Genomic DNA, 115,343 nt, shown 5'->3' on the forward strand with positions numbered 1-115,343 from the left:
ATACGAAACTGATGCTTTATCCTTAGCGGGTACCTTCATCAAAGTTTTATAGATTTCATCAGCATCAATATCATATTTGGAAGTAAATACAGCTCCTTTATTACCACGACGGATAACAACAACCTTGTCAATCGGCATATAAAAAACATCTTCAAAAGGCTGATTGGATAACCGCGAAACCTTTTCCACACTAGCCTCATCCATACCACCCATATAGACTAATGTATCGCAATTGTTGGAAATCGTCTGTGCCTTTTTGTCACCATACATGCTGTTCAATTGGCTGAAATCCTGCAAAAGCATCGTGACGCTGATTTTCTTTTGTCTGATAATGCTAATTGTTTTCTCAAATCCCGGAACAACACCGCCGCAAGCGAAATCATCAAACATCAATCTAACCGGTACTGACAACTCACCATTAACGCAATGATCCTCAGCATACTCAAACAGGTCTTTGAAAATCTGGGAAAAAACTATGTTGGAAAAAATATGCGTAGATTGATTCAGCGGCGGCACCGTAATGAACAAAACAGTCTTTTCTTTTCCCAAAGCTGTTATATCAAGTTCAGGTAACGATGCGCTAATGACACCAACGACTTCTTCTGTAAATACAGCATTAATCGCAGAAATCATCGTTGCCATGATACAGATTCCTGTAGTTCTGCAATTACGTCTGAAGCCATAATAGCCACTGGCCATGCTTGCCTCACATCTTTTGGCAGCATAAAAATCTACTGATTTCAAAATATCTATCGAGGTATGCTCATCTTCGTCAAATTCTGTTTTCTCAGAATGGAGAAGCTCAAAAGCAACATTCAACGCATTTACCACACAGAAGAAGAAATTCAAATCAGGTTTCTCAAAGCAATCTCTTGTAAATCTCACCACAAAAGCCAGTAAGTTTGCTGCCGAAACACTCCAATAGGGATCCTTCTGATTATCCTTATCTCCTAAGGATGCATTAACAATATTAATAGCAAAATCGCGGATATCCTTATCTGTTTTAAGATATCGGAAAAGATTAAAGGAAACATTGCTTGTCTCCGGATGTGCAATGTTTAAGTCCAGGACCTTATAGCCTCTTTCGGCAAACAGCGGAGCATATTTGTCAAACAAGCTACGTTTATTGATGTTAATAACAAGACTGCTATTTTCTGTATGCAGGAGCATCGGCTCAAGGACATAATGCGTCTTGCCGCTGCCAGTACCACCGACAATCAGCACATTGTTGTTAGCGCTGTTTTCATCCATCTTGTAAACACAGTTCTTAGCCATTACCAGATTATCTTTTGGGTTCATCTTGCCGTCCTCCTTATCTATTCCGCCAAATCAGCAACAGAAGCCAGGCCATCGCAAAGCTTATTGGCAATCGCCTTCACCGAATCAAGGAAGAGATCCTCGTCCGTAACAAACTTTTCGCAGATATCAATTGGCAATTGCGTATTTGCTGCCAAGACCTTAATCAGTTTTTCCTTTGTCTCCTGCAGATTTTTGGAAAGCTCCCGAATTGAGGTAACCGTACCACCTGCATTGTCCATAATACGTGGCTCGTGCAGCATCAGCTTACTGTTCTTCATCATATAACGATGGCCGATTTGCCCTGCAGTAAAAATTATAGCAGCCATGCTGTAGGCGGTCCCCAGGCAATAGGTATGCACATTGAGCGATTTCATAGCATCAATCACCATCATGCCTGCGTCAATTTCACCGCCAACGGAATGAATCAGCATCTTGATGGGTTTATCCTTGTCCTTTCCTAAAATAATGAGCTGCTTGATAACTTCCAGTGCTGTCTGAGCGTTAATGTCCTTGTCCAAAATTACGATTCTGTTAGCCAACAGACGAGTTTCAATCGGTTCGATTGTGATACCGTTAGCAGATTTTACTTCTACATGCATGTCTTCAGCCTCCCATTATTTACATATGAAATTCATATAGCTTTAACCTCCGTGATGCTGCCAGCAAGCAGGCAGCACCTTCGGAAGCAGCATTATCTCTATCTGTTATTTACCGGTAACCTTTACATCCGGCTCGGAAGCCATAATGATGAGATACAGGTTGTCGAAGCCGAAATCCTTGTTCTTCATGTAGGACAGTATCATAGTCTTACCCTTCAGCTCCCAGGTGCAGCTTACCTCTGCATCACCAGTTTTTTTATTGAAGGTATCCTTCTCTTTGCCAACACCATATTCAGCTTCCATGCTCTGCAACAGCTTGCTATAATCATTAATACTGCTTTTCTTGAAATTCACTTCAATGAAGTACAACTTGTTGTACGTGAACGCATATTTAACTACGTCAATTTCTGTATTCATGAAGGGTTCAACGTGCGTATCAGTGAAGATGAATGCATTGTCCGTGACGCAAATCAGGTTTGCCGGCTTAGCAGTGGTGCTCTGAGCTACGAGTTGCTCGCCGGATTGACCGAAAACAGCCTGGTCAAGAGAAGCGGCTTGAGCACTGAACACACCGCCTAAGGTCAGAGCGAGTACGAGGATTACTTGTGCGATTTTGGTTTTGATAGTGTTGTTCATGGTGAATACTTCCTTTCTTACTTGCGTTGATTATATTTTAATGTAAACCTAACTGATCTTCACGGAAATACAAGTGCGCGATACATATTTACAGAGTAACAAATTTTGCAGTATACATGGTAACTTTATGCAGCTACCTTCAGGATATCCCAGGGTTCTATAATTAAACTGTAGGTCAGACCATCTTCGAAAGCGGCGCAACATCTTTTGTCAGGAGTTATGCAGAGCAGTTTGCCGGTTTTCCCTTCATACGCCAGCTTCCATTTGTAGCCTTCTTCCTCTTCCTTGGACTGGTCGTCTCTGTACTTGTCTACGGGAACATATTTAACTAAATCACCTACCTGCAGTTGCAGCTTTTGGAGAGTCGCCAGACGCTCCGGCTTACGTTTGGCAATGAATACCATGGAGGAGCTTGATAATTTCGCTTTTCTTACTACTTTAGCTTTTGTCATACCAATTACATCCTTTCGTTACCTTTACACTAGAATTATTTATATCAGCGAACCAGGCAGACCAGCTACCTGATTACTAAAGCTAAGCTTATATTCTCTCAGGCCAAGCGTAATCAGGTTGCCAGATACTGGTAATGGATTCAGCCTGGAGCAAAGCTGTATCATCCTCCTCTGCTTTCTTGAGCATACCTTTAATACGGATGAATTCACCTCTGATCAATCCTCTAGCCTGTTCAATGAGCTTTTCATCGAAATACGTAACGCTTTGGTATTTTTCTACAATTTTTTGATAATCATAATCCTTATCGGTAACCTCAGCACTGAATACAATGCTCAGCATGCCAATGTTATTACCATTTCTGCAGATTTTTTCATGAGATAACGTGATAACGTGACCAACCATCTCAACATCACTTGCAATTACCTTGTAGTACTTCTTAGCTTCATTGTTTTCCATGGCGTTTGCCCCTTTCAATTACGTTGTGCAACATGCTACGTAGTTGGTGCTTATCAGGGAATCAAAAAAAGCTGCTCCCATCTGATAACAGGAGCAGCTTCAACGTTGCTATATGCTTCGTATCTTTAACTCCTATTACCAGAAGCTCTGTTTTGACCAGAACCTCTCTATATTAATGTAAGCGCTAATCTTTCTTCCTGTCGGCACAACTGCCGCTGCTAATGTTTCCTCTTGACGACCTGTGGTCGCTGTTTACGATTTTTCTTACGGCACAATTGCCGCTGTTAATGGTTGTACTTAATTACATTTCCAATAGGAGTTTGATACTCTATATGTCATTTGACCTATTGAATTTTACTTGAAAGTTTTACTGATTGTCAGACACAGCCACAATAAAAAAAGCTGTTTCTGTTGATAACAGGAACAGCTTGAAATGCTTGAACACACTGCTTATCCCTATTATCCAAACTCTGTATATCACAGAAATCTGCTGTTGTCAATGTAAGTGCTATCGTTCCTCCTTAACGGCACAACTGCCGCTGCTAATGATTCAGTCCTATACATGTGATAGGGATTGTAGTGAAAATTATTTACTTGACTGCCGAAGCATTCATCAGAAAGCTATATACTCCTCTTTAATTGCTTCGTGCATTCATAGTACACCTTGTTTTTAGATTTGTCAAGTACTTTTTGGATTTTTTTACAGTATACTTTTAACTTTTCTCGCCATCGCCACGATAAGCAGCATTATCCACAGTTAATTTTAACTTGTTATGGTAAGGAAAAGATAAACAGCCTTACATGCGCTATAGCGTCTCTTATTTTTTATAGCGTTTCACAGCAGTCTTAACTGCATCCTTCATCTCATCCATTTTAGCAAAACGACGGCGGTGCTGCGCTCTCTTCGACGGCTTCAGCTCCTCCATAGATTTGCGGTGCTCTGCAGTCGGCATAATGTAGAAGCGGCGGTCGGAGCAAATAACACCCTCGCACTCCTGCCAGAAGGCGCCGAAATCTGTTTTCAGCTTGCGGTCTACACGGATATGGTTCATCGCATAGTAACCATCGTTAGTAACAGCAAAAATATTTTCAATGCCTATTGCATCAGCAAAGCAACGCAGGCCATAGAACATCAGGTTTTTGGTACGATAGCCAAAGAAGGCCTTCGTCATGCCTTTAATCAGCTCGTTACCATTCTGTGGTCCCTGCAGGGCGCCGATATAAATAACATTCTTGCCATCTGTTTTATTTTTAGCCAGCCAGAACATGATCTGGTATAAGGGTTCACCTTCGTAAAACAATGCCAGTGACAGACAGCCTTCTTTGCGCTGACCGGAATGAAACCACAGCTGCAGCGTCAGCGGTCTGTCATCGTAGGAATCCTCCCACAGCTGTACCATCTCACCCTTGCTGTATAATCTATCCATAAGCTCCGGCTTAAACAGCTCTTCCATAATCAGCAGATGATTTTGCACCAGCTCTACACGTTCGTCCCAAGTTGAGCTTTTGTAAAAAAATGCTCTGGTAGTCTGTTCCAAAAGCGCAGGTGCTCCCTGCAGCCAAGCCTGACGCTTGCTATTTGCAGCAAAAAACTGCAGCAGTTCGTCAACCTTGCCGCTATGCATAGCACAACGCGCACGGAAAACGACATAGCGCTTCATTTCCTTCAAAATATGTGTCTGATATAAGCTTTTGCCAATATATTCTAAAATATTTTTCTCCATCAGTTACCTCTAGAAATATTATTATTACCTATATTATAGCATAGTTCAGAATGATAAGCACCAAGCATTCTTGCTAAAAATATGTTTATGTGTTAAATTCTGTATGACAACCGTTTTACAGGGTGGCGTTGCCTTCATTCCCCCAAGAATGGAGGTGATGTCTATGGTATATTTTACATTCCAGGATCTTATTACCTTCGGAATTTTTATACTGGCATTACTGACGTTCATTTTTCAGAACAAAAAGTAATTTGCTCATAGAAAAACCGCCCCTGTAATTACCAGATTCCGAGGCGGCCTTTCAAGTCAATTCAACTGGCAACCCACCTTGTGGGCGGTTGTCATTTTCTATATTTAGAATATCACATTCATACTATTTTTTCAAGTAATGACTTAATGCTTTCTCATATGCTCTTCCAGATACTGACCGACAATTTTAACAGCACAGTAATCACCGCACATAGAGCAAGCCTCATCATCGGATTTGTTCTTGCGGCAGCGATATTCCTTAGCCTTTACCGGGTCGATAGCCAGATCAAGCTGAGCAGGCCAATCCAGAACCTTACGTGCTCTTGCCATCTTCAGGTCCCACTCCCATGCCTGCTTGTTGCCGTTAGCCAAATCAGCGGCATGCGCAGCGATACGGGTAGCGATTACACCCTCGCGTACATCATTTAAGTCAGGCAGGCCCAAATGCTCTGCCGGAGTTACGTAGCACAGGAAGTTAGCACCGCTTACTGCAGCAAGAGTGCCGCCGATAGCGCTGGTAATATGGTCATAGCCTGGAGCAACGTCTGTTACAAGAGGTCCGAGCACGTAGAACGGTGCGCCGTGGCACAGGCGTTTTTGCAGCTGCATGTTAGCAGCAATCTGGTTGTAGGGCACGTGGCCGGGGCCTTCTACCATAACCTGTACGCCCTTATCCCAAGCGCGCTGTGTCAATTCACCCAGGTTGAGCAGCTCCTGAATCTGCGCTCTGTCGGTTGCATCGGCAATACAGCCGGGACGCAGGCCATCGCCAAGGCTGATGGTTACGTCATATTCGGCACAGATATCAAGAATTTCATCATAGTATTCATACAGCGGGTTTTCTGCGTCATTGTGCAGCATCCAGCCGGTGATAAAGCTGCCGCCGCGGCTGACAACATCCATCTCACGGCCTTCATCAATGAGTGCCTTCAGCACATTTTTGTTGATACCACAATGAATGGTCATGAAGTCGGCGCCATCTGCAGCCTGCTGACGGATAACATCGAAAATATCTTCTTTAGTCATTTCCACCACTGCGCCGCGCTTTTTAATAGTTTCTACCGTTACCTGATACATCGGTACAGTGCCAACCATTACGGTAGATGCAGCAATAATGGCCTGACGGGAAGCACTGATATTATTGCCGGTGGACAGGTCCATAACAGAATCTGCACCTGCATCAATTGCAGCCTGGAGCTTTGCCAGCTCCGGTTCCGGATCAGGATAGCTGCTGGAGGTGCCGATGTTAGCGTTAACCTTTACGGTAAGACCGGTGCCTACGCCGCGCGGAATAATATTTTTATGATTGATATTGCAGGGAATGGCGATAGTACCGTTTGCTACGCCTTCGCGAATAAATTCTGCAGTTACATGCTCCTGCTCTGCGACAATTTTCATTGCTTCGGTAATCACACCTTGGCGTGCTAATTGCATTTGTGTTGCCATAATTTTTCCTCCTTATAATTAAAAGACCGCTTTCCTGTTGGAAAGCGGCTGAATTGTCTTTTTGCAGAAATCTGCTCGCTTTCCTACGCTGGTTTTAACCAGATTCAGGTTCAAAGGGTCGGATGTCAGTCCTCTCAGCAAATTGCGCCCCTAGCGGTTACGTTATTTTGTTTACATGCTTACTTTAACATGAACAGCGAAAATACGCAAGTTAAATATGCACAACTTGCAAAAAAACTGGCAGTGTGCTATATTATAGATGAAAAGTGACAACTGCCCACAAGGTGGGTTGCCCGCTAAGAAACAGAAGAGCTGCCCTTACCGGTCAAAGTATTGGGGCAGCTTTTCTATGTGCATTTTACTTACGGTTCTGAAACACGAACGTCAGCAATGCCATTATAAACATACCGAAAATCATAAGATCTTGGAATGTAAAATATACCATAGACATCACCTCCATTCTATAAAAGAAATGGAAGGCAACGCCACCCTGTACCACAGTTGTCAAAGTCATTTTATCACATAAACAAATTTTTAGCAACTTTTCTGTAACCTACGTTACAAATTCGCTAAAAAAATTATATACATAAAAAATCTTTACAAAAACACTTGACTCTAAAAGCAGGCGTGCTATAATCATCTACAAATCACATTACGCAACGCAATGATGGAGAAGCAATGTGCAGGTCTTTTCAGAAAGCTGGCGGTTGATGCAAGGCAGCAGCGAAGCACACTAGTTCCGCTCCGAAGCGGCAAATGACGAATTTGACGGGTGCGCCCGATACAGCGTTCAGAGTTGGCCATAGGCAAATTGGGTGGCACCGCGAGCAGTCCTCGTCCCAAGATAGGGATGATGGGCTTATTTTTTTAGGTGAAGCAATTATGCAATGGCAATTTGGGTGGTACCGCGAGATAAAGGCAAGCTCGTCCCAAAGGGATGTGCTTGCCTTATTTATTTTCAGGAAGAAGGAAAAAACACATGAAAAGAGCATATAATTTCAACGCCGGTCCTTCCGCTATGCCGCTCGAGGTATTACTGGAAGCGCAGGAGGAGTTCTTAAACTACAAAAACACCGGCATGAGCATCATTGAAATGAGCCACCGCAGCAACGAATACGCTGCCCTGCACGCAGAAACAAAACAGCTGCTGCGTGAGCTGATGGAAATCCCCGATGATTACGAGATTATGTTTATCCAGGGCGGCGGCAGCACCCAGTTTTTGATGACAGCTGCTAACTTCCACACTAAAAAATACGCCGCTTATGTCAACACCGGCGTCTGGGCCAAAAAGTCTATGGCAGAAGGCAAATTCTACGGCGAGGTTTATGAGGCTGCTAGCAGCGCTGATAAGAACCACAGCTACATTCCGCAAGAGTTCACACTCCGCCCCGATACTTCTTATGTACACCTCACTGCCAACAACACGATTTACGGCACCGAATACAAGGATTTCCCCAAGTTTGATGTTCCCGTTATCTGCGATATGTCCAGCGACATTCTTTCGCGCAAGGTGAACGTCAAGGATTTTGACCTTATCTACGCAGGAGCACAAAAGAATCTTGGTCCTGCAGGCGTAGTCATCGTCATTGCCAAGAAAAGCTTTTTGGCGACAGCACGCGAGGAGCTGCCGACAATGCTGAAATACAGCACCTTTGCCAATAACGATTCTTTGTACAATACACCGCCTGTCTTTGCCATTTATATGGTTAACAAAACTCTGCACTGGATTAAAAAGCAGGGTGGCGTAAATGCTATTGCCAAGAATAATGCAGCCAAGGCTAAGCTAATTTATGACGTTATCGACAACAGCAACGGCTTTTACAAGGGAAACGCTGCTCCCGAGGCCCGCAGCAATATGAATATCACTTTTAATCTGGCTACACCGGAAATGGAGAAGGATTTCGTCGCCAAGGGCAAGGCTGCAGGCTTCGTCGGCATCGGTGGCCATCGTCTTGTCGGCGGCTGTCGCGCCAGTGCCTATAATGCAGTGCCGCTGGAGTCCTGCAAGGCGTTGGCAGAGTTTATGGAAGAGTACATGAAAGCAAACAAATAATACTTTTGAATATATGCGGCACAATTAATATATCGTTCCGCTCAGGAAAAATTTTCCCGTGTCTTAAGGACACAACGCAAATTTCGTGCGGAACCAGAACGAAGCTTCGGTAAAATTTGCCAGACATTAAAAGTTAGTTACGTACCCTTGCTTCTATGGTTCCAAGCACTTATTTGCTAAAATTTTTATTCGCTGCACGATATATAAATTGCTTACTTCATGCCAAAAACATATAAATTATACATAAAGGAGATAAATCACCATGAAAATTTTTGTCAGCAACGATATCAGCGAAAAAGGCGTAGCTCTGCTGCGCGAACATTTTGATGTAGATGTAATGCCCAACATGAAACCGGAGGAGCTTATCAAGGTTATCAACAATTACGATGGCCTGGTAACCCGCAGCATGACCAAGGTAACCAAAGAGGTTATCGAAGCCTCCACCCGTCTGAAGGTTATCGGCCGCGCCGGCGTTGGCGTTGACAACATTGATATCCCCGCCGCTACCGCTAAAGGCATTGTTGTACTCAACACCCCGGAAGGCAACACCATGGCAGCTACCGAGCACACTGTTGCTATGATGATGGCCATGACACGCCACATTCCGCAGGCTCATCAATCAATTCAGGAAGGCAAATGGGACCGCAAATCCTTCGATGGCATTCAGGTACAGGGCAAAACCCTTGGCATCATCGGCGTTGGCCGTATCGGCAGCCGCGTTGCCAAACGTATGCAGGCTATGGAAATGACCACCATTGGTTATGACCCGTATATTACCGAAGAACGTGCGCATCAGGTTGGCGTTGAGCTGGTCGATTTTGACACTCTGCTGGCTAAATCCGATTACATCACCATCCACACCCCGCTCACCAAGGAAACCGAAAAGATGCTCAACGCAGAAGCTATTGCTAAAATGAAGGACGGCGTGCGCATCGTCAACTGCGCCCGCGGCGGCTGCATGGATCCCGAGGCTATTGCTGAGGGCGTTAAATCCGGTAAAATTGCCGGCGCCGCTATCGACGTTTATCCGACGGAACCACTTACCAAAGAAAATAACCCCTTCCTGGGCCTGTTCAACGTTGTACAAACTCCGCACCTCGGTGCTTCCACCATTGAAGCACAAATTGGCGTAGCTGTTGACGTTGCTTACGGCGTAATTGATGCTCTCGAAGGACGTCCGGTTATGACCGCCGTTAACATGGCTCCCATTCCGAAAAGCGTGGCAACAGTTATTCAGCCGTATTTCAAGCTGGCAGAGCGTATGGGTACTGTAGGTATCTACCTGGCAGATGGCCCGATTAAGAGCGTAGAAGTAGAATACACCGGCGCACTTGCCGAAACCGAAACCCAGGCACTCACTACCGCCTTCCTCAAAGGCCTGCTGAACCCGATTCTGCAGGAAAGCGTTAACTTCGTCAATGCTCCCGGAATTGCTAAAAAACGTAACCTGGAGGTTAAAGAGGTTAAGGCTAACAAGCCCGGTTACTTCACTACTGCTATCAATGTAAAAATTGCTACTGCCAAGGGCACACATAAAATCGAAGGCACTTTGTTCGACGGCAAGCAGCCTAAGATTGTACAAATCGACCAATATCATGTTGACTTCAATCCCGAAGGCTACCTGCTGCTGGCACCGCACGTCAACAAGCCTAATATGATCGGTCAGATGGCAACTATTTTGGGCAGCGCTGGCATCAATATCAACGGCATGCAGGTTGGCAGCACTCCTAAATCCGACACCAACATTATGGCAATTGCTGTCGGCGACGACATTCCGAACGATATCATGCTGCAGCTGCGCGGTATTGAAGGCATTATTGACGTTAAGCTCATCAACTGCGAAGGCTAAAGCCAAATAAATTACAGCGAGGAAATTTTATGAGAATAATTTTAGTCCGACATGGTGAAACAACCTGGAATATAGAAGGCCGTTACCAAGGTCAGGAGGATACGCCGCTGAGCGAGCGTGGCCTGCGCCAAGGCCACCTGCTGGCCGAGGGCTTGCACCACATCCCTATCGATGTGTGCATCTCCAGCCCGCTGCAGCGCTCCTACCAGACCTGCAAGCTTTGCGCTGATTTGCACAAGCTGCCGGTAGCAACAGATGAGCGTCTGCTGGAAATCAATCACGGCAGCTGGGAAGGCGTGCTGGCGCCGGAAATTGCCAAGCAATTTCCGCAGGAGTTTGCCCTGTGGCACACCCAGCCGCACCTGGTAAAGATGCCTGACGGCGGCGAAAGCCTGGAGGATGTGCGCAAGCGTGCGCGCGCTGCCTTTGACGACTATGCAGCAAAATACGCCGGCAAAACAGTGCTGGTTGCTGCGCATGACGCTGTGAACAAAGCGATTATCTGTGATTTGCTTGGCCTTGATATGTCGCACTTTTGGCAGATTAAGCAGGATAACACCTGCATTAACGTGCTGGAGTATAACGAAGGCATTTGGCGCGTAGTGCTGCTGAATTCCACCAATCATTTAGGCTTCCTGTTCAGCGGTATTGAACAGGCTGGCCTGTAATTTTACAAAACAAAACTACCGTCCTGCGCAGCAAAAGCTGCGAGGACGGTAGTTTTTTGTCTTCCTTGTCAAAAATTTGTTTACATGATACAATAATAAGGACAACCGTGTTGCAGGGTGGCGTTGCCGAAATTCCGTTGGAATGGAGGTGATGTCTATGGTATATTACACCTTCCAGGATCTTATGATTTTTGGTATGTTTATACTGGCATTGCTGACGTTCATTTTTAAGAACAAAAAGTAAAATGCACATAGAAAAACCGCCTCTGTAATTTGCCGTTCACTGAGGCGGATTTTCTGACACTATGAATCGGCAACCCACCTTGTGGGCGGTTGTCTTTCTATTTTTATTATACCACATCCATATATTTTTGCAATACAGTAATCCAGACATAAGAAAACCACCCAAAAACTTGCCAGTAGCAGGGTGGATTTTCTTTTCACTATAAAACCGGCAACCCACCTTGTGGGCGGTTGCCTTTCTATTTTTATTATACCACATCCATATATTTTTGCAATACAAAACCCCCTCACCTTTCGGTGAGGGGGCCTTTATACGCGCGTGTATTATTTTGTGTTACTTGCTAATCGTTAAATTAGAAAGTGAAGGTCAGGTCAGCCCAAACGCGTTGGTCATCAACCTTGCTGTCCAGTTTGCTTTCGGTGTCGTAGTAAACTACAGTACCAACGATGTTTTTAGCGAAGGTGTAGTTAGCGCCAACGCCATAGCCTTTGAAGCCTTTGTTATCAACGCCATAATCGCCAAAGCTGTTAGCATCAGTGGTATGTGCAACATAGGTCATGCCACCCAGGTCATAGTAGTTAGCGAACAGGCCCCAGGAACCAGCTTCAGAAGCTTCAGCACCTTTATAGGTCAGGCCAACAGTCCAGCCATCATCATCAATACCAGTTACATCTTTATCATTTTCGCTCATGTCGCCTTTCAGGTACATAGCAGACAGATTTACATCGCCCATGGTGTAGTCGCCGCCAACATACCAGATAGCATTATCAACATTGGTATCATCATTTTTAATGCCCATGTCTTTGAAGTTTACATAACCAGCAGCAAGGTTCAGTTTATCAAATGCGCCACTCAGTTCACCACCGCAGTAGTTACCAAAAGAAGCATCATCAACAGCATCAGTACCTTTACCAGCAAAGCCAGTTACTTTAACTTTATCGCCATAGGAAACTTCAACGCCATCAGCTTTTGCATCATAGATGTTGCCGTTTGCCAGGAATGCATTGTAACGACCAGCAGTTACGTTCAAACCACCGATTTTACCTTCAACATATGCACGAGCAAAGGAAGTTTCTTCGTCACCGGAGTTAGGGGTACCAGCAAAATCTTGGGTATTTTCAATCATGCCAGTGTAGGACCAGTCATCATTTACTTGACCAGTTACCCAAATACGGGAACGCAGATCATTCTCAAAAGATTTGCAGTTGCCGTTTGCATCATCAGCATCTTTTTCTTTGCTCATGTATTTGTAACGCAGTTCGCCGGTTACTTTTACATTATCAGCTTTTTTCTCCAGGTTAGCAACGCGAACGCCCAGGTTGTCCAGTTCGTCAGCGAATTCAGCAGCCAGTTTATCAACGTTAGCACCTTTTGCCATTGCTTTAGCAACGATTTGAGCCATTTCATAACGGGTCATCAGCTTGTCGCCACCGAAGGTGGAGTCGCCGTAGCCTTCGATTACGCCAGCAGCAGCCAGTTTGTTGATGCTGTCATAAGCCCAATGACCAGCAGGAACGTCAGAGAACGGGTTAGCAGCGTAAGCGGAAGCAGTTACGCCCAAAGCCATAGCCATAGCTAATACTAAAGATTTTTTCATTTTAATTTCCTCCTTTAGGAAAATACATTTGAAAAATTCTGCTATGCTTCTTCGCCTTGGCTTTGATAATCGGCTCGCCGCAGCTTTCAGTAAGAGTTGCCTTGTTTCCTCTACCATACTCTTTGCAGTCTGCATTTTTCGCAGCCCTCAGCAGTTAGCATAAGCATTTTTTCATATGCTTATTGTACCACGTTTATAACTATACTACAAGGGTTTCACAAATTTTTCTTAAATTCGGCAAATAAAGAAGCTCTTCTTTTCGAATAATCATTTGTATGATATTTTTCCTTTGAAGCTATTTACTCGCAATTTAAAACCGCCTCTGCAAAATTTACAGAAGCGGCTTGGTGTTTTAAGCTAATATAGAATTATTTAACACGCAGAGCACGGTCTACTTCGATGCGTACTGCACGGCCAAATTCTTCATGAGTCCAATCCCAACGGCTGGTCAGAGCTTCAGGAATGGTTTTGTCGCTGTAAATGCGATGCTCATAAGCTTTACCGGTGAGCTTGTTGTAAGCAACTGCATAGCCTTGCAGGTCGATTTGCAGCTTACGCTCTTCGCTGGAATCGATAGCTTTGTCATCCAGCTTGTCCAGTTGAACAGCGATAACGATGTCAACATCGCCGTCTTTAGCAATTTTTTCCAGAGTTGCAGCACTGGGAACCTTGTTGCCAATCTTAGCATCATTAATAACAGCGGTCAGCTTGTCGTTTTCTACTACCACAAAGCCTTTTTTGCTGTTCAGCACGGACAGAGCGTTTTTGTAGAAAACCTGATTTGCCAGCTCGTCTCCGCCTTCAACGTTGTTAATCAAAGGCAGCAGGGCAACGCTTGCAGCTTCAGCTGCACCAAAGCAGGGGATGCTGAAGCAGATAGCCATAACAGTCATCAATAAATAACGTAAAACCTTTTTCATTCTTATTCCTCCAGACGCATTAAAGTAATGCAGAATATAGGTATATTTTAACATAAATCTATAGAAAAATACAGTGTTTGCTAAAAATTTTCTGACTAGGGAGTCATTATGGGTAAAGCCTCTTAGCTGAAATATTTTTGATTGGGACTTTTAGGCGTATCAGGCATAGTCATTTTAATTTTTCCACTTTCAATCAACGGCTGTACATATCTTTTAATGGCATAAGACATAGATTTGACTGCAAGGAAATCACAAATTTCCTTTCTGCTTCTTGGTATATGACAAAAAGCAATCAGGTCATTATCATCAACAGATTCTTCTAATGATTTTTTGTAAAACTTGACGATAAAATTACCTCGTTCATCTAAAAAATCTGCCGGCACTAAATTATAAGCCTTCATTTCACGTCTGATAGTTGGTATTCCGGAATATCTGTTTTCAGTTATGCCCAAAACCTCTAATGCCAAAGCCAACACCGGATTCCTTGTATCTGCCTGAACCTTACCAAGCTGATCTATGCTCATACGCCCATAAATTCCGCCAGGATTACGTATTTCCATTCTATCTTCAAACATTAAAATCTGTATAGGCATTCCTTCTGTATGTATACTGTAATCTCTATGAACAAGGGCATTTAAGATTGCTTCCCTGATTGCGGTAACAGGATAATCAGTGCGGTCCTCTCTTTTGCCTGTTGCCGGATTTATTATCGTTTTTTTGCGCATATTTCGTTTCACAAACGAAATAGCCTCTTCCAACATCTCCGGAATTGTTCCCTCAATCCGTGCATTGTCCGTAAACCGCGCTCCGTCACTATCAACTTCACCTATTTCTTTTCCTGGCACAACAACAGCTGTAATACAAAATTGTGGAAAATAAGCCTGAGGATAAAGACTAAATAAAAGCACACTGCTTAATGTTACAATATGATTGCGGGTTATACTCATCAATTCATAAATACTTTGCTCGTCCATAACCGACAGCTTTGGTTTGCCCTCTTTAAGCAAAATTATATATTTCTCCAAAGCAGTTTTATCAAGTGCTTGCAGTGAAGCTCGTTTAACCTCACGTATATCATCCTGATACTTTTTTCTGTAAGCTTCGTAGCTATATATTTCATATTCTGTCATTGGCTCATCACTATCACCAATGCGAGTATATGAACCCTTTAAACGTCCCTTGCCTTTGTAATAGCATGGGCGTTCCGCAAGATCAACACCTGGTATCTCAGCAGCAGCAAAAGTCATTCCATCCTTTTCAACAACTGTCAAAATAGGTCGGACAACAGGCTCCATTTGCAGACATTGCTCATTTATCTTTTTTTGAATATCCTGCGCATCATAAATGCCTACTTCTTTGTAGCCCTGTGCTTCATCAACACCAAAGACAATTATGCCACCACTATCTTGATTGGAGAAGCTGGATAACGAATCATACAGACGCGTAGGACAGCCTTTTTCAGCACTCTTTAATTCTAGAGTTTGCGTTTCACACTTTATGTTTTGAATGTACTCTAGTTGTTGTAAGAGTTCTTCATTTGTCATTTGAGTTTCTCCTTTCAAAATTTCACATTTCACTATTCTATTTTAGATTTTAGCATTATTTTAATTTTTTTACAACAACTAAAATAACAAGTGAAGGATTTCACTTGTTATTTTAGTTGCCCACACTAGCAAAAAACGACCGCCCTTCCGGGCGGCCATCTTCTTATACGCGCGTGTTAAATGTTAGGTTGTTGTATGTGGTTGGAATTAGAAAGTGAATACAACTTGAGACCACAGGGTTTGTGCGTCTTTGTTGCCTTCTTTTTGTTCCAGATCATAGTATTCAACCTGGCCAACGATGTTCTTAGCGAAGGTGTAGTTAGCAGCTACGCTGTAGCCTTTGAAGCCTTCAGCGCTGGTGAACAGTTTATTATCAGCAAGGCCATTCATGGTGTGGTCGATATAGGTGGATGCACCTTGGTCATAGTATTTAGCAACTAAGCCCCAAGAACCAGCTTTAGCAGCTTTTGCACCTTTGTAGGAAGCAGTTACTACAAAACCGTCGTCGTCGCCTTTGTAACCATCTTTATCGCCATTCAGGTACATAGCACCCAATTTGAAGTTCTTGTCGAATGCATAGTTAGCAGCAACAGTCCAAATGGTATCATCAATATCTTTAACTTCTTTTACATCTTCAAATTTGTAGTAGCCTGCAACCAAGGACAAGTTTTCAACTTTGCCGGACAATTCAGCATAGTAGGTGTCTTTTGCATTAGCTGCTTTAGCTGGAGTTTCAAGACCAGTTGTATGAGCAGCTTTACCATAACCAGCAGTCAGTTTAACGTCCTTGCCGTAAGCAACTTGAACGCCGTCAAAACGGTTATCATAAACATTGCCTTCGGACCATTTTGCATGATAACGACCAGCTTGAACAGCCAGACCGCCGAGCTTACCATTTACATAAGCACGCTGGAATTTAGTGGTTTCGTCGCCTTTATCATTTTTCAGATCTTGGATATTTTCCAACATGCCGGTATATTTCCAGTCATCATTGATTTGGCCATTTACCCAAATACGGGAACGCAGTTGAGTTGCATAACCAACTGCTTTGCCATCAACAGTAGCATCATGATCAACATAATGATAACGCATTTCGCCAGTTACTTTAACGTTGTCAGCTTTTTTCTCCAGGTTAGCAACGCGAACGCCCAGGTTGTCCAGTTCGTCAGCGAATTCAGCAGCCAGTTTATCAACGTTAGCGCCTTTAGCCATTGCTTTAGCAACGATTTGAGCCATTTCATAACGAGTCATCAGTTTGTCGCCACCGAAGGTGGAGTCGCCGTAGCCTTCGATTACGCCGGCAGCAGCCAGTTTGTTGATGCTGTCATAAGCCCAGTGGCCAGCAGGAACGTCAGAGAACGGGTTAGCAGCGTAAGCGGAAGCGGTTACACCAAGAGCCATTGCCATTGCGAGTACTAAGGATTTTTTCATTGTAATTTCCTCCTCTTATCTTAAGAGATTTTTATTTATTACAAAATCCTTCGCAAGTCCCCACCTGCAAGTCCGGTAAGAGTTGCCTTGTTTCCTCTACCACGCAAAGCTTCGCCTATGTCAAGGATTTCATAATCAAGGGGTGAAATTATAGATTGGAGTAACTCTCTTTGCGATTTACTCTAATCTAAATCATACTTATATTATAATCATGGGTGACTACCTAGTCAAGAGTCTTTTTTAGAAAATTCTTAACAGAATAAGAATTATTCCTAGTAAGAATGTTTACAAAGACCAGACAGCGCCTTGCACAGGCCTGCCAGCGTTGTAGTAAAACACTTGCCAAAGTCATTTTTAACGCGTTTTAAAGTATACTTACGAAAATCCCTGAAAAATTGAAAGTATACTTTCGGAAATTCGTCGAAAATCGTAAGTATACTTTCAATTTTGCTTGTGCTGTCCTTTTTTCTGCGCAAGCGCAAAAAAAGCAGCAGTACCATGCGTTCGGCACTGCTGCTTTCAGAGGGTTGATGTTGTGAAAGGATGTATAAAGAAGAAAAGGGGTATTGTATATCAGCTAGAGGGATTAGCTAACTGATGAGCTTATTATAAAGCCAACTGACTGATTAGTCAATGGATATTCTGTGAACTTTGCATCGTTTTGATGAACTCTAAAAAATCATTTTACCGCTGCCATCAGCGCGTAAAAAATTGGTGGCACGATAAGCGCCGGCAGCATGTTCAGCGTTTTGCAATCGCGCAGCTGCAAAATCCCCAGGCCGCTGCTCATCAGAAAAATGCCGCCCAAAACAGAAATTTCTCCCATCAGCGCCGGCGTCATATAAGGAGCAATCACTCCGGCGAAAAGATAAATGCTTCCCTGCCACAAAAGCAGCACCAAGGCTGCCGCAGCAATGCCAATGCCATAGGCCGAGCCTAGAATAATCGATGAAACAAAATCAAGCGTCGCATTGGTATACAGATAAGTATTGTTGCCGTTGAGCCTGCTTTCAATCGGCCCCAAAATAGAAAGCGTACCGATGCAGAACAGCAAAATAGCGGTTGAAAGTCCTTCCGCCAGCTTGCTACCACCTTTGGCGCTTGCCAAAAGCTTGTGAAAGCGACCGTCGATATCCAACCACGTTCCTATAACAGTACCGATGGCAATGCTGGCGATAAATAATACCGGATAGGTTGTTTTCGGCATATTGCTGACAAAGGCATTCGCTCCCAGTCCCACAGTCGCCAGGCCAAGGCCGTCGAAAAGCGCTGTTTTATAGCGTTCGTTAACACCTCTGCTGAGAAAACTGCCGATTACAGAGCCGGTTAAAATTGCACTTACATTAACGATTGTTCCTAACATTTTCAATATCCCCTCAAGTTTACAAATACTTCCTGCGCAGGCTACAAAGATTTTACACTTCCCCCGCTCAGGTATCTTTACAGATACCCTTTTATTTTATACTATTATAGTACCAAATACAATTCCTACAAAGGAGGCTAATACGAATGAAAAAAACTCTTCTCACGTTATTTTTGGCGATGGCAGTAGCAGCAGGTGCGTCAGCCGCACAGCAAACAGAAGTCGACAAGGGCGACCGCTTTGATTATAAATACCCTGTTTTCACGCAGGAAAATCCGCGAGCAGCAGAGCGCATGAACCGCGATATCCAAAAAATGGTCAACAAATCGCGCAAGGATTTGCGCCACCCGGATATGCGTGCTGTCGGCAGCAATTATGAGGTGATTTACGAAAACGACCAGTTTGTCTGCCTCACCTTCAACACCTGGTACTATTATGATAAGGCTGCTCATGGTATGTACTATACACACGGCATCGTTTATGACAAGGCTACCGGCAAGCGCGTTCCCTACACCCGCTTCATCGAAAAGCTGGACGCCAAGCAACTGAAGCAGGATATCAAGGCCAAGAAGCTGCCTGTTTACGGTGCAGATTTGCAAACTGTCAGCGAAGCACCGTTCATTGATAACATCGACAATTTCAAAGTAAGCAAGGATTATATCATCACCGAGGACGGTCATCTTTATCTGATGTACCAGCCCTACGAGCTTGACTGCTACGCCGCAGGCGTTACCTATGTCAAAGTAAAATAAGCATAAAAAGCAAAGCACTGCTCTGCATCTCCTGTAAGGAAATGTGAGCAGTGCTTTTTTACAGCATATTTACTTCTTATCCAGTACGCAGATTTCAATTCCCGATGCAGCCATCATATCCTCCGCCAGCTTATCCGGGTAAGGATTAGCATAAACAATGCGCTTAATGCCTGCGTTAATCAAAATCTTGGTGCAGACCACACAGGGCTGATGCGTACAATAAATTGTACCGCCGTTGACAGACACACCATGATAGGCAGCCTGCACTACAGCATTCTGCTCTGCATGGATACCGCGGCACAGCTCATGCATCTGCCCCGAAGGCACATGCAGCTGCTCGCGCAGGCAGCCCGTAACCTCACAGTGAGGCAAATCCTTAGGCGTACCGTTATAGCCTGTCGCTACAATCTGTTTATTTTTGACGATTACCGCGCCAACACTGCGGCGCATACAGGTTGAACGGCTGCTGACTACTCTGGCAATCTCCATAAAGTAATCATCCCAGCCGGGTCTTGTTTTGCGTTCCATAATTTTTTATACCGTACCAAAAATTCTGTCGCCTGCATCGCCCAAGCCCGGAACGATGTAGCCATGCTCATTGAGATGGTCATCAAGCACAACAGTGTAGATAGGCACATCAGGATGTGCTGCATTCAGCTTTTCTACACCCTCGGGAGCAGCAACGAGACACATGAAGCGCAGGTTTTTCATACCGCGCTTTTTGAGCTGGTCAAGAGCAGCAATAGCACTGCCGCCGGTTGCCAGCATCGGGTCAACAACGATAGTATAAGCGTCCATATCCGCAGGCAGCTTGCAGTAATACTCCATCGGCATCAGAGTTTCTTCGTTACGGCTCATGCCGATATGACCAACATTGGCTTCGGGAATAACACTGAGTACGCCCTCCATAAATCCCAGGCCTGCACGCAGGATAGGCACAACAGTGACACTGCCTTTAATACGGCAGCCGGTGGTTTCGCACAGCGGAGTGGTAACCTTTACTTCTTCCACAGGTAAATCTCTGGTAGTTTCAAAGGTCAGCAGCGCTGCAACCTCACTGATGATGTGGCGGAAGGTTACGCTCTTGGTATCCTTGTCACGCAGGATAGTCATTTTTGCTTGCAGCAAAGGATGGTTTACTACATTGATTTGCATTGGATATATCGCTCCTTTTCTTATTAAGACGAAGCGGATAAAGCTTTATCGGTCGTCTTAATTATAAATTAGTATATAACGGATACTTAGCGCACAGTGCAGCAACGCGTTTTGCAGCCTCTGCATGCTTGTCAGTATCTTCAGGGTTATTGAGCACCAGGCCCATAATAGCCGCAACCTCTTTGAAGTCCTCTTCTTTGAAGCCGCGGGTAGTAGCAGCCGGAGTACCCAGACGGATACCGCTGGTTACAAACGGGCTGGCAGGATCAAACGGAATAGTGTTTTTATTGCAGGTAATGCCAATATTATCCAGCAGCTTTTCTGCTTCCTTACCGGTCAGGTTTTTGTTGCGTACATCAACCAAAATCAGATGGTTGTCAGTACCGCCGGAAACAAGACGGAAGCCTTCAGCCTTCAGGCCTTCAGCAAAAGCCTTGGCATTCTTGACAATATTCTCTGCGTACTCTCTGAATTCAGGCTTCAGAGCTTCGCCAAAAGCAACAGCCTTTGCAGCAATAACGTGCATCAGCGGGCCACCCTGGATGCCGGGAAAAATAGCCTTGTTGATTTTCTTGGCATATTCTTCATTGTTGGTCAAAATCAGACCACCGCGAGGACCACGCAGAGTTTTGTGGGTAGTAGTAGTTACGATATCAGCATACGGAACCGGAGACGGATGCAGGCCTGCTGCAACCAGACCGGCGATGTGTGCCATATCAACCAGCAGCAGAGCGCCGTTAGCATGAGCAATATCAGCGATGCGTTTGAAATCGATAATCCGCGGATAAGCGCTGGCACCGGCAACAATCAGCTTCGGATGATGCTCTTTAGCCAGCTTGTCCATAGCATCATAATCAATCAGCTCGGTTTCCGGGTTAACGCCATAATGTACAACGTTAAAATAGGTACCGGAAATATTTACCGGGGATCCATGGCTCAGGTGACCGCCTTGGGACAGGTCCATCCCCATAATGGTGTCGCCGGGTTTCAGGAAAGCAAAGTACACGGTCAGATTGGTGCTGGCACCGCAGTGAGCCTGTACGTTAGCATATTCGGCATGGAATAATTTCTTGGCACGTTCGATTGCCAAAGTTTCAACCTTATCAACATATTCACAGCCGCCATAATAACGATGACCGGGGTAGCCTTCAGCATACTTGTTGGTCAGTACGCTGCCCATAGCCTCCATTACTGCGGGAGTAACGATGTTTTCGGATGCAATCAGTTCGATTTTGTCACGTTGGCGGTTAAGCTCCGCATCAATGTAACCTTTCAGCTCAGGATCAACTACGCTAAGTTTTTCCAGATTCATTTTAAGTCCCTCCTAAAAATAAAACATTAAATATCAACCAGTTTTATCCACAGGCTGTGGATAAGCGCTTAGAAATTCTGCTCTACTAAAAGACGCAGACGGTGCCTTATACCATAGAAAAATACAAATCGTTCATTAGATTTCAAATGCTACGTAGTATTCCGACGGCGTATTTTTCATATGTCGAAGAAATGATAACGACGCAGATGATGCTATGGACGATTGTAAATCGCTCAGAAGGTGCCAGATGCTAGGCGGCACTGCCGACGGCGTATTTCTATACGTCGAGGCAGTGACAACAACGCAGACAGTGCCTTATGGGCGATTCTCCAGATATTGGGCACGCGGTCCCCCAACTAACGGCGGACGGGTTTTAGCGGCAGTCAGCACTGCTTCGCTAATTTTTTTATATTGCAGGCGTACAGGTACAGCAACTCGTTTGAGATGCATGCCGATGAGCGTCTGGCCAATATCAATACCAAGATGGGCAGAAATTTTTTCTACCACTACAGGTTCAGCAAAATTTTCGTAGGCAGCAGTTGCCATAGCGCCGCCGGCATGAGCCACCGGACGCACGGTAACCTCCTCAAGATTGTAGCGTTCAGCTGCAGCAGCCTCCACTACTAAGGAACGGTTGAGATGCTCGCAGCATTGTACGGCAAGATAAAGCTCGTGTGCATCACACACTGCCTTCAGCGCCTTGAACATAGCAACAGCTGTTTCACTGCTGCCGCCGGTGCCGATTTTGTTGCCGAGTACTTCGCTGGTACTGCAGCCAAGCACGAAAATCTGTCCCTTTTTAGGCTTTGCTATGCTAATGAGCTCTTCAGCAGCTGCTGCCAGCTCCTTAGCTATTTGCATATTTGTTTCCATTGTTGCTTTACTTCTTTTCTGTTTATTTTTCAGAAACGCAAAAATCGTTTAGGCTGCAACGCAAAGACGATTATTTTGCTTCCAAATCCATGATTTTATTTACACGGCGCTCATGACGACCACCGGCAAATTCGGTTTCCAGCCAGGCGTCGGTAATCATTTCTGCCAGACCTACGCCCAGAACACGCTCGCCCATGCAGAGAACGTTGGCATTGTTATGCTCACGGCTCATTTTAGCGGAGAAAACATCACCGCACAGAGCAGCGCGAATGCCCTTGCATTTATTGGCAGCGATAGAAATACCGATACCGGTACCGCAAATCAGGATGCCCTTTTGCGCACCGCTGGCACCACTGGTAATATCCTCGCACAGCTTAGCAGCATAGTCGGGATAATCTACGGAATCCTCGCTGTAGGTACCATGGTCAACAACCTCGATGCCTTTATCCTCTAAATATTTTTTGATATGCTCCTTCAGATGGAAGCCGCCATGATCACATGCCATTGCAATTTTCATAAATAATCTTCTCCTCTCCTGCTTTTTAATGCCGGGATTATCTTTAACATTTATTGTAACATAAATGACGGTAAATTTACATTATTTTTTAAATGCAGGCTGCCGTTTTCCAGCGTTATAATCTGATAGCCCGCAGCCTTACGCAGGCGGTTCATGATTGCCAGTCCCAGGCCGTCCTCCTCCACGCCTTCGGCGAGGATGACGTCCGGACAGGTCCGGTCAAAATCGCGCAGCAGGTAGAATAAATCTGCTGCCAGCTGCTCGCGGCTGTCGCCCCAGCAGGAAAGCTGCAAATGCTGCTTTTCGACAAGCTCTGCCAGCTCGCTCTCCAGCTCACGTCCGCAAAGCACGCCGACGGTTTTGCCTTCAGCCAGAGCCTTAGCAATAACCTGCGGCAACCATTTGCAAGCTGCACCCTCAAACAGGTACACAGGTGCCTTCGGCGCATAATGACGGTACTTCATTCCCGGAGCCTTGGGCTTAAAGTTTTTATCTCCCTGCAGCGCCGGGTCGATTTCTACCGCCCCCATTACTTCGGTCAGCATTTCATAAGTAATGCCGCCCGGTCGCAGGATAGTAGGAACAGCACTCGTTGTATCCACCACGGTGGATTCCAGACCGATGCCGCAGTTACCGCCATCAAGCATACCGGCAATTTTGCCCTGCATATCCTCCAGCACATCCTGAGCGTTCGTCGGACTCGGACGACCGGAAATATTAGCCGACGGCGCCGCAATAGGACAACCACAGGCACGGATAAAATCCTGGGCAAATTTATTGGAAGGGAAGCGTACAGCGACAGTTTCCAGACCAGCGCTTACAGCGTCAGGCACAATAGAGGATTTATTGACAATCAGCGTCAGCGGTCCCGGCCAAAAATGCTCCATGAGCTTTTTGGCATTAGCGTTCAGACCGGTAGTCAGCTGCGCAATATCTTCCTTTTTAGCAATGTGCAGAATCAGCGGATTATCATTAGGTCTGCCCTTGGCAGCAAAAATCTTGCCCACAGCCTCAGGATTCAGTCCATCCGCACCCAGGCCGTAAACCGTTTCTGTCGGGAACGATACAACCTCACCCGCACGGATCAGTGCCGCTGCCTCCTGCATAATCTCTTGATTATCAGAGTTCTTTTGTAATTTCCAGTAGGATGTTTTCATATTTATCCTCACCCTCTTTTTCTTTTAAAGCAAAAACCATGCGCGGTATACCTGCATAGTCCATACGCACAGCAGTTTTGGCAAAGCCATGCTCCAGGCACAGCTTCTGCACTGCCTCGCTTTGGTCAATACCGATTTCAAATGCCAGCAATCCATCCTCAGCCAGATGCTCTGCTGCTTCGGCACAGATGCGGCGGTAAAAATCAAGTCCGTCCGCACCGCCGTCAAGTGCAGTGCGTGGCTCCTGCTGTACATCCTGCGCCAGCGTCGCAATATCGGCCGCAGGGATATACGGCGGGTTGGAAACGATGATATCAAACTTTTTCTCCATAGGCACGTTGCTGAATAAATCGCTTTGGCGGAAGGCCACGCGCTTGTCTACGCCAATCGCTGCAGCATTTTCCTTTGCCACCGCCAGGGCAGCGTTGCTGATATCCACACCCACGCCCACGGCAGCAGGCAGATAATCAAGCAGCGAAACGATAATTGCACCACTGCCTGTACCGATATCAAGAGCCTTTACGGCACTGTCTGCTCGCAGCATCGGCGCTGCCTTCACCAGGCTTTCCACCAACAGCTCCGTTTCCGGACGCGGCACCAGGGTAGCAGGCGTAACCTTGAAGCTGTTGCGCATAAAAGCACGCTCGCCGATAATGTAGGCCAGCGGCTCATGCTTGGCGCGGCGCTCTACATAGGAGCGCATCTTCTCGCGCTCCTCCTCACTGAGAGGCTTGTCAAATTCGGTATAAAGCTTGATGCGTTCACATTTCAAGACAGCACAAAGCAGCACTTCGGCATCAAGGCGTGGATTTTCCACGCCTTTTGCTTCAAAGTGCTGCTTAGTCCAGTTTAAAATTTCCATAATCGTCCAAACTGGCTTCCCCATTTTATTTCACCTGCCGTAATTGTTCGCTTTGCTTAGCAGTAATCAGTGCACCCAGCAGCTCGTCCAGGTCGCCGTTGACAATGCTGTCCAGCTTATGCAGTGTCAGACCGATGCGATGGTCGGTAACGCGTCCCTGCGGATAGTTGTAGGTGCGGATACGCTCGCTGCGGTCGCCGGTGCCTACCTGGCTCTTGCGGTCCTCGGCAGTAGCAGCACGCTGCTCCTCCTGCGCCTGCTCCAGAATACGCGCACGCAATACGCGCATACATTTTTCGCGGTTCTTCAGCTGAGATTTTTCATCCTGGCACTGTGCCACAATGCCTGTCGGAATATGGGTAATACGAACTGCAGATTCGGTTTTGTTTACGTACTGGCCGCCGGCACCGCCTGCACGATAGGTATCGACACGCAGGTCTGCAGGGTTAATCTCTACATCAACCTCTTCAGCCTCCGGCAGTACAGCCACGGTAACGGTAGAGGTGTGTACACGTCCCTGAGATTCGGTTTCCGGCACACGCTGTACACGGTGTACGCCGCTTTCAAATTTCATACGGCTGTAAACGCTGTCGCCGCTGATTTGGAATACTACTTCCTTGAAGCCGCCCAGCTCAGTCGGGCTGGAATCCATAACCTCAACGCGCCAGCCGCGGGTTTCTGCATAACGCAGATACATACGGAAGAGAACGCCGGCAAAAAGCGCAGCCTCATCACCGCCAGCACCGCCGCGGATTTCCACGATAACGTTTTTATCATCGTTCGGGTCGGAGGGCAGCAGAAGAATCGTGAGCTTCTCCTCATATTCTTCAATCTGCGGTTTGAGCTCCTTCAGTTCCTCCTTGGCCATTTCAACAAGCTCTTCGTCATCGCCTGCCGCGAGCAGCTCCTCTGCCTCGTCGCGAGCCTTAATCATATCGCGGTATTCACGGTAAGCGGTAACAATCGGTTCCAGCTTAGCATGCGCTTTGGTAGCCTTCAGCCAATTGGCCTGGTCAGCAATAACCTCGGGGTCACTGATTTTTGCCTCTAAGTCTAAATATCTGTCTTCTAGTGCCTGCAATTTGTCGAGCATTAGAAATTCTCCTCTCAAGTGTTATGTTAGTCTTATAAATTTAATTCAAAGTGATTCGTTAAGAAAATATTCTCTCCTATAAGCGAAGTGTTCAATATAACATTATTTTAAAGACAGAATAGTGCAGTCCCCTCTCCGTCGCCCTACGGGCGCCAGCTCTCCCCAAGGATAGCCTCATAGATCAGCCTGCAAACCTATAAAATCACTTTTACTCTATAATTTCTTCAGGCGGCAGCACTGCCTTCAGGGAAGCAATCGCCACCTCAATCTGGCTGTCATCAGGCTGACGCGTCGTCAGCTTCTGCAGCAAAAGTCCCGGCATAATCGCCATATGCACCAGCTTATTGTCGTTATGCGCTCCGGCAAAACGGATAATCTCATAGCTGACGCCCGCAATCACCGGCATCAGCACTACGCGGGAAGCAATGCGCTCCAGCAGGCTGGGCCAGCCCAGGAAGGTAAAAATAAACATGCTTATCAGCATGACAATCATCAGAAAGTTGGTGCCGCAGCGCGGGTGCAGTGTGCTGAACGGACGCACATTTTCTACACGCAGGGGCAGGCCTGCCTCATAGGTGTAAATAGTTTTGTGCTCCGCGCCATGATATTGGAAGACGCGCTGAATGTCCTCCATCGAGGAAATGGCCGCAATATATGCCAGAAAAATAGCCATACGCAGCACGCCCTCAGCCAGATTGAGCATCATCGGATCCTCCGTCAGCTCATGCAGAAAACGCATAGACCAGGTCGGGATAACGATAAACAGACCGACAGCCAGCAATACGGAGGTAGCAATAGTCATCGCCATTTCCTTGCCTGTCAGCTGCTCGTCCTCTTCGCCGGAAACCTGTGCCGAAAAGGCCAAGGCCTTGATGCCGTCATATAATGATTCAAATAAAGCAATAACGCCGCGAAGCAGCGGTTTTTTCAAAATAGGATATTTATCACGGATACTGTTGACAGGATTTACATCCACGGCAATTTCTCCGTCAGGTTGGCGCACGGCAACAGCCACCTTATGTGGTCCGCGCATCATAACGCCCTCAATTACAGCTTGTCCGCCTACAGATAATTTTTTCGTGCTCATAGATATACTCCATAAAACTAAATAAAGCAGAACCCGCATGTGCAAGCCCTGCCTTATTGTATAGATTATTGTTCTTTGTTGTAACGTTTGTTGAACTTCTCGATACGACCACGAGCAGCTACGTTACGTTGTTGACCAGTGAAGAATGGATGGCATTTAGAGCAAACATCCACGCGTAATTCTTTCTTAGTGCTACCAGTTACGAAGCTTGCACCACATGCGCAGGTAGCAGTAACTTCACCGTAATTCGGATGAATCTTTTCTTTCATTCTTTACACCTCTCTTTGCTAAGAACATTATATTCATAATTTAGAAGCTGCCTTGCTTGGCAAAGCGGCTTGCATTAACACTAGATTAGTGTAACATATCCTACAAGTAAACGCAAGCTATTTTTTACTAAAATCGGCAACACCCTGCAGATAATTAATAAACTGCTGCGCTGTACGTCCGGAAATGCCGCCGTGATGCAGCTCCCACTTCCGCGCTTCGGCACAAAGGAAGTCATCATCAAGCTCCAGCCCCTGCTTTTTAGCCAGCTCGCAGACGATTTTATAGTACTCCTTCTGCGTAGGCTGTCCATAATAAATCGTGCAGCCAAAGCGGTTAACAAGAGAAAGCTTTTCCTGCATCGTATCCGACTTGTAAATACCTTCCTCTTGCGTTACATCGTTGCGGTCCTTCCACGTTTCATTAATCAGATGTCTGCGGTTAGAGGTAGCGTAAATCAAAATATTATCCGGACGTACCTCCAGACCGCCTTCGATGATAGCCTTCAGATATTTATATTCGATTTCAAATTCCTCGAATGACAAATCATCCATATAAATAATGAAGCGGTAGTTGCGGTTCTTGATTTGGGCAATAACCTGCGATAAGTCGCGGAACTGATGCTTGTAGATTTCAATCATCCGCAGGCCCTGATCATAATATTTGTTGATTAGCGCCTTAATGCTGCTGGATTTGCCTGTACCACTGTCGCCAAACAGCAGCACGTTGTTGGCAGGACGCCCTGCTACAAAAGCCTCCGTATTTTCCAGCAGGCGCTGCTTCTGGTCCTCATAACCGATGAGATCAGCAAAGGTAATCTGCTCCGTATTGGATATCGGCACCAGCTCCGGCTCGCCCTGCTCCGCCTGCGCTATACGAAAGGCCTTGTTCAGACCAAGCTTGCCAACGCCGTAATCATGGTAGAATTTGGTAACGCAGGCGAAAAACTCATCAGCATCGGCAGCCTTTTCCAAAGCAGTGCTGAGCGCCTGAACTTTCTCACTGATATTTTTGTTGTAACGACGCTCCTGCTTTACCACAGCCTGATAATTGCTGATTAACGAAAAGCAGTTAATCTCCAGCGCACGCTCCAACTCGCTGAAATCATAAGCAAACAGCTGCTGAAAGATTTTGAAGTCATGCTTGGCAAACTGATTCACGCTGCCATCGCAGGCACCAACCTTTTCACAGGTAATGGCAAAGGGATTTTCACAGCTGACGAGCAAAAAGGCCAGATAATTATGCCAAAGATTCTTGTCAAAGCCATAAACGGTGCCAATATCAAGCAGCTTATGTACCTGCTCATAAATTTCCGCCGTCAGCTCCTCGCGGTTATACTCACCTGCTGAAAATTCAGCGCAGATTTCTGCCAACGGCTCCAGCAAATTGTCCGCCGGCAGATTGCGGTAAATAACTAATTGTGATACAAGCTTATGCATATCTTTCCCCTCAAATATTTCTATTTTATAAATTCAAATTTCTCTGTATCGAACATGCCCATATCTGTAATGCGCAGCTTGGGAATAACCGGCAGCGCCATAAAGCTCAGGCTAATGAACGGATCGATGCCGTCCGATACACCCTGCGCATGTGCCTTCGCCGCAATCTCATCAAGACTGCCGATAAGCTCTTCGGCAGGTGCGCTGCTCATCAGGCCGCAGATATTCAGCGGCAGTGTATCGACAACCTCGGTGCCCTTGACCAAGGTATAACCGCCCTGTACGCGTACCAGCTCCTTAGCCGCAGCATTCATTGCTTCCGAACTTGTGCCGATAACAATCAGATTGTGTGAATCGTGTGCCACCGTCGTCGCTACTGCGCCGTCTTTCAGCCCGTAGCCGCGCAGGAGGCCTAAGCCTACATTACCGGTGCCGTGATGTCTTTCCAGCACGGCAATCAGATACACATCGCCTTTTTTCAGAGCAGCGGCAATATCCTTGCCCATAATCGTACTCTTCTCGGTAAAAATTTCACCGGGAAGCATAGTGATAACAGGATATTCCCTATCGTCGGCAAAATGCGATAAAAAGAAGGTTGCCACGTCAAAAGCTGCAGGCTTCACGCTGCCCTGCAGGCTGACATTGGGCGTAACAGGCGTAATCCTTTCGCAGGCCTTGAGCGCATCCACACCTCTATGAAAAACAGCCCGCGGCGTAAGGCTTTGCAGGTCATCAAAAACTACCAAATCCGCCTGCCAGCCGGGAGCAATGGCACCCACGCGGCGCAGTCCGTAGATGCGTGCAGCGTTGATAGTTGCCAGACGCAAAGCACGCACCGGTTCCATGCCTAATTCTATCGCCATTTGTACGCAGTGGCGGATGGTACCCTCACGGCGGATATCTGCAAGATGCTTATCATCTGTACAGAAAGCCAGACTGCTGACATCAATGCCCTCTTCGATAACTCCGCGCAAAATTGCCGTCAGATTACGCGAAGCACTGCCCTCACGCACCAGCACTGCCAGACCGTTACGCAGCTTTTCCTTCGCTTCTTCCCAGCTGATGCTTTCATGGTCGGTATCAATACCGCTGGCGACATAGGCAGCCAGCTCCTTGCCACGCACACAGGGTGCGTGGCCGTCGATTACGCGTCCCAGGCTCAAGAACAGGTCAAGTTTCTTCTGTACCTCGGAGGAATTATAAATAACTCCGGGCACGTTCATCATCTCGCCCATTCCGAGTACACCAGGCTCATTGACAAGCTTGATCATATCGCGAGCATCCATCACACAGCCGCTGTGCTCAAAGCGTGTGGCAGGCACGCAGCTCGGCAGGTTCACATAATAGTTCAGCGGCATCTGGCCGCCGGCCTCCAGCATATAGTGAATGCCTGCCGCGCCCGCTACGTTGGCAATTTCGTGCGGGTCGGTAATCAGCGTGGTTACACCCCAGCGCAGCTCCTCGGCACAGTAATGCTCAGGCACAGCCATCGAGCTTTCTACATGACAATGTGCATTAATCAGACCTGGCGCAACATATGCTCCCTGCAGGTCGATGATTTTTTCTGCCTGGTCATAACTGCCGACACCGGCGATAACGCCATCGGCAATAGCAACATCAGCTTCATAAATTGTTTCGGTCAGCACGTCAACAACCCTGCCGTTCTTTAAAAGAATATCAGCAGGGCTGTTACCGAGTGCGACCGCTCTTACACGGTCCATCATATTAATTACCTCAATCCTTTTACACGTAAATATATTTCAGGATAAAGATTACTGCCAGCACATATACAATCCAGCTGGTTTTCTTGTTTTTGTATTCACCGCTGAGCAGGTTAATTGCCACATAGGAGATAACGCCCATGGAAATACCTTCGGAGATAGAATACATAAAGGGCATTGCTACTGCTGCAACAAAAGCAGGAATAGCTTCTGTCATATCATCAAAGTCTACATTCAGCAGGCTGCTTACCATCAAAAAGCCTACAATTACCAGTGCCGGGGCGGTAGCGAAGGCAGGAATTGCCAGGAAAATCGGTGCAAAGAATAAACTGAGGAAGAACAGAATTGCTGCAGTAACAGCAGTAAGACCGGTACGGCCACCGACAGCAACGCCGGCGCTGCTTTCTACGAAGGTAGTAACGGTAGAGGTACCCAGCAGTGCACCACCGGTAGTAGCGATGGAGTCAGCCAGCAGAGCGCCTTCGATTTTCGGCAGCTTGCCGTCCTTGTCCAGCATTTTAGCCTTGGAAGCAACACCGATCAGAGTGCCGAGAGTATCAAACAAATCTACAAACATAAAGGAAAGCATGATTGTAATGAAGTTAAATGTGAAAATAGCACTGAAGTCCAGCTGCATAAAGGTCGGTGCCAGGCTGGGAACAGAAATGCCGTTAGCAAAGCTGGGCATAACGGAGAACATACCGAGCTTCGGATTCGGTACATAAATGCCGGTCAGCTCACAAATCATGCCTAAGCCCCAAGTAACCAGAATACCAACGAGGATACCGCCGGGAACCTTTTTCGTCATCATTACAGCGGTCAGCAGAATACCGATAAGCGCCAGCAAAGCACCGATACCGGTGGACCAGAAGGTGCCGTCTGCCAGAGCAGCTTTAAACGGATAAAGGCCAACGAGAGTCGGTCCCGCAACAACGAGCTTGGAATTCTGCAGGCCGATAAAGGTGATGAACAGACCGATACCGCTGGTAACGCCGAACTTCAGCGCAGGCGGAATGGAATTGAACAACGCTTCGCGCACCTTAGTCAGGGACAGAACAATGAACAGAATACCTTCAACAAAAACTGCTGCCAACGCAACCTGCCAGCTATAGCCCATCTGTCCTACAACAGTATAAGCAAAAAAGGCGTTCAGGCCCATACCGGGAGCAAGAGCAAATGGATAGTTAGAAAACAGCGCCATCAGCAGAGTACCAAGGCAGGCACCCAAAGCAGTAGCGGTAAATACAGCACCGGCATCCATACCGGCAGCACTTAAAATACCTGGGTTAACGGCCAAAATATAAGCCATTGTCATAAAGGTGGTGATACCGGCAAGAATTTCTGTGCGGACATCCGTCTGATGTTCCTTCAGGCGAAATGTTTTTTCCAAAAAGTCTGTCATTATTATAGCCTCCTATGCTATCTATTTGCCCAAGCTGCAGGGCCCGGGCACAATAATAAAGATTAAGACTGCCTGCACAGCCGTCAAGCCATTAATAGGTTAAAATCTCCGGACCGTTTTCGGTAATCAGAATCTGGTGCTCCCATTGAGCGGAAAGACTGCCGTCACAGGTATAAACAGTCCAGTTGTTGGCTTCATCAATAAAAATATCACTGTGGCCCATGTTAATCATCGGCTCAATAGTGAATATCATTCCCGGCACCAGCACCATACCGGTTTTGCGCTTACCAACATGGCAGACGAACGGATCCTCGTGGAACTCTACACCAACGCCGTGACCGCCGAATTCTTCGACAACAGAATAACCATGCTTATGCGCCAGCTTGGAAACAGCAGCGCCGATGTCGCCCAGGAAGCCCCAAGGCTGAGCTGCTTCAATACCGCGCAGCAGACATTGCTTGGTAATCGCAACCAAATCTGCCGCCGGCTTAGCAACCTTGCCAATCATAAACATACGGGATGCGTCAGCATAATAACCATTGTAAATAGTAGAAACGTCTACGTTCACAATGTCACCGCTGCGCAGTACGTCATGCTCGCTAGGAATGCCGTGGCACACCTGGTCATTGATAGAGGTACATACGCTCTTCGGAAAACCTTCATAGCCCAGCGGTGCAGGGATAGCATTATGCGCTACTGTATATTCGTAAACGATTCTGTCGATATCAGCAGTAGTCATACCGGCCTTAATATATTTGGCAACCTCATCCAGTACACCGGTATTGATTTTGCAGGCTGCACGAATACCTGCAATCTGCTCCGGGGTTTTAATCATATCGCGGTCAGGAACCTCGCAGCCCTGAGCCTGCAGCAACGCGATTTTTGCATCATTCATTTTGTGGCAGTCTGCATATGCTCTACCGCTGCCACACCAACATAATTCTTGGTCCAACGAAAACACTCCTTATCTCAATAATTGTTACAACTTGTACATTACAACCTTATGACTTCTATTTTACCACATATTTAAGGGAAAAATCACATTTTCGGCTTAAAATTCTCTTACAACGTTCGGTTTTTTGTGTTAAAATAATTTTATATGACTCAAGGTTAAGAAAGGAAATTTTTATGGAAGCATATGCAATGTATTTTATCGATTTAATTCTGCACCTGGACAAGCACCTGCCGGAAATTATGATGGCCTACGGTCATCTGATTTACGCCATCCTGTTCATGGTAGTGTTCTGCGAAACTGGTCTGGTAGTCACCCCGTTTTTACCGGGCGATTCGCTGCTTTTCGCCTGTGGCGCTCTTGCTGCTGCTGCACCCGAAGGCATGGATATCAAAATTATCGTGCCCATCTTTTTAGTTTCGGCTGTGCTGGGTGACGCCTGCAATTATATGATAGGCGAGCATCTCGGTATGCACATGATTAAGAAGAACATCATCAAGAAGGAGCATGTCGACAAGGCCAGCGCATTTTATGACAAGCATGGTCATAAGGCAATTTTTCTGGCCCGCTTTGTGCCGATTGTGCGTACCTTTGCACCCTTCGTTGCCGGCATCGGCAAAATGCACTACCTGACCTTTGCTCATTACAATGTCATCGGTGCCGTAGTGTGGGTATTTCTCTTTGTCGGCGGCGGTTACTTCTTCGGTAACATCCCTGCCATCAAGCATAATTTTACGTTGGTAACTTTGGGCATCATCGTCTTCTCCCTGCTGCCTGTGTTATATGAATTCGTAGGCAAGAAAATTTTAGGCAAGAAATAAGAAGGTCTTGGAAATTTGGTAACAGACTCTCTCCAAGGAGAGCCTTTACACAGTTAAACTCCAAAGTACATATATATAAATTTTAAAAATTGAGGGTGATTTAAAATGACTTATCGTTTTAACAGTGATTACACCGAAGGCTGCCATCCTGCAGTCCTCGAAAAACTCGTGCAAACCAATATGGAACAGACTGACGGCTACGGCCTGGACCCTTACTGCGACGAAGCACGCAAATTGATTAGAGAAGCCTTCGCCTGCCCGAACGCTGACGTACATTTTCTCGTTGGCGGCACTCAGACCAACCTGACGGTTATCTGCGCTGCCTTGCGTCCGCATCAGGCTGTTTACGGCGCTGTTCCCAGCCATATCAATACGCATGAGGCCGGTGCGATTGAGCACGTAGGCCACCGCGTGCTGCCACTTCCAAGTGAGGACGGCAAGCTAACCGCAGAGCAAATCCGCCACGAATGGAAAATGTACGATACTGATCCAAGCCGTGAGCATTGGGCACAGCCGAAAATGGTTTATATCTCCCAGCCTACTGAAATCGGCAGCATGTACAGCAAAAAAGAGCTGCAGGATTTATACCAGGCCTGCAAGGACTGCGGTCTTTACCTCTTTGTTGACGGCGCACGCTTAGGCTATGTTCTCGGCGCTCCCGACAACGATATGACTGCAGCAGATTTGGCAGCCAACTGCGACGTTTTCTATATCGGCGGCACCAAATGCGGCCTGCTCTTCGGCGAAGCAGTTGTTATTTTGAACGATGTACTCAAGCTCGACTTCCGTACCATCGCTAAGCAATGCGGTTCCATCATGGCCAAAGGACGCCTGCTCGGCGTACAGTTCGGCGCACTTATGAAAGATGATCTTTACAGCAAAATCTGCGGTAAAGGCACACTGCAGGCGCTGAAAATCCGCGATGCACTGTTAGCCAAAGGCTTTAAGTTCGTAACCAACTCTCCTACCAACCAGCAATTCGTTATCATGACTCCGGCGCAATTTGAAAAGCTGAGCGAGGAATTTGCTCTCAGCCATATTGCCTATCTGGAGGACGGCAATTACAGCGTGCGCATCTGCACCAGCTGGGCAACCAAGGATGAAGAGGTTGACAGACTCATTGCTATGATCAACGAGCTGTAAGCTTGACATAAAACGTAAATTTGCTATAATAAAGACAAAGAGAGACTCTGACAGTCGCGTGTCAGCCCTCTCCGTTTATTGTTGTTATTTGACAAAAGGCTGACATTGACCTCTAATGTCGGTCTTTTGTTATATTGTAAGCAAAATTACTTACGTTTAGACATAATGGTCGCAACAAGCAAACCAAATGTTAACATTATCTGTAACGCTTCGGCTACTGTCATGCTCCCACCTCCTTACGGAGGAACCGACCTGTCAGAATCTCTAGTGTTATTATAACAGCTATCTTATTTATTGACAATATGTTCGCGAAAATAAAAAGACGGTCGCTCGATCGTCTTTTTTATTTTGCTCTTTTTACTTCAACTTTTCTACAACGCTCTGCAGTTTTTCCTGCCATTCAGCGCAATAATCCGCACCGCCCTGCGCGCAGTCGTTCTTGCCGCCGCCACGGCCGCCAAAGGCTTCGTTGAGCAGCTTAATAACACTACGGCAATCGCCTGCAGCATCAGCCCCCAAAGCAACTGCGTAGCTGATGCGCTCAGGCTGCACTGCTACCAAAAGGCTCAGCGTATTTTCCAGTGCGGTAACCTTCGGCAAAAAAGCTTTGATATCCTTGGCATCGTGACCTTCCATAGGCAGAGCCAAAACCTTGACACCATCAGCATTCACCGGCGCAGCAGCATACGTTTCCTGCAATTTTTCTTCTTCAATCTTCAACAGCTTGTTCTTGGCAATGTCAAGCTGTGCAAGCAAATCATTTTTCTGCTTACTTACGGCAGCAGGCACCTGCTCAGGCTTTACAGAAAGACTTGCAGCTACGCTAAGCAATGTGCTGTTCTTGGCGTCCGCATCAAGCAATGCTCTGCGGCCGCAGACAAACTCTACGCGACAACCGCCCTTATGCTTTTCATGGCGGATAACCTTAACGCTGCCCAGCATCCCTGTAAACGGCGGATGCGTACCGCAACAGGTACAGATATCGGCATCCTCAACCGAAACGATACGCAAAGTGCTGGTCAGCTTGCTGTTGAACTTACGCATTTTATCCTTCAGCTTGACAGCCTCTGTGCTGTCCATATAGCTGATATGTACCGGGCGATTCTCCCAGATAATCTCATTCGTATATAATTCTGCCTGCAGCAGCTCCTCGTCTGTCAGCTCCTTGTCAAGGTCAATGAAAACATTATCCTCATTCATGTGGAAACCGATATTATTGGCCTTAAACAGCTTCCAGCAGGCGTAGGACAAAAGATGCTCTCCCAAATGCTGCTGCATTCTATCAAGACGCACAGGCCAGTCCAGCACAGCCTCGACCTCAGCGCCAACCTCCAACGGCTTGTCGCACTCATGGTAGATGTGACCGTCTTTTTCGCTTACATGGCTTACAACTGCATCAGCCAGCTTACCTCTGTCACTCAGCTGACCGCCGCCCTCCGGAAAGAAAACAGTCTGGTCAAGCTCAACCAGATATTTGCCATCCTTCGGCGTGCAGGCCGTAACCTTCGCCATGCACTGTTTGAGCAAAGAATTATTTTCAAAAAGCTTCATCGTCATTTTTTATTCCCCCTCATGAAATCTATCTGTCTCTAATAACCATTATTGTATCACTAATTTGCTAAAGTGTGTTATAATCAGTTATACAAGTCCAAAAAAATTCTATTTAAGCGAATAAGGAGCAATAAATGTTTCAAAATTTACTTTTTGATTTAGACGGTACCCTGACAAATTCTGCCGAGGGTATCACCAAATGCGTACAATACGCCCTGCGCGCTCAAAATATTGAGGAGCCTGATTTAAAAAAGCTGGAGGTTTTCATCGGTCCGCCCTTGCGCGACAGCTTTATCAAATACTACGGCATGACCAGAGAGCAGGCTGAAATCGGCGTAGAAAAATATCGTGAACGCTACACTGATATCGGCATCTGGGAAAATGAAGTTTATCCCGGCATCATGGAACTATTGGCTGACCTGCAGCAGGATGGCCGCCGCCTCGGTATGGCTACCGCTAAGCCGGAGGTTTTTGCGCTGAGAATTGCCGAACGCTTTGGCTTCAACCCCTATCTGGAAGATATCACCGGCTGCAGCCTGGACGGCAAAACCGATAAGAAAGCTTTAGTAGTTGCTGCCGCTCTGGAAAAATGGCAGCTTACTACGCCAGAAGCTAAAAATACTGTAGCACTTATCGGTGACCGCCGCGAAGACGTTCTCGCCGCTCACGCCAACGGCATCGCCTGCATCGGCGCAGGCTTCGGCTTCGGCAGCTACGAGGAACTGTCGGAAGCAGGTGCCGATTACTATGTTGCCGATGTTCCGGCCTTAGCACGCTTCCTGCTGAGCAAAGCGTAAGAACAAATTTAACACTTACAGGTGATATTATTATGCATATTTACGCAATAGGCGACCTGCATTTATCAGGCGAACCGGCAAGCAAGCCCATGGAGGTTTTCGGCGAGCATTGGCGCAACCATAAAGAAAAGGTTGCCGCTAATTGGCAAAACACCGTAACCGCACAGGACACCGTTATTGTCTGCGGTGATATTTCCTGGGCCATGACTTTGGAAGAAGCAGCACAGGATTTAGACTGGTTGGCGCAGCTTCCCGGACGCAAGCTGCTGCTGCGCGGCAACCATGATTACTGGTGGAGCAGTCTGAGCAAAATGCAGCAGCGTTACGGTGCTCATTTTGAATTTCTGCAGAATGACTGCATTATGGTAGAGAATATTGCTGTCTGCGGCACTCGCGGCTGGCTGCTGCCTTCGGCCGAAAGCTTCAGTGACGCCGACAGAAAAATCTATAACCGCGAAGGTATCCGTTTAGAGCTTTCCCTGCAGCAGGCACATAAAATGCAGGCGCAGCAGATAATTACGGCCTTTCACTATCCGCCGCTTTTCGCACGCACGGAGCACACCTGCTTTACTAATCTGATGCTGCAGTACGGCGTGCAGCACTGTGTCTATGGACACATTCATGGTGAAAACCACATTCCCGTTTTCGAAGGATTGCGTGAAGGAATCAACTACAAGCTGGTTTCCTGCGATACGCAAGGCTTCCGGCTTTACAAGGTAATATAACAGCGAAACTCCGCTTAGAAACAGACAGGCTCCTCTGAACGAATCGTTCAGGGGAGCTTTTTGTATACAAAAACAAGCCCTCGAATTTCTTCGAGAGCTTGCTATTTACGTTCATTTAATTATTTAGGATAGTTGCTGTTGGAGTTTTCTTTCAGCATAACGTCATGTGCGCCGCCTTCAACCAGGCTGGTTGCGGAAACCAGAGTCAGCTTAGCCTTCTCCTGCAGTTCGCGGATGTTCAGAGCACCGCAGTTGCACATGGTGGAACGAACCTTAGCCAAGGTCAGGTTTACGTTATCCTTCAGGCTGCCTGCGTACGGAACGTAGGAGTCAACGCCTTCTTCAAAGGACAGCTTAGCTGCGCCACCCATGTCATAACGTTGCCAGTTGCGAGCACGGCTGGAGCCTTCACCCCAATATTCCTTCATGTAGGTGCCGTTAATGTTAACCTTATTGGTCGGGCTTTCGTCGAAACGAGCGAAGTAACGGCCAAGCATCATGAAGTCAGCGCCCATAGCCAGAGCCAGAGTCATATGGTAATCATAAACGATACCGCCGTCGGAGCATACAGGAATGTATACGCCGGTTTCTTCGAAGTATTCGTCACGAGCCTTGCAAACATCAATCAGAGCAGTTGCCTGGCCACGGCCGATACCTTTTTGCTCACGGGTGATGCAGATGGAACCGCCGCCGATACCAACTTTAATGAAGTCAGCGCCAGCCTCAGCCAGGAAGCGGAAGCCTTCAGCATCTACTACGTTGCCTGCGCCAACCTTAACGCTGTCACCATAGTGCTCACGAATCCAGTCCAAGGTGATTTTCTGCCATGCGCTGTAGCCTTCGGAGGAGTCAATGCAGAGTACGTCAACGCCTGCATCAATCAATGCGGGAACACGCTCAGCATAGTCGCGAGTGTTGATACCTGCGCCGACGATGTGGCGTTTTTTGCTATCCAGCAGCTCCAACGGATATTCCTTATGAGTTGCATAGTCTTTACGGAAGACCATGTACAGCATACGGCCGTCGTCATCAACGATAGGCAGAGTGTTGAGTTTTTTCTCCCAGATGATATCGTTAGCCTGTTGCAGGGTGGTATCCTTCGGAGCATAAACCATTTTGTCAATCGGAGTCATGAAGTCACGAACCTTAGCATCCATAGACATACGGCTCGGACGATAGTCACGGCTGGTAACAATGCCTTCCAGCTTGCCGTTAGCGGTACCATCGCTGGTAACAGCAACAGTGGAGTGACCGGTGCGTTCCTTCAGTGCCAGGATGTCAGCCAGAGTGCTGTCCGGACGGATATTGGAGTCACTGCTTACAAAGCCTGCGCGATAGCCTTTAACGCGAGCAACCATAGCAGCTTCGTCCTCTACGGATTGAGAACCATAGATGAAAGAAACGCCGCCCTCTTTGGAAAGAGCTACAGCCAGCTTTTCGCCGGAAACAGCCTGCATGATAGCAGAAACCATCGGGATGTTCATAGTAATTGCCGGCTCCTCGCCTTTTTTGAATTTAACCAGCGGCGTACGCAGGTCTACATTGGCGGGGATACATTTTTCGGAGGAATAACCGGGAACTAACAGGTACTCACTAAATGTGTGAGCAGGTTCATCATAATAAAAAGCCATTCTTTCATCATCCTTTTCTTAATAATTTTTTGTTTACCACAGCCAAAGCAATTGTTAATCATGTAACATAATTACTGAGTAAATAATTGCTTTTCTGCAGTCCGAGTAGGTATTTTATCTATTTTACCTCTTTAAGGCTCTCCATGCAATATCTTTTCTGCAAAAAGCGCCATCAAAATTAATTTTTTCTACAGCAGCATATGCACGGTCGCGTGCCGCCTTAATATTGGCGTCCACAGCAGTTACACCCAATACACGTCCGCCGTTGGTAAGAACCTTAGCGCCGTCAGCTTTGGTGCCTGCGTGGAATACAACAACGTCTGTATCAGCAGCAGCGTCAGCCAGACCGGTGATTTCCAGTCCTTTAGCATAACTTTCGGGATAACCGCCGGAAGCCATTACTACGCAAACTGCAGCCTTGTCATACCAACCAAAGTCTACCTGATCCAGAGTACCGGTAGCGCAGGCCAACATAATCTCAGCCAGGTCACCGTCAAGCAAAGGCAGTACTACCTGAGTTTCGGGGTCACCGAAGCGACAGTTGAACTCTACAACCTTTACGCTGTCGCCCTTGATCATCAGGCCGGCATAGAGGCAACCCTGATACGGCATGCCTTCTGCTGCCATGGCAGCGATAACGGGCTTCAGAATCAGCTCGGTTGCTTTTAAACGCAACACGTCGGTCATAACCGGAGCGGGAGCATAAGTTCCCATACCGCCGGTGTTTGGGCCTTCATCGCCGTCAAATACGCGTTTGTGGTCCTGAGAAGCAATCATCGGCACAATGGTTTTGCCGTCGGTAAATGCCAGAAGAGAAGCCTCTTCGCCTTCCATGTATTCTTCCAGAACGAGGCGTGCGCCTGCGTTGCCAAATTTATGATCAGCCATCATTTCGTCGATAGCATCAAGTGCTTCCTGCTTAGTCATTGCAACAACAACGCCCTTGCCAGCTGCAAGACCATCAGCCTTAACTACGATAGGTGCGCCCTTTTCTTCAACATAAGCCTTGGCAGTTTCGATATCCTCGCAAATTTTGAAGAAAGCGGTAGGAATATTGTATTTTGCCATCAGCTCTTTGGAAAATGCCTTGGAGCCTTCCAGCTGCGCTGCAGCTTTGGAAGGACCGAATACCGGCAGACCGCGGCGTTTACAAACATCTGCAAGACCTGCAACAAGAGGTGCTTCCGGACCTACAACGGTCAGGTCAATGCTCTTTTCCTCAGCGTAATCTGCTACGCCCTCCAGATTTTCTACATCCAGAGCAATGCATTCGCATTTAGGCAGCAGTGCCATGCCCGGATTGCCGGGAGCAGCATAAATTTTTTCAACCTTAGGGCTTTGCGCCAGCTTCCACGCTAAAGCGTGTTCGCGGCCGCCGCCACCGATTAATAAAATATTCATGGTTATTTCTCCAATTGCTTCTTCAGATATTCGCTGATCATTGCATCGTATTCAGCAGTATGAGTGAAGGCTTCCAATGCCAGCTCCTTACGGGTGCGTGCATCAACGTCGCCTTCTTTAGCGAGCATTTCCATTAAGCCTTCGTAACGGCTCGGATAGGTTACGATAACAACGTCCTTGAAGTTTTTAGCGCTGGCACGAACCATTGCCGGACCGCCGATATCAATGTTTTCAATAGCCTCAGCCTCGGTTACGCCAGGTTTGGCAACAGTTTCGCGGAAGGGATAGAGGTTAACAACAACCAGGTCAATCGGGGTGATGTCATGCTCAGCCAAAGCCTTCATATGCTCCGGATTGCTGCGTACAGCCAGGATTGCGCCATGAATCTTCGGATTCAGAGTTTTTACACGGCCATCCATGATTTCCGGGAAGCCGGTTACATCACTTACATAGGTTACAGGAATGCCTGCTTCCTTAATAGCCTTCATGGTGCCGCCGGTAGAAATAATTTCTACGCCGTTGTCACTCAGAAATTTTGCCAGCTCTACAATGCCGGTTTTATCACTAACGCTTAATAATGCTCTTTTAATTTTCATGCTCTAACCTTTACCTTTCTGCCTTCGATTGTCAGCTTTCCTTCTGCCCAAAGCTTTAAAGCCTCCGGCATTGCGATATGCTCCTGCACCAGAATGCGGTCAGCCAGAGTATCCTCGGTATCGTCATCCATAACAGGAACAACCTTCTGCAGGATAATCGGGCCGCTGTCAGTGCCTGCATCGACAAAATGAACGGTGCAGCCGCTGAATTTTACGCCGTAGTCCACAGCCTGCTTCTGTCCGTGCAGACCGGGGAAGCTCGGGAGCAGCGCCGGGTGGATATTGATAATCTTATGCTGCCATTTATTTACGAAATCAGCGCTCAGAATACGCATGAAGCCTGCGAGAACTACCAGCTCGCAGCCCTCTGCCTCCAGAGCAGCGTTGATTTTTGCTTCAAATTCTTCTTTGGAAGCGCAAGCCTTCCGCTCCACGGCAACGGTTTTAATATCGGCCTTTTGCGCACGCTCCAAAGCAAAAGCATCAGGCTTATCGCTGATTACAACCGCGATTTCCAGCGGCAGATAGCCATCAGCGATACGGTCCATAATTGCCTGCAGATTGCTGCCGCGACCGCTTACAAGTACGCCGATTTTATGCACCGAAAACGCCGCCTTTCATAATCGTTTCTTTATGGCCGGGAACAACCTTGCCCAGCTCGTAGAAGGTTTCACCAGCCTCAGTCAGGTGAGCGCGTACAGCGTCAGCCTCAGACGGGTCAACAACCAATACCATGCCTACGCCCATGTTGAAGGTGCGGTACATTTCAGCCCAAGGTACATTGCCCCATTCCTGCAGCTTTTTGAAGACAACAGGAACTTCCCAAGCCTCGGCATTTACCTCAGCATCGCAATCTTCGGGCAGAATGCGGGGAATATTATCATAGAAGCCGCCGCCGGTGATGTGCACCATGCCGTGCAGGTCGAATTTCTCAATCAGCGGCAGGCAGGTTTTCGGATACAGACGAGTCGGAGTCAGCAGCTTTTCGCCCAAGGTGCAGCCAAATTCCGGTACTTCGGTATCCATAGTATAACCCATAGCCTCAAAGCAGATTTTACGTACAAGGGAGAAGCCGTTGGAATGCACTCCGCTGGAGGGCAGGCCCAAAAGCACGTCGCCGGCCTTAACCTTGTCACCGGTAATCATTTTGCTCTTCTCAACTACGCCAACACAGAAGCCTGCGATATCATATTCGCCTTTGGAGTAGAAGCCGGCCATTTCGGCAGTTTCGCCGCCGATAAGAGCACAGCCGCTTTCCTTGCAGGCATTGGCAACACCCTTAACGATGTTGGCAACCTTTTGGGAATCAACCTTATCTACTGCAATGTAATCCAGGAAGAACAAGGGCTCTGCGCCTTGTACCAGAATATCGTTAACGCACATTGCTACAGCATCCTGACCGATAGTATCATGCTTATCAGCCATGAAAGCCAGCTTCAGCTTAGTGCCTACGCCGTCAGTACCGCTGACAAGCACAGGCTCCTTGTATTTGCCGCTGTTTAAAGCAAACAGACCGCCGAAACCGCCCAGATCACCGATAACCTCAGGTCTGTAGGTAGCGCGTACGCTGTCCTTCATTAATTCTACTGCTTTATTACCAGCATCAATATCTACACCGGCATCAGCATAAGTAAGTTGTTTCTTTTCCTCGCTCATGAGCCTTCCTCCTGTTATTCAATAATGCTTTCAGGTTCTGCTTTGATTACGCTATCTGCGTTATCGGGGTATTTAGCGCTGAAGCAGGCACAGCACAAACCATCGGGGTCAATTTTATCAATAGCACGTTTCATGCCATCCATAGAAATATAATGCAGACTATCTGCCCCAATATAACGGCAGATTTCATTTTCCGTGCAACGTGCCGCAATCAGCTCCTTGCGCTCGGAGGTATCAATACCATAGTAGCAGCTGTCTGTTACCGGGGGAGAAGAAATGCATACATGCACTTCACGTGCGCCTGCCTCCTTCAGCAGTTTAACAATCTTGCCGCTGGTAGTGCCGCGAACGATGGAGTCATCGACCATAACAACAGATTTGCCTTCTACAACGCTGCGTACCGGATTCAGCTTCAGACGTACTGCATTAGCACGTTGCTTTTGCGTCGGCTGAATAAAGGTACGGCCTACATAACGGTTTTTGGTAAGACCTTCCAGGAAGGGTACACCGGCCTCCATAGCATAGCCGATTGCCGCCGGAGTACCGCTATCAGGAACGGATATAACGATATCCGGATGAATATCAGGCGTTTCCTTAGCCAGCTCGCGTCCCATCTGGATACGTGCATCATATACAGACTGGTTGTCGATGATACTGTCATTACGAGCAAAGTAAACATATTCAAAAATGCAGTGCGCAGGCTTTGCCGGTTTGTTTTCAGCCCACATCATGCTGCGCGGCTCGGAGTTATCGCTGTCGATAATAATCATTTCGCCGGGCTTAACATCGCGTACCAGCTCTGCACCAACCAGGTCAAAGGCACAGGATTCGGAAGCAACGCACCAGCCGTTTTCCATCTTGCCGAGTACCAGCGGACGGAAGCCGTAGGGATCGCGTACTGCGATAATTTTGTTATCAGTCATCAGCAGAATAGCAAAAGCACCCTTAATCTGGTTAACAGCCTCTGCTACACGCTCTTCAATAGTCGGACGTGCACTGTAGGCAATCAAGGTCAGAACAACCTCGCTGTCAACAGTAGTATTAAATACTGCGCCTTCCTTAGCCAGGTTAGCACGCAGCTGACCGGCATTAGTCAGGTTACCGTTATGGCTCAGAGCCAGGTTACCGCCGTCAAAATAAACCTTCAGCGGCTGAATGTTATACGGCATGCTTGCACCGGTGGTGGAATAACGTACGTGGCCGATAGCCGCATAGCCCTGCAAATCAGCAACGCCATCTTTGAAGACATCGGCAACCAGACCCATGCCCTTTTTAATTTTCATGCGCTCGCCATCAGTTACAACAATACCAGTACTTTCCTGGCCACGATGCTGCAGCGCATACAGTCCCCAATAGGTGTTGAGTGCTACATCCTCATTATGGCTGAAGATACCAAAGACGCCGCACTCCTCATGCAGCTTGTCTTCGCTAAAATTTTGCTCCTCGAAAATCTGCTCCACAATTTTTCTCCTTAATTTTAGTTTTTAGTTATCAGTTGTCAGTTATTAGTTATTAATGATTAGTTATCAGTATCTATCCACTATCCACTACTCACTATTCACTATTACAGGTGTAAGTCCTTGAACTCCTGCGCAGGAACGCCACGCATGGAAGCCAGCTTTTCACCCTTAGCTCTTACTTCTTCACGCATTGTTGCACGATGCTCTGCCAGTTTTTCTACCAGCTCCGGATATTTGACGGAAAGAATCTGAATCGCGAACAATGCAGCATTCTTAGCACCATTGATAGCCATCGTTGCAACAGGTACACCGGAAGGCATCTGTACAAAGCTCAGCAGTGCATCCATACCGGCCAACGGTGTTGCGTTAATAGGAATACCGATGACAGGAACGGTAGTAAAGGCAGCGATGAAACCACCCAGATGAGCAGCTGCGCCGGCTGCGGCAATAATTACCTCTACGCCACGGTCACGGGCACCCTTAGCAAAGTTTTGTACTACATCCGGAGTACGGTGAGCGGAAGCAACTACTACTTCAGTTTCAACGCCAAACTCCTTCAGAGTTTTTTCTGCAGCCTCAAGTACAGGCCAGTCAGAATTACTACCCATGATAATTGCAACTTTCATTGAAATCTACCTCCCAAAAATTACTTGTAGAAACAATAAAACCCAAGCAGAAAGCTGTTCAGTTTCGAAATCCTGTGCAAAATCTAACCCGGGTTCTCAATCACTTAAATAATTCACTTTAATTATACCAATCCAACGCGTAAACGTCAAATAAACTGTGAACTTTTTAACAGTTTTTTAGAAAATCGTTCGGGAAACTTCGGGGTAAAGAAAAAAGCACCCTCCGCCGCCGCTTTCACGGCAGCAGAGGACGCTTAAACCCAAAGCTGTTTTATTTTACGACAACGTCAATTGCATCGTTTACCAATACAACCTCAACCTTATCGCCATTTTTAATTTCGCCTGCAACAATCTTCTTGCCCAGGATGTTTTCAACAGTGTGGACAATCAGACGTTTCAACGGACGAGCACCGAAGGCAGGATCAAAGCCGGCCTTTGCCAGGAAAGCAACAGCCTCGTCAGTATAAGTAAGCGTCAGCTCAAGCTGCTTGTTCAGACGGTCGCCCAGTTCATGCAGTACCAGTTTAACGATTTCCTTAATCTGTTCTGCCTGCAGCGGTTTAAACACAACGATGTCATCAACACGGTTCAGGAATTCCGGACGGAAGAAGTTCATCAGCATCTGCTGAATCTTTTCTCTGTCCATAGAGCCCTGCGCTTTCATAATCTCGCTGCTGCCAAGGTTACTGGTCATAATAATCAGGGTATTCTTAAAGTCAACGATACGGCCTTTACCATCGGTCAGACGGCCATCGTCCAGAACCTGCAGCAATACGTTAAAGACATCTGGATGTGCCTTTTCAATTTCGTCCAACAGGATTACGCTGTACGGATGACGGCGTACAGCCTCGGTCAGCTGACCGCCTTCATCATAGCCGACGTATCCCGGAGGCGCACCGATCAGACGAGATACGGTATGCTTCTCCATGTATTCGCTCATATCGATACGAACCATGTTGCGTTCATCATCAAAGAGCACCTCGGCCAAGGTCTTAGCCAGCTCGGTCTTGCCGACACCGGTAGGACCAAGGAAGATAAAGGAACCAATCGGACGGTTAGGATCCTTGATACCGGCACGCGCACGGATAACAGCCTCGCTGACAGCCTTGACAGCTTCATCCTGACCGATAACATGCTCGTGCAGGATTTCCTCCAGGTGAACCAGTTTAGCACGTTCACCGGTGCCTAAGCGAGCAACAGGAATGCCGGTCCAGGTGCTGACAACTTTGGCGATATCCTCTTCGTCAACCTCTTCCTTGAGCATAACATTGTCGTTGCCGTTTTCATCCTTCTTGGACAAAGCAGCCAATTCCTTCTGCAGCTCAGGCAGACGGCCGTATTTCAATTCAGCCATCTTGTTCAGGTCATAGTCGCGCTCAGCCTGCTCCATCTGGTTTTTCACAGCATCGATTTCCTTCTTTACCTCACGTACACGGGCAATAGAAGCCTTTTCTGCATCCCAACGTTTAACAAGCTCGTCATTTTCCTTACGCAGCTTTGCCAGCTCCTCATTCAGCTTAGCCAAACGATCCTTGGACTGAGCATCCTCCTCTTTGCCCAAAGCCTGAGCTTCAATTTCCAGCTGCAGGATACGACGTTTGCTTTCATCCAGCTCGGTCGGCAGCGAATCAATTTCGGTACGCAGACGGGCAGCAGCCTCATCTACCAGGTCAATAGCCTTATCAGGTAAGAAACGGTCATTGATATAACGGTTAGAAAGCACAGCAGCAGCAACCAGGGCAGCGTCTTTAATGCGCACGCCATGATGTACCTCATAGCGCTCACGCAGGCCACGCAGGATGGAAATTGTATCTTCAACGCTCGGCTCCTTAACCATTACCGGCTGGAAACGACGCTCCAGCGCACTGTCCTTTTCAATATACTTACGGTATTCGTTCAGCGTAGTTGCACCGATGCAGCGCAGCTCGCCACGTGCCAGCATCGGTTTCAGGATATTGCCTGCATCCATAGCACCTTCAGCAGCACCGGCACCGACAACGGTATGCAGCTCATCAATAAACATGATAATCTGACCGGCACTTTCGCTGACAGCCTTCAATACCTTTTTCAGACGCTCTTCGAATTCACCACGGTATTTGGCACCGGCAACCAGAGCTGCCAGATCCAGAGCATACAGGGTTTTATTCTTCAGGCTTTCCGGTACATCGCCGGCAATAATACGCCTTGCCAGACCTTCGACGATGGCAGTTTTACCAACGCCGGGCTCACCGATAAGCACCGGGTTATTTTTCTTACGACGCGAAAGGATTTCAATCGTACGACGGATTTCCTCATCACGGCCGATTACCGGGTCCAGCTTGCCTTCTTTAGCTTTTGCTGTCAGATCCTGGCCGTATTTTTCCAGCGTCTTTTTAGTTTCATCATTTGCTTCGCTATTCTGATACTGCATAAATGCCGCCTCAACTTTTTTCTTGTCTATACCATATTTACGGAAGAGCGATACTACATCGCTGTCACCGTCACTTGCCATAGCCGCAACCAGCTGGCCGATGCCGATTTCTTCCTTACCTTGTCCCAGAATAGCCATTACTCTGGCAAAGCCGGTACCCATCATCAGCTGACGGTCCTGACCTTTTACTCCGGGGATTTTTTGTACTAAAGCCTTAGCATCCTTGCTGAAAGCATTTTCATCAATGTGCAGGCTCTGCAGCAAATATTTAAAGAAGCCGTCGCTGCCGCACAATGCTACCAGAACATGTGCCGTTGTCAGCTCCTGGTGATAGTTCATAACTGCCTGCTGCTGAGCAGCCTCCAATATAGCCTTTACCTCTTCACTGTAGCGTTCATTCATCACGCTGCACCTCCTTCTATCAGGTTCAATAGCGGTCAATAACCGAATGGACTCTTTTCCATTTCCGGACCACTATTCACTTTCTAATTGCTATTATATCAGCAAAAGTCAAAAAGTCAAATAGTTTTCTGTGTTAATTCAGTGAAAAATTACCATCATTTTGTTGACATATTGTTAGCTTTGTGGCAATATTAATAGCATGTCGTTCTGTCGGCCAAGTACCCTTAACCCCAAAGACCATCGGCTAACCCCGGCCGTTTTGACCTTTATGCGTACTTCCACCAACAGGTCTATAATTATATTATTTGTCATGTTTTATGAGGAGGAAACAAAATGTCACCCACCAGCTTATTGCGCGGTATTGCCTTTTTGCTGCTTTTGCAATGGGTATCCACGCTCATCATCAACGCCCTCGGCGTACCATTTCCGCCCGCTCTTTTGGGAATGCTGATTTTAACGGCACTTCTCTGCGGCAACGTTATTCCGGCAAGCTCCATCGAGGGCATCTGCGATATCCTGATTTCCAAAATGGGCATGCTGTTTTTACCGGCAGGCGTCAGCGTTATATTATATGTAGATGTTATCAAAGCTGAGCTGCTGCCCATTACCGTTACCATTATCGTCTGCAGCGTTGTTGTTTTGGCTGTCACAGCCTTCTTTATCGAAGCAATGCTCAAAGGAAAGGAGAGTCAATGATGCTTTTTCCCGACGCTTTACTCAATTCACCGCTCTTTGGCATCGGTCTCACGGTTATCCTGTACGCTATCAGCGAAATCATCATCGACCGCTTCAGTCTGAATATTATTCCGCCCTTCGTTATTGCCTGCCCTCTGGTCATCGCCGTCATCGTTCTGGCGCCCGGCGTAGAGTACAAGCAGTACGAGGCCGGTGCGGAATTCATTAACTTTCTTTTAGGACCGGCAACCATCGCTCTGGCCCTGCCTTTGTACAAGAACCGTGAAATCATCATGGCTAAGGCCGGTGCTATTGTCGGCGGCGTTACACTGGCAACGCTTTCGGCTATCATAGTGGTTTACTTCTGCGGCAAGGCCATGGGTACCAGCGAGCAGGTTCTGCTTTCGCTCATCCCCAAATCCATTACCACGCCAATCGCCATTGACGTTTCCAAAACCATCGGCGGCATTCCGGCATTGACTACGGCTGCTGTTATCTTTACCGGCATGCTGGGTTCAACCTTCAATCACAAGCTGCTGCGTCTTCTGGGAATCAAAAGCCATTTGGCTGCCGGCCTCGCTATCGGCGCCTCCAGCCACGGCCTCGGCACCAGCGCCTGCGCCAGCGTCAGCCCGGTGCAGCTAGCCATCGGCGGTGTAGCGATTGCCCTTACCGGCATCAGTACCTCCATATTAGCACCGCTTTTACTGCCAATTTTACAAAGCATCTGGTAAGCAGATAAAGCAAAAGCCCAAATTCTCACATACATTTCATGTGGGAATTCGGGCTTTTTTGTTTTTAAAGATGCGGAATAATCCCGCGCAGCTCGGAAAAGATTACTGCCGCCTTATCCGCAGGATATACGCTGCACGGCAGCTGCCGCAGATCCTCCGTGCGCCAGCCTTTGTTTTCTTCCGCCAGCTTGGCCAGCGCTTCCTCTAAATCATGCGCCAGCACAACAGCAATCGCATCAAGATAAAATTCGCTGTTGACGCATGGCTCATCAATCATACTGTGGCTGTGATATGTTTTGTTGTGTCGCCAAACGTAAATGTTCATGCAGCATCCCTCCGTTCATGGTGATATTTGTTTAATTCTTGGGAGGGAGCAGTTTTTCCTGCTGAAAGACCCCAAAGTCGAAACAACGTAAAAAAGGACTACCACGCTAAGCATGATAGTCCTCAAATTATCTGTATATAAATTATTTGCCCAGGATTTCGTTGACGTAGTTTACCGCACTGACAGCGTTCGGTGCATAATGCTCGGCACCGATGGTATCAGCGTATTCCTGCGTGAGCACCGCACCGCCGACAACAACCTGACAGTCACATTCATTATGCAACGCAGCAATAGTTTCTTCCATTGCGCCTACTGTCGTTGTCATCAATGCAGATAAACCGACAACCTTGGCGTCAGTTTTCTTAGCTGCCTCCACAACTGCTTCCACAGGCACATCCTTGCCCAAGTCAAGCACGCGATAACCATAGTTTTCCAGCAGTACCTTAACGATGTTTTTGCCGATATCATGGATATCCCCGTGGACGGTAGCAATAATCACTGTTTCTCCCTGTGTTTCACCCACGCCGACAGCCTCACGGATAACCTCAAAGGCTGCCTTCGCCGCATCAGCGCTCATCAGCAGCTGCGGCAGGAAGAGAGTTTTCTTTTCAAAGCCATGACCGACAAAATCAAGCGCAGGAATCATATACTTGTTAATGATATCCAAAGGCTTTTCGCTTTCCAAGGCCTTGGCTGCGGCCTGACGCGCAGGTCCCTGCAGTCCTTTGACAATGGCATCGTAAAGACCCATTTCGCTTACTGTTGTTGCTGCAACCTTCGGTGCATCTGCATAATGCTGTACGTATTCCTTGCAGCCCTCGTCATAGCCTGCCAGCGCACGATAACCGTAATAAGCATCCATCATCGGCTTGCTCTGCGGATTGATAATGCCACAGGAAAGGCCTGCTGCCATCGCCATGCTGAAGAAGGTGCTGTTGACGGCATCACGGCCGGGAAGACCGAACGAAATGTTGGAAACACCCATAACAGTGTTGATGCCGCGTGCCTTCATTGTGCGGATAACCTCACAGGCAATCGCCGCGTTATCGGCACCAGTGGAAATCGTCAGTGCCAACGGGTCCACAACTATATTGCGGCTTTCAATGCCATATTCGGCCGCGCGGGCGATAATTTTTTCAGCCACAGCGATACGTCCTGCTGCAGTAGCGGGAATACCACTGTCATCAAGACACAGTGCAACCAGCACAGCGCCGTATTTTTTGGCCAGCGGCAGCACATGCTGCAGGCTGTCCTCCTTGCCGTTGACGGAATTAAGCATCGGCTTGCCGTTATAAAGGCGCAGTGCTTTTTCCATTGCTTCGTAATTAGATGTATCAATCTGCAGCGGGGTATCGGTAATCGCCTGCAGCGCCGGCACAGCCTTCGCAGCCATTGCCGCTTCGTCAATACCAGGCGTACCAACGTTAACGTCCAGAATCTGTGCGCCTACGCCAATCTGCTCCAGACCGAGGCGGCACACATAATCAAGGTCACTGTTGACCAATGCTTCCTTCAAACGCTTTTTGCCGGTAGGATTGATGCGTTCGCCGATAATTATAGGACCTTCGCCAAGATGCACTGCCTTGCCGTAGGAGGATACCGCTGTCAGACGGCAATCACGCGTACCTCCGGGCTGCAGAGTTTTGCATTTGGCAATCATCTGCGCAATATGCTCCGGTGTTGTACCGCAGCAGCCGCCGACGATGCTTGCTCCCTTGCCTGCCAGCTTGTACATCAGCTCCGCATATTCCTCCGGACCGACATCAAAGCAGGTTTTGCCGTCACGCTGCACCGGCAGTCCGGCATTCGGATTGATAATCAGCGGCAGGCTGGTTGCTGCCAGCATCTGCGGGAACAGCTTACCCACCTGCACCGGTCCCAGACCGCAGTTAAAGCCGATGGCATCTACGCCCAGGCCTTCGCACATCAGAGCGGCAGCCTCTACCGTAGCACCGGTCAACAGCTTGCCATCCTCGTCAAAGGTCATGGTTACACAAATCGGCAAATCACAGTTTTCCTTAGACGCCAAAACCGCAGCTTTGATTTCATAGGTGTCGCTCATCGTTTCGATAAGAATCAAATCCGCACCGGCAGCAGCGCCGTAACGTACCATTTCGCCGTAGGCTTCTACTGCCTTTTCAAAAGGCAAATCGCCATAAGGAGTCAACAGCTTGCCTGTCGGTCCCAAATTCAGCGCAACAAATTTATTTTCCCTGCCACCGCAGGCCTTCTTGGCAATCGCCACAGCCGCTTCGATGGTTTCCTTGCAATCCAGGCCGGAGCCTGCCAGCTTCAACGGATTAGCGCCGAAGGTATTGGATTTTACGATATTGGAGCCTACATCAAGATAACTGCGATGCACAGCCTCTACAATATCGGGGTGTGTAAAATTCCAGCTTTCTGGCAGCTCACCCGGCTGCAGACCGCGTGCCTGCAGCTGTGTGCCGGTGGCACCATCAAAGAACAGCATTTGCTTGCCTAACAATTCCTTAAAATTCATAAATTAAATCTTCTCCTCAAACTTTCTTAATATCAGTATCTCTGTAAGGACAGTTTATATTACTGCAGGTCATACATTTATTCTGCACGCAGGCAGCATCTTCAGATAAGCCGATGATTGCCGTCACCGACTTGGACGGAGCCATCATCAGTCCGTCCGTCAGCGTCAGGCCGATGCGCTTGGCACAGTTCAGCACAGCGAACAGCTGACGCTGCTCCTCCAGCGGCCAATCTCCGTAACCAGGCGAAAAGCGAGGACGCTGCAGCAGACCGCCGGTTTCAGCCTGCGCCTGCACTTCATCGCAATAGCTTTCAATCAGCGCCGCTGCCACAGCCTGAGCCGCCGCACCTTCAGCAACGCTGATGAGCGCAAGGCGGCGGATGGCTGCGTCCACCCTGCTGCCGAGTGTTGCACCCATAAGCAGCACCGTGTCGCAACCCTTTAAATGACGCGCCAACGCACGCGAATGAAAGCGTACGCCGCAATCCAACGTTACGCCTGCCTCATCTGCCGTTATCGCATGCTTTTGCAGCACATAGCGTGCCTGCACATCATTGCGCAGCTTCAGATAAACCGTATCCACTAAAATTTCTGCTGCCTTATCTCCCGGCTTGGCCCGCAGATAGCGCAGCGCTTCCTTTTGCTTAAATTCCATAACAACAACCTGATTTTTGCGCCATAGCGCAGGACTATTTATCTACAATCTCTCCGAGATTATTCATAATACCGGCAAAAATTTCCGGCTTGTTCATCGTATAGATATGTACATTATCAAAGCCGTTGGCAATCAGATCAATAATCTGACCGGTAGCATAGGCGATACCTGCCTGCTTCAGTGCCTCCGGCTTATCGGCAAATTTTTCTACCATCGCACGGAACTGCGGCGGCAGCTTAGTACCGCTCAGCTGGCAGATACGGATAATCTGCTTAGCATTCGTCACCGGCATAATACCCGGTACTACCGGCACATTGATACCCGCACGCAGCAGGCGGAACATATAGTTGTACAAAATCGTATTATCAAAAAACATCTGCGTCACTAAAAAGTCAACGCCTGCATCCACCTTATACTTGGTGTTTTCTATATCCTTTTCCAGCGAACCCGATTCGGGATGGCCTTCGGGATAAGCAGCACCGCCAACACAGAAATCACCCTGCTGCTTTACAAACCGCATCAGCTCACTGGCATGGGCAAAGCTGCCGATTTCCTCACCCTGCATATCTGCCGGTATATCGCCGCGCAGTGCCAGAATATTTTTTACGCCAAAGCCCTGCAGCTGTCCAAGTACCTCTGCCAGCTTTGCTTCATCAGCCTTTACACAAGTCAGATGAGCCAGAGCCGGCATGCCGTTATCCTGTACCTTTTGGGCCAGTGCTGCCGAATAGCCTACCGTGCTGCCGCCTGCGCCATAGGTAACGCTCATATAGGACGGCTTGCTGGCCGCAATCTGGTTGACAATCTCCAGACTGTTTTGCAGCTCTGCGCCCTGCTTAGGCGGAAACAGCTCGCACGACAGATGAATTTTACCGTTTTTTAAGATATCAATTATTTTTTCCGATGTCATAATAATCCCCCAAAATTAAAAGCATTCGTATGACATTTTAACAGTTAGCGACATCTTTGGCAAACAAAAAGCAGAAGAAATTAACTAATAGGCGATAAAACCTACCAAAATGATAAATATGTTACACACTAAAAATCCCGCAACCAAATAAGCTGCGGGAAGGAAATTCGTTGGCGGAGACGGTGGGATTCGAACCCACGTGCCGCGCAAACGGCAAACTGATTTCGAGTCAGCCGCGTTATGACCACTTCGCTACGTCTCCATTATTCTGTTGGCGCGAATATATTCGCATCAGGTTAACATTAATATTATATAGGAAAAATCCCGTCTTGGCAACCGCATACTGAAATTATTCCTGCGACACACCAGCTTCACTCCTGCGCTTCGCCTTGTTTTCCTGACGGCGACGGCGGAAAAAGTCGCGCATCACCTGCGCGCATTCCTCCTCACAGATGCCGCTGACAACCTCCGCGCAGTGATTAAGATTAGGATTCGTAATGATATTGAAAATGGATTCCGCACCGCCGGCCTTCACATCAGGACAGCCATAAACAACGCGGTCGACACGGCCGTTGACAATGGCACCGCTGCACATCGGGCAAGGCTCAACGGTAACGTAAAGCGCACAACCGCTCAAACGCCAACGCCCCAGACGCTCGCAGGCCTCGCGGATGACGATGACCTCAGCGTGCGCCGTTGCGTCATGCCACGTTTCACGCATATTGTGCGCAGCGGCGATAACCTCGCCCGTTGTCATGTCCGCCAGCACCGCGCCGATAGGAATTTCACCAAGCTCTGCGGCCTTGCGTGCTTCAGCCAGCGCCAGCTGCATATACTTTTTATCGTCCATCAGGCATCCTCCGCCGCTTCCATCAGCAGCTCCCATTTTTCCATCAGCTCGGCAATGGTTTGCTCGTATTCCTCATGCTCTGCTGCCATAGCTGCGCTATGCTCGGGACTGGTGTGATTTGCCGGATCCGCCATCTGCTTTTCCAAAAGGCCCATCATAGCCTCCTGCTCACGAATCTGCAACTCTACCTTGGGCAACAGTCGTGCAGCCTCATCCGGGCTGTAACGGCGCTTTTTATCCTCCTGCTTTTTCGCTTTCGCCGGCGCAGCAGCAACCTGCTGTTGCTGCTTTTTAGCCTGTGCCTCCGCATAGGCCGCAGCCTTTTCCGCTTCCTCCTGTGGCTGCGCCAAAGCAGCAGCCTTTTTCTGCTTCTCTTCGAGGTAAAAATCATAGTTACCCTTGTAATCCTTAACCTCTAAATCCTCAATTTCCCAGATGCGGTCCGCAACCTCATTGACGAAATAACGGTCATGGCTGACTACCAGTACGGTGCCGTCAAAGGACTCCAAAGCAGCCTCTACCGCTTCGCGTGCCATAATATCCAGATGGTTTGTCGGTTCGTCAAGCACCAGACAGTTGGCACCGTCCAGCACCAGCTTCAGCAGCACCAGGCGTGCCTTCTGACCGCCGCTCAGCTCACCGATTTTCTTAAAGACATCATCACCGTGGAACAGCATACCGCCAAGCATCGAGCGTGTATGCTCTTCCGTAAAGCCGTATTCAATCACAAAGTTTTCCAACAGCGTCTGCTCCGGGTTCAGGCGCTCATAGCTCTGCGAAAAATAACCGATCTGCACTCTGCTGCCAATCTTTGCCTTGCCCTTCAGCGGTGCAATTTCACCCAAGATAGTACGCAGCAGCGTCGTCTTACCGGTGCCGTTGGCACCCAACAGCGCAGCCTTTTCACCACGGCGCAGCGTCAGATTAATGCCCTTGGCCAGTACCTTCTCCCCGTAGCCTATGGTGAGGTCCTCCATAATCAGCACTCTGTCCGCACATTCGGCAGCAGGCGGCAAACGCAGCTCAAACTCCTCGTGCTGCACCGGCGCATCAATACGCTCCAGACGGTCCAGCTGTGACTGACGGCCGCGCGCCATTTTACTCTTGATGCCTGCCTTAAAGCGACGGATATACGCCTCAGTGCGCGCAATATAATCCTGCTGCGCATTGTAGGCAGCAGTCATCGTACTGCTCTGAATCGCCTTCTGCTCCAGATAGCGGCTGTAGTTTCCCTTGAAGGATTGCAGCTTGCCGCCCTCCATCTCCAGAATGCGCATAGCAACATTATCAAGGAAGGCACGGTCATGGCTGACAACGAGCAGACCGCCCTTAAATTCCTGCAGATACTTTTCCAGCCACTGCGTCATAACAATATCAAGATGGTTTGTCGGTTCGTCCAAAATCATAAAGTCGGGATTTCGCACCAGTGCCGCCGCCAGCATCAGACGTGTTTTCTGCCCGCCGCTCAGTGTTGCCGCGTCATGCTGCCACCAATCCTCGGTGTAGCCCAAACCGATAAGCACACGCTTAATGCGGTTTTCGTAATTATAACCGTCGATAAACTCATAGCGTTTGAGTACGCGGCCGTATTCTTCAAGGCAGCTGTCGAGCTTTTCGCCCTGCAGCTTGCCGGAATCAGCCTCCAGCTGTGCCAGCTTTTGGCGCAGGTTGCCGATTTCCGGGCAGGCTGTCTGCATAAACTGCCAGATAGTACCTCTGATATCGGTAAAGCCCTGCTGTACATAGCCCACACTGATACCGGGCTCGAATTTTACCGCACCGCTGTCAACCCATTCAGGCTGCAGCAGGCAACGCAGCAGCGTCGTCTTGCCGCTGCCGTTGACACCGACAAGGCCAATATGCTCGCCCTGCTCCACCATAAAGCTTACATCTTTAAATATTTCATGAATGCCAAATGCTTTGGCGATTTTATCTACTACTAATTGCATAACCATTCTCCTTTTAACAACTATTATAACACCTTCCGGCATTATACTCAAAAGGCTCTGCTATATTCTTATGTTTTCGTGTATTACATAAAAAGAGGCTGCCGCATCCGCGGCAACCTCCATATACTTTTAAGATTTATGAGCCATAGCAACCTGAGTTTTGGTCTGAACCAAGCTCTTGTGATGCTTGCGCCAACGATAGCAAAGCATCGGCACCACCAACATCGGTACACCTGCATACAGCGTCTGACGCAAATCCGGTGTCAAAGCAATTACTGCCAGGCAGAAAACCTGCGACCAGATACCGAAATGCGTAACATACGGGAAGAACGGTGTTTTATACTTCAGAGTATCCTCCTTGCCTGCGGCAATCAGACGGCGGCGGAAATTATATTGGCTCCAGCAAATGGAAATCCAAGCCATTGCTCCGGTAAAGCCGGATACTGCCAGCAAATAAGTATACAGTGTAGAATCGGGATTAAAGGTGTAGAAAACGATAACTGCCCAGCAGGCGCACACAGAAACGATAATAGAATTCTGCGGCATACCGTTTTTATTGAGCTTGCCCAAAAACGCCGGTGCCATATCCATGCGAGCCAGTGCATGCAGCGCACGAGCACCGCCGTACAGGCCGGAGTTAGCGCAGGAAACACCTGCAACCAGCACTACAAAGGCAATCGCAGAGGCTAAGCCGTCAAAGCCGTATTCCGCCAGAGCAGCGGCGAACACGCTCTCCTTCAGGCTGGCCTTATCCCACGGCATAATGGACAGCAATAACGTAATAGGAATGATATATAAAGCAATGACACGCCAGGAAACATTACGAACCGCAATAGGAATGCTTTTAGCAGGATCCTTGCATTCGCCCGCAGCCAGACCGATGATTTCGGTACCCTGGAAGTTAACCAGAATAATAACCATGGTCAGCACAATCGGCCAATATCCCTGAGGAGCAAAGCCGCCTTGGCCCAACAGCACCTTAGCGCCTAAATAGCCCTGGTCACCGACAAGACCGCAGACTATTAAACCAGCAACGCCGCAAAAGCCAACAAGGGCAGCAATTTTGATAATAGAAAGCCAAAATTCGCTTTCACCGAAATTATCAACATGAAAAAGGTTAATTACAGTCACCAGCAGGCCAAAAAGAATTGCCCACCACAGCTGACTGACAGCAGGTACAAAATTATTCATAATAATACCCGCAGCAATCATTTCAGACGGCACGTAAGCCATCCAGTTCAGCCAATAGGCCCAGCCAACGCCACAAGCCCAGGTTGAGGATATATTCTCACGTGCGTAGGTAACAAAGGAACCGGAAATAGGCTTAGCTACAGCCAGCTCCGCCAGGCACAGCATAACGCATAAGACGATTGCACCGCCAAAAAGATAAGAAAGAATAATAGCAGGTCCGGCCTGCTCAATCGCATATCCGGCACCTAAAAAATAACAGCTGCCGATAATGCCACCTAAAGAAATCATCTGTAAGTGTCTGTTCTTTAAACTTCTATTCATGGATTGCTCGTTCATTACCTTAATAACACAACCTTTCTTGAGCATATGTGTGGAACCTTACGTTCCGCCTTAATTCTTGTGATATGATTTTACTACAAAAAACCGCGTTTGTATAGCAAAAAATGCACTAAAATCAGCGATTTTACAAAAAAAATCTATTTTCCTCATATTTCCGCTATTTTGCATCATTTTCAAGCGTACTTCTCCACAATTCTATACAAAAAATACTCCCCCGTCATCCCAGCAATGACAAGGGAGTAAACAAAGAAGGCTTTATTAAAGATGGCTGAACAGGCTCCAGAAATGTATGCAGATACAGCCAAGCGCACTGACGAGCAGCATGCAGATTACCGAAAGCCTGATACCGTTTTTCAGTAAATCGTCAGGATTCAGGCCATAGGTTACACCCACGGCACGCGTGCTGACCGGCAGAATAAAGGCACAGTTAACGGCAACAATCGAGGTCAGGATATAAGGAATGGGGTTCAGCCCCAGCTGCTGCGAAATGCTTTGTACTACCGGAATTGAGATAGAAGCCGCCGCGGTATTGCTGCTGATTTCCGTCAGGAAGGTAGCAAACAGCGTCAGGCTGAACATCGTTTCCCAACCGCCGCTCAACGGCAGGAGTGTAATTACCTTGGCAATCTGTGTTGCCGCACCGGTTTTCGTAATCAGCTGGCCCAACGCCAGACCGCCGGAAAAAAGGAAAATCATACCCCACATAATGCCCTTTTCAGCCTCACGCCATGTAAGGAGCAGCTGGCCTGTTTCGTTGCGCAGCATAAAGGTGAGCATGCCGAAGGTGAAGAAAACATAAGCAGGCTTCATCAGCGGCAGATACTGCACATAAAGCGGACGGACGAAGGCCAGACCTGTTGCCAGAATAAAAAGCCACAGGCCTAATTTCTCGCCGCGGCTCATCGGCCCGAGCTTATCATAGGCAGCGCGGAAATATTCCTTACCGCCGTCCAGACGCTTAATCGGTAACGGCAAACGCAGCAGATAACCAAGTATAAGCAGCATAATGATGAACAGCAGCGGCAGAAAGCGGATAACCCAATCCACATACATGAATTCGTGTCCCGTGAGCTTTTCCAGATAGCTGATTGCTACCAGATTAGAGCTGCTGCCCAAAGGTGAGCCGAAGCCGCCGAAGCCTGCGCCCCAGACGATGGCCAATAAAATCGGTGTCGCTACGGGATTATTGGTAATCTGCTGCTGTCCCAAAAAACGCAGCATGCTTACAGCCACCGGCAGCAGAATCATAACTACAACAACGTTTGGCAGAAAGATGGACAGCAACGTTGAAGCAACCAGCCAGACGCATATCTGCTCGCGCATCGATGTTCCCAAACCGCAAAGACTTTTTATCGCCAGACGCTTATCAAGATGTGTTTTTTCCCACACCAGACTGATAAGGTCACTGCCAACAAGCAATACGACGATTTCCGAAAAGTATTTGCTGATAATCCCCTCCATAGGCACCATGCCGAAGATAGCGTTCAGTGGAATCGGCAGCAGCGAGGTTACGGCAATATTTACCGGACGCAGCACCCACCAAAGGCCCATCCAAAAAATCGTGGCAATGGCGGCCGCCTGCTTAAATTCAATCACAGGTGCCAATAAAAGCAGGACAACAAGAAAAAGTAAAGGTCCCGACAACACGTTCAATGAACGGTGTTTTTTCATAAATAACAGCTTCCTCTCTAAGTTCAATAGAAGTTTAATTCTATTTTTGCATTTACTTAATTCTACTCCCGTTCTATAATTAAGTAAAAGACTTTATTTTGATTAATATAATCATATTTTTTGATATTTTAAGGAGATACTGCTATGGATTTCGCTTTTTACCGTAACTTTATCACTGTTGCCGAAACAGGTAATCTCAGCGCCGCGGCCAAACGTTTGGGGATTGTACAACCGGCGCTCAGCGCACAGATGAAGGCTATCGAAAGAAACTACGGCGTGCAGCTTTTCAAAATGCAGCGCGGTAAGCGTCACATCGAGCTGACGGAGGCAGGCGAAACCTTTTTGCAGCAGGCACGTCAGCTGTGCAATACGGAAGATGATATCAGCCTGCGCATGCAGGCCTTCGGCAGGCGTGCCGCAGGTACGCTGCGCTTCAGCGTGTCACACGTGCGTACCGACTATTTCCTGCGCAGCTATCTTATTCCCTTTGCCAAGGAAAATCCCGGCATCAGCTATCAGTTTCACGATGCTACGGTAGAGCAGCAGCAACAGCAGCTGGAGGCTGGCAGTATTGACTTTGCTTTTGCCAATGCACCACTGCCTGCGGCGCACAATTTTGCTACTATTAAGGTGCAGCGGGAGAGTTTTTATGCTTTCTATAATGCTGAATTTTCGGTTCCGTGGGCAAATAAAAGCATGCTTTCGCCAGAGGATTTGGCAGGTGTGCCCTTGTGCTGTAATTATGGCAGCTATGCGCTTTTGCGCAATGTGTTTAAGGATTATGCGGTTAAGCCTAATGTCGCCTTTATTGCCACTACGGCGGAGAGTGCGCTTACCTTTGCGACAAGCGGTCTTGGGGTTGCGGTTGTCGCTGCGTTAGAGAGTGATGCTATGCCGCAGGGGATGGTGCGACGGCAGCTTGTTGATGAGAAGCTGCATTTTGACCAGACGTTATATTGGAGTAAGGAGCATAAATTATCGCCTGCAGCGGAGAGATTCCTGGAGTTTTTCCGAAATTTTAACTAAACGCAAAAAACGCTCGCGTTCATCAGAACGCGAGCGTTAATTTTTTGCTATTATTCTTTGGGTGCTTCTCCGCCTGCATTTGCAGCAGCTTCAGATGCACCTGCTTCAGCAGCAGGAGCTTCAGCCTTTGCGTCAGCTTCGGCAACAGGAGCAACAGCTGCTTCCTCATCCACAACAGATTGCTGTACTAATTGTAGCTTTTCTTCTGCGGTAAGGATATGACCGTATTTTACCAGCTGGTTGATTTCTTCCTCTTCCAGAGTTTCCTTCTCCATCAGAGCTTTAGCAATCACATGCAGCTTGTCGATGTTGTCGGACAGCAGCTTTTCAGTAGCAGCATAGGCATCTTCCATAAAGGAGCGTACCTCTTTATCAATTTCGGCTGCCACTTCTTCACTGTAATCCTTGTCGCGGGCAATGTCGCGGCCCAGGAATACCTGATCCTGACGATGACCAAAGGTTACAGGTCCGATGTTTTCGCTCATACCGTATTCGCAAATCATCTGACGTGCCAGTTGAGTTGCACGCTGCAGGTCATTGCTGGCACCGCTGGAGATTTCCTTCAGCACCAGAGCTTCGGCAACACGGCCACCCAGCAGCACCTTCAGCTCATCGAGCATTTCACTGCGGGTTGCATAATACTTATCTTCCTTCGGCAGGCTCAGGGTATAACCACCGGCACGGCCACGCGGAATGATAGTAACCTTATGTACAGGGTCAGTGTGCTCGAGCAGCATACCAACGATAGTATGGCCGCCTTCATGGTAAGCAGTCAGGCGTTTTTCCTTATCACTGATGACACGGCTCTTGCGCTCCGGTCCCATGATAACACGCTCGGCAGCCTCTTCCATTTCCGGCATATTGATGGCCTTCTTGTCCTTGCGGGCAGTCAGCAGTGCAGCTTCATTAACCAGGTTAGATAAATCAGCACCGGTAAAGCCGGGAGTACGCTGAGCGATTACGTCCAGATTTACATCCGGTCCCATCGGCTTGCCCTTAACATGTACCTTCAGGATTTCGGTACGTCCCTTGATATCAGGACGGTCTACTACGATTTGGCGGTCGAAACGGCCGGGACGCAGCAGTGCCGGGTCCAGAATGTCCGGACGGTTGGTTGCAGCAATCATAATGATGCCTTCGTTAGCACTGAAACCGTCCATCTCAACCAGCAATTGGTTCAGAGTCTGCTCGCGCTCATCATGGCCACCGCCAAGACCGGCGCCGCGCTGACGGCCTACAGCATCAATTTCATCGATAAATACGATGCAGGGTGCACTTTTCTTTGCCTGGTCGAACAAATCACGTACACGGGATGCGCCGACACCGACAAACATTTCTACGAAGTCAGAACCGGAAATGCTGAAGAACGGAACGCCCGCTTCACCGGCAACTGCTTTCGCCAACAATGTTTTGCCTGTACCCGGAGGGCCATAGAGCAAAACACCTTTAGGAATCTTAGCTCCCAAGTCATTATACTTCTGCGGATGCTTCAGGAATTCGACAACCTCTTCCAGCTCCTGCTTGGCTTCCTCGGCACCGGCAACATCCTTAAAGGTTATCTTCAGTTTTTCCTCATCGTAGCGACGCGCACGGCTCTTGCCAAAGTTCATCACCTTGCCGCCACCGGCACCGCCCTGATTCATCAGCATGAACCACAGGCCTACGATAATCAGCATCGGCAAAATAGAGCTGAGAATGCTCATCCACCAAGGTGGTTGCGGCGGCAGCTCTGCCTTAATATCTACTTTCTTTGCTTCCAGCTTTTCTACCAGCTTGCTGTCATTAGGCGCAACGGTAGAAAATTCCTTGCCATCCTTTAATTTACCGCTGATAACGTTATCAACAATAGTTACCTGTTTGATTTCATCCTGCTGCACATGCTGCATAAAGCTGGTATAGCTTATATCAGCAGGCTTAGAATTCTTTTCACCATAAAGGTCAAACATCCAGATAATTACCATGATAATCAGCAGATAAAAAAGTACGTTCTTAAAAAATTTATTCAAGCACGTAGCCTCCTTCCACTTAGCTCATAATATTTTATTATATTATAGATAGGAAAAACTAGCAACTGTTTTATGCAAATTACAGGCTTTTATTTGCGTGCGTATACAGCAGGCTTCAGGATACCGATAAACGGCAGATTACGGTAATCCCCTGCATAGTCCAGACCGTAGCCGACAACGAATTCATCAGGAATTTTAAAGCCTACGTAATCAGCCTCCAGACCATTTACACGGCGCTCCGCCTTGTCGCACAGAGCAGCGGTTTTCAGAGTTGCGGGCTTGTAGTGACGCAGCATGTCGGTGATAGAAGCAAAGGTCACGCCGCTGTCAATGATATCATCGATTACCAGCACATCTTTACCCTTAATGTCTTCACTGACATCCAGCTTAACCTTAACGCTGCCGCTGGTGCTGGTTCCGTTGCCATAAGAAGAAGCAACCATGAAGTCTACGCGCAGCGGCATATCAATAGCGCGGGTCAGGTCGGTAGCAAACCAGGCAGCACCCTTCAGCAGCACAATGACAACCAAATCCTTGTCTGCATAATCAGCTGCAATCTGCTTACCCATTTCCTGTACGCGGGCATCAATTTCTTCCTTAGTCAGCAAAACTGTCTTAATATCGTCATGCATTTTTTCATTCTCCTTATACTTTATATTATTATTTTAACAAAAATGAGCTGTTTATTTTTGTAGACTACGTTTATTCCCTGCGGTAGCTGAATAACCTTGCCGCCACTGCGTCGGAGCAGCAAGGAATCAATGGCCTGAGTACGCTCGTAGGACAGCTCTTCACCGCCCAGCTCGAAATACGCGCGTCGCAATACTCTCAACCTTACGGCACTGTGCAGCGCCGTAAGCTGCGTCACCGGCAACCTGACAGTATTCTCCTGCCTTCGTGCCAGCTTCTCATAAGCTTCACCAGCAAGCTGCTCCAGACATTCCGCATCCTGCGCCAGTAAAGCAGCAGTACGCGCCAACGACGGCATTACAGCAGGGTTAAAGCTGCGCTCCAGATACGGCACAAGCTCCAGACGTACACGATTGCGCGTATACGCTGTATCCGCGTTAGTGCTGTCGTAGCAAACAGCAATGCCTTCCGCACTGCAGTAATCCTCCAGCAGGCTCTTAGGCAACGCGAGCAGCGGCCTGATGATATCACCCTGCTGCGCCCGCATCCCGGCAAGTCCCTGCAGGCCTGCGCCACGCAGCAGCCTCAAAAGCAACGTTTCGGCCTGGTCACCCTCATGATGCGCCGTAACAAGCGCTACAGCGCCCTGCTGCGCCGCTACGCGCCTCAGCGCAGCATAGCGCAGGCGGCGCGCAGCATCCTCAGTAGAAAGATGATACTGTGCTGCATACGCTGCAGCCTGCACATGCTCTGTAAAGCAGGGTAGTCCCCAAGCCTTGCAGGCACGCTGCACTGCCTGCATATCGCGCAGTGCCTCTTCCCCACGCAGTCCGTGCTCAACGTGACAGACACTGTAGCTACCCCATCCCTGCGCTGCCAAGGCAGCACAGGCATGCGCCAAAGCCAGAGAATCGGCACCGCCGCTCACCGCCAGCAGGTAATGAGCCTCGGGCTGCAGCAAATTTTTAATTGTTTTGCGCAGCTTGTATACTGCAGGCACAATCTGCCTCATAGCATATCTCCTTCAGCAGCGGTTTAAACGTATCATATCATATGTTTCTATGCTATAAAAGAAAAGGCACTCTCAGGAGTGCCATTTCATTAATTACCAGCTTGCTTATTTATCACGTCTGGCACCACGACCACCGCGTTTGGACTCAGTATTACGTTTTAAATCCAGCATACGGTCATCGCTGTCTTTCAGGAATTTAGATAATTTATCCTCAAAAGAAACGGGAGCCATCGGTCTTGCGCTTTGCGGGCGCATACCGCCACGGCGTTCACGATTGTCGCCTTGCGGACGCATACCGTTATTGTTGCTGCGGCGCTCGCGATTATCATTCTGCGGACGCTGCGGTCTTGCCTGCGGAGCCGGCGGCGGTGTAAGCTGTTTAATAGACAAGCCGATTTTGCCGCGGTCATCTACAGATAATACCTTAACCTTAACCTTGTCGTGCTCCTTTAAAAAGTCATGCACGTCTTTTACATAAACATTAGAAACCTCAGAAATGTGAATCAGGCCAACCTTGCCCTCAGGCAGTTGGACAAATGCGCCAAAATTGGTGATGCCTGTAACTTCACCCTCTACAATTGCACCTACTTCAAGTGACATCGAGAAAAAAATCCCCCTTAAAAATTCTTAATACTCTTGTATTATACTCTTTAATTTTTCGTGGTGTCAATAAAAAAAGCAGAACAAAAGCTATCATTTCTTGTTCTGCCTTATTTTTTCTCATCAACTATAAACAGCGGCACCTCGTTTTTACCCACCATGTTGTAATCCTCACGGGCGAGCTTTTCAATGTAACGCGGGTCATCCAACCGTTTACGCTCTGCCTCCAGCTCTGCCTTTTGTTTTTTCAAAGCAGCAATACGTTGCTGTGTGGCAGCCTGCTCATTTTTAATCTGGCAAATAGAATACTCCTGCTTGACAATACCGTACACGCAGGCAACAATCAGCAGCGTCATAAATAACGGGAATGCAATAGATTTATGTCTCACTCGACGTCTGACCATTTCTTAGCCCCCTTAACATTGAAGCTGCATCAGTATTCTGCTGCATATTTTAGAGAAAAGCCCGGCAAAGCTGCCGGGCCCACAGCACTAATACAGCTTATTTTGCGTTAACAGCATCCTTGAAAGCCTTACCAGCTTTGAAAGCAGGTACGGTTGCAGCAGGAATAACAATTTTTTCCTTGGTTGCCGGATTTTTACCTTCACGTTCTTTACGAGCACGTGCTTCAAAAGTACCAAAGCCAACTACCTGTACTTTGTCACCCTTAGCAACTACCTCTTTAACGGTTTCCAGGGTAGCGGTGATAACTTTTTCAACGTCTTTTTTGGTTAAGCCGGCTTTTTCAGCAACAGCAGCGATTAACTCAGTCTTGTTCATCAAAAATTCCTCCTTAATTGTGACTTTAGTTGTTATTGCAAATGCTTGCGGAGCACGTAACTTCGTAACGTAACTCATATTTAACTAGCAATAGTATTCTACACTCTAAAGCGTTTTCCTGCAAGCCTTTTCCGAAAATATTTATAAAACAAGCGAAAAATAGCGTTATTTTAGTAACTTTATTGCAAAATCGCCTTATAAAATCTGCTTGTGTTCTAACTCCTTAGCCTCATCCCAAAATTTATCCAATTCAGCTAAAGTGAAGTCCTGCCAGCCTTTACCGCTGTCCTCTACCTGCTTTTCTACGTAATTGAAACGGGCAGCAAAGCGATTATTTGTGCCATCTAAAGCTACTTCGGGCTCAATACCATAATGACGCGCGTAATTTACCACAGCAAAGAGTACATCGCCCAGCTCGCTCTCGGCAGCAGCCTTGTCGCCTGCTTGTAAGGCTTCCTGCAGCTCGCCCAGCTCTTCCTGTACTTTAGCCCATACAGATGCACTATCCGGCCAGTCAAAGCCAACCTTCGCAGCCTTGCTTTGCAGCTTATAGGCACGCAGCAGCGCCGGCAGTCCTTGCGTTACGCCGTCCAAAACATGCTTGCGCTCCTTTTTCTCCTGCTTTTTGATAGCCTCCCAATTTACCAGCACCTCATCGCTGTTATCAACATGGGTATCGCCGAAAACATGCGGATGACGGCGGATAAGCTTATCTACAACCTCGTCGATAACGTCCTGCAGGTCAAAGCGTCCTGCCTCCTGCGCCATACGTGCATGGAAGACAACCTGCATGAGCACATCGCCCAGCTCCTCACGCATGCCTGCAACATCATCGGCATCTACGGCCTCCAGGTATTCATAAACCTCTTCAATCATATTGCTGCGGATAGATTTATGCGTCTGCTCCCTGTCCCAAGGACAGCCACCAGGCTCGCGCAGGGTGCGCATAACATCAGCCAACGGCTGAATATCAAAATCATCAAAGCCTGCTTCCGGCAAAAAGTCTTCTGCATAGCCTTCTTCTTCGCCTTCGTCAGCAAAATCGTCCTCATCCTCACCAAAAGTGATGATACCGGGAACATCTGCCGCATCTTCAACCTTTTCAAATACAGTATCCTCTGCTCCCTCAGCCAGCGGCGGAACATAAGCGCTCGTAAGATGGTCGATATTAGGCTGTCTGTCCAGTTCGTACAGCTTAATCGGACGGCATTCCTCATCCGGCAGGCCCAGATTACGCAGGAAATAAATTTCATATTCATCAGGCAGTACATCCATCAGCGCAATTTTCAAATCGCTGGCTACCATCTGGCTGTAAACCTGGGTAATCATCAGCGGATGCTGACCGGCACCGGCAATTTCCGCAAAATCCTGCGCATCAATAATCTGCAAACCGGCAATCGGGTCAATACCCAGCTCAACATAAGCCAAGTCCAAAAAGCTCATAGACGGCTTAATAACCAGCTTTACACCCTGCCCCTTGGCAGCAGTACGCATTAAAACAACGGTCTTTTCTGCAACCAGCGGGCTGCCCGGTACAGCGTAAACAACATCGCCGTTCTGTGCTGCTGCCAGCACACGTTCTACGACGCTGTTATAAACCTCCTCAAAGGAAACAGCCTTTTCGTATAAATCGTCACATGAGGTAAATTTTACGTTTTGCTTTTCCAGCTCGGCAACAGTAGGATGCACTGCTGTACGCAGGATAACCTGAGCGCAGTTTTGCAGAAATCCCATTGTCTCCAACGAAAGATGTCCCACAGCACCGGGGCCTAAGCCGACAATTGTAATTGTTCCCATGATAGTACGCCTTCTTTCTTTAATTATTTAAAAAATCGTTTTACTACCGGCAGCTGACGCAGCTCCTGTCTGTTCAGCACGCCTAAAAGTGGCAGCAATATGATATAGCATATTCCGGCAGCCAGCATGGCACTGATTGTTGCTAAAGCAGGCGATGCACCACTAAGCAGCGCATGTACCTCTACGGCAGCAACACCTATCACTGCAGATGCAGTGATGATTTTGCCAATACTCAACCAGGAAAAGCTTATGCGGAAGTGATACAACGCAATAATATTCAAAAGCGCTGTCACGCCAAAGTTTATATTTGTTGCCCACGCTGCACCGGCGATGCCATATTCCGCATTCGTCAGTTGGCAGACAGCTATCAGCTTCGCTACTATGCCAATGAGCATATTCACCATCGGCAGATTAGTATGCCCTACTCCCTGCAGTACACCTGTTGTCACCTGCTGCAGGCCTAAAAGACAAATTGCAGGCGCAGAATGCATAATTGCAACACCGGCCTTTGCCGTACCATACAATAGTTGGCTGATAGGCTGCGCCAGTACCCACATACCTACGGAAGCAGGCACTGTTATCAGGCAGCACAGCTTCATTGCAGTAGCTGCCTTCTGCTCAATAATCTGCCATTTATTCAAAGCAAAGGCTTCGGAAACAGCAGGAACCAGGCTTGTCGCCAGCGACATCGTCGGTATCGTCGCCATCAGCAGCAATGGTTGCGCCATGCCTGCCAGATAACCAAACTGCGCCGTCGCCTGCTCCACACTAAGACCACTGTCAATCAAGCGACCTGGTACCAATAGCACGTCAATACTGCTGGTAACCGGCACAAGGATATTAGCGCAGGATACAGGTAGCGCCAATAGCAGCAGGCGCTTAATCAGCGCGCTGCTGCGCACAAGCTCGCTAGCTGGTGTCTGCAGCTTGCCTGCATCTGCCTGCCATTGCTTGCGATAGTAGCGGTAAAAGCAGCCCATTACTACCAGTCCTGTAAGGCTGCCCGGCACAGCGCCGAAGGCGGCGCCGGCAGCAGCGTATTCCAGACCGTAGGGCAGCAGCACATACGCCAGCACCACCATCGTCACTACGCGGATAAGCTGCTCCACAATCTGTGATACTGCAGGTGGCGTCATCAGCTGATGCCCCTGAAAATAACCACGGAAGCTGGCTAAAATCGTCGCAAAGAATATTGCCGGTGTCAGCGCGATGAGTGAATAGTAGGCACGCGCATCTGTAATCACGCCGGCATCAACCAGCCAGCCTGCAGCCAGCACCAGGCAAAGCGCCAGTACTGCGCCAACGCAGGCCATCAGGCGCAGCGAAACGCGAAAAACCTGACGCACATTAGCATAATCCTTCTGCGCCAGAAAGCCGGCGACAATAATAGAAATTGCCACCGGAATACCAGCCGCAGAAATCGCCAGCAGCAACAGATATACCGGATATGCCATCTGGTAAAGACCGATACCTTCGCCGCCCAACAGACGTGAAAGCAGGATACGGTTCACCGAGCCGATAACCTTCACCATCAAACCTGCCAGCGTCAAAATCATCGCTCCACGCAAAAATTTATCACTGCTCATTTCCTGCTTTCACCTCCTCACATCATTTATCAACTATCAATTTTCCAATACAAGTTTAGGCAAGGTCTGCTCCAGCCAGGCCAGAGGCTCCTTCTTGGACGCCCCTATCCTGTATGTCAGCTGCTGCTCCTGCCCGTTTTTCAAAGCCATCGTCTTCGGATGCTCCATCAGCAGCTTCAGAATAGCCTCTGGATTTACCTGCGCCTTTTCGCTAAACGTCAGACGAATAACACCCTGACGTACATTTACGCCACGGATTTTCAGCACGCGGCACAAGCCCTTAAGCGCTGCCAAACGCCAAAGCATTTCCACCTCCGGCGGCGGATTGCCGAAGCGATCAATAACTTCATCAAGCAAATCATCGCGCTGCGAATATTCCAGCTCGCTGAAACGACGATAAAGCTCCATTTTATAGCGCGGATCTGGAATATAGCTGTCCGGAATATAAGCCTCTGCCTGAATTTCCAGCACCGGCTCCGGTTCCGGCTCAGCTGTCTTGCCATTTTTCAGACGCTCGATTGTTTTTTCCAACATCTCACAATAAGCAGCAAAACCGATACCGGTAATGTGACCATGCTGCTGCGGGCCAAGCAGATTGCCGGCGCCACGGATTTCCAGGTCACGCATAGCAATCTTGAAGCCTGCGCCAAGCTCCGTAAAATCACGGATTGCCTGCAAACGTTTTTCAGCAATTTCACTCAGCGCCTTATTCGGCTGATAAACAAAATAAGCATAAGCCAGACGCGAGCTGCGTCCTACACGGCCACGCATCTGGTACAGCTGCGAAAGGCCAAAGTTATCAGCACCGTCAATAATTATCGTATTTGCCAAGGGTACATCCAGGCCATTTTCCACAATAGTAGTGCACAAAAGCACATCACAGCTGCCTTCGTAGAAGGAAAGCATAGCATCTTCCAATGCGTCCTCGCTCATCTGTCCGTGAGCAATTTTGATGCTGATGCCAGGCACCAGACGGCGCAGCTTGGCAGACAACGATTCCAAAGCACTTACACGGTTGCTGATATAGTAAATCCTGCCACCGCGGCGCAGCTCGCGCTCCAGCGCTTCCTTAATCATGCCGTCATTATATTCGCTGACATACGTTTCCACGGGCAGACGGTCTTCCGGCGGTGATTCAATAACGCTCATATCACGGCCGTTGACCAGCGCCATGTGCAGGGTACGCGGGATAGGCGTCGCTGACAGTGACAGAACATCGATGCCAAGATGCCATTTTTTTATTTTTTCTTTTTGAGCAACACCGAAGCGCTGCTCCTCATCAATAATCAACAGTCCTAAGCTGGGGAAATTCACATCAGGCTGCAGCAGGCGATGTGTGCCGATAAGAATATCAACTTTACCATCGGCAACCTCCTGCAGAACAGTGCGCTGCTCCTTCGGCGTACAAAAACGGTTCAGCAAACGAACCTCTACCCCGAAATTGCGCACGCGCTCCTTGAACGTAAGATAATGCTGCTGTGCCAGCACAGTTGTCGGCGCCAGTACCGCCACCTGCTTGCCATCAAGCACAGCCTTAAAGGCAGCACGCAGTGCCACCTCAGTCTTACCATAACCGACATCACCGCACAGCAAACGCTCCATAGGCTGCGGCTTTTCCATATCAGCTTTGATTTCCGCAATCGCCTTCAGCTGGTCAGGCGTTTCCTCATAGGGAAACGCTGCTTCAAAGTCCTTTTGCAGCTGGCAATCTGGCGAAAAAGCATGGCCGGGCATGATCTGCCGCTGAGCGTACAAACGCAGCAGCTCCTCAGCCAGCTCTGTAATCGCTTTCGCCGCTTTAGCCGTAGTACGCTTCCAATCTGTACCGCCCATTTTGGAAAGACGCGGTACACTGCCTTCACTGCCGACATATTTATGCAGCATGCCAACTTGTTCCACTGGAACATACAGCTTATCATCACCGGCATAGGCCAAAAGCAGATAATCACGGTGGATACCGTCAAGAACAACGTTTTCTACGCCTATATAACGGCCAATGCCATGTACCTTATGAACAACATAATCGCCAGCCTTAATATCTGAAAAATACTGCAGCTGCTGCCCCTGGTTTTTGGTATGCAGACGTTTGCGCTTTTGCATGCCAAAAATATCATTTTCCGTCAGCAGCAGCCATTCTTCATCCCAAAAACGGAAGCCATGATCCAGATCACCATAAGTAACATTGACTACTCCCGGCTCAAAGCTCTTTTGGGCAAAATGTCCCTTCAGCCCATAGTTATGCAGATTATCAGCAAAGCCGCGGGCCTTAACGCTGCTGGAAAGCATAATCAACGGTGTAATTCCCTCTGCCAACCAGCTCTGCAAATCTTCTACCAGCAAGTTGGTATTTTTATTATAGGGAGCTACTGCACGTACAGGTATATTCAACGTCGGCAGCTGCTGTAAATAGCTGTGTCCTAACGCCGATACCAGCATCACTCCATTAACAGCCAATTGTTCTATAATCTCCTGCTTGCCGAAAAGCTCGGCAGAATGCAGCTTATTTTCCTTATCAAGCTTTTCCAGCATGCTGAAAACATGCACCGGCTCATCAACAACCACCAGCGTATCAGCAGCACAGTATTCGAAAATATCAGCATCATAGCTGAAGCTTTCATCCACCTTCAGCGGTGCAATCTTAACGCTGCGGAGAGTCTGCAGACTGCGCTGAGTATCAACATCAAAGCTGCGCATAGCGTCAAGCTCATTGTCAAACCATTCGATGCGTATAGGTGCGCTGGCGTTAATGGGGTACACGTCCAGAATATCGCCGCGTAAGCAGAACTGTCCCAAGGCATCAACCTGCTCCGTACGCTCATAGCCCAAATCAAGCAGCGCAGCAGCTATATTACGCTGTTCGTGCTCCTCGCCCACAGCTAGCTGCAGCGCCTTGCCGGACATACCGCTCGGACGCAGCTGCTTTTGCTGCAGCGCCTCCGCTGTGATAAAGACAATACCGCGCTCCTCGCCGCTCAAAAAGCGTAGTGCGGCAGCACGTCCTGCCTGCAGCTCCAGGCTCTGCGTATCCGCCTGCACACGCGGTAAGCTTACAGGATAAAGCTCCTGCATCGGTAACTCAGGGTACAGATAGTTCAGCTCGCGCCTGTAGGCACGGATTTCTTCGCGTGATGCAGTAATAAAGGCCATACTTCCCTTGCTGCCTGCAAGCTTGTCGATGGCAGCAAAAAAGACCGGCTTGCTGCTTCCAGCCAACCCGGTTAAAATACAGGCCTGTTTTTTCTTTTGATATTCGGCAGCCTGCTGTACTTCCTTAACAGCAGCAACCTTATTGACTAATAAAATTTCCATAGGCAATCTAATTGATAAATAGGGCTGTTACAAACGTAACAGCCCTATAACCGGTTTTAAAATTAAAGCTTAACAGCAAGCACCTTGCGGTCCAGGCTGTGAATAGCATCAACAAAACGTACGGTGCCGGTTTTATAACGGGCAGAAATAGTATGGGTACGTACACCATCGCCGAAGTAACGCAGACCATTCAACATGTTGCAGTTGGTAATAGCGGTAGCAGTAAACATGCAGTCATCGCCTTTTACCAGGTCATCCAGAGTCAGCACCTTATTAACATCGGTGATACCCATTTGCAGGCAACGTTGAGCTTGAGCTTCATCTTCGGGGACCAGACGAGCTTGCATATCGCCGCCCAGGCATTTAACAGCAGCAGCACCCAGAACGCCTTCCGGAGCGCCACCCTTACCAACGTACATATGCACGCCGCTGCCTTCGATACAGCATTCAACAATCGGGTTAACGTCGCCGTCAGTAATCAGGGAGATACGTGCGCCAGCCTTGCGGATTTCGTCCATCAGACCATAATGACGCTCGCGGTCCAGCAGAACTACGTTCAGGTCGCTTACTTTACGGTCCATAGCCTTAGCAACACGTGCCAGGTTTTCGCTAATCGGTGCATTGATATCGATGCAGCCTTTAGCACGGGGGCCGACAGCGATTTTATCCATGTACATATCAGGAGCATGCAGCAGGCAACCACGCGGAGCGATAGCGATAACTGCGATAGCACCGTTTTGTCCTTTAGCAACCAGGTTGGTACCTTCGATCGGGTCAACAGCAATATCAACCTCAGGTCCGCCAGCACCTACTTCTTCGCCGATATACAGCATCGGTGCTTCATCCATTTCGCCTTCGCCGATAACAACGGTACCTTTAATGTTTACGGTATCAAAGGCTGCACGCATAGCGTCAACAGCCAGGCCGTCAGCACCATTCTTATCGCCTCTGCCTACAAGATGACCGCAGGCAATAGCTGCCGCCTCGGTTACACGTACAAATTCCAAAGAAAGCTCTCTGTTCATTCTTCACAACACTCCTTAATATAAATTCAATATGGTAATAGCACTGCTTGCGCAGCACAAGAGAATTAACTCTATGTCCAACCTTTATTATGACACGTTTATTCTGATTAATCAATCTAAATTTTATTTATAGCAGAAGCATCAGGCAAACCTGCCACGGTAAAATGAAGACGATATACAGTAAAAACAGGCTGAATACTACGGTTACGCCCGCGCGAAAGGCATCAACAAGATATACAGCCTCCAGCGACCGCACCAGAAGATACAGCATCCACAGACAGCCGACGAGGAACAAGACGCCTAAAAGCGGTAAGCCGTTTAATCCCATCCTGCCTGCCAGCAAAGCTCCTGGTGTAAGCAAAAGAAACGGCAGCGTCGTATAGCCCAAAAGACAGATGAGTCCTACCGGATCACCAGCCAGCGCACCGAAGGTTTCCATAATGCCATGCAGCAAAAAGCCATAAAGCGCTAAAGCGGTTCCCGCAATCAGCACCGTCGCAATAATAATAGCAAAACGCACCTCCAGCGGCTCCTCCAGCAGCCAGCAGTTCGTCGCTACGCCAAAAAAACTGAAGCTGAGGGTAAAGTAAAAAGCACTGCGCCAAAGAGAAGGCTGCTTAGCAATCGCAGCCATGCCTGCACCAGGCTCAAAAAGTACCTCAAAGGTTTTGCGCCTCATAGCTCATCACCTCGTCATACCGCCAGCCGGAGCACTGCCTTGCTGCAGGCTACCAGTCAGCTGGTTCACAAGCTCCGCTTTAATCAGCTCCGCAATATGAGCGCTGAGCAGAAACTCCCACGGCTGCTGTTTTTCCTTAGCCTTCACCGGCGGCAAGCCGTCGGCCCCCGGCTTAATCTTGCCCAATTCACCCGCTGCGGCAATCGCATCGTAATAATCACCGATTTCATCTACCAGGCCCAGATTCTTAGCCTGCAGACCGGTATAAACACGGCCGTCAGCCAAGGATTTTACCTTGCTTTCTTCCATCTTGCGTCCTACGGCAACAGTTGTCACGAACTGCTCGTAGATTTCGTTGACGATGTTCTGCAAAATAGCCTGCTCCTCCGGTGTCATCGGTCTGTCACTGCTCATAATATCCTTATAGGGCCCGCTTTTAATCTTATTGCTGGTGATGCCTATTTTCTTGAACAGCTCCTCCGTATTCATGTACGGCATATACACACCGATACTGCCGGTAAGCGTTGTAGCGTTGGCATAAACCTTATCGCTGGCGCAGGCTGCAATCCAATAAGCAGCACTCGCACCGGTATTGCCCATAGTTGCAACTATCGGCTTTTTGGTTTTCTCCTTAAAGCGCTTCAGTTCACGTCCAACCTCTTCAGCAGCCGTAGCACTGCCGCCGCCGCTATCAATACGCAGCACCAAAGCCTTGACGCTGTCATCAGCAGATGCCTCGCGAATCTGCTTCATAATGCTGCCGCTCGTTACACCGTTAGTCTGACTGAAGATATTGTCCTTGCTGTCAGCACCGCTGATAATGGTACCGGAAATATTAATTACGGCCACGCGGTCAGGCACAGTAACGGATTTCTCATTGTTGTTATTGCCCTTGAGCAATGAAACAACAAAGCTCAGCACAGCCAAAAGCAGCACTGCGCTGATAAAAATTTTCTTAAGCATTTAGTCACTCTCCTCCCTAATAAACTTATCGTCTGACACAAGCAAAAACTCCCCTCAGGCGAATGACTTACGGCAATTGCGCCTAAGGTGCCAAAGGGGAGTATTCTTATTTTGTCACAGCTGAGGCCAAAGCAGCATAGCGACTTCACCTAGAGAAAAGCTGAAGCACCTGACATTTTAAGCTCAACCTTTATTGATGGTGCTTTACAGCTGCACCTACAAAATCTCTGAACAACGGATGTGGATTTGTCGGACGTGATTTGAATTCCGGATGGAACTGCGCACCGAGAAACCAGGGATGCTCGCTCTCAGGCAATTCCACAATCTCTACCAGGCGGCCATTAGGCAGTGTGCCGCCAAGAACTAAGCCCTTGTCCACAATTTTCTCACGGAAAGCATTGTTGAACTCATAACGATGACGATGACGTTCATAAATCAGCTCTGCATTGTAAGCCTTGCTGGTCAAAGTATCAGGATAAACCTTACACGGATACAGGCCAAGACGCATTGTACCGCCCAAATCCTCAACATCAATCTGTTCCGGCATCAAATCGATAACAGGATGCGCACTGTTCGGATTGAACTCCGAGCTGTTGGCATCAGCCATACCGCAAACGTGACGCGCAAATTCAATTACTGCACACTGCATGCCCAGGCAGATACCGAAGAACGGGATTTTATGCTCACGTGCATATTGAATAGCTTTAATCTTGCCTTCGATACCACGGTTGCCGAAGCCGCCAGGTACCAGAATGCCGTCAACGCCGGCCATCACCTTATCCATATCCGTATCATCTGCTTCAATTTCTTCAGCATTCACCCAATGGATATCAAGTTCAGCTTCATTGGCAACTGCTGCATGACGCAAAGATTCGGTAATAGAAATATAGGCATCCTGCAAAGCAACATATTTGCCGACTACCGCAATAGTTACCTTCTTGTCATATTTTTTCAGGATACGGGCCACCATATCATGCCAGCCCTGCATATCCTTCGGCTTATCCTCCATTGCCAGCTTGCGCAAAACAATAGTATCAAGTCCCTGCTCCTCCATGAGCATCGGTACTTCGTAAATGCTTCTTGCGGTAAGGTTTTGGATAACTGCGTCCGGATCAACGTCGCAGAACATAGCCATTTTTTCGCGCATTTCCTTGGAAATAGGCTTTTCACTGCGGCAAACGATAATATCAGGAGAAATACCGATGCTGCGCAGCTCTTTGACACTGTGCTGAGTCGGTTTGGTTTTCAGCTCACCTGCTGCAGAAATATACGGTACCAGCGTAACGTGAATATAAAGCACATCGTTCTTGCCGACATCCTTTTTTACCTGACGGATGGCTTCCAAAAACGGCAGGCTTTCAATATCACCTACAGTACCGCCGATTTCCGTAATAACAAAATCAGCATTATCCTGCTGGCCGACGCGGAAAACGCGCTCCTTGATTTCATTCGTAATATGCGGAATAACCTGTACAGTACCGCCAAGATAATCGCCACGGCGTTCTTTATTTATTACACTCTGGTAAATCTTGCCTGTGGTCGTATTGGAGTTTTTGGACAGGTTGATATCAATAAAGCGTTCGTAATGTCCCAGGTCAAGGTCAGTTTCCGCACCATCATCAGTTACAAAAACCTCGCCATGCTGATACGGGCTCATTGTGCCCGGGTCAATATTGATATACGGGTCGAACTTCTGGATAGTAACCCTATAGCCGCGGCTTTTCAGCAAACGTCCCAAAGACGCAGCAGTGATGCCCTTGCCCAAAGAAGAAACAACGCCGCCTGTCACAAAAATGTACTTGGTATTAGTAGTCATGATTTTTAACCCCCTCAGATTTCATAAAATGCTACAACGCAATAAAAATATTAAATTGTATCTAAACTCACTGCAGGCGGCAAAGCCTCAAGGACTCTGCCACCTGCAAAAGAATTTCTTAAATTACATTCTTTCCGGAGCAGAAACGCCCAGAATACCTAAAGCATGACGGATGGTGTGACCAACTGCCTTCACCAAAGCAATACGGGCTTGTTGTAAGTCTGTATCTACGCCCAGAATACGGCATTGGTTATAGAAGGAGTGGAACAGAGTTGCCAGCTCGTAGGTATAGGTTGCCACATGATGTACAGCGCGTTCGCGGGCTGCACGGGCAAGCAGTTCCGGATATTCGCCCAGCTTTTTAACCAGCGCCAGCTCTTCGGGAGCCTGCAAAGTATCCAGCTTCAGCTCGTCTAAAGCTACAGCCTCAATGCCTGCTTCGGCAAGCTGACGGGCAATGCTGCAGATACGTGCATGCGCATATTGGATATAATAAACCGGGTTCTCATTGGATTTTTCGGTAGCCAGAGTCATATCAAAATCCAGCTGGCTGTCTAAGGAGCGCATGCAGAAGAAGTAACGCGCTGCATCAACGCCAACCTCATCCATCAGCTCGCGCAGAGTGATGGTTTCGCCGGTACGCTTGGAAAGCTTAACGATATCGCCGTTGCGGTACAGACGTACCATTTGCAGCAGCAGCACCTCCAGCTTATCAGCCTCAAAGCCCAAAGCACTTACAGCAGCCTTCACGCGGGCAATATAACCATGGTGGTCAGCGCCCCACAGGTTGATGATGCGGTCGAAGCCACGCTCGAATTTGTTGCGGTGATAAGCGATATCGGCAGCAAAGTAGGTGGACACGCCGTTGTCACGGATAACAACGCGGTCCTTGTCATCGCCGTAAGCGGTGGAATTAAACCATTTTGCGCCGTCCTTTTCATAAACGCAGCCTTTTTCCTCAAGGAATTTGCAAGCATCACGGATTTTATCGGCATCATGCAGGGATTGCTCGCTGAACCATACATCGAAGGTTACGCCAAAAGCTTCCAGATCTTCTTTCAGGCCTGCCAGCTTTTCTTTATAAGCGATTTCCAGGAATTTAGCCAGACGCTCTTTTTCCTCTAAAGCAACAAATTCCTTGCCATAGATACGGATAATGCGCTGAGCGGTTTCAATTATATCATAGCCATGGTAGCCGTTTTCCGGGAAAGGAATGCCGGTCGGCATTTCGTCCAGCTGCTTAACGGTCAGGTCAGCAGGAACGCCGCCCATTTCCTCCAGCTTCAGCAGCTGCAGGTAACGTGCATTAACGGAGTTTGCCAGATTGTTCATCTGGTTGCCGGCGTCATTGATATAATATTCGCTTTCAACATCATAGCCTGCAGCACGCAGCAGGTTAACCATAGCACTGCCGACTGCGGCGCCGCGGGCATGGCCTACATGCAGCGGGCCAGTTGGATTAGCACTTACATATTCAACCTGAACGCGGCCCAAGCCGTTAGCAGGCAGATTGCCGTAGTTTTCACCGGCAGCCAGAATGCCTGCCAGCAAATCAGCAGTCCAATTCTGTTTCAGATAGAAATTGATGAAGCCGGGGCCGGCAATTTCCATTTTATCTACGGAAGCACAGTCCAGATTATCTACAACAGCCTGTGCAATCTGACGCGGTGCGCAATGCAGGCTGCGGGCAGACTGCATTGCAAAGTTAGTTGCAAAATCGCCGAATTCCTTTTGCGGCGGAACCTCCAGCATAACCTCGGGCAAAGTACCCGGTTTCAAAGTGCCATTATCGATAGCTTTTTGCGCTGCATCTTTAATAGCAGCGGCTAATAAATCCTTTATATCCAAAGCAAAATCTCTCCTTCTCTTTCTTTATTGCTTATTTTGTTTCGTAAATAGGGTCATTAGTCAGTTCAACGCCCAGCTTTTTGAATACCTTGAAATCGCCCTCTGTCAGCATAACGGTAGAATGTGCCTGACAGCCCTTCAGCTCCGGCAGCTTTTCCAGCGCCAGCTTAGCCAGACTGTCCGTTGCAGCACACATAGAAAGCGCTATCAGCACCTCATCCATATGCAGACGCGGATTGCTGCTGCCAAGGTAGCGCGTCTTCAGATTCTGAATCGGGTTGATATAGGTCGGTGAAATAAGGTGCATTTCATCCGCAATACCACCCAATTCCTTAATAGCGTTCAACAATACGGCACTGGCAGGTCCCAGCAAATCCGTAGTTTTGCCGGTAACGATTCTGCCATCGGCAAGCTCCAGCGCAATAACAGCGCACTTGCGTTCTTCCGCAACCTCTTTGGCAACGGTCACCACGCGGCGGTCATTAACGCTGACCTTAGCCTGCTTCATCAGCAGCTCCAGCGTATAAACCTCCTGCTTGCTAGCCTCATCCAATGCCAAACGGTTCAGGGACTGATAATAGCGGCGGATAATTTCCTGACGGGAAGCCTCACAGCAGACCTCATCATCACAGATGCAGTTGCCTGCCATATTAACACCCATATCAGTAGGCGATTTGTACGGGCAATAGCCGTAAATACCTTCAAAGATTGCTGCAAGTACGGGATAAATTTCAACGTCACGGTTATAATTTACCGTGGTTACGCCATAAGCCTCCAAATGGAAGGGGTCAATCATATTAACATCCTGCAGATCCGCCGTAGCAGCCTCATAAGCCATGTTTACAGGATGCTTCAAAGGCAGATTCCAGATGGGGAAGGTTTCGAATTTAGCATAACCGGCCTTAATGCCGCGTTTGTTTTCATGATACAGCTGTGACAGACAGGTAGCCATCTTGCCGCTGCCGGGACCGGGAGCAGTTACAACTACCAGCGGACGTGTAGTTTCTACATAATCGTTCTGGCCATAGCCTTCATCGCTGACAATATGCTCCACATTATGCGGATAGCCTTCAATCGGATAATGGTAATAAACCTTGATATCCAGAGCTTCCAGCTTATTCTTGAAGTTTTCGATGGATTTCTGCCCCTTATATTGCGTAATAACAACGCTGCTGACATAAAGTCCTTTAGAGCGGTAAACCTTTACCAGACGCAGTACGTCCAGATCGTAGGTCAGACCTAAATCGTGACGCACCTTGTTATTTTCGATATCATCGGCATTGATGGAAATAATCATCTCTGCCTGATCCGCCAGCTGCAGAAGCATCTGCAGCTTACTGTCCGGAGCAAAGCCCGGCAGTACGCGGGAAGCATGGTAATCATCGAACAGCTTGCCGCCGAATTCCAGATAAAGCTTATCGCCGAATTTACTGATGCGCTCTCTGATATGCTCAGATTGCATGGTCAAATATTTTTGATTATCAAAGCCTATTTTCATATTAAATTTCCTCAACCTCAATTAAAATCTTCATCTCGCCATAAGGCTTATCATCATGATACAAGGTATATTCCATTTCCAGCTGCCACATACCGTTACGGAAATGGGTATATACATAACTGGTTTCCGTCGTCAGAGGAATTTTCATATAAGGTGTCTGATAAAGGCTTTTATCTACATATCCACGGCGGAATTCCTGTCTGTGATCTACGCTGCCGCTACGCATGACTATAACGTGCTCATCGTCCCATTTCAGCGTTGTCTTGGTGTTATCAAGACCAGATTGTTCATCTTCCTGGTAGATTACGTAGTATTTGCCGCCTTTTTCCGTCATCATACCCGTATACTTTTGTTCAGAAGCCTGAGCCTCACTACCCTCATCCTTCGTTGTACTCAAAATACGAATTTTTACCGGCTGCATAGTACGTGCCTCCATAAACAAGATAGAGCCTGCACCGTTTCGCCACACCATTATGATCGAAAGGTCGCAAGCCCTACAAGATTTTTGTCAATCTAATGCCATTAAACTTTTCTGCACTAAAAGACCTCTTATATTCTTCAATATTATATAACAGCTATAAAGCACAGTCAAGAAATAGCATAAGGAAGTGCGCCATTTCCCCTAGCAACAGATCTAAAAATTCAACCAAAAACGACAGAGTATACTGCCATAGTATAGCTCTGTCGTCAGTTTTTATCTGAAATTTTATTTTTTAGCTTCTTCCTTAGCTGCTTCTTTTTGTTGCGGGAGCATTACACTGAAATCATGCAACAAAGGTTTCTCGCCGTTCAGCTTAAAGAGATATACAAAGCGGGCAGCAGGTTTTTTCTCTGCAACAACCTGATACAGCAGCACGTCTGCACCATTGTGTTTTTCAACAACAAGCAGTTGATTGGTAGTCAGCTTACCAAAATCCTTAGCCAGCTGTGCCTGCAGGTTAGTATAAGCCTTTTCATCCCAGTTCTTTTGCATATCCTCTGTCATCATAGAGGTAATGGCCTTATAATTGCCGCCACTGATAAACTTAGCTGCAATTGCTTCCTCGGAGTCCAGCACCTTGCCGTTGGATGCGCTGCAAACTGCGCTGACAGCCAGCATCATAACCATTGTAACCAGCATTAATATTTTTTTCATGGAAATCTCTCCTCCCATATGCTTAATATGTGTTTAATTATAGTCTTTCGCGCCTGCAAGTGCAAGCACTGCCATAAAAACTTTACAATCTTATTTACATTGCTTAACGAAGCCAAAGCAATTACAGATTTTTATTCTTCCACTCCGTCAGCTGACTGCTGAAGGCTTCCCACTGCTGCGGCAACGCTTCCAGCGCTGCATCGGCCTTGGCCTGCTCCCAACCGCTGAACAAGGCTGCCTCATAACGCAGCTCCTTAATCTTGGGATTTGCCGCCACCAGCTTCTCTACCATCATGGTGTTGATATAATCATCGTGCAACAGGCCCAGCATATCCTGCAGATACTTCAGACTGCGCAAAAGGCGTGCTTCCGGAGCCAGCTCCGGCACGCTCTGCAGTGCATAACGGAAGCGCTTGAGCTTGATGCGGATGCGATGCAGCTGCTCCATATTATGCAGGTCAGGATATTTTTCCGGTAACTCCAATAGCTTATTATACCAATTACCAAAACGACGCGACAAAAACTCTGCCAATGTCAGCTCCTTTTCCGGCGCAGGCACACTGTACAGCCACAAAAGCAATTGAGCCAGCTCCAGAGTCAGACGATTCAGCCGCAGTCCGCGCAGCGCCTTAGCTGCGGCTGCACCGCGCAGCTGTGTCAAAAGCTCCGTAAGCTGCGGCAGCGCAGCTTCCGCCTGCTCATGGCTGCGCTGCAGACGTGAACAGATTTGCAGTGCTACATCGTACTCCCGCACATCACCTAAAAGATTGGTGCGTGCCTTCAGCACGCCCTGCCAGTGCAAAGCATCCTGCTCAGGCAAGAGCGGCTTGCACAGCGTCAGCAGTGAGCGCAAGCGCCTGAGCTTGACGCGCAGCTGACGCATCAGGCTGCGTTCCGGGCCGCGGTTCAAAACCTCCTGCCACAGCTTGCTTACATAATAAACCTGCCACGGAAGATGGCAATACAAAAGACTCATAGCACTGTCCGCATCGTAGGCGGCCAGCTGCTTTTGGTCGAAGCAGCCGCGCAGCTGGTCAAGACGCTGTGAAAAATCCGCCTCCTCCAGCACAAATTTTGTTTTGGAGGCCAGCAGCTTCTGCAGCAGACTGTCAACAGCCTCTGCAGCTTCCGCATTCCGATATTCGAATTCAATAATTATATCCGCTATCGCCAGCAGTTTGTCGCTAACCAGCAGTGTACCCCAGGCACAATACAAGCGTACGCCGTCCATATTTTCCGGTGTAAAGCGCGTCAGGCGATATTTGTACATATCATTATCATTAAAATATTTTTCTTTGATTTTTACCTTGACGGTACTGCCAGGCAGCAGCCTTTTCGCAAGATTAAGCAGCTGCGCCTGGTTTTTTACTTCCAGCCCATGCAGACACAGCTTTTGTTTCATGTCATCTACCTCCCGGACCTTGACGCTTTTTATGCGCTTATTTGTTCTTCGGTACAATTTCCAGCCAATAATTATCAGGGTCGGTAATAAAGTAAATTCCCATAGCAGGATTTTCATAGCAAATGCAGCCCATTTCCTTATGCTTAGCATGCGCTGCTTCGTAATCATCTACCAAAAATGCCAGATGGAATTCATTTTCGCCCAAATTATAAGCTTCCTTGCGGTCACGCAGCCAGGTAAGCTCCAACAGATGCGGAGTTTTTCCGTCCGTCAGATACACCAGCATAAAGCTGCCGTCCGCAGCCTCCTTGCGGTGGTCTTCCTTCAGCCCCAAAGCCTCTTCGTAAAACTTCAGGCTTTTTTCCAAATCCAATACGTTAAAGTTATTATGTGCAAAAGTAAATTCCATATTGTACACCTCTCATTAAATTATATATTTAAAAAAACACTACCTGCTTCAAAAGCAGTGCAGCTAAAGCAATACCTGCTGCCAGTTTTCCCATAATCGCTAAAAAGCGCATCTTTGCTGCCGTCCAGGCCAAATGCATAGCATCAGCCGAAATACCTGTACGCGCCAGCTCATAGGCAAACGCAGCCGCAAAGGCACCTGCCATACCGCCGAGCAACGAGCCTAATATCGGAAAAATCAATGTACCGAGCAGAGTGCCGGCAAAGCTTCCCAAGGCAATGAAAATAACCGCGAACCAAGACACTTTACTGCGTTTGATGCCGAAAAGGCCGACGCAGAACTCCCAAAATTCGCCCAAAGCATAAATAAGCACCATAGCTGAAAGCAGCCTGCCGTTAAAGTACAACACCTCATCAAAAAAAGCAAACATCAACGATGTCAGTAAAAGCAAAGTATTCCCCGGGAGGTCGAATATTGTCAGTATCGGTCCCGATATAGCTATGAAGATTGCAAATATACGCTCAACCAGCAGTTCCATAACATGCCTCCGTCTATTTATATTGTGTTAATTATACCACATCCATAAACATACAAGTTTACTAAAGTGTCACGAGAATTAGAAATAAATGTAAAATCGTTGTGCAGCAACACAGAAAATGCTAAAATTAGTTAAGCTGAAAAATTCTTAACCAAGGAGGTTCCCTCGTGAACGATATATTGCTTACTCTTAAACCCTGGTACCCTTCCATAAGTGCCTTTCTTTTCTTTACCGTTGTCCGCTACATTTATAAAAACTTTTTCATCCGCCTTTTACGCCGTCTGAACAACAAGGTTTCCTTCAGCTACGGCGAGGATTTTCTTAACGCCTTCGAAACACCTATCAATATTGCGCTCTTTATTATTGCGTTCTATGCGGCAATCAACCTGTCGCCGTTGGCATCAATACATGATGTAAGCTTTACCGACCGCATTCTGCGCACAATTATTGTCACCAACTTTTTCTGGGGTCTTTATAACCTGATTGATACAACACACGGCGTTTTCTTTGATTTGCTAGAAAGATTCGGCATCCAGACCGATGAAGCCATCGCCAACATTCTCGCGACTGTTTTCCGTATGATTATCATCATGCTGGGCTTTGTAACCGTAGCCCGCGAGTGGAATTATGATATCAGTGCCTTCATTGCTTCCCTCAGTATCGGCTCTTTGGCTGTTGCATTTGCAGCCAAGGATGCGTTGGCCAACGTTTTCGGCAGTATGATTATTCTGCTCGACAAGCCCTTTAAAATCGGCGACTGGATTAAAGCCAACGGCATCGAAGGCATCGTTGAAAGCGTTTCCTTCCGCAGCACCTGTATCCGCACCTTTCCGCAGGAGCTTGTTTATATTCCAAACTCCCTCCTCAGCAACACGCCTATTACCAACTATACGCTGCGCGAACGTCGCCGCATCGACTTTACGCTTGGCCTGACCTACGGTACAACGGCTGCCCAAATCGAGGAATTTATCTTCAAGCTGAAAAATTATCTGGAGGATCTCACGCTTATTGATGAAAATGATGTACGCGTTCATTTCCTCACCTATAACAGCAGCAGCCTTGATATCCGTGTTGTCTGCTACGCCAAAACAGGCAAGCACCTCGAATACCTCAACATTATGCAAGAAATCAACCTGCATACATTGGAGCTTCTTGAAGAAGTCGGCGTAAGCTGCGCCTTCCCCAGCACTAGTCTTTATTTTGAAACTCCGCTGCAGGAAAATGTTACCGAACAGCCTGCCAAAGCACACGCCGAAGCTGATAAGCCAAAAGATAACAGCACCTCTGCCCGCTGCTAATTCACTATTATTTTGCAGAAAAATTTTGCAAACTGAGTTATAATAAAATAAAGAATAATTTTCCATTTTATCTCAGTTTATATTTACAGGAGGCTGCCTATGACTAACAACATTAAGCAAGCGATTATTATCGGCGGCGGTCCCGCCGGAGTAAGTGCTGCTCTTTATCTGGCGCGCGCCGGTCAAAAGGTATGCATCATTGAAAACGGACCCGGCGCACTGGCCAAAGCACATAAAATTGACAACTACTACGGCATTGCCGCTTCCGGAGCCAAGCTCTATGCAGCAGGACTGGAGCAGGCACGCTCGCTGGGCGTAGAAATTTTGCAGGATGAGGTTCTCGGCGTTGAATACACCGACTGCTTCACGCTCAGTTTGAAAAACACAGACGAGCAGCTGCAGACAGAAGCACTTATTCTGGCTACCGGCAGCAAGAATATTACGCTCAACCTTCCCGGTCTTATCGAGCTGGAGGGCAAGGGCATAAGCTACTGCGCCGTCTGCGATGGCTTCTTCTTCCGTAAGAAAAATGTTGCAGTCTTAGGCAACGGCGCCTATGCTCTGCACGAAGCTGCCTATCTTAAGCAGCTGGCAGGTAGCGTCACCATCCTGACCAACGGTCAAAGCGGTGACGCAGCCAAGTCTGCAGGCTTTGAGGTAAACACCTCTGTGCTGCAAGCAATTGAAGGCAACGGCAAGCTCAGCAGCATCCGCTTTACCGACGGCAGCACGCTGGCCGTCGACGGCTTATTTATCGCTCTTGGCACAGCAGACAGCACCGATATGGCGCGCAAGCTCGGCGCAGAGCTGAACGGACGCTTCATCCGTATCGACGGCGACGGAGCGACTAACATCCCCGGACTTTTCGCTGCCGGCGACTGCACGGGAGGCTTGATGCAGGTGGCTAAGGCAGTACACGAGGGCGCACGTGCCGGCCTGACAGCGTTAAAGTTTTTGCGCCAACATAAGACAGACGAAAACAGCAATAAATAACCAAAATTTTTACAAAAACACTGAAGGAGTGATAATTATGGCATTAGAAATTACTACAGCAAACTTTGAGCAGGAGGTTACCAATTCTACCCAAACAGTTCTCGTTGATTTTTGGGCATCCTGGTGCGGCCCCTGCCGTATGCAAGCTCCGATTCTGGAAGCCTTTGCTCAGGAGCACAGCGATATCAAGATTACCAAATGCAACGTTGATGATAATCCTGAGCTGGCAGAAAAATTTGCTATCATGAGCATCCCCAGCCTGTTGGTTTTCAAAAGCGGCAAGCTGGTAAAATCCGCAGTCGGCCTGCACGATAAGGAAGCGTTGGCAGCACTGGTAAAATAAGCCGCTGCTTAATTTCTTGACGAAAAAATCCCGGTTATGGTTTTTGAAGGAACCATGCCGGGATTTTCTTTGTTTTGAAGCATAAAAAGAACTCCCTACGAAGCACTGCATGAGCAGAGCACGTAGAGAGTTCTTTATTTTTTTTTGCTGTGCCGCTTACGCAGCACGGCTTATTTTTTATTAAGCAAGAATTTTATTCCTTGCCTGCCAGCTTTTTGTAGCCGTCCAGACGAGTCATAGCATCTTTCTCGGTCTTTTCGAACAATGCTTCCGCAGTATCCGGGAACATCTTCTGCAGGGAGCTGAAACGAACTTCGCCCATCAGGAAGTCACGGAAGTTTGCGGTAGGCTCTTTGCTATCCAGAATGAACGGATTCTTGCCTTGCTCCTTCAGTTCCGGATTGAAGCGATAGGTTGCCCAGTAACCGCAGTCAACAGCACGCTTTTCTTCGAGCTGGCTGCAGCCCATGCCAACCTTCAGGCCGTGGTTGATGCAAGGTGCGTAAGCAATAATCAGGGACGGACCATCATAAGCCTCTGCTTCGGCAATAGCCTTGAGAGTCTGATTCTTGTCGGCGCCCATAGCAACCTGTGCAACATATACATAGCCGTAGCTCATAGCCATCATGCCAAGGTCTTTCTTCTTGGTCTTTTTGCCGCTGGCAGCAAATTTAGCGATTGCCGCAGTCGGAGTAGATTTGGAGGATTGACCGCCGGTGTTGGAATATACCTCGGTATCGAATACCATGACATTGACATTCTCGCCGGATGCCAGTACATGGTCCAGACCGCCGTAGCCGATATCATAAGCCCAGCCGTCACCGCCGAAGATCCAGTGGCTGCGTTTAACAAAGAATTGCTTCTCGTCATACAGAGCAGCACATTTATCGCAGTTGTCTTTGTATTTTTCCAGTACAGCAGTCAACGCTTCGGCACGCTCACGGGTGCCTTCGCTGTCGTTGACATGCTCCAGCCAATCGGTCAGCGCAGCCCTGAGATCCTCAGGCAGCTCGCCTTCCAGCATAGCTTTTACCATGTCTTCTACACGCTCACGGGATTGTTTAACGCCCAGGAACATGCCTAAGCCATATTCAGCGTTATCCTCGAACAGGGAGTTTGCCCAGCTCGGACCATGACCTTTGCAGTTTTTGGTGTACGGCATGGACGGAGCGGATGCACCCCAGATAGAGGTACAGCCGGTTGCATTGGCAATCATCATACGGTCGCCAACCAGCTGAGTTACGAGCTTAGCATACGGAGTTTCGCCGCAGCCTGCGCACGCACCGCTGAACTCAAGCAGCGGCTGTTCGAACTGAATACCCTTCATGGTCTTCTTATTGAGCGGATTTGCCTTAGGAGCAACCTCTTTCTGGCTGTATTCCCATGCAGCAGCTTTATCAAGCTGAGTATCGAGCGGCTTCATAACGAGAGCTTTGGCTTTCGGAGCCGGGCATACCTGAGCGCAGTTGCCGCAGCCGGTGCAATCCAGCGGAGAGATGCTCATGCTGAACATCAGACCTTTAGCGCCGATAGCAGGCTTGCTCGGCAGAGTTGCCGGAGCCTTGGCAGCTTCTTCCTCAGTCATGAGAACCGGACGGATAGCAGCATGCGGGCAAACGAAGGCGCACTGGTTACATTGGATACAGGTGTCCATCTGCCATTCCGGTACGTCGATAGCGATGCCGCGTTTTTCATAAGCAGCAGTACCACTCGGGAAGGTGCCGTCAGCATAATCTGCAAAAGCACTTACCGGCAGCTTGTCGCCTTCCAGCTTGTTCATCGGAACGAGCAGCTTGTCAACGAACTCGTTGCCGGTTGCAGCTTCGGCAGCAGTATCGCCAGCCTCAGCCCAGCTTGCGGGAACATCAACAGCAACAATAGCGTCAATACCCTTGTCGATAGCAGCGTTGTTCATGTCAACAATATTCTGCCCTTTCTTGCCGTAGGAATGCTCAACAGCATCCTTCAGGTATTTAACAGCGTCAGCCAGAGGAATAATATCAGCCAGCTTGAAGAAAGCAGACTGCATAATCATGTTGATGCGGCCGCCCAGACCGATTTCCTGAGCAATCTTAACAGCATCAATAATGTAGAATTTGATATCGTTTTTAGCGATATAGCGTTTGAGCTGACCGGGCAGCTGTGCGTCGAGCTCCTCAGCGCTCCAGTTGCAGTTCAGCAGGAAGGTGCCGCCTTTTTTCAGGCCTGCGGTTACATCGTATTTATGAACATAGGACTGATTGTGTACTGCAACAAAATCGGCAGCATCAATCAGGTACGGTGCCATAATCGGAGTATGACCGAAGCGCAGGTGGGAAACGGTTACGCCGCCGGATTTTTTACTGTCGTAAGAGAAGTAGCCTTGAGCGTACATATCGGTGTGGTCACCGATGATTTTGATAGCACTCTTGTTGGCGCCGACAGTACCATCACTGCCCAAGCCCCAGAATTTGCAGCCCTTGGTGCCTGCAGGAGTTACATCAACGCCTGCTACGCACGGCAGAGAGGTATTGGTTACATCATCAGTGATGCTGATGGTGAAATTGTTTTTCGGTTCTGCACTTGCCAGATTATCGAATACAGCTACGATATCGCCGGGCAGCAGGTCCTTGGAGCCCAAGCCGTAACGGCCGCCGATAATCATAGGCTTGCGGTCGCTTGCATAGAAGGCAGCACGTACATCAAGATACAGCGGTTCGCCGAAAGCGCCCGGCTCTTTGGTGCGGTCCAGTACAGCGATGCGTTTTACGCTTTGCGGAATTGCGCCCATGAAGTGCTCGATGCTGAACGGACGATACAGGTGAACTACGAGTACGCCAACCTTTTTGCCCTCTGCGTTAAGCTTTTCAACAACAGTGCGGACAGTTTCGGAAGCAGAGCCCATGATGATGATGATATTTTCTGCATCCTCAGCGCCGTAATAATTGAACAGATGATATTCACGGCCGGTCAGCTTGCTGATTTCGCCCATGTAATCCTCTACGATTTCCGGCAGAGCATTGTAATAGGTGTTAACAGCCTCACGAGTCTGGAAGTAAATATCCGGGTTTTGTGCGGTGCCGCGAATAACAGGATTATCCGGGTTCAGGCCGCGTTTACGGAATGCATCTACCGCATCCTTATCCAGCAGCTTTTCGATGTTAGCATAATCCATAACCTCAATCTTCTGGATTTCATGGGAGGTACGGAAGCCGTCGAAGAAGTTCAGGAACGGTACACGGCCTTTGATAGCACTCAGATGTGCTACGCCTGCCAGATCCATAACCTCTTGTACGCTGCCTTCAGCCAGCAATGCAAAGCCGGTCTGACGGGTAGCCATAACGTCCTGATGGTCACCGAAGATAGACAGAGAGCTTGTTGCCAGTGCACGTGCGGAAACGTGGAAAACTGCGGGCAGCAGCTCGCCGGCCATTTTATACATATTAGGAATCATCAAAAGCAAGCCTTGAGATGCGGTGTAGGTAGTAGTCAGTGCACCTGCCTGCAGAGAGCCGTGAACTGCGCCGGAGGCACCTGCCTCGGACTGCATTTCCATCAGCTTAACGGTTTGCCCGAAAATGTTCTTTTTGCCTTGGGCAGCCCATTCATCGACAACCTCAGCCATCGGTGAGGACGGAGTAATAGGATAAATTGCAGCAACATCGGTAAATGCGTAGGAAATATACGCAGCAGCGGTGTTGCCGTCCATTGTTTTCATTTTTACCATTGGATTCCCTTCTTTCTTGAAATCACAAAATTACTTGACCTTAATTTTTACTGGAAAAACTTTCCGGTTCATATAATTAGTATACACTACTCAGCCTAGTTTGTAAAATATCTGCATAAATGTATACAGCATTTTTGCGTAAATAAAATGTGAAAAAAGATGCCGCCGATTAAGCAGCATCTTGAAAATATTTACGCCTCCAGATAAATCGCACTGTCAAGTTTTTCGGTCACATAGCCGATAATCTGCGTACTAGGAGCAACAGCTTTAAGCTCTGCCAGACAGGCATCCGCCTCCGCCGCAGGAACGGCACACAGCAGGCCTCCGCTCGTCTGCGGGTCGTAAAAAATATCCTGCAGCGCACGCGCGACAGCTCCCACAACACGCACACCTGCTTCGGCAAAATCACGGTTGCGGTATGCCCCAGCAGGAATAAAGCCCATATCCGCCACCTCGTATGCTTCCTCGTGATAGGGCACAGCCTGCGCCTTCAGGTGCACGGTAACGCCGCTGCCCTGCGCCATCTCCAGACTGTGGCCCAAAAGCGCAAAGCCTGTCACGTCGGTGCAGGCATGCACGCTGTAGTTCACAAGCACGTCATGCGCATATTTATTGAGCGTACTCATCTGCACATACAGCTTGTCGAGCAGCTCCTGCTCTACTAAGCCGGCTTTTGCCGCCGTCGTCAGGATGCCCACTCCCAAAGGCTTCGTCAAAAGCAAAACGTCACCGGGTTGCGCGCCGCTGTTCGTCCACACATTTTCAGGCTTAACAAAACCTGTCACCGCCAAGCCGTAAATCGGCTCGGTGCCGTGAATGGTGTGGCCGCCGGTGATAATTGCGCCTGCTTCATAGGCCTTGGCATAACCGCCGCGCAAAATCTCCTGCACGGTTGCCTTGTTCATTTTCTCGGGAATGCACATGATATTCAGCGCCAGCTTCGGCTCACCGCCCATAGCGTAAACATCGCTCAGAGCGTTCGTCGCCGCAATCTGTCCGTACATAAATGGATCATCGACAATCGGCGGAAAGAAATCCGTTGTCTGCACAATCGCCAGCTCGTCACTCACCCGATAAACACTGGCATCATCGCTTTTATCGTAGCCTACCAAAAGATTAGCATCATAATGCGTCTGAAAGCCTGTCAGCAAATTGCACAGCGTACCGGCACCCACCTTGGCACCGCAACCCGCACAGCTCGCCAGCTTCGTCAGCTTTACTTCGTTTTCCATAGCTCAAACCTCCGCTTATTCGGCAGCAGTATACAAAACCTCGTAGCCATCCTCCCGCTCACGCACTATCTGCTCCAGCTCCGGTGTCTGCAAAGACGCTGCATCTTCCAGCGCCTCTGTTTTAAAAAATACGCAGGTACCGCAGCTGCTGCTCAGGCTGCGCGGCACGGGGCGAACCTGCGCCTGCCAGCCGCGCTCCGCGCACAGATGCTGAAAGCGCACCGCGCCGAAGTGCGAAAAGAACGTTGCAATATACTGCATCATTTGTTTAGGGACAGAGTAAATTCGCCGTCCTGCTCCGTCACAGCAACCTTATAGCCCTGATGCTGTGCGTAACGTGTTACATTTTCCTTGGAGGTATTGTTATCCACGATTACCTCATAAGCAGCCTCGCCGCTCATCATCGCCTGACGCGTCAGGATAACAGGTTCTGGACAGGAAAGTCCTCTTGCATCAATAGTTTTCATAGCGTTTCCTCACTTTTTATATGTATTCAGATAAGCGATCACAGTAACAACAACAATACCGATAACAACAGCAATCTGACCGTTGGCAGTAGGACCGTTGCCGCTGGATGCCAAGCCGAAGTTATGCGCAAAGGCCGCACCCACGATAAAGCCCAGCAGAGTTACTGCGCTGTCGGAGTTGCCTTCACCGGACAGCACCAGCTGACGCATCGGGCAACCGCCCAAGAGTACGCAGGCAAAGCCCGCCAGGAAAAGTCCCAGCACGTTCCACAGCGCATCGGTGTGCGCAATAGGCTGCGCCGCAAAGCCAACCTTGAAGAAGGCACCGCCTGTTACAGAGGTCAGCACAACATTGCAGGCAGCAGCTGCCGCAACAACAGCCACAAAGCCCCACAGCATTTTAGTTTCTCTAAAGAGAATAAAATCGCGGATACCAGCAATCATGCAGAAGCGTGTGCGCTGCGTAAGATAACCGACTGCCACTGCAGCAATCAGGCTCACAGCAACAGCCGCATGCTTGGCACCGGGACCGCCACCCGCCTTGGTAAAGTGGATGAAGGCCGGTGCGGCAACGAGCAGCACCAACAGCACAACGGCAATCACCGACATAATGCTGCCTTCCGCCGCCGTCATCTTATAGGTACGCTTCAGGCTGTAGCCTCGGTTCAGGAAGAAAATGCCGGCATAAATGCCTGCCGCAAAACCAACCAGACCGACAACAGCGTTCAAATCACCGCCGGCAATACGCAGCAGCATTCTGAACGGACAGCCCAAAAACATCAGACAGCCGATCATCGCAAAAAAGCCCAATACAAAACGCGTCAGCGGAGAGCTGCCGCCCTTCGGCGAAAATTCTCCGTGCAGATATGCAGCCCCCAGCGCACCCAGCACCAGACCGCTGATTTCCGGACGGATGTACTGCACAGCCTTGGCGGCATGCAGGCCCAAGCCGCCGGCAGTATCACGCAAAAAACAGGCAATACACAGGCCCATGTTGGCCGGATTGCCGAAAAACACCAGCATTGCTGCCACCAGACCGATAATCGCGCCTGTCGCAACAATCGTTATTTGTTCATTTTTCATAAAAGCCTCCCCAAAATATTCTTTCGACAAAAGTATATCATAGCCCACATGCTTATACCAATATCATTTATAGATAAAGCTGATTGATTTATTAGCTTTTCAGATAATTATATGATAGAATATGCGTAACATGAGGAGGTACGAAAAATGCAGCAAATTTATCTCGACAACGCCAGCACCACCTTTCCCAAGCCAGAGGCAGTTGCTGACGCAGTTTATCAATATATTACCCATACAGGCACCAACATCAGCCGCGGTACCTGCGCAACTAATACCGAGGACCTTGTTTTTGCCACACGCGAACTGCTTTGCCGCTTTTTCGGCGGCGAGGACAGCAAAAATGTTGTCTTTACGAAGAACATTACCGAAAGCCTGAATATCATCATCAAGGGACTGCTGCATAGCGGCGACCATGTGCTGGTGAGTGCAATGGAGCACAACGCCGTCATGCGTCCGCTCCAGCAAATTGGCACAGAGCTGACTGCAGGCAACGCTCCCACTGACGCTATCACCTTCAGCCGCATCCCCTGCGACGCGGAGGGAGCGCTGTGCTTGGACGCTTTACCGCAGCTGGTGCGCCCCAACACCAAGGCTATCATCATGACGCACGCCAGCAATGTCTGCGGCACGCTGCAGCCCTTGGCAGCAATCGGCAGCTTCTGCCACAAACACAATTTGAAATTCATCGTCGACAGTGCGCAAAGCGCCGGCGTCATTCCCATCAACATGCAGGAAATGCACATTGACGCCCTCGCCTTTACGGGGCACAAGGGACTTTTGGCACCGCAGGGCATCGGCGGTTTTGTGCTGCGTGAAAGCATGATTGACGAAATAACACCGCTCATTGTCGGCGGCACCGGCAGCCTCAGCCATACGGAGCACACCCCACGCTTCATGCCCGATAAATTTGAAGCAGGCACGCTCAACCTGCCGGGCATCGCCGGTCTGCATGCTTCCCTCATCTGGCTGCAGCAACAGGGCATTGACAAAATCCGCACGCACGAGCTGACGCTTACGCAGCAGTTTTTAGACGGACTGCAGCAATTAGAAGCGCAAAACTTATTGCGCATCGTCGGTAAAAAGAACTGTAGCGAGCGCGTAGGCGTAGTTTCCATCATTACAGATATAATGGATATCGCAGAGCTGGCCTTCATTCTGGCGGACAAATACGCCATTGCTACGCGCGTAGGCCTGCACTGCGCTCCCAACGCCCACAAAACGCTCGGAACCTATCCCACAGGCACACTGCGCTTTTCCTTCGGCTGGCACAACACAGCAGAGGAAGTCAATATCGCGCTGCAGGCTTTAGAAGAGGTGCTCGCCCATGGACTTTAAACAGCTGCAAAGCTTTGTCACCGTAGTACAGGAGGAAAGCTTCACGCAGGCTGCAGGCAGGCTTTTCGTATCGCAGTCCACCGTCAGCACGCACATTCACCAGCTGGAAAGCGAGCTTAACACCAAGCTGATTCTGCGTACCACCAAAAGCCTGCAGATAACACCCAAGGGACGCGAGCTTTACGAATACGCACTGAATATTCTGGAGCTGAAGGAGCGCATGATTCAGGCCTGCTCCATCGAAAGCCGGCGCATCATCCACCTCGGTGCCTCCACCATCCCCTCAGCTTATATCCTGCCGCAGCTTTTGGCGGATTTCGGCAGACTGCATCAGGATATTTACTTTATCATTCACCAGAGCGACAGCCAAGGCATCATCAACGGCCTTAAAGACGGCCTCTTCAACCTCGGCTTCATCGGCATGAGCTGCGAGGACAGCGACTTCTGCTGCCTGCCCTTCTGCAAGGACCGCATGGTAGTCATCACCCCGGTCAACGAGCATTTTCTGCAGTATAAGCAGCAAAAGGAAAATGTGCTGCCGGAGCTTTTACGAGAGCCGCTGATTCTGCGCGAAAAGGGCAGCGGCAGCAAAAAAATGGCCGACAACTTTCTGGCGCACAGCGGTATTTCCGAGGACGAGCTGCAGATTATTGCCCGCGTCAACGATCAGGAAACTATCAAAAACCTTGTCGCCGGCGGTATGGGAATTTCCATTATCTCGGAAAAGGCGGCGCACAACTTTCTGCAGGAAAAACGTTTGCTGGCCTTCGAGCTGCCGCAGGCTTTTTCCGAACGCAGCCTCTATCTCATCTACCGCAAAAATTATCTGCTGCCAAGCTACGTCAAGGAGTTTCTCGGCTTCATCAGCCAAAGCAAATTATAGGCATAACAAAACGAGTACGCACAGGACGAATCCGGCGTACTCGTTATCTTTTACATATTTACTTAACAATCGTCACAGGCACATTAGCGTTTTCCGCGATGACACTGCTGACACTATTGCGGAACAAGCCTTCCAAAACTCCCATGCCTCTGCTGCCCAGCACGATACCGTCACAATCCTGCTCACCTGCCGCGCGCAGGATGCTTTCGGCAATATCGTTGTCGTTTTCCAGCAAATAGGTACAGTCGATGCTTTTGCCGCTGAGAACCGCATGTGCGGCATCAAGCACTTCATCACCCATCTGAGCATACAGGCAGTCGCTTCCAAATTCCACAATATGCTGTTTCATTCTGCCGGAAACCACCGTCATAATTACCAGCGAGCCACGCGTATAGCTTACAAGCTCACAGGCATATTCCAATGCTCTCCAGGAATGCTCCGTACCGTCAATAGGTACCAGTATGCGTTTCAGCATTTTATTTTACAATCAGCACAGGTACATTTGCATATTGAGCAACCTTAGAGCTTACGCTGCCAAGGAAGAATTCAGCAATACCGGAAAGGCCACGGCTGCCGATGATGATTGCATCTGCGCCGGTCTTTTTAGCCATAGCGATGATGCGTTCGGACGGATGGCCTACCTCCAGGCTGAACTTGGTTTCTCCCTCGTAGGTGCTCAAGCGCTCCTGCGCCATTTCGAGAACCTTGTCACCGATTTTCTCCAGCTCACTGTTGCCTTGGCTTACAGTTGCGTGATCCAGAGGCACTGCCAGCAAAGCAGCATTATTATATGGTTGGATTACATTGATTACATGCAGTTCGCCGCCAAACTTTTTGCCAAGCTCTACAGCAGTATCCAGTGCTCTCCAGGAGCCTTCACTGCCATCTACAGGAACAAGAATCTTTTTAAACATAACAACGCACCTCCATAATAATGCACATGTTGTAATTTATTTATTATATTTTTTACAAGAAGAGGCTTTTTTCTTCTTACGTTATATATTCTGCCTTAGCGCAAAAAATCCTGCCTGAATTATTCGCGGCCGCGATTTTTTCTTTTTTCGTGGATGCGGGCAGACTTCTTGCTGAATTTTTTCGGTTCGTCAGCCAGCTTTGCCAACTCGGAGGGGGATTGCTCCTTAGCCTCAGCAAAGTTTTCGCCCTTCACGAAGCGGAAGTAAATCGCAATGCCGGCAATCAGCACCAGAGGAATGCTGCCGATAATATAACGGTAGCTTTGCGGCGCAGCCATGGTGATAAAGTCATAGATAACGATACATGCAGGCACCAGGATAATCTGTCCCATGCGGGCGAGGAAGCCGTCCTTACCCATAAAGCGCACTACCATGCCATAAGCCAAAAAGGCTACCGCAAAGGAAACGAAAGACATAAATACCAGAAACGCAAAAAACTCAAAATTCATCTAAAAAAGCACCTTCCTTAATTCTTCTGTCCGCAGGCACGGGCACCAATGACGCGCGCCGCCCAGACACCGCTGGCACTCGCCTGCGATAATCCGCGTGTAATACCGGCACCATCGCCTACCGCAAACATATTCGCAACCTTGGTTTCCAGATTGCTGTCCAGCTCGAGGCGTGCGCTGTAGAATTTTACCTCTACGCCGTAAAGCAGCGTATCCGCATTCGCCATACCGGGAGCAATCTTATCCAAAGCATAAATCATTTCAATAATATCATCTAGATGGCGTTTAGGCAAGACCAAACTTAAATCTCCCGGCGTTGCACTGAGCGTCGGTTTGGTAAAGCTCTTAAGCATGCGCTTCTCATTCGTGCGTCTGCCCTTCACCAGATCGCCAAAGCGCTGCACCAGCACGCCGCCTCCCAGCATGTTGGAGAACGAAGCGATACGCTTGCCGTACTGCAGCGGCTCATGAAAGGGCTCGGTGAACTTGCTGCTTACCAAAAGCGCAAAGTTGGTGTTCTTGCTGTGCATCTTGGGGTCGCGGAAGCTGTGGCCGTTAACAGTAATAATACCGTCCGTGTTTTCCGCTACCACATAGCCGTAGGGATTCATACAGAAAGTACGCACAACGTCATTATAAAGCGAAGTGCGGTACAAAATTTTTGCCTCATACACCTCGTCGGTGATATGCTTGAACACCTCTGCCGGCACCTCCACGCGCACGCCGATATCCACCTGATTGTTGATAAAATCAAGGCCCATCTTAGCGCACTGCTCCGTATACCATTCCGCACCGGCGCGGCCGGGAGCAGCAATAAGATACTTGCAGGCAACCTTCTCGCCCTTATTCAGCTCCAGCACGAAGGTTCCGTCCTCCTGATGGCAGATTTCTTCAACCGCGGTATTGCAGCGGATTTCAATCTTATCCTCCAAAAACTTATGGATGTTTTCCATAATCACGAGGTTGTTTTCCGTACCCAGATGGCGTACCTTGGCGTTCAGCAGATGCAAGTCGTATTTCAGCGCCTGCACGCCTATTTTGCTGTTCTTGGTAGAAAAATATTCACCGGGAGCACCATGACGGCAGTTTAGCTCATCAACATAATCAATCAGCTCGATAACCTTGTCCTCCTGCAGATATTCGTTCAACCAGCCGCCGAATTCCGTCGTAAAATTATATTTGCCGTCCGAAAAAGCACCTGCACCGCCAAAGCCGCGCATAATACTGCAGGGGTTGCAGTTAATGCAGTGGTCAACCTTTTTGGCAGCCAGTGGGCAGAAGCGCTTTTCAATCGTATTGCCGGCCTCCAGCATAATAACCTTCAGCTGCGGATACTTCAGCACAAACTCATAGGCAGCAAAAATAGCGGCAGGACCGCCACCGATAATGGCAACATCATACATAAATTCTCCTCCTCGTCATCTCCCATAAAAAAACCGCAGCCTTATTTTTTACTGCGGTTTATCAGCTTATTGCTGTTGTTCCTGCTGCTTGCGCAGGTAGCTCGGCTGCGGCGAGCCGTTGTTGATATCCTTGTAGCTCTCTGCCATACGCATAAAATCGGTTACCAGGTAATCGGCCTCACCCATCACCACCAGAGCATGGGTAGCGTTCTTTTCCAGAAACGGCAAAATCTTTTCGAGATTTTCTTTTTTATCTACCAGCTCCACAATAACCGGGAAATTGGCATTGCCGCTGATAAATGTGCTGACAGCACGTCCGACGCCGCGCACCTTGCTGGCATAGCCTTCAATACCCTTGATAACAGTACCGCCGGCAAGGCCTAAGGAGCGTGCTTCACGCAGAATTGCTTTATAAAGCGGAATATCCTCAAAGAGAACATCCTCGCCTGTATAAATCTTTAAATACGAGGTTTTGTTAAATTCTAAAGCCATGGTTCTACACCTCCAGCTATCATTTCAATTTTGCTTATATTATTATAATTCGGCGCTAAGTAAACAATTCCTGCAATATACAGGCAAAAAATTCTTATCCTTGCATTTAGGACTTGTCAGCAGAACGATAATACTTTATGATATAAGCGTATGATTTGATTATTGAAAGAGGGTTTTAAGCATGACAAATTTACATACCGGACTCACCGGCACCGCTAACGTAACCGTAACCGAGGCTAATATTGCCGCTACTATGAAAAGCGGCTCCTTGGCTGTTTTTGCCACTCCCGCTATGTGCGCACTGATGGAGGAGGCTGCCTGCGCCGCAGTCAATGCTCATCTGGAGGAGGGCAGCGGCACTGTAGGCATCAGCCTGAATATTACACATGACCGCGCTACCGCTATGGGCGACAGTGTTACCGCTACCGCTAAGCTGACTGCGGTTGACGGACGCAAGCTGACCTTTGAGGTGAGTGCTGCTGACAGCAAGGGTGTTATCGGTAAGGGTACGCATGAGCGTTTTATTATTGATAATGAAAAGTTTATGGCGAAGGTGAATAAGTAAGGTCAACAAGGCAAAAAAAGAATACTGAAAGCTAAAAAGCTGTTTCCACTCAAACATGGAAACAGCTTTTTCTTCATCAGACCCTGTCTTTTAGCCGATTCTTAGATTTTTCTAAAATGGGAATATGTATTTTATTCGTAACATGCGTTGAATGCAGGTCTCATTTCTTCAATTTGTCTGCGGGTCAGAGCATATCCGGCGGCGGTTCTTTCCCAGTTATCTCTGACGATTTGCAAAATATCTTCCGCCACCGCCTCAGCATCCGATTTTGAAATGCCAAATTTCACAGCGGTCTGCACTGCAAGATCAATACTGATGCTGTTATCATCCTCATCCACATTGAGAGACAACTCATCACCGTAAGGAACCGGGTTTACATCATACAAAGGTGAAAGGATCCAGCCCTTGTCTGTCAATATAAATGCATGGTTCCTCAGATGATCATCAGTATTAGTAACCGCCATATTAAACACGATACGTTTCCAAAGTTCGATTAGATCCTTCTTAGGCTGCGCACCATAGGACTTGATAAAGGCTGCTATGTTCAGATAGCTACTTCCATCAGCAGCGGATGCGCCATCTTTTTTAACAAGCAACGTCATCGCCGAGGCGAAATGTACTCGCTTACTTCCCAAACGATCAAAACGCTTTATCAGGAAAGTGCTTCCAAGTGGTGAAAACTTCTCAAGCTTAGCCTCCGGGACATTCAGACCGCAGAGCGCTGCAAGATCATGTGCCACAATTTCCCAAGCTCCGGTATCATTTTCATCGTTCTTTGACGGGAACTTTGCAATCCAAAGCTGATTTTTTGTATCTACTACGGTTGCCTTCGGTCTGGCACCACCCAGAGAAGAACCTGGCTTGATCAGCTGATTCAGCCATTTTTCAGTTAAACCGGTCTCATCATTTTCAAAATTTCTGGAGGCTTCCTCCAATGTGCGAAGCGTAGCCCAAGGTGGAGCGGCTGTTTCCTTATCATCGGAAAGAAATGGACCTTCCGGATTTACCTTAAAGCGAATGCCGCCCATTCTGGTTTCATCGTACACACCAAGCAGGTAATCGCTGTCATAAAGCTTAGATGGCTTACGGCCCTCCTTTTCCGCAAGAATTCTTTCACGCTTATTCATAAGCACGCGTCCCCAGCGATCCGGAGAAGCATCTGCAAACAAACCAAAAATGTTCTTACCGGTCGGATACTGTCTACCGGAATACGGCATAAGCTCTGGATCCAGAGTTAGAGTAAGACCCGTTTTTTTCAGCCAGCCTTTATCGTATTCAAACGAATAGGATTCTCCGCCTTTGATAACATTTACATATAAGCTTCCCATAAGGACAGGCTGATCTGTACTAAAATCATCATAAACGAAGATTGTTTTCTGATTTATTGCCATTATTCAGACCTCCTTGGTGCACGTTTCTTTGTAATCAGATTTAGATCCTGCAGTTGTCTGCCCATCTCATCATCCCTAGCGACAAGAAGCAGGTCTTTATCAAGATTGTTTAAGGCATGCAGGACGGCTGCATATATACCCATAGCTACCGACGGATCTCCCTTTTCAACCTTCCAAAGAGAGGCGCGACTGATTCCGGCACGTTCAGCAACCAGTTCAGCAGATAAACTCCGTCTGAGTCTTGCAAGCTTAATTTGTTCTCCCATAGTCTGCAGGATTTCTTCTGTTCCCGGTAATATATTATACGCAGCTTTCTTCATTTCTAATCACCGCCCTCATTATGTTTATTATTATAAACATAAATGATGATTTTGTCAATTTTAGAAAACATTATGTATTATGCGATGCTGTTCAAGGATACTGTTACGGCAGCCACACAAAAAGCCCCCGGACATGAGTCCAGGGGCGTTCTTCATTAAATATAATAATTTCAACATGCTGATTCCGGCCACGCGCACCCGCAAGGGTGGAATCGAACTGGCGACTTTTCCTCTCGGGTAAGCATGTACGGCAATCAATATACTCTTGGTGATCCCGGCCAGAATCGAACTGGCGACCTACCGCTTAGGAGTTATCTTATTGGATTACAGCCGTTAATACACGTATATTTTGTATGTATTTTTTAATTATTTCATCAAGATAGTATCCAAATTGTTTATTCTCTCCACTTTTTCCATCCGTTTTAACTTGTTGTTGTATAGTAAATTGTATACCATCTCCTCATTTCACATCAACCGGCAATATCTTCTACCATCGCAGTTCTCTTGAAGCTATCAATAATATCGAAGATCTCATCGAGCTGCGGTCCTTCGAAAATATTGTATATTGTCTTGGGCTTATCAAATGGCGCTTTTTCTAATACTTCATCTGTTTTTACATATCCATTAGCACAAACATAATCAATCAGTTTCTCTACAAACACTATTTGATTCTGGTTAAGCTTTTGGCTATTGATGAAGCTTGTAAAAGCATCCCTAACAGACTCCTTATCCATACCAGCTATATTGCGAACCAAAATACCAATAGGAGTATCCTTAAACTCCCTTTTATAATCTGCTTCATTTCCTAATTTTTTCAGGAAAACATTCTGCAGCTCATGTAATTCCGCATCAGTAATTGGTTTATTATGTGTAAGCTTGAAAATAGCCAGGCTGTCTTTGTTTTCTTCAATATAACGGTTAACTTTTTTCTTATAGTTCTCAAAATCCTGTACTATAGGCAGTACTTCCCCTTCCTTCGTCTCCACAATCGGATCAGTAAGAACGGTTTTGATTATTTTAGTTTTCCTACCATCATATAGCAGCTGAATAAGGTCACGCAGTTCTTTCCTCGTATTCTCAAACAGCAAAATGTCATTAGCCTTCCAGTATTCATCGCTCTGGATCAGCTTAATTTCAGGCAACTTATTCTTAACTTGAGGTATGCCAGACTTTCCCTCTAACATTTCCGCTGTCTTCGTTAGCTGATTTTTACACGAATTAAAAGAGTTACGTTTCTCAATAAATGCTATCATCAAGCCATACATAAAGTTGTCAAAGCGTTTTGCGTATTCATCTTGTTCTTCGTTATATACTAATGGTGCAATCTCTTTACAAAGCTCTCCAACAGCTTCACTGCTAAGGTACCGGAATGCCTCTTTACTGTTATAGGCCTCTACATATCTACGTTTCAAGCGCACAACAACAGACTGCTTATTAAGCGCTAGTATCTGCCTAACAACAATATCAATAAGCTCATTTCTGAACATCTGATACTTTTCTTCAGCAAATACAGGCTCCTGCATGGCTTTTATCAACGTTATCTGTTTAATGAAGATGCTTTCAGTTAACGATATAATCTTGTTGCCCTCAACGCCATTCTTTTTAGCTCTAAAGAACTCAAAATTCTGCCCATAATCGAAGATAAAGAAATACTTTTTGTCTTCATACTCCCCATTTCTGGAATCTACACAGTTCAAATTTTCACAAAGACGAGTACCACGACCAATCATCTGCCAGAATTTAGTTTTACTGTGAACTTTTTTGAAAAACACAAGATTTACAAGCTCAGGAACATCTATACCTGTGTCCATCATATCAACAGATACCGCAATAAAGGGATTCTTATCTGGCACTTTAAAGTCATCAATAATGCTCTGTGCGTAATCATCCTCACATACTACAACAGATGCAAAATGTCCAGCATATTGTGGATATAATTTGTCAAAACGCTCAACTATATATCTTGCATGTTCTTTTGTGGCAGCAAAAATAATACTCTTGCCAAGCTTATCTCCACCGTTGATTTTAATACCTCGCTCCATAAGATCAGTAATACACCTGTCAACAGTGCCACGGTTAAATACTATTTTATTTATCAACCCTTCGGCAATATATTCAGGCATATCATTAGTACCATCTTCGGTAAAATCATCTTCATAACGTTTTTTATCATCATCTGACAGCTGATCATAATCAATACCTTCGCTTACAAACTTTGATTTTACCTCGTAGTTATAATAAGGCACAAGATAGCCTTCTTCTACTGCTGTATCATATTCATAAGCAAATGTCGGTACGTTATCTTCCATTTGAAAGAACTCATAGGTATTTTTATCTACTTCGGTCTTTGGCGTAGCTGTCAATCCAACCAGGATTGCATCAAAATAGTCAAAGATAACCTTGTATTTTTTGAAAATACTGCGGTGTGCTTCATCAATAATTATCATGTCAAAATGTGCCGGCGTATACAAAAGACTACCATTCTTTGATTTTGTATCATCAATAGCACCCAACATAGTCGGGTACGTAGAAAATACTATTCTGGAGTTAAAGTCCTGCTTATTCTCGCATAAATTACACAGCGGCATTTTAGGTAAATAATCTTTGAAGGCATCCCTGGCCTGTCTAACCAAAGCTCTACGATCAGCCAAAAACAGTACGTTGGTAACCTGTCCAGCTTTAGACATAACATCCGTCAAACTGGCAGCGGTTCTAGTTTTACCTGTACCAGTAGCCATTACAAGTAAATGTCTTCGACTTTTATTGCGTAATCCATCACATACGGCACGTATTGCCTCTATCTGATAATGTCGTCCACTAATATTCTCATCAATTTGGATTGTTCCTGGATCGACCGCTGACGAACGACGATTCATAAGCTTTTCCAGATCTTCTTTACTAAAGACAGAACTTACTAACCTCTCCGGCATGGATACATCATCCCAAAAATAGGTTTCAAAGCCATTAGTATAGAAAATAAAAGGTCTGCGTTTAAACTTTCTTTCAATACAATCAGCATAAAGTTCAGCTTGCTTCTTGCCTTTTTTCGGATCTAAAGATGTCCTTTTAGCTTCAACTACAGCTAACGGTAAGCCATTATCACCAAAAAGCAGGTAATCAACAAAGCCTTTCTGCCCAAGAACATTAGTCATATCATTGACTTCGTATTCCTCGATAACGTTATAGCCAGCTTCTCCCTTAAAGGTCCAGCCCATCAGCTTAAGATCTAAATCAATATAACGCTTACGTGTTTCATACTCCGAAATCCCATCAGAGCTGAAGCTACGTTGCTCTACATTAATTGCTTTAGCTTTAGCAAGGGCATCAGCCATGTCAGCAAGTTTCTGCTCCATAGCCTTAATCTGTGCGTCTTTAGCTACAACCAGGCTTTCTTGCTTTTTAATTTTTTCAATATCTAGCTCAACATGTTGATTAGGAACATCTTGTTCGTTAAAAGTACGTTCCTCATATTTGTCTCCGTAACAGTAATCGATCCATTGAACAAACTCAAATAAGCCCTTCAAACTGAAAATTCCCTCTTGCGGACTCACATTTTTTCCTGTATGTACAGCTAAATTCCCAAGCTTAATAATATAAGGCAACTTCTTCCATGTATCCTCGCCTAAAGCGTCTTTAAATGAAGGCTCATGAATCAAAGACTGCAGATTATCGCGATAAGGCATATCTATGGTCTTATCTACTGCATAAACCCACTTCACAGCCAATTCTAAAGCCTTCCGGCAGCCAATAGCACACATAGCAGGACTAGAAGTATAAACTTTTTCTGCTTCAATAGCTGCTAAAGCAAACATTTTGTAGTTTTTCTGTCCTTCTAAAAATGAGAAATTAGCCATATTGTCATCCCCTTATTAGTTAAAGTATTGCTTTATGAGTAAATTTTTAAGAGTTTCTAGTTTATTGAAATTTAGCAGTAACAACAAATTTCGATTTGTCGACTTGTTTTAAAAAGTCAACATATTCGTGTTGTATATTTTTATCCGGAACCATCACCTTAAGATCACTTAATATCTTCATATTTATGTTCTTTTGTGCTGATTCGGGAGCTTGTTCTTCAATTATCCTTTGAACAAAAGTAAACCAATGATGTATGTACTCGTTTGTAACAGCACTATAAGCGTTAAACCCAACTATGCTATCAGGAAAGCAGGAAGCAAATTCTAATATAGCAGTTTTAGCAATATTAGCAGCAATAGTAATACAAAGAGTACCTTTAGGCCACATCTTACTTTGCCTAAACCCTAATTCAGAATAAGTGGATGTATATTCTTTTATATATCCATCTGCATTAGCAACATCACCTGTCTGTATCAATGGATATGGGCCTCCTAAAAGTTCCGGAGCATTACGTGGTCTATGTTTAGACATTCCTCTACTCAAAGTTCCAAGTTCTGGTAATCTTTTAGTAATCCATCCTTTAGAATTAATTACAGGATCCCCAAACATCTCGATAAACCGTGACTTAACTAGCTCATCCAAATTGATTAATTGTTCTTTTTCTTTTTTTATAAAATAATCTATCCTACCAAAAACATTTGCAATTTTAGCTTGTTCTTCTAAGGTTGGCAAAGGTAACTGTTCATTTTGATAATCGCGAAAATAAATGTGAGGTATTGTAGCACCACTAAAGTATTTTTCTAAATGCATTGAACAAATGGCGTAGTATAAGTATGATATATTTATATTATCATTTGGTAAAATATACTGCATCGTGCCTATAACGGAAGATTTAGCCGGCAATTTCATCGCTCTTCCTATACCAGCCCCATCTTTGACGATAGCAATGTAATCTTTGGCTTGTTGAAAAAAATCTACACTTTTTATATATCCACTAGCTCCATATATAGGATATATTCCATCACATTCAGCTAAGTCTTTTTGGGCAATATTAGAAGAAGCTTTTTCACACACTTCTTTAAGCAAAACATACTTATGACTCATGCTACCTCCTCTAAATCCACTACAAACCGTGATTTGAAAACAGTAGCCTAAGTAATATAGCCATTATATTTTTAGCATATGTATTTTCTATGAGATATTTTTACGTTATTCTGATTTACCATAGCATATTCCATTGTTGTATCAATTTTCGAATGACCTAGCAGGCGTTGTACTTGTTCTATTGGCATCCCCTTATCAATGGCTTTGGTAGCCAGAGTACGCCTAAACTTATGCGGATGTACCTTATTGATTCCTAATGTTCGTCCTAATTTACGTAGTCTTATCTCTACACCACTGATGTTCAATCTATTGTGTGGAGCCAATAACGATACAAACAATGCCTCATTATCATCCTGTCGTTCAGCAAGATATGATTTCAGATGAATTTTAGTCCTAGCGTCAAAATATACTAGGCGTTCTTTCCTGCCCTTGCCCAAGACAATACATTCTCTATTATCAAAATTAATATCTGCTCTATTCAGTTTCACTAACTCTCCAACACGCATGCCGGTTGAAGCAAGCATATCAACTAAAGCTAAATCTCTAAGACAAGTGCAGTGATCACGTAATTCTTCTAACGCTTCATCCGTATAGGTTTCTTTAACTGTTTTGTCCGTCTTTATTTTGTGAATACGTCTTACGGGACTTTTCAGAATATAATTTTCATCCTCAAGCCATCCAAAAAAACTAGAAAGGATTCGACGAATATTATCTATGTTAGCCTGGCTGCACTTATTGAGCTTTTGATAATCCGCAAGGTATTGCCTTAAATCATCAGTCCGTATTTTATATACATGCTTATCCAACAAAGCAAACATTTTAACGATTGTGCTCTCATAATAATGTAGCGTCTTTTCGCTACATCCCTCCACTCTTTTGGAAGCAATAAACTTCTGCAGCAGCTCACTATTTTCAACATTTTCTTCTTGCTTAATATAGCCTTCAACCCTGCTTATCTGTAACCCATAAAAAGAGTGCTGCAAAATCTCCTGCAAAATCTTCATCTGCTCATTTTCTAAATACGGCAACATCTTCCTCAAAATCTGAGTAATAATTTCATCGTTCATTAGTTCTCTATCCTTTCGACCGTCCTCCTTCAACCACATATAAAAATTCAGACGGTAAAAAGTCTTCACTAATTAACCAAAATACTGCTGCATGAGCGATTTCTTTAATGTTTCCAATTCATCTAAGCTTTGCTGGATTGCCAATTTCGATTTGTTGGTTTCAATAACAAACGTGGCAAATCTGTTTTGTAACTCAAGCGGTGGCAGAGGTATAATTAGATTTCCAAGAATTTGTTGATTTAAATTTTGAATATTAGCTCCACGTCCTGTTAATTTTCTCCTTACTGATTCACATTTCAATATATGTAATAAATATGGAATTAGTATACTGTCATTATTTTTTCTAAACCTAATACAAAATCCACTAAAAATCACAGGTACCTCCCCAGGATATACAGCTAAACAACGTCCTACAAGAGCTTTATTTCCATTAGATCTAACGAACACTATATCATTATCATGTAAAAAATATTCTTCTGATGGTAGGTTGCTTAGTGAAATCAGAGATAATTCTTTCATGTTATTTAAAACATCATTGTTTTTGAAATTACCAACACCTAAACAATATATCTCTATACCGGCATCATCAAAATGAAAATTTATTCCGTTTTTAAATTGTCCTAAATCTGAAAGTTTTTTCAAAATCCAACCTTTAGGATTACTAACAGGATCACCAAACATCTCGATAAACCGTGATTTGACAAGAATATCTAAATCTTCAAGTTGCTTTTTTTCATAATTGATTAATTGGTTTACTTTGTCCAAGATTGTTACTATATCAGTCTGTTCTTCAATTTTACGTTCCACAATCATAACGTTATTGACATAGCTATCAGTTTGAAGATTATGAAGTCCAGTTGTACGGTTTTCAAAAGGTATTGTCCCACCTTTCGCATAGTTGGCAAAGAGGGAATAAAATATATACTTGGGATTCCATTCACAAAAATCTCTAACTCGCAAAAGGCCAGTAAAATTATTAAACAAATATTTGTTCTCCTCTCCTTCAAAAAACACAACTCGCCCTACTGGTTGTTTATCACTACCGCCTGACTTTTCTATAATAATATCGCCATATCTCAACAACTTTTCGCTTATAGATTTTTTAACAATTTGTCTAGTAACAACATTGTTAAAATTAATAACACCGATATTAGTAAAGTTTGTTGTTCTTAAAACAGGAACACCATTACCTACCAAATCATCTGTACCCCATTCACCAGATATTGCTTTCCCTGTAATATCTATTAATTTAGCCATTATTTTAACATCCTTTCAAGTTCAGCCAGCCCCTTGTCAATCTCCATCTGTCTTGCTTTCAGATTTGCCATAATCTCACTTGTCGGTGGATATTCAACAGGTACATACTCAACCTTCTTGTACTTGTTAATAGATAAATCATAGTCATTGTCAATGATTTCCTGTTTCGCTACAAAGAAGCTCTTTTCGGTACGCTCTCGCTCTTTTTCTGCTTCTAAATTATGGAAGCGAGTAATAATATCAGGAATATCATTCTCCTTCACCTCATTACGCTTATCATCTAAGCTATAACCATCAGCTTCCATATCATAGAACCATACATTTTCAGTGCCACCAGTCCCAGTCTTCATAAATACAAGAATAGCTGTAGAAACACCTGCATATGGCTTAAATACGCCTGATGGCATAGAAATAACAGCCTGTAAAACATGCTTTTCAATCAATTCCTTACGCATAGCTTTATGAGCTTTAGAGCTGCCAAACAATACGCCATCAGGAACAATGCAGGCACAACGACCACCCTTTTTCAGCATACGCAGGAAGAGCGCTAAGAAAAGCAATTCCGTTTTCTTTGTATTTGTAACAGCCTTTAAGCTAGTGCTGATAGTCTCTGCGTCTACAGTACCCTTAAACGGAGGATTTGCCAAGCAAACAGTATATTCGCTATCAATATCGTTCTTCTCAGATACACTGTTCTTATAATCAAGCTCAGGATGGGTAATGCCATGCAGCATTAAGTTCATAGCACTTATGCGCAGCATACTATTATCCGTATCAAAGCCTGAAAATGTCGTACTATTAAAGCGTTCCCATTGGTCGTCAGTCATTCGTTCGCCATACTTAGTGCGAATATGTTCAGCAGACGAAATCAAAAAGCCGGCCGTGCCGCAAGCAGGATCACAAATAGTATCATCAGGATTCGGATCAATAAGAGCGACCATCATATCACGAATATGCTTAGGCGTACGGAATTGACCATTCGTACCCGAAGAAGCAGCTTTACTCAACATGTACTCGTAAAGATCGCCTTGCATATCCAATTCACCAATATCATGTTGGTAAAGATCATCTAATCCAGTAATAACCTTTACTAAAACCTCCGGTGTTGGCAATTCAAACAAAGCGTCTTTCATAAATTTAGAAAATGCACTTTGAATTCTCTGGTCTTTATTAGGATCATCAGGAATGGGTATAATTTTACCAATTTCATCAACATCTGGCAACTGGCCATACTTCATTTCTCTAATAGCCGGAAAAACCTTAATTCTTATAGTATTAAAGATAACTTCCGGATCGGCGGTTTTAAAATTACACCAACGCATCCCTTGTCCAGAAGCAGTTTGCGGAAAAATCATTTCCACCTTAGCGTTAGGATTACGTCTTCTCAATGAATTAGCTCGCTTTTCGTTGTCGATTTCCTTCTCATCCAGCTTACGAATAAACATCAAATATGTAATCTGCTCTATAACCTTAAACGGCATAGTGAGACCAGCAGCCCAAATATCTTCCCAAATTTTATCAATCTTATTTTTAATCACACCTGTAATCATGCAAATATCCTCCCTATACGGCTAAAATCTTCTCCACCTTATAAAAAATATACCTTTTTACTATGCCAAAATTTGTCTATCTTGATGGTCTTTCTCGAAATTTTTCACCATTTTATAAAAAGTGGTTTTAGCCAAACCTTCAAGCTTCATAAATTCAACAGCTGTTATCTTACCAGACTTCCAACGTTTATAGTTAGTAGGAAATGTATTACTAAGCTTGGCCTTTGGTCTTCCGTAAGGTCTGTTTTCAGCAAGGCATAGGTTAATCCCTTCACGTTGACGCTCCTTTATACTATCTCTTTCAAGTTCATATAAGGCTGCAAACATAGTCAAAGCAAATTTTCCTTGTGGTGTTGACGTATTGAAATTTTCTTTTATGCTAACAACGCTAACTTTTTTAGCACTCAAAGCTTTCATCATATTCAAAAAGTCACTAGTGCTACGAGCCAAGCGACTTATGCTCTCGATGTATAAAACATCACCTTCACGCAAATACGCCATCATTTTCTTTAGCTGCGGTCTATCTGTAATATTTTTACCGCTAACTTTCTCTTCAAAAATCTTGTCCAGATTTATATGCGCATTATCAAAACACTGGTGTTGTCGTCCAGTATTTTGGTCTTGAGCACTAACTCTGATATAAGCGATATTAGCCAAACTAACTCCTCCGTTCCTAAAAGTTTTTAAAAAAAGTTGAACGTTCTTATAAGCTAATACTAACATTTCCGAACGTGTTTGTCCATGTTTTTTATAAGTTCCGTAATGTGTACATTTTTGAACGCACCCCAATATAAACTCTTGATACAATAACATGGCATTACCTATTTACACATACCTTTTTTATGTATTATCCCTTCCTTGCGCATGCAACATTTTATGACATTCACTATGCAATAATACTAGTCTCTTTAAACATTCCGCGGCTTCGTTGGGAAACCTAAAAAAGCACCACTCACAATTTGGTACTGTTTCGCTACACCGATTACCGTTATGCGGGATATTAACTTTAATTTTTTCATTTGGTATGCAACAACACCTCAAATAATTAATGTGATGTACACATACACCTTGAATATAATAAGGCAGCTGTTTGCCACAATAAGGACATATCCCATATTGTCGATAATATAATCGTTCCCTGACAAATCTATTTCTAGTACACCTATTAAAATTCATAAACGCTTCTTCTCTCTTTTGTAGCTCAAAACTCTTCCTTGCTTCGCTAAATCCAACCTCTGAAATTGTCGGTGTTGTTAAATTCAATCCATAATAGTCCATCTTCAGACATCTCCTTTTGTTTTAAGATGCTTAAATCATAAGCGTGGCTGACACAGTAAGTCATAGAGCAGAGTTCAGCGAAGCGCAGCGTAGCTGAAAAGCTCTTGACTTACCGGGCCAGCTGCGCTATTCTTTAAATTACGAAGTCAAACGGAGGTGTTTATCTACTATGAATTTACCATCTTTGCAATCTGCATATGCGATTATTTTAGATTTCGACAAAACAAATTTATCACTACCATACGATGAAGCTTTAAGTAATATACGTAATTTAATGGCTCAATTCCAATTTAAACCTTTAACAAATAATGTTTATGTATGCACATCGTCAAAAAATCAATTGACCTTGCTTTACATGCTCGTCCAGGAGTTATCTAAGATTACCTGGCTCAAATCTTCTTTAGTAACTCTCAAAGCCTTTAAAATTGATAATATCTCTGATTTTACTGACATAATTAAAGGCAAATAGGATACTTCAATGTACCCAAAATACTCTTGCTCTTAATATCTTCTGATGATATAAAGGCGCTTTTATCAAGCTGTACATTATGCTGCTTCCTGTTGCCATATTGGCTGTGTCGGCAAACCAAAAGTTCTTTCTGGATATTATAAATGGCTTAAAGATACAAAGAATATCAAGGAGACTGTGCCATGAATAACATAGACATGCTCATTTCTGATCTTATACCACAATTACTTCAAACCTTTACTGTTCCTAATGTCAAAGAAATAATATTATACGGCTCTGTCGCACGCGGGACAGCAACATCAGAATCAGATATAGATATAGCGGTAATTCTTGACGATTATACGGATAAAATGCACGATGAGATGATTGAATTTGTTGTGGATTTAGAACTGAAATACAATAAAGTTATATCCGTGCTCCCGATATACAACAAGCAATTTAATGAATGGGGTAATATTACACCATTTTTCAAAAACATCAAAAAAGACGGGAAGGTATTATGGAAATCTACATTCTGATATGTCAAGGGGTACCCAAAATACTCTTGCTCTTAATATCTTCTGATGATATAATTTACTTAGTTGCACGGGTAGCTTCGCATATGCGTTGAGGTCGTGCCTGGCTGTGTGAGCCAGTGGCATCTGTCGAGCTTGACAGGTGCCTTTTTATTTATTACGAAAGAGGTGATTCTGATGCCGATATTATATTCCTATACTCCTGAAGAAGTTGAAAAATTCAAGGCTAAATTAAAACAAGCTGAAGAAAGAGCTGCGTTTTTCGAACAAGCCTACAAACAAGAGCAAGCGAAAAACGCTAAGCTGCAGCAACAGCAAAAAGCAGATTAACTTGCTCATTATTTAGGCTGTAAATCTCCCTCATCTGTATATTGCTCAATACCGGGCGCTTTAAATTTATATCTGTTTAAGCTCGTAATTGCTCGCTAACTCATAATAGCCTGCTTTTACGAGCTTTTCTTTTGGTATTGACTAGAGTGCCGCATTTCACGCATCTGAGCGCGTAGTAGAGTAAGCGTCAAATAAAATCACGGCTTACCAATCTCACAATTTAATAGTATACTATCTGCGTAGACATGAAGTTTGCGCAGATTTTTCTAGGCAACTACATGGAACTACAAACTAGACTTCATGAGAGTTGGTGAGATTAATGGATAACTCTATAAAAACAGTCGCTCATAACACCAAGCTGCAACTTGTTCTTGCAATTTACGAGAGGGAAATAATTTGAATGTGAAAAAAGACCGCCGCCGGCGGTCTTTTTTCACATGGGGACGTTTTAACGGGTGCCTGTTTGACGCTTACAAGCAATCTTATCATAGGAAAGTTTTCCTGTTGCAAAATCGAGCTTTGTTATAATCTTTGTAGGTTGTTCATCAATATATCTTTTAAGAAGGTCGTTATTCATGCTATTCCCCTCCGAATATTATCTACATGCTTAATATTTGAGCAAAGCCTTTATGGAATCCATAATTTGCTCGTACGTAATATCCTTTGCATAGGAAAACTGCTTGCGGTATTTATCCCACATCGTTTTGAGTTCCGGACTTTCTTCAATGTTATGAAGAATACTTGGAACATCTGCGATCTGATTTGTAGTACCGCGGTGATTTGCCGTTGCTTTCAATGCATCCTCAAAGACCGCAATATCAAATTTCTGCGTTGTAGTCAGTATATAAGCATCGTAAAAATCTCTTGGACGGGTGTTGAATATGCCGCGTCGCAAAATGGTTTCCACCTTTTCCGCCATAACTGTTTCAATGTTGTATGCCCACAGCTCGTATGATTTCTCGTCATCAAAAATCTCGGAGAAGTTGTACTGCACCGCCTGAGGCGTAATTACGTCCCCGGTGGATACATCAATGCTAAGCGGTGTCAGCATAATATCAAACCTGGCATTTAGCATGACACGATATCCGCCGTAAATGTCATCTTTACGGATGGGAGAGATTGTGCCAATTTCATACACAACGCCGTCATCGAATGCGATGTCACAGATATCTTCCAACGCACTGCGAATTGCTTCCGGTGTTAGGGGAAGGTTTTTGAGTGTGGTATCCATATCCATTGTTGCTCGGTTGTCGAGACCAACAATCGCTGCTACCAACATCCCACCCTTTAATACAAACTTCTCTTTGTATTCAGAAGCAGACAAACGGACGAGCAAACGTTCAAACATATAATTCTGCAAAATGACCTGTGCAGGAATATTTTTCTGCTTGGCAATATTGCGAATTTTTGCTTTCAGACTCATTGCTTTACTCACAGAAGCACCTCCAAATACTGACGCAGGATATTAGACACTCGCATCTTTTTTGCGTAAGAGTTTAGTTTATTCAAATCTTTCTTTGGGTTAGCTGCATACAGTTTTAATGCCGCAAGGAAAGTTTCTGTTCCCAACTTGTTGCGACTGCGGATTATATCGCAGACCGTGCGTTCAAGATCGTATGCGGTAACATCATTTCCTGCAGATGTCTTCATCGTTGTTTTGCCAAGCTCAAATAGTTCGGGTTTGATGTAATATACCTTGCATTCAGCTTTGATTGCCGCAGACGGAATACAACCGGACGGTGCAGTAACCGTATGCTCGAATGGAGTTCTGTCGGAAATCCCATGAAGGTAAAGGGCTGTTTCATGAGAAAATATTACTCTTTCAGAACGATTACTGATCGCTAGCAACTCATCCTGCATATCATCGGGAAGAATGTACTGACCTTTTACAATGCGATGTATTTTATTTTCTTTACACAACTTATAAAGCATCGCTTTGGAGATGCCATGTTGTGTTGCTATTTTCGTTTTGATAATTCCGCCATGCGATTTTGCAATAGCGGTAAGTTCAGTCATGTAATCCATAGACTCACCTCAATTATAACAACTCAATAATATTATATTTATAATTACGATGTAAGTCAACAGGGTGGAGCAATCATTCGAAAAATATTTAATAAGGACATACCGCTGGGCAAAAAAAGGAGTCGGCATTTTCATACTAACTCTACTAATTTGATTTCGACAATATCGCCTGGTTTTTTATTGTTTTAGCTTATTCCTATAATCTAAAGGTTCTTTTCTTCATGTACTTGACCGAAGCCGTTCTTGATTTGCTCTATACTTCTATCAAGCTTAGCAAGGTATTCTGCATTGCGGACATTTTTCATAAGCTGATTATAATTATCCAAGCTCATAATAACAATGCTCTTTGATTTTTTACGAGTAACAATAATAGTTTGATTATTATCACTTGCTTCTTCACAATAATCTTTTAAATTGTTTTTGAGAGTAGAGTAGTTTATAGCTAACATCGTTACAGGCTCCCTTTGCTTCAAGAATTTAAGGCAAAATCAGTGAATTTGTTCATATATACCAACGCGCTATATTTACCAAACTCACCAATGCCCACAATATCTATACTTTACATAGTGTAGCTCTTCCAATAGCAGCTTGTTGAACAACGGAGTGCATGCTAGTATCGTAAGGCCTTCATTGTACCACGGCAATGTTTTTCTATAATCAGCCAAAATATCTTCAGCCTCTGAATAGGTAAACCGTCTCACAATATCCTCTTTTTCAATTCTTATCAACAAATGCAAGAGGACATTATGGACTAAAGTCTTG

The 115,343-nt window shown here is 46.8% G+C and carries 109 protein-coding genes, 2 tRNA genes and 1 riboswitch (2 of these 112 cut by a window edge); of the genes, 22 read left to right on the forward strand and 89 right to left on the reverse strand.

Annotation, left to right across the window (positions count from 1 at the left end):
- From RDW05_RS00270 to RDW05_RS00295, 6 genes are all read right to left on the reverse strand, one after another.
- Positions 1–1,299, reverse strand: the 5' portion of a protein-coding gene (locus RDW05_RS00270; protein WP_307977418.1) for a type IV secretory system conjugative DNA transfer family protein. It extends 21 nt beyond the left edge of the window; 1,299 of the gene's 1,320 nt are visible here — the first part of the coding sequence; it begins with the start codon at positions 1,297–1,299; the stop codon falls past the left edge of the window.
- 17 nt (positions 1,300–1,316) lie between these two features.
- On the reverse strand, positions 1,317–1,898 hold the full coding sequence (locus RDW05_RS00275; protein ID WP_293724976.1) for an ATP-dependent Clp protease proteolytic subunit: 582 nt from the start codon (positions 1,896–1,898) through the stop codon (positions 1,317–1,319).
- Positions 1,899–2,003: 105 nt separating this feature from the next.
- Positions 2,004–2,534 carry a hypothetical protein gene (locus tag RDW05_RS00280; RefSeq protein WP_307977419.1) on the reverse strand — a complete coding sequence of 177 codons (531 nt, stop codon included), beginning with the start codon at positions 2,532–2,534 and terminating at the stop codon, positions 2,004–2,006.
- Between the two features lie 125 nt (positions 2,535–2,659).
- Positions 2,660–2,986, reverse strand: a complete 327-nt coding sequence (locus RDW05_RS00285) for a hypothetical protein (protein WP_307977420.1) — start codon at positions 2,984–2,986, stop codon at positions 2,660–2,662.
- 88 nt (positions 2,987–3,074) lie between these two features.
- A complete protein-coding gene (locus RDW05_RS00290) occupies positions 3,075–3,443 on the reverse strand; it encodes a hypothetical protein (RefSeq protein WP_307977421.1) in 369 nt (122 codons plus the stop codon).
- An 818-nt stretch (positions 3,444–4,261) separates the two neighbouring features.
- On the reverse strand, positions 4,262–5,167 hold the full coding sequence (locus tag RDW05_RS00295; RefSeq protein ID WP_307977422.1) for a VirK/YbjX family protein: 906 nt from the start codon (positions 5,165–5,167) through the stop codon (positions 4,262–4,264).
- Between the two features lie 163 nt (positions 5,168–5,330).
- Here RDW05_RS00295 and RDW05_RS11615 point away from each other — a divergent pair, with 163 nt between their 5' ends.
- On the forward strand, positions 5,331–5,417 hold the full coding sequence (locus RDW05_RS11615; RefSeq protein ID WP_374110991.1) for a putative holin-like toxin: 87 nt from the start codon (positions 5,331–5,333) through the stop codon (positions 5,415–5,417).
- A 143-nt stretch (positions 5,418–5,560) separates the two neighbouring features.
- Here RDW05_RS11615 and thiC read toward each other — a convergent pair whose 3' ends face one another.
- Positions 5,561–6,862 (reverse strand): phosphomethylpyrimidine synthase ThiC, encoded by a 1,302-nt coding sequence (thiC, locus tag RDW05_RS00300; protein ID WP_303712468.1) that lies wholly within the window; start codon positions 6,860–6,862, stop codon positions 5,561–5,563.
- 63 nt (positions 6,863–6,925) lie between these two features.
- A riboswitch (TPP riboswitch) is annotated at positions 6,926–7,024 on the reverse strand.
- An 817-nt stretch (positions 7,025–7,841) separates the two neighbouring features.
- Here thiC and serC point away from each other — a divergent pair.
- The 4 genes from serC (at position 7,842) to RDW05_RS11620 (ending at position 11,676) form a co-directional block, all read left to right on the forward strand.
- Positions 7,842–8,915: a 3-phosphoserine/phosphohydroxythreonine transaminase gene (gene serC, locus RDW05_RS00305; RefSeq protein ID WP_307977423.1), complete on the forward strand. Its 1,074-nt coding sequence runs from the start codon at positions 7,842–7,844 to the stop codon at positions 8,913–8,915.
- Between the two features lie 262 nt (positions 8,916–9,177).
- On the forward strand, positions 9,178–10,764 hold the full coding sequence (gene serA / locus RDW05_RS00310) for a phosphoglycerate dehydrogenase (RefSeq protein ID WP_307977424.1): 1,587 nt from the start codon (positions 9,178–9,180) through the stop codon (positions 10,762–10,764).
- A 29-nt stretch (positions 10,765–10,793) separates the two neighbouring features.
- The gene (locus RDW05_RS00315) at positions 10,794–11,432 is read left to right on the forward strand and encodes a histidine phosphatase family protein (RefSeq protein WP_307977425.1); all 639 of its coding nucleotides are present in this window, start codon (positions 10,794–10,796) and stop codon (positions 11,430–11,432) included.
- Positions 11,433–11,589: 157 nt separating this feature from the next.
- Entirely contained in the window at positions 11,590–11,676 is an 87-nt protein-coding gene (locus RDW05_RS11620; RefSeq protein WP_363316394.1) for a putative holin-like toxin, read from the forward strand.
- Positions 11,677–12,028: 352 nt separating this feature from the next.
- Here RDW05_RS11620 and RDW05_RS00320 read toward each other — a convergent pair whose 3' ends face one another.
- The 5 genes from RDW05_RS00320 to RDW05_RS00340 all read right to left on the reverse strand — a co-directional run bounded on the left by RDW05_RS00320 (position 12,029) and on the right by RDW05_RS00340 (position 18,531).
- Positions 12,029–13,273 carry an S-layer homology domain-containing protein gene (locus RDW05_RS00320; RefSeq protein WP_307977426.1) on the reverse strand — a complete coding sequence of 415 codons (1,245 nt, stop codon included), beginning with the start codon at positions 13,271–13,273 and terminating at the stop codon, positions 12,029–12,031.
- A 368-nt stretch (positions 13,274–13,641) separates the two neighbouring features.
- The gene (locus RDW05_RS00325; protein WP_293723925.1) at positions 13,642–14,193 is read right to left on the reverse strand and encodes a hypothetical protein; all 552 of its coding nucleotides are present in this window, start codon (positions 14,191–14,193) and stop codon (positions 13,642–13,644) included.
- A 122-nt stretch (positions 14,194–14,315) separates the two neighbouring features.
- Entirely contained in the window at positions 14,316–15,737 is a 1,422-nt protein-coding gene (locus RDW05_RS00330) for an ATP-binding protein (protein ID WP_307977427.1), read from the reverse strand.
- Between the two features lie 207 nt (positions 15,738–15,944).
- Positions 15,945–17,168 (reverse strand): porin, encoded by a 1,224-nt coding sequence (locus RDW05_RS00335; protein WP_307977428.1) that lies wholly within the window; start codon positions 17,166–17,168, stop codon positions 15,945–15,947.
- Between the two features lie 679 nt (positions 17,169–17,847).
- Positions 17,848–18,531 carry a DUF554 domain-containing protein gene (locus RDW05_RS00340; RefSeq protein WP_307977429.1) on the reverse strand — a complete coding sequence of 228 codons (684 nt, stop codon included), beginning with the start codon at positions 18,529–18,531 and terminating at the stop codon, positions 17,848–17,850.
- A 146-nt stretch (positions 18,532–18,677) separates the two neighbouring features.
- Between RDW05_RS00340 and RDW05_RS00345 the strand changes: the two genes are divergently transcribed.
- A complete protein-coding gene (locus tag RDW05_RS00345) occupies positions 18,678–19,283 on the forward strand; it encodes a DUF3298 domain-containing protein (protein WP_307977430.1) in 606 nt (201 codons plus the stop codon).
- A 69-nt stretch (positions 19,284–19,352) separates the two neighbouring features.
- Here RDW05_RS00345 and RDW05_RS00350 read toward each other — a convergent pair whose 3' ends face one another.
- The 14 genes from RDW05_RS00350 to RDW05_RS00415 all read right to left on the reverse strand — a co-directional run bounded on the left by RDW05_RS00350 (position 19,353) and on the right by RDW05_RS00415 (position 33,129).
- Positions 19,353–19,811: a cytidine/deoxycytidylate deaminase family protein gene (locus tag RDW05_RS00350; RefSeq protein ID WP_021720267.1), complete on the reverse strand. Its 459-nt coding sequence runs from the start codon at positions 19,809–19,811 to the stop codon at positions 19,353–19,355.
- Positions 19,812–19,817: 6 nt separating this feature from the next.
- On the reverse strand, positions 19,818–20,438 hold the full coding sequence (gene upp / locus RDW05_RS00355; RefSeq protein WP_303712307.1) for a uracil phosphoribosyltransferase: 621 nt from the start codon (positions 20,436–20,438) through the stop codon (positions 19,818–19,820).
- A 61-nt stretch (positions 20,439–20,499) separates the two neighbouring features.
- Positions 20,500–21,750 (reverse strand): serine hydroxymethyltransferase, encoded by a 1,251-nt coding sequence (gene glyA, locus RDW05_RS00360; RefSeq protein WP_304097713.1) that lies wholly within the window; start codon positions 21,748–21,750, stop codon positions 20,500–20,502.
- Between the two features lie 315 nt (positions 21,751–22,065).
- Positions 22,066–22,623 carry a TIGR01440 family protein gene (locus RDW05_RS00365; protein WP_307977431.1) on the reverse strand — a complete coding sequence of 186 codons (558 nt, stop codon included), beginning with the start codon at positions 22,621–22,623 and terminating at the stop codon, positions 22,066–22,068.
- A 70-nt stretch (positions 22,624–22,693) separates the two neighbouring features.
- Complete coding sequence (gene rpiB / locus RDW05_RS00370) at positions 22,694–23,140, reverse strand: ribose 5-phosphate isomerase B (RefSeq protein ID WP_009146082.1); 447 nt, start codon at positions 23,138–23,140, stop codon at positions 22,694–22,696.
- A gap of 50 nt (positions 23,141–23,190) precedes the next feature.
- The gene (locus tag RDW05_RS00375; RefSeq protein WP_307977432.1) at positions 23,191–24,297 is read right to left on the reverse strand and encodes an L-threonylcarbamoyladenylate synthase; all 1,107 of its coding nucleotides are present in this window, start codon (positions 24,295–24,297) and stop codon (positions 23,191–23,193) included.
- Positions 24,260–25,183 carry a peptide chain release factor N(5)-glutamine methyltransferase gene (gene prmC, locus RDW05_RS00380; RefSeq protein WP_307977433.1) on the reverse strand — a complete coding sequence of 308 codons (924 nt, stop codon included), beginning with the start codon at positions 25,181–25,183 and terminating at the stop codon, positions 24,260–24,262. The genes RDW05_RS00375 and prmC overlap by 38 nt, the downstream gene beginning before the upstream one ends.
- Position 25,184: 1 nt before the next feature.
- Complete coding sequence (gene prfA / locus RDW05_RS00385; protein ID WP_307977434.1) at positions 25,185–26,252, reverse strand: peptide chain release factor 1; 1,068 nt, start codon at positions 26,250–26,252, stop codon at positions 25,185–25,187.
- Positions 26,253–26,460: 208 nt separating this feature from the next.
- Positions 26,461–27,339: a DUF1385 domain-containing protein gene (locus RDW05_RS00390; RefSeq protein WP_307977435.1), complete on the reverse strand. Its 879-nt coding sequence runs from the start codon at positions 27,337–27,339 to the stop codon at positions 26,461–26,463.
- 65 nt (positions 27,340–27,404) lie between these two features.
- On the reverse strand, positions 27,405–27,608 hold the full coding sequence (gene rpmE, locus RDW05_RS00395; RefSeq protein ID WP_021720275.1) for a 50S ribosomal protein L31: 204 nt from the start codon (positions 27,606–27,608) through the stop codon (positions 27,405–27,407).
- Between the two features lie 117 nt (positions 27,609–27,725).
- Complete coding sequence (locus RDW05_RS00400; protein ID WP_307977436.1) at positions 27,726–29,045, reverse strand: ATP-binding protein; 1,320 nt, start codon at positions 29,043–29,045, stop codon at positions 27,726–27,728.
- Between the two features lie 20 nt (positions 29,046–29,065).
- A complete protein-coding gene (gene ade, locus RDW05_RS00405) occupies positions 29,066–30,769 on the reverse strand; it encodes an adenine deaminase (protein ID WP_307977437.1) in 1,704 nt (567 codons plus the stop codon).
- A gap of 19 nt (positions 30,770–30,788) precedes the next feature.
- Positions 30,789–32,168, reverse strand: a complete 1,380-nt coding sequence (locus tag RDW05_RS00410) for an NCS2 family permease (RefSeq protein ID WP_293830028.1) — start codon at positions 32,166–32,168, stop codon at positions 30,789–30,791.
- Positions 32,169–32,259: 91 nt separating this feature from the next.
- Positions 32,260–33,129: a methionyl aminopeptidase gene (locus tag RDW05_RS00415; protein ID WP_307977438.1), complete on the reverse strand. Its 870-nt coding sequence runs from the start codon at positions 33,127–33,129 to the stop codon at positions 32,260–32,262.
- 167 nt (positions 33,130–33,296) lie between these two features.
- Between RDW05_RS00415 and RDW05_RS00420 the strand changes: the two genes are divergently transcribed.
- A complete protein-coding gene (locus RDW05_RS00420; protein WP_148495354.1) occupies positions 33,297–33,941 on the forward strand; it encodes a DedA family protein in 645 nt (214 codons plus the stop codon).
- A 105-nt stretch (positions 33,942–34,046) separates the two neighbouring features.
- Positions 34,047–35,084: an aminotransferase class I/II-fold pyridoxal phosphate-dependent enzyme gene (locus RDW05_RS00425; RefSeq protein ID WP_307977439.1), complete on the forward strand. Its 1,038-nt coding sequence runs from the start codon at positions 34,047–34,049 to the stop codon at positions 35,082–35,084.
- A 146-nt stretch (positions 35,085–35,230) separates the two neighbouring features.
- Here RDW05_RS00425 and RDW05_RS11625 read toward each other — a convergent pair whose 3' ends face one another.
- Complete coding sequence (locus RDW05_RS11625) at positions 35,231–35,308, reverse strand: putative holin-like toxin (protein WP_222859573.1); 78 nt, start codon at positions 35,306–35,308, stop codon at positions 35,231–35,233.
- A gap of 133 nt (positions 35,309–35,441) precedes the next feature.
- A complete protein-coding gene (locus RDW05_RS00430; RefSeq protein WP_307977440.1) occupies positions 35,442–36,641 on the reverse strand; it encodes a DHHA1 domain-containing protein in 1,200 nt (399 codons plus the stop codon).
- Positions 36,642–36,769: 128 nt separating this feature from the next.
- Here RDW05_RS00430 and RDW05_RS00435 point away from each other — a divergent pair, with 128 nt between their 5' ends.
- Both RDW05_RS00435 and RDW05_RS00440 read left to right on the forward strand, forming a co-directional pair.
- Positions 36,770–37,432 carry an HAD hydrolase-like protein gene (locus RDW05_RS00435; RefSeq protein WP_307977441.1) on the forward strand — a complete coding sequence of 221 codons (663 nt, stop codon included), beginning with the start codon at positions 36,770–36,772 and terminating at the stop codon, positions 37,430–37,432.
- A 32-nt stretch (positions 37,433–37,464) separates the two neighbouring features.
- Positions 37,465–38,157 carry a metallophosphoesterase gene (locus tag RDW05_RS00440; protein WP_307977442.1) on the forward strand — a complete coding sequence of 231 codons (693 nt, stop codon included), beginning with the start codon at positions 37,465–37,467 and terminating at the stop codon, positions 38,155–38,157.
- Positions 38,158–38,276: 119 nt separating this feature from the next.
- Here RDW05_RS00440 and RDW05_RS00445 read toward each other — a convergent pair whose 3' ends face one another.
- The 8 genes from RDW05_RS00445 to clpB form a co-directional block, all read right to left on the reverse strand.
- Complete coding sequence (locus RDW05_RS00445; protein WP_293723970.1) at positions 38,277–39,788, reverse strand: IMP dehydrogenase; 1,512 nt, start codon at positions 39,786–39,788, stop codon at positions 38,277–38,279.
- Positions 39,789–39,911: 123 nt separating this feature from the next.
- Positions 39,912–41,189: a phosphoribosylamine--glycine ligase gene (gene purD / locus RDW05_RS00450; protein WP_298880957.1), complete on the reverse strand. Its 1,278-nt coding sequence runs from the start codon at positions 41,187–41,189 to the stop codon at positions 39,912–39,914.
- 2 nt (positions 41,190–41,191) lie between these two features.
- Complete coding sequence (locus RDW05_RS00455) at positions 41,192–41,785, reverse strand: mGS-like domain protein (protein WP_021720286.1); 594 nt, start codon at positions 41,783–41,785, stop codon at positions 41,192–41,194.
- Positions 41,782–42,387, reverse strand: coding sequence for a phosphoribosylglycinamide formyltransferase (gene purN, locus RDW05_RS00460; RefSeq protein WP_307977443.1), 606 nt, complete (start codon positions 42,385–42,387; stop codon positions 41,782–41,784). The genes RDW05_RS00455 and purN overlap by 4 nt, the downstream gene beginning before the upstream one ends.
- On the reverse strand, positions 42,380–43,441 hold the full coding sequence (gene purM, locus RDW05_RS00465) for a phosphoribosylformylglycinamidine cyclo-ligase (protein ID WP_304228518.1): 1,062 nt from the start codon (positions 43,439–43,441) through the stop codon (positions 42,380–42,382). The genes purN and purM overlap by 8 nt, the downstream gene beginning before the upstream one ends.
- 14 nt (positions 43,442–43,455) lie before the next feature.
- The gene (gene purF, locus RDW05_RS00470; protein WP_307977444.1) at positions 43,456–44,901 is read right to left on the reverse strand and encodes an amidophosphoribosyltransferase; all 1,446 of its coding nucleotides are present in this window, start codon (positions 44,899–44,901) and stop codon (positions 43,456–43,458) included.
- A 104-nt stretch (positions 44,902–45,005) separates the two neighbouring features.
- A complete protein-coding gene (gene purE / locus RDW05_RS00475; protein ID WP_009146062.1) occupies positions 45,006–45,527 on the reverse strand; it encodes a 5-(carboxyamino)imidazole ribonucleotide mutase in 522 nt (173 codons plus the stop codon).
- Positions 45,528–45,798: 271 nt separating this feature from the next.
- Positions 45,799–48,339, reverse strand: a complete 2,541-nt coding sequence (clpB, locus tag RDW05_RS00480) for an ATP-dependent chaperone ClpB (protein WP_307977445.1) — start codon at positions 48,337–48,339, stop codon at positions 45,799–45,801.
- Positions 48,340–48,672: 333 nt separating this feature from the next.
- Here clpB and RDW05_RS00485 point away from each other — a divergent pair, with 333 nt between their 5' ends.
- Complete coding sequence (locus RDW05_RS00485) at positions 48,673–49,035, forward strand: CidA/LrgA family protein (protein ID WP_210683806.1); 363 nt, start codon at positions 48,673–48,675, stop codon at positions 49,033–49,035.
- Positions 49,032–49,748 carry an LrgB family protein gene (locus tag RDW05_RS00490; RefSeq protein ID WP_293822749.1) on the forward strand — a complete coding sequence of 239 codons (717 nt, stop codon included), beginning with the start codon at positions 49,032–49,034 and terminating at the stop codon, positions 49,746–49,748. The genes RDW05_RS00485 and RDW05_RS00490 overlap by 4 nt, the downstream gene beginning before the upstream one ends.
- 64 nt (positions 49,749–49,812) lie before the next feature.
- On the opposite strand, the gene RDW05_RS00495 is transcribed toward RDW05_RS00490, so the two are convergent.
- The 9 genes from RDW05_RS00495 to RDW05_RS00535 all read right to left on the reverse strand — a co-directional run bounded on the left by RDW05_RS00495 (position 49,813) and on the right by RDW05_RS00535 (position 60,138).
- Positions 49,813–50,073, reverse strand: a complete 261-nt coding sequence (locus RDW05_RS00495) for a hypothetical protein (RefSeq protein ID WP_293692953.1) — start codon at positions 50,071–50,073, stop codon at positions 49,813–49,815.
- Between the two features lie 142 nt (positions 50,074–50,215).
- Entirely contained in the window at positions 50,216–52,573 is a 2,358-nt protein-coding gene (locus RDW05_RS00500; protein ID WP_307977446.1) for a homocysteine S-methyltransferase family protein, read from the reverse strand.
- Positions 52,574–52,589: 16 nt separating this feature from the next.
- Positions 52,590–53,228, reverse strand: coding sequence for a vitamin B12 dependent-methionine synthase activation domain-containing protein (locus RDW05_RS00505; RefSeq protein ID WP_307977447.1), 639 nt, complete (start codon positions 53,226–53,228; stop codon positions 52,590–52,592).
- Between the two features lie 34 nt (positions 53,229–53,262).
- Positions 53,263–54,138 (reverse strand): methylenetetrahydrofolate reductase, encoded by an 876-nt coding sequence (locus tag RDW05_RS00510; protein WP_307977448.1) that lies wholly within the window; start codon positions 54,136–54,138, stop codon positions 53,263–53,265.
- 171 nt (positions 54,139–54,309) lie between these two features.
- Positions 54,310–54,400: transfer RNA gene (locus tag RDW05_RS00515), tRNA-Ser, on the reverse strand.
- Positions 54,401–54,487: 87 nt separating this feature from the next.
- Positions 54,488–54,988 (reverse strand): tRNA adenosine(34) deaminase TadA, encoded by a 501-nt coding sequence (gene tadA / locus RDW05_RS00520; protein ID WP_304237529.1) that lies wholly within the window; start codon positions 54,986–54,988, stop codon positions 54,488–54,490.
- A complete protein-coding gene (locus RDW05_RS00525; RefSeq protein ID WP_307977449.1) occupies positions 54,988–56,937 on the reverse strand; it encodes an ABC-F family ATP-binding cassette domain-containing protein in 1,950 nt (649 codons plus the stop codon). Before RDW05_RS00525 ends, tadA begins: the two co-directional genes overlap by 1 nt.
- Positions 56,938–57,066: 129 nt before the next feature.
- The gene (locus tag RDW05_RS00530; protein WP_374110992.1) at positions 57,067–58,464 is read right to left on the reverse strand and encodes an amino acid permease; all 1,398 of its coding nucleotides are present in this window, start codon (positions 58,462–58,464) and stop codon (positions 57,067–57,069) included.
- Positions 58,465–58,725: 261 nt separating this feature from the next.
- On the reverse strand, positions 58,726–60,138 hold the full coding sequence (locus tag RDW05_RS00535) for an SLC13 family permease (RefSeq protein WP_307977451.1): 1,413 nt from the start codon (positions 60,136–60,138) through the stop codon (positions 58,726–58,728).
- Positions 60,139–60,282: 144 nt separating this feature from the next.
- Here RDW05_RS00535 and RDW05_RS00540 point away from each other — a divergent pair, with 144 nt between their 5' ends.
- A complete protein-coding gene (locus RDW05_RS00540) occupies positions 60,283–61,164 on the forward strand; it encodes a LysR family transcriptional regulator (protein ID WP_307977452.1) in 882 nt (293 codons plus the stop codon).
- Positions 61,165–61,214: 50 nt separating this feature from the next.
- Here RDW05_RS00540 and ftsH read toward each other — a convergent pair whose 3' ends face one another.
- The 20 genes from ftsH to RDW05_RS00640 all read right to left on the reverse strand — a co-directional run bounded on the left by ftsH (position 61,215) and on the right by RDW05_RS00640 (position 84,197).
- A complete protein-coding gene (gene ftsH, locus RDW05_RS00545) occupies positions 61,215–63,170 on the reverse strand; it encodes an ATP-dependent zinc metalloprotease FtsH (protein ID WP_307977453.1) in 1,956 nt (651 codons plus the stop codon).
- Between the two features lie 89 nt (positions 63,171–63,259).
- Entirely contained in the window at positions 63,260–63,802 is a 543-nt protein-coding gene (gene hpt / locus RDW05_RS00550; RefSeq protein WP_293724002.1) for a hypoxanthine phosphoribosyltransferase, read from the reverse strand.
- A gap of 20 nt (positions 63,803–63,822) precedes the next feature.
- The gene (gene tilS / locus RDW05_RS00555; RefSeq protein ID WP_307977454.1) at positions 63,823–64,812 is read right to left on the reverse strand and encodes a tRNA lysidine(34) synthetase TilS; all 990 of its coding nucleotides are present in this window, start codon (positions 64,810–64,812) and stop codon (positions 63,823–63,825) included.
- 105 nt (positions 64,813–64,917) lie between these two features.
- Positions 64,918–65,412 (reverse strand): S1 domain-containing RNA-binding protein, encoded by a 495-nt coding sequence (locus RDW05_RS00560; protein WP_293830068.1) that lies wholly within the window; start codon positions 65,410–65,412, stop codon positions 64,918–64,920.
- Positions 65,413–65,522: 110 nt separating this feature from the next.
- Positions 65,523–65,768 (reverse strand): septum formation initiator family protein, encoded by a 246-nt coding sequence (locus RDW05_RS00565; RefSeq protein WP_307977455.1) that lies wholly within the window; start codon positions 65,766–65,768, stop codon positions 65,523–65,525.
- 145 nt (positions 65,769–65,913) lie between these two features.
- A complete protein-coding gene (locus RDW05_RS00570; RefSeq protein ID WP_293724013.1) occupies positions 65,914–66,192 on the reverse strand; it encodes an HU family DNA-binding protein in 279 nt (92 codons plus the stop codon).
- A gap of 195 nt (positions 66,193–66,387) precedes the next feature.
- Entirely contained in the window at positions 66,388–67,989 is a 1,602-nt protein-coding gene (mazG, locus tag RDW05_RS00575) for a nucleoside triphosphate pyrophosphohydrolase (RefSeq protein WP_307977456.1), read from the reverse strand.
- 23 nt (positions 67,990–68,012) lie between these two features.
- Positions 68,013–69,575, reverse strand: coding sequence for a polysaccharide biosynthesis protein (locus RDW05_RS00580; RefSeq protein ID WP_307977457.1), 1,563 nt, complete (start codon positions 69,573–69,575; stop codon positions 68,013–68,015).
- Positions 69,576–69,611: 36 nt separating this feature from the next.
- Positions 69,612–72,884: a transcription-repair coupling factor gene (gene mfd / locus RDW05_RS00585; RefSeq protein WP_307977458.1), complete on the reverse strand. Its 3,273-nt coding sequence runs from the start codon at positions 72,882–72,884 to the stop codon at positions 69,612–69,614.
- 62 nt (positions 72,885–72,946) lie between these two features.
- A complete protein-coding gene (gene glpX, locus RDW05_RS00590; RefSeq protein WP_293724021.1) occupies positions 72,947–73,909 on the reverse strand; it encodes a class II fructose-bisphosphatase in 963 nt (320 codons plus the stop codon).
- A 127-nt stretch (positions 73,910–74,036) separates the two neighbouring features.
- Positions 74,037–74,588 carry a YIP1 family protein gene (locus tag RDW05_RS00595; protein WP_293830377.1) on the reverse strand — a complete coding sequence of 184 codons (552 nt, stop codon included), beginning with the start codon at positions 74,586–74,588 and terminating at the stop codon, positions 74,037–74,039.
- Positions 74,589–74,594: 6 nt separating this feature from the next.
- Positions 74,595–75,551, reverse strand: coding sequence for a signal peptide peptidase SppA (gene sppA / locus RDW05_RS00600; protein ID WP_307977459.1), 957 nt, complete (start codon positions 75,549–75,551; stop codon positions 74,595–74,597).
- Positions 75,552–75,741: 190 nt separating this feature from the next.
- Entirely contained in the window at positions 75,742–77,367 is a 1,626-nt protein-coding gene (locus RDW05_RS00605) for a CTP synthase (protein ID WP_307977460.1), read from the reverse strand.
- 123 nt (positions 77,368–77,490) lie between these two features.
- Entirely contained in the window at positions 77,491–79,215 is a 1,725-nt protein-coding gene (gene argS, locus RDW05_RS00610; RefSeq protein WP_307977461.1) for an arginine--tRNA ligase, read from the reverse strand.
- A 31-nt stretch (positions 79,216–79,246) separates the two neighbouring features.
- On the reverse strand, positions 79,247–80,713 hold the full coding sequence (locus tag RDW05_RS00615) for a DUF1846 domain-containing protein (protein WP_307977462.1): 1,467 nt from the start codon (positions 80,711–80,713) through the stop codon (positions 79,247–79,249).
- 1 nt (position 80,714) lies between these two features.
- Positions 80,715–81,185 carry a DUF1934 domain-containing protein gene (locus RDW05_RS00620; RefSeq protein WP_307977463.1) on the reverse strand — a complete coding sequence of 157 codons (471 nt, stop codon included), beginning with the start codon at positions 81,183–81,185 and terminating at the stop codon, positions 80,715–80,717.
- Positions 81,186–81,419: 234 nt separating this feature from the next.
- Positions 81,420–81,848, reverse strand: a complete 429-nt coding sequence (locus RDW05_RS00625) for a hypothetical protein (RefSeq protein WP_304237495.1) — start codon at positions 81,846–81,848, stop codon at positions 81,420–81,422.
- 121 nt (positions 81,849–81,969) lie between these two features.
- On the reverse strand, positions 81,970–83,250 hold the full coding sequence (locus RDW05_RS00630; protein WP_304257447.1) for a CHAD domain-containing protein: 1,281 nt from the start codon (positions 83,248–83,250) through the stop codon (positions 81,970–81,972).
- 37 nt (positions 83,251–83,287) lie between these two features.
- On the reverse strand, positions 83,288–83,659 hold the full coding sequence (locus RDW05_RS00635) for a VOC family protein (RefSeq protein ID WP_021720319.1): 372 nt from the start codon (positions 83,657–83,659) through the stop codon (positions 83,288–83,290).
- A 28-nt stretch (positions 83,660–83,687) separates the two neighbouring features.
- On the reverse strand, positions 83,688–84,197 hold the full coding sequence (locus RDW05_RS00640) for a DUF456 family protein (protein ID WP_293725022.1): 510 nt from the start codon (positions 84,195–84,197) through the stop codon (positions 83,688–83,690).
- Positions 84,198–84,364: 167 nt separating this feature from the next.
- On the opposite strand from RDW05_RS00640, the gene RDW05_RS00645 reads away from it, so the two are divergent.
- The 3 genes from RDW05_RS00645 (at position 84,365) to trxA (ending at position 86,831) form a co-directional block, all read left to right on the forward strand.
- Positions 84,365–85,495 (forward strand): mechanosensitive ion channel family protein, encoded by a 1,131-nt coding sequence (locus RDW05_RS00645; RefSeq protein ID WP_307977464.1) that lies wholly within the window; start codon positions 84,365–84,367, stop codon positions 85,493–85,495.
- A gap of 99 nt (positions 85,496–85,594) precedes the next feature.
- Positions 85,595–86,488: an NAD(P)/FAD-dependent oxidoreductase gene (locus tag RDW05_RS00650; RefSeq protein ID WP_304257445.1), complete on the forward strand. Its 894-nt coding sequence runs from the start codon at positions 85,595–85,597 to the stop codon at positions 86,486–86,488.
- Positions 86,489–86,525: 37 nt separating this feature from the next.
- Entirely contained in the window at positions 86,526–86,831 is a 306-nt protein-coding gene (gene trxA, locus RDW05_RS00655) for a thioredoxin (RefSeq protein ID WP_009146017.1), read from the forward strand.
- A 193-nt stretch (positions 86,832–87,024) separates the two neighbouring features.
- Here trxA and nifJ read toward each other — a convergent pair whose 3' ends face one another.
- The 5 genes from nifJ to yedE form a co-directional block, all read right to left on the reverse strand.
- Positions 87,025–90,537 carry a pyruvate:ferredoxin (flavodoxin) oxidoreductase gene (gene nifJ, locus RDW05_RS00660; RefSeq protein ID WP_307977465.1) on the reverse strand — a complete coding sequence of 1,171 codons (3,513 nt, stop codon included), beginning with the start codon at positions 90,535–90,537 and terminating at the stop codon, positions 87,025–87,027.
- A 191-nt stretch (positions 90,538–90,728) separates the two neighbouring features.
- Positions 90,729–91,769, reverse strand: coding sequence for a selenide, water dikinase SelD (gene selD, locus RDW05_RS00665; RefSeq protein ID WP_307977466.1), 1,041 nt, complete (start codon positions 91,767–91,769; stop codon positions 90,729–90,731).
- Positions 91,770–91,784: 15 nt separating this feature from the next.
- Positions 91,785–92,033, reverse strand: coding sequence for a DUF3343 domain-containing protein (locus RDW05_RS00670; protein ID WP_021720326.1), 249 nt, complete (start codon positions 92,031–92,033; stop codon positions 91,785–91,787).
- Positions 92,030–92,236, reverse strand: a complete 207-nt coding sequence (locus RDW05_RS00675) for a sulfurtransferase TusA family protein (protein ID WP_307977467.1) — start codon at positions 92,234–92,236, stop codon at positions 92,030–92,032. Before RDW05_RS00675 ends, RDW05_RS00670 begins: the two co-directional genes overlap by 4 nt.
- A 9-nt stretch (positions 92,237–92,245) precedes the next feature.
- A complete protein-coding gene (gene yedE, locus RDW05_RS00680) occupies positions 92,246–93,319 on the reverse strand; it encodes a YedE family putative selenium transporter (protein ID WP_307977468.1) in 1,074 nt (357 codons plus the stop codon).
- A gap of 147 nt (positions 93,320–93,466) precedes the next feature.
- Between yedE and RDW05_RS00685 the strand changes: the two genes are divergently transcribed.
- Both RDW05_RS00685 and RDW05_RS00690 read left to right on the forward strand, forming a co-directional pair.
- Positions 93,467–94,654, forward strand: coding sequence for an aminotransferase class V-fold PLP-dependent enzyme (locus RDW05_RS00685; protein WP_307977469.1), 1,188 nt, complete (start codon positions 93,467–93,469; stop codon positions 94,652–94,654).
- Positions 94,644–95,537: a selenium metabolism-associated LysR family transcriptional regulator gene (locus RDW05_RS00690; protein ID WP_307977470.1), complete on the forward strand. Its 894-nt coding sequence runs from the start codon at positions 94,644–94,646 to the stop codon at positions 95,535–95,537. The genes RDW05_RS00685 and RDW05_RS00690 overlap by 11 nt, the downstream gene beginning before the upstream one ends.
- Before the next feature lie 58 nt (positions 95,538–95,595).
- Here the strand turns inward: RDW05_RS00690 and RDW05_RS00695 are convergent, their stop codons facing one another.
- The 5 genes from RDW05_RS00695 to RDW05_RS00715 all read right to left on the reverse strand — a co-directional run bounded on the left by RDW05_RS00695 (position 95,596) and on the right by RDW05_RS00715 (position 98,855).
- A complete protein-coding gene (locus tag RDW05_RS00695) occupies positions 95,596–96,012 on the reverse strand; it encodes a universal stress protein (protein WP_307977471.1) in 417 nt (138 codons plus the stop codon).
- 1 nt (position 96,013) lies between these two features.
- The gene (locus tag RDW05_RS00700; RefSeq protein WP_293692917.1) at positions 96,014–96,451 is read right to left on the reverse strand and encodes a universal stress protein; all 438 of its coding nucleotides are present in this window, start codon (positions 96,449–96,451) and stop codon (positions 96,014–96,016) included.
- A 119-nt stretch (positions 96,452–96,570) separates the two neighbouring features.
- Entirely contained in the window at positions 96,571–96,960 is a 390-nt protein-coding gene (locus RDW05_RS00705) for a hypothetical protein (protein ID WP_210683747.1), read from the reverse strand.
- 17 nt (positions 96,961–96,977) lie between these two features.
- The gene (locus RDW05_RS00710) at positions 96,978–98,363 is read right to left on the reverse strand and encodes an NAD(P)/FAD-dependent oxidoreductase (RefSeq protein WP_307977472.1); all 1,386 of its coding nucleotides are present in this window, start codon (positions 98,361–98,363) and stop codon (positions 96,978–96,980) included.
- A gap of 66 nt (positions 98,364–98,429) precedes the next feature.
- Positions 98,430–98,855 carry a DUF190 domain-containing protein gene (locus tag RDW05_RS00715; protein WP_307977473.1) on the reverse strand — a complete coding sequence of 142 codons (426 nt, stop codon included), beginning with the start codon at positions 98,853–98,855 and terminating at the stop codon, positions 98,430–98,432.
- A gap of 181 nt (positions 98,856–99,036) precedes the next feature.
- Here RDW05_RS00715 and RDW05_RS00720 point away from each other — a divergent pair, with 181 nt between their 5' ends.
- Entirely contained in the window at positions 99,037–99,420 is a 384-nt protein-coding gene (locus RDW05_RS00720; protein WP_021720335.1) for a thioesterase family protein, read from the forward strand.
- Positions 99,421–99,551: 131 nt separating this feature from the next.
- Here RDW05_RS00720 and RDW05_RS00725 read toward each other — a convergent pair whose 3' ends face one another.
- The 9 genes from RDW05_RS00725 to RDW05_RS00765 form a co-directional block, all read right to left on the reverse strand.
- Positions 99,552–100,811: a type II toxin-antitoxin system HipA family toxin gene (locus RDW05_RS00725; protein WP_307977474.1), complete on the reverse strand. Its 1,260-nt coding sequence runs from the start codon at positions 100,809–100,811 to the stop codon at positions 99,552–99,554.
- Positions 100,811–101,131 carry a helix-turn-helix domain-containing protein gene (locus RDW05_RS00730; RefSeq protein WP_021720337.1) on the reverse strand — a complete coding sequence of 107 codons (321 nt, stop codon included), beginning with the start codon at positions 101,129–101,131 and terminating at the stop codon, positions 100,811–100,813. Before RDW05_RS00730 ends, RDW05_RS00725 begins: the two co-directional genes overlap by 1 nt.
- 266 nt (positions 101,132–101,397) lie before the next feature.
- A tRNA-Leu gene (locus tag RDW05_RS00735) sits at positions 101,398–101,459 on the reverse strand.
- Between the two features lie 142 nt (positions 101,460–101,601).
- Positions 101,602–104,985 (reverse strand): DEAD/DEAH box helicase family protein, encoded by a 3,384-nt coding sequence (locus RDW05_RS00740; protein ID WP_307977475.1) that lies wholly within the window; start codon positions 104,983–104,985, stop codon positions 101,602–101,604.
- Between the two features lie 61 nt (positions 104,986–105,046).
- Positions 105,047–106,090, reverse strand: coding sequence for a restriction endonuclease subunit S (locus RDW05_RS00745; RefSeq protein ID WP_307977476.1), 1,044 nt, complete (start codon positions 106,088–106,090; stop codon positions 105,047–105,049).
- Between the two features lie 71 nt (positions 106,091–106,161).
- Positions 106,162–107,157, reverse strand: a complete 996-nt coding sequence (xerA, locus tag RDW05_RS00750) for a site-specific tyrosine recombinase/integron integrase (RefSeq protein ID WP_307977477.1) — start codon at positions 107,155–107,157, stop codon at positions 106,162–106,164.
- Positions 107,158–107,229: 72 nt separating this feature from the next.
- A complete protein-coding gene (locus RDW05_RS00755; RefSeq protein ID WP_307977478.1) occupies positions 107,230–108,414 on the reverse strand; it encodes a restriction endonuclease subunit S in 1,185 nt (394 codons plus the stop codon).
- The gene (locus RDW05_RS00760) at positions 108,414–109,964 is read right to left on the reverse strand and encodes a class I SAM-dependent DNA methyltransferase (protein ID WP_307977479.1); all 1,551 of its coding nucleotides are present in this window, start codon (positions 109,962–109,964) and stop codon (positions 108,414–108,416) included. The genes RDW05_RS00755 and RDW05_RS00760 overlap by 1 nt, the downstream gene beginning before the upstream one ends.
- 60 nt (positions 109,965–110,024) lie before the next feature.
- Complete coding sequence (locus tag RDW05_RS00765; protein WP_307977480.1) at positions 110,025–110,621, reverse strand: recombinase family protein; 597 nt, start codon at positions 110,619–110,621, stop codon at positions 110,025–110,027.
- Between the two features lie 790 nt (positions 110,622–111,411).
- Between RDW05_RS00765 and RDW05_RS00770 the strand changes: the two genes are divergently transcribed.
- The 3 genes from RDW05_RS00770 to RDW05_RS00780 all read left to right on the forward strand — a co-directional run bounded on the left by RDW05_RS00770 (position 111,412) and on the right by RDW05_RS00780 (position 112,556).
- The gene (locus tag RDW05_RS00770) at positions 111,412–111,711 is read left to right on the forward strand and encodes a hypothetical protein (RefSeq protein WP_307977481.1); all 300 of its coding nucleotides are present in this window, start codon (positions 111,412–111,414) and stop codon (positions 111,709–111,711) included.
- A 182-nt stretch (positions 111,712–111,893) separates the two neighbouring features.
- Complete coding sequence (locus RDW05_RS00775) at positions 111,894–112,229, forward strand: nucleotidyltransferase domain-containing protein (protein ID WP_307977482.1); 336 nt, start codon at positions 111,894–111,896, stop codon at positions 112,227–112,229.
- 174 nt (positions 112,230–112,403) lie between these two features.
- Complete coding sequence (locus tag RDW05_RS00780) at positions 112,404–112,556, forward strand: hypothetical protein (protein WP_307977483.1); 153 nt, start codon at positions 112,404–112,406, stop codon at positions 112,554–112,556.
- A gap of 448 nt (positions 112,557–113,004) precedes the next feature.
- Here RDW05_RS00780 and RDW05_RS00785 read toward each other — a convergent pair whose 3' ends face one another.
- The 5 genes from RDW05_RS00785 to RDW05_RS00805 form a co-directional block, all read right to left on the reverse strand.
- A complete protein-coding gene (locus RDW05_RS00785; protein ID WP_307977484.1) occupies positions 113,005–113,133 on the reverse strand; it encodes a hypothetical protein in 129 nt (42 codons plus the stop codon).
- A 30-nt stretch (positions 113,134–113,163) separates the two neighbouring features.
- Positions 113,164–113,991: a nucleotidyl transferase AbiEii/AbiGii toxin family protein gene (locus tag RDW05_RS00790; RefSeq protein ID WP_307977485.1), complete on the reverse strand. Its 828-nt coding sequence runs from the start codon at positions 113,989–113,991 to the stop codon at positions 113,164–113,166.
- Positions 113,988–114,581, reverse strand: a complete 594-nt coding sequence (locus RDW05_RS00795) for a type IV toxin-antitoxin system AbiEi family antitoxin domain-containing protein (RefSeq protein WP_307977486.1) — start codon at positions 114,579–114,581, stop codon at positions 113,988–113,990. The genes RDW05_RS00790 and RDW05_RS00795 overlap by 4 nt, the downstream gene beginning before the upstream one ends.
- A gap of 203 nt (positions 114,582–114,784) precedes the next feature.
- Positions 114,785–115,030 (reverse strand): type II toxin-antitoxin system Phd/YefM family antitoxin, encoded by a 246-nt coding sequence (locus RDW05_RS00800; RefSeq protein ID WP_307977487.1) that lies wholly within the window; start codon positions 115,028–115,030, stop codon positions 114,785–114,787.
- Between the two features lie 84 nt (positions 115,031–115,114).
- On the reverse strand, positions 115,115–115,343 hold the 3' portion of the coding sequence (locus RDW05_RS00805; RefSeq protein WP_307977488.1) for a hypothetical protein. Its footprint extends 311 nt past the window's final position; the window shows 229 of its 540 coding nt (coding positions 312–540); the start codon falls outside the window, past its right edge — the gene reads right to left on this strand; it ends in the stop codon at positions 115,115–115,117.

Source organism: uncultured Phascolarctobacterium sp., assembly GCF_902463975.1.
In the GTDB taxonomy this organism is placed as follows: domain Bacteria; phylum Bacillota; class Negativicutes; order Acidaminococcales; family Acidaminococcaceae; genus Phascolarctobacterium_A.

What these genes read in the sequence shown, in the direction of transcription:
- RDW05_RS00275 (WP_293724976.1), bottom strand. Translation starts at nt 1,898, where the DNA reads ATGCATGTAGAAGTAAAATCTGCTAACGGTATCACAATCGAACCGATT.
- RDW05_RS00280 (WP_307977419.1), bottom strand. Translation starts at nt 2,534, where the DNA reads ATGAACAACACTATCAAAACCAAAATCGCACAAGTAATCCTCGTACTC.
- RDW05_RS00285 (WP_307977420.1), bottom strand. Translation starts at nt 2,986, where the DNA reads ATGACAAAAGCTAAAGTAGTAAGAAAAGCGAAATTATCAAGCTCCTCC.
- RDW05_RS00290 (WP_307977421.1), bottom strand. Translation starts at nt 3,443, where the DNA reads ATGGAAAACAATGAAGCTAAGAAGTACTACAAGGTAATTGCAAGTGAT.
- RDW05_RS00295 (WP_307977422.1), bottom strand. Translation starts at nt 5,167, where the DNA reads ATGGAGAAAAATATTTTAGAATATATTGGCAAAAGCTTATATCAGACA.
- RDW05_RS11615 (WP_374110991.1), top strand. Translation starts at nt 5,331, where the DNA reads ATGGTATATTTTACATTCCAGGATCTTATTACCTTCGGAATTTTTATA.
- thiC (WP_303712468.1), bottom strand. Translation starts at nt 6,862, where the DNA reads ATGGCAACACAAATGCAATTAGCACGCCAAGGTGTGATTACCGAAGCA.
- serC (WP_307977423.1), top strand. Translation starts at nt 7,842, where the DNA reads ATGAAAAGAGCATATAATTTCAACGCCGGTCCTTCCGCTATGCCGCTC.
- serA (WP_307977424.1), top strand. Translation starts at nt 9,178, where the DNA reads ATGAAAATTTTTGTCAGCAACGATATCAGCGAAAAAGGCGTAGCTCTG.
- RDW05_RS00315 (WP_307977425.1), top strand. Translation starts at nt 10,794, where the DNA reads ATGAGAATAATTTTAGTCCGACATGGTGAAACAACCTGGAATATAGAA.
- RDW05_RS11620 (WP_363316394.1), top strand. Translation starts at nt 11,590, where the DNA reads ATGGTATATTACACCTTCCAGGATCTTATGATTTTTGGTATGTTTATA.
- RDW05_RS00320 (WP_307977426.1), bottom strand. Translation starts at nt 13,273, where the DNA reads ATGAAAAAATCTTTAGTATTAGCTATGGCTATGGCTTTGGGCGTAACT.
- RDW05_RS00325 (WP_293723925.1), bottom strand. Translation starts at nt 14,193, where the DNA reads ATGAAAAAGGTTTTACGTTATTTATTGATGACTGTTATGGCTATCTGC.
- RDW05_RS00330 (WP_307977427.1), bottom strand. Translation starts at nt 15,737, where the DNA reads ATGACAAATGAAGAACTCTTACAACAACTAGAGTACATTCAAAACATA.
- RDW05_RS00335 (WP_307977428.1), bottom strand. Translation starts at nt 17,168, where the DNA reads ATGAAAAAATCCTTAGTACTCGCAATGGCAATGGCTCTTGGTGTAACC.
- RDW05_RS00340 (WP_307977429.1), bottom strand. Translation starts at nt 18,531, where the DNA reads ATGTTAGGAACAATCGTTAATGTAAGTGCAATTTTAACCGGCTCTGTA.
- RDW05_RS00345 (WP_307977430.1), top strand. Translation starts at nt 18,678, where the DNA reads ATGAAAAAAACTCTTCTCACGTTATTTTTGGCGATGGCAGTAGCAGCA.
- RDW05_RS00350 (WP_021720267.1), bottom strand. Translation starts at nt 19,811, where the DNA reads ATGGAACGCAAAACAAGACCCGGCTGGGATGATTACTTTATGGAGATT.
- upp (WP_303712307.1), bottom strand. Translation starts at nt 20,438, where the DNA reads ATGCAAATCAATGTAGTAAACCATCCTTTGCTGCAAGCAAAAATGACT.
- glyA (WP_304097713.1), bottom strand. Translation starts at nt 21,750, where the DNA reads ATGAATCTGGAAAAACTTAGCGTAGTTGATCCTGAGCTGAAAGGTTAC.
- RDW05_RS00365 (WP_307977431.1), bottom strand. Translation starts at nt 22,623, where the DNA reads ATGGAAACAAATATGCAAATAGCTAAGGAGCTGGCAGCAGCTGCTGAA.
- rpiB (WP_009146082.1), bottom strand. Translation starts at nt 23,140, where the DNA reads ATGAAAATTGCAATGGCATGTGATCATGGCGGCTTCCATCTGAAGGAG.
- RDW05_RS00375 (WP_307977432.1), bottom strand. Translation starts at nt 24,297, where the DNA reads ATGAAAACATCCTACTGGAAATTACAAAAGAACTCTGATAATCAAGAG.
- prmC (WP_307977433.1), bottom strand. Translation starts at nt 25,183, where the DNA reads ATGGGGAAGCCAGTTTGGACGATTATGGAAATTTTAAACTGGACTAAG.
- prfA (WP_307977434.1), bottom strand. Translation starts at nt 26,252, where the DNA reads ATGCTCGACAAATTGCAGGCACTAGAAGACAGATATTTAGACTTAGAG.
- RDW05_RS00390 (WP_307977435.1), bottom strand. Translation starts at nt 27,339, where the DNA reads ATGAGCACGAAAAAATTATCTGTAGGCGGACAAGCTGTAATTGAGGGC.
- rpmE (WP_021720275.1), bottom strand. Translation starts at nt 27,608, where the DNA reads ATGAAAGAAAAGATTCATCCGAATTACGGTGAAGTTACTGCTACCTGC.
- RDW05_RS00400 (WP_307977436.1), bottom strand. Translation starts at nt 29,045, where the DNA reads ATGCATAAGCTTGTATCACAATTAGTTATTTACCGCAATCTGCCGGCG.
- ade (WP_307977437.1), bottom strand. Translation starts at nt 30,769, where the DNA reads ATGATGGACCGTGTAAGAGCGGTCGCACTCGGTAACAGCCCTGCTGAT.
- RDW05_RS00410 (WP_293830028.1), bottom strand. Translation starts at nt 32,168, where the DNA reads ATGACAGACTTTTTGGAAAAAACATTTCGCCTGAAGGAACATCAGACG.
- RDW05_RS00420 (WP_148495354.1), top strand. Translation starts at nt 33,297, where the DNA reads ATGGAAGCATATGCAATGTATTTTATCGATTTAATTCTGCACCTGGAC.
- RDW05_RS00425 (WP_307977439.1), top strand. Translation starts at nt 34,047, where the DNA reads ATGACTTATCGTTTTAACAGTGATTACACCGAAGGCTGCCATCCTGCA.
- RDW05_RS11625 (WP_222859573.1), bottom strand. Translation starts at nt 35,308, where the DNA reads ATGACAGTAGCCGAAGCGTTACAGATAATGTTAACATTTGGTTTGCTT.
- RDW05_RS00430 (WP_307977440.1), bottom strand. Translation starts at nt 36,641, where the DNA reads ATGACGATGAAGCTTTTTGAAAATAATTCTTTGCTCAAACAGTGCATG.
- RDW05_RS00435 (WP_307977441.1), top strand. Translation starts at nt 36,770, where the DNA reads ATGTTTCAAAATTTACTTTTTGATTTAGACGGTACCCTGACAAATTCT.
- RDW05_RS00440 (WP_307977442.1), top strand. Translation starts at nt 37,465, where the DNA reads ATGCATATTTACGCAATAGGCGACCTGCATTTATCAGGCGAACCGGCA.
- RDW05_RS00445 (WP_293723970.1), bottom strand. Translation starts at nt 39,788, where the DNA reads ATGGCTTTTTATTATGATGAACCTGCTCACACATTTAGTGAGTACCTG.
- purD (WP_298880957.1), bottom strand. Translation starts at nt 41,189, where the DNA reads ATGAATATTTTATTAATCGGTGGCGGCGGCCGCGAACACGCTTTAGCG.
- RDW05_RS00455 (WP_021720286.1), bottom strand. Translation starts at nt 41,785, where the DNA reads ATGAAAATTAAAAGAGCATTATTAAGCGTTAGTGATAAAACCGGCATT.
- purM (WP_304228518.1), bottom strand. Translation starts at nt 43,441, where the DNA reads ATGAGCGAGGAAAAGAAACAACTTACTTATGCTGATGCCGGTGTAGAT.
- purE (WP_009146062.1), bottom strand. Translation starts at nt 45,527, where the DNA reads ATGAAAGTTGCAATTATCATGGGTAGTAATTCTGACTGGCCTGTACTT.
- clpB (WP_307977445.1), bottom strand. Translation starts at nt 48,339, where the DNA reads ATGAATGAACGCTACAGTGAAGAGGTAAAGGCTATATTGGAGGCTGCT.
- RDW05_RS00485 (WP_210683806.1), top strand. Translation starts at nt 48,673, where the DNA reads ATGTCACCCACCAGCTTATTGCGCGGTATTGCCTTTTTGCTGCTTTTG.
- RDW05_RS00490 (WP_293822749.1), top strand. Translation starts at nt 49,032, where the DNA reads ATGATGCTTTTTCCCGACGCTTTACTCAATTCACCGCTCTTTGGCATC.
- RDW05_RS00495 (WP_293692953.1), bottom strand. Translation starts at nt 50,073, where the DNA reads ATGAACATTTACGTTTGGCGACACAACAAAACATATCACAGCCACAGT.
- RDW05_RS00500 (WP_307977446.1), bottom strand. Translation starts at nt 52,573, where the DNA reads ATGAATTTTAAGGAATTGTTAGGCAAGCAAATGCTGTTCTTTGATGGT.
- RDW05_RS00505 (WP_307977447.1), bottom strand. Translation starts at nt 53,228, where the DNA reads ATGGAATTTAAGCAAAAGGAAGCGCTGCGCTATCTGCGGGCCAAGCCG.
- RDW05_RS00510 (WP_307977448.1), bottom strand. Translation starts at nt 54,138, where the DNA reads ATGACATCGGAAAAAATAATTGATATCTTAAAAAACGGTAAAATTCAT.
- tadA (WP_304237529.1), bottom strand. Translation starts at nt 54,988, where the DNA reads ATGGACGATAAAAAGTATATGCAGCTGGCGCTGGCTGAAGCACGCAAG.
- RDW05_RS00525 (WP_307977449.1), bottom strand. Translation starts at nt 56,937, where the DNA reads ATGCAATTAGTAGTAGATAAAATCGCCAAAGCATTTGGCATTCATGAA.
- RDW05_RS00530 (WP_374110992.1), bottom strand. Translation starts at nt 58,464, where the DNA reads ATGAACGAGCAATCCATGAATAGAAGTTTAAAGAACAGACACTTACAG.
- RDW05_RS00535 (WP_307977451.1), bottom strand. Translation starts at nt 60,138, where the DNA reads ATGAAAAAACACCGTTCATTGAACGTGTTGTCGGGACCTTTACTTTTT.
- RDW05_RS00540 (WP_307977452.1), top strand. Translation starts at nt 60,283, where the DNA reads ATGGATTTCGCTTTTTACCGTAACTTTATCACTGTTGCCGAAACAGGT.
- hpt (WP_293724002.1), bottom strand. Translation starts at nt 63,802, where the DNA reads ATGCATGACGATATTAAGACAGTTTTGCTGACTAAGGAAGAAATTGAT.
- tilS (WP_307977454.1), bottom strand. Translation starts at nt 64,812, where the DNA reads ATGAGGCAGATTGTGCCTGCAGTATACAAGCTGCGCAAAACAATTAAA.
- RDW05_RS00560 (WP_293830068.1), bottom strand. Translation starts at nt 65,412, where the DNA reads ATGTCACTTGAAGTAGGTGCAATTGTAGAGGGTGAAGTTACAGGCATC.
- RDW05_RS00565 (WP_307977455.1), bottom strand. Translation starts at nt 65,768, where the DNA reads ATGACGCTGCTGATTGTTGCCTGCGTGTACGGTATTGTCAAGCAGGAG.
- RDW05_RS00570 (WP_293724013.1), bottom strand. Translation starts at nt 66,192, where the DNA reads ATGAACAAGACTGAGTTAATCGCTGCTGTTGCTGAAAAAGCCGGCTTA.
- mazG (WP_307977456.1), bottom strand. Translation starts at nt 67,989, where the DNA reads ATGGGAACAATTACAATTGTCGGCTTAGGCCCCGGTGCTGTGGGACAT.
- RDW05_RS00580 (WP_307977457.1), bottom strand. Translation starts at nt 69,575, where the DNA reads ATGAGCAGTGATAAATTTTTGCGTGGAGCGATGATTTTGACGCTGGCA.
- mfd (WP_307977458.1), bottom strand. Translation starts at nt 72,884, where the DNA reads ATGGAAATTTTATTAGTCAATAAGGTTGCTGCTGTTAAGGAAGTACAG.
- glpX (WP_293724021.1), bottom strand. Translation starts at nt 73,909, where the DNA reads ATGAACAGAGAGCTTTCTTTGGAATTTGTACGTGTAACCGAGGCGGCA.
- RDW05_RS00595 (WP_293830377.1), bottom strand. Translation starts at nt 74,588, where the DNA reads ATGAGGCGCAAAACCTTTGAGGTACTTTTTGAGCCTGGTGCAGGCATG.
- sppA (WP_307977459.1), bottom strand. Translation starts at nt 75,551, where the DNA reads ATGCTTAAGAAAATTTTTATCAGCGCAGTGCTGCTTTTGGCTGTGCTG.
- RDW05_RS00605 (WP_307977460.1), bottom strand. Translation starts at nt 77,367, where the DNA reads ATGACTACTAATACCAAGTACATTTTTGTGACAGGCGGCGTTGTTTCT.
- RDW05_RS00615 (WP_307977462.1), bottom strand. Translation starts at nt 80,713, where the DNA reads ATGAAAATAGGCTTTGATAATCAAAAATATTTGACCATGCAATCTGAG.
- RDW05_RS00620 (WP_307977463.1), bottom strand. Translation starts at nt 81,185, where the DNA reads ATGGTGTGGCGAAACGGTGCAGGCTCTATCTTGTTTATGGAGGCACGT.
- RDW05_RS00625 (WP_304237495.1), bottom strand. Translation starts at nt 81,848, where the DNA reads ATGAAAAAAATATTAATGCTGGTTACAATGGTTATGATGCTGGCTGTC.
- RDW05_RS00630 (WP_304257447.1), bottom strand. Translation starts at nt 83,250, where the DNA reads ATGAAACAAAAGCTGTGTCTGCATGGGCTGGAAGTAAAAAACCAGGCG.
- RDW05_RS00635 (WP_021720319.1), bottom strand. Translation starts at nt 83,659, where the DNA reads ATGGAATTTACTTTTGCACATAATAACTTTAACGTATTGGATTTGGAA.
- RDW05_RS00640 (WP_293725022.1), bottom strand. Translation starts at nt 84,197, where the DNA reads ATGGAACTGCTGGTTGAGCGTATATTTGCAATCTTCATAGCTATATCG.
- RDW05_RS00650 (WP_304257445.1), top strand. Translation starts at nt 85,595, where the DNA reads ATGACTAACAACATTAAGCAAGCGATTATTATCGGCGGCGGTCCCGCC.
- trxA (WP_009146017.1), top strand. Translation starts at nt 86,526, where the DNA reads ATGGCATTAGAAATTACTACAGCAAACTTTGAGCAGGAGGTTACCAAT.
- nifJ (WP_307977465.1), bottom strand. Translation starts at nt 90,537, where the DNA reads ATGGTAAAAATGAAAACAATGGACGGCAACACCGCTGCTGCGTATATT.
- selD (WP_307977466.1), bottom strand. Translation starts at nt 91,769, where the DNA reads ATGGAAAACGAAGTAAAGCTGACGAAGCTGGCGAGCTGTGCGGGTTGC.
- RDW05_RS00670 (WP_021720326.1), bottom strand. Translation starts at nt 92,033, where the DNA reads ATGATGCAGTATATTGCAACGTTCTTTTCGCACTTCGGCGCGGTGCGC.
- RDW05_RS00675 (WP_307977467.1), bottom strand. Translation starts at nt 92,236, where the DNA reads ATGAAAACTATTGATGCAAGAGGACTTTCCTGTCCAGAACCTGTTATC.
- yedE (WP_307977468.1), bottom strand. Translation starts at nt 93,319, where the DNA reads ATGAAAAATGAACAAATAACGATTGTTGCGACAGGCGCGATTATCGGT.
- RDW05_RS00685 (WP_307977469.1), top strand. Translation starts at nt 93,467, where the DNA reads ATGCAGCAAATTTATCTCGACAACGCCAGCACCACCTTTCCCAAGCCA.
- RDW05_RS00690 (WP_307977470.1), top strand. Translation starts at nt 94,644, where the DNA reads ATGGACTTTAAACAGCTGCAAAGCTTTGTCACCGTAGTACAGGAGGAA.
- RDW05_RS00695 (WP_307977471.1), bottom strand. Translation starts at nt 96,012, where the DNA reads ATGCTGAAACGCATACTGGTACCTATTGACGGTACGGAGCATTCCTGG.
- RDW05_RS00700 (WP_293692917.1), bottom strand. Translation starts at nt 96,451, where the DNA reads ATGTTTAAAAAGATTCTTGTTCCTGTAGATGGCAGTGAAGGCTCCTGG.
- RDW05_RS00705 (WP_210683747.1), bottom strand. Translation starts at nt 96,960, where the DNA reads ATGAATTTTGAGTTTTTTGCGTTTCTGGTATTTATGTCTTTCGTTTCC.
- RDW05_RS00710 (WP_307977472.1), bottom strand. Translation starts at nt 98,363, where the DNA reads ATGTATGATGTTGCCATTATCGGTGGCGGTCCTGCCGCTATTTTTGCT.
- RDW05_RS00715 (WP_307977473.1), bottom strand. Translation starts at nt 98,855, where the DNA reads ATGGCTTTAGAATTTAACAAAACCTCGTATTTAAAGATTTATACAGGC.
- RDW05_RS00720 (WP_021720335.1), top strand. Translation starts at nt 99,037, where the DNA reads ATGACAAATTTACATACCGGACTCACCGGCACCGCTAACGTAACCGTA.
- RDW05_RS00725 (WP_307977474.1), bottom strand. Translation starts at nt 100,811, where the DNA reads ATGGCAATAAATCAGAAAACAATCTTCGTTTATGATGATTTTAGTACA.
- RDW05_RS00730 (WP_021720337.1), bottom strand. Translation starts at nt 101,131, where the DNA reads ATGAAGAAAGCTGCGTATAATATATTACCGGGAACAGAAGAAATCCTG.
- RDW05_RS00740 (WP_307977475.1), bottom strand. Translation starts at nt 104,985, where the DNA reads ATGGCTAATTTCTCATTTTTAGAAGGACAGAAAAACTACAAAATGTTT.
- RDW05_RS00745 (WP_307977476.1), bottom strand. Translation starts at nt 106,090, where the DNA reads ATGAGTCATAAGTATGTTTTGCTTAAAGAAGTGTGTGAAAAAGCTTCT.
- xerA (WP_307977477.1), bottom strand. Translation starts at nt 107,157, where the DNA reads ATGAACGATGAAATTATTACTCAGATTTTGAGGAAGATGTTGCCGTAT.
- RDW05_RS00755 (WP_307977478.1), bottom strand. Translation starts at nt 108,414, where the DNA reads ATGGCTAAATTAATAGATATTACAGGGAAAGCAATATCTGGTGAATGG.
- RDW05_RS00760 (WP_307977479.1), bottom strand. Translation starts at nt 109,964, where the DNA reads ATGATTACAGGTGTGATTAAAAATAAGATTGATAAAATTTGGGAAGAT.
- RDW05_RS00770 (WP_307977481.1), top strand. Translation starts at nt 111,412, where the DNA reads ATGAATTTACCATCTTTGCAATCTGCATATGCGATTATTTTAGATTTC.
- RDW05_RS00775 (WP_307977482.1), top strand. Translation starts at nt 111,894, where the DNA reads ATGAATAACATAGACATGCTCATTTCTGATCTTATACCACAATTACTT.
- RDW05_RS00780 (WP_307977483.1), top strand. Translation starts at nt 112,404, where the DNA reads ATGCCGATATTATATTCCTATACTCCTGAAGAAGTTGAAAAATTCAAG.
- RDW05_RS00785 (WP_307977484.1), bottom strand. Translation starts at nt 113,133, where the DNA reads ATGAATAACGACCTTCTTAAAAGATATATTGATGAACAACCTACAAAG.
- RDW05_RS00795 (WP_307977486.1), bottom strand. Translation starts at nt 114,581, where the DNA reads ATGGATTACATGACTGAACTTACCGCTATTGCAAAATCGCATGGCGGA.
- RDW05_RS00800 (WP_307977487.1), bottom strand. Translation starts at nt 115,030, where the DNA reads ATGTTAGCTATAAACTACTCTACTCTCAAAAACAATTTAAAAGATTAT.